This window comes from Vibrio sinaloensis (assembly GCF_000808535.1).
Taxonomy (GTDB): Bacteria; Pseudomonadota; Gammaproteobacteria; order Enterobacterales; family Vibrionaceae; genus Vibrio; species Vibrio sinaloensis_D.
The window spans coordinates 1-115,343 of record NZ_JWLV01000034.1 but is presented as its reverse complement, the minus strand read 5'-3'; the positions used below and the strand labels follow the sequence as shown (position 1 = coordinate 115,343).

Here is a 115,343-nt window from a genome sequence, read left to right as displayed (position 1 = left end):
CTCTACCCAAGGTAAGTCCTGCGTCAAATCTTGCGCTGTATGAATCAATTCGTTCCCGCTCGGCATCGATAGACTGGCTAGTCGCAGCGTAAGCACTTACATTGAGATATCCAGAAAGCAGGGCTGGTTCAAGGTAATCAAAGTTACCGCCTCGTTGCTCAAGCGAGATGTTTCTCACCAAACCAACTTCTGTTGGTACTGAAATGATGCATTCGAGCGTTGATAAGTCGAAAAAGAGATCGAGTCCAGCATCCTGAAAATCTTGTTTGTTCAGACGTTTGGGGTTGGGCGAACGGGCCAACTGCTCCAGTGCTTTTGGAGAAACAAGGCTTGTGAGCAGCGTGATAGTACTCTCTTTAGGTAGCTCTATCTGGTTGTCTGCCGTGATGGTGATAAGCGCTTCGCCCAAAACGGTATCACTGACCTTTAGCAATGAGGCCAATTCGAGATCGCGGCCAGTGGGGTTGAGAACAATCTCCTCTTCTTGTGCGTTTACCGCCCTAAAAAATGAAAAAATGAAGCAGGCAATAATGACAGCAGAGAAGAGATGTCGGTTAATTCGTTTGCTTTCCATAATATAAGCCTGCAGGAATTGATGTGTCTCCATCGAGTTCTATTTGAGAGTATGGAGGAATAAAATGCTCGCCAATGTGTTTCCTTATCTCGATAGGAGATTTTAAATCATCACTAAAAAAATGAAGCTGGGTTGAATATGCATGTCGGTTCCCGTCATTGAATAATTTTCTAACACCATCGTCATCAACGCTTAAATGCACTTTGGCGCTGTGTCGAGAGGAAAAAATATGGACTAGAGTGTTATAGTGAATTTGAAATTTAACACTTGGAGATATGTGCCCTTTTTCACTGTTTGGTTTCTTCAAATTTATTTGGCTGAATCGAACAAAGTAGCTTTCCGACTTAGCGAGTTTTTTTTCCGAAATCCATTGCAAGCGAAATACTTGTCTGTCACCTGGTTGGAGTAAAACAGCAATAGGGAAAATGAGTAATGATTCACTATTGCGTACTTTTTTATCGATTTTTCCGGTTTGGTCAAAAAACAATTGATAGATGTTCGATTCAATAGCCACTTGCTCTGTTGAGTTGTTAATTAGTATGATTCTTTCAGAGTTATTATGATCAACGTTGTATTCTAATGTTGTAGGAGAAAGGATGACGCCATAAGATTTACTCATCAATAGACAAAGCAATATACCAATGGCAAGGTTTTTCATACTATTCTTCCTCTGAAATTTTTATTTTTAATTTCTCTACATTGAAGTTTTTTATGGGTGTCATTTCGAATATTCGAGTTGAGTAAGGTAAAACAAGTGTCCCGGCAATAAGTTTGCTTATTTCTACACCTTTTAAATAGGTTGAGTGTACTCCGTCATCTAATGTCCAGTTTGTTCTGGATAATCGACCATAACTGTTTCCTTTATTTTCTACTTCTACAAGCCAAGTTTGGTCTTTTTGAGTGATGCTTTTAATATCGAGATCTGGGTGTGTATTTTTAGGTCGAATATTTACTAGAGTATTAAATTGAAGCAACAAACCCATTTGTCCACTATCATCTCCAGAATTTTCGACCTTAACTTGTTTAACGGCGATACGATAAGATTTGGATTGGCTAATAGATTGATCACCAAGATAGCGAACCATAACGGACTGAGAACGGCCTGGTTTAATAATCGCAGTAACAGGAATGACGAGTAGGTCATTATCTGCCGGAGATATGGTTTCATTGCCAAACTTATCCATTTCCATGGCTAGTGGATACAGCTCAACAGTTAGTGGTTTAGATGAGGTGTTGTCAATGCGCATCGACATTTGCGCTCGTTTTCCTAGAGGTTCCATTTCAGCAACCATAGGTTCAACTCTGTAGGCATTTGCATGCATCGAAGCAAGAAGTAAACTTGCCAGGCTAATCCATTTCCACATCCTCAAATCTCCCAAAAATCCAAGTGTAAAAGTGGAAGGCAGGAAACTGCCTTCCACGATTGTCTTAGTTAGAAGTAATATTGACTGTCAAGGTATCTGAATATCCACCAGCCCATGGTGCGGTTTCCGTTGTGGCGACATCAAGTGTTGCTGCAACGCCAACAGCAAGTGTGGCAGAACCTGGGTAAGACATTTCTTCCGATACATCATTCAAGCCAGGACCACCCGGAGCATTAAGGACCAGTGGGGTTAGACCTGATGGTGTAAAGGTCGCAGTGTAGGTTAGAGCGAAGTCTTCGTTATCATCAGACTCTAAGCCACCTTCCGCACTGGTGAGTTTCACTGTAGCACCGTCGATATCATTACACTGAATACCGAGAGGGATTGACACTGACTGAGTGCTAGTGACCAAGCCGAGATCGACTAATTGTGTGGACAGTCCTGACACTTCACAGACAGGTGAGACGTAACCCACTAGCTGTACATCACCTGGAGCCGCGTGAACTGGACTTACTAAAATAGCGGTGACTGCAGCAGCACAAAAAGTTAGTTTATTCATAAATAATTCCTTTAACTCAAATTGAAACATACATGTTTAGCCCACTTCCAACGAGCTACGTTATCTACCAATTTAGGTAGTAATCTACTTCAAGTTACTGAGAATATTAGGGATAACATCTATTTCTACAGTATCTTGATAATGGCCAGAATATAACAGGCCATGTTCTAGCGTTACTCTAATTTCTCCTCTAGAAGAAAAGGGAATAACACCAAAGCTACTAACGGTTTTTACGTCATTTAATTCTTGGCTTTTAGATTTGAAGTTGGTTTTGTCTACTTCAATCTCAAAAATATAAGGCTCAATCAACTCGAACGATTTGTGGTTTAGTTTTAATCCACCGTTCATTGAAGAAATTTCAATTGAAAAAGGTCGGTTACAATAGAGATCAAATGGAAGTGACTCATGACTACTGTTTGAAACGTCAATTTGATTGCCACTGTTAAATGATATTTCACATCGATCTTTGATATGGCCTTCTAAATCAATAGACAGCGATGAAGCTCGTGCTGATAATGAAGTAATGAAGACTAATAAACTTAAAGCGATGATCAGCCAGATAGCAGGTTTGTTTTTCATTATTGTCCCCGACAAAAATATCATTGGCGTTGAGAGAATTGTAAGCTGTGGGAAAAGTTTGGGAGTAGGAAACTAGGTTGATATGGGTTTGAAAAGTTGTAGAAAAAGTTGTGTATTTATGACAAGAATAGGAGGGCTGTATTAGTACTATAGCGTGGTTTGATGGTTAGAATAACGTTCGAAAATAATCCATTGGGTACGAAACTTTCGTACAGCTCGAGTACACCGGCTTTGCACACAGTGACAATACAGGTAAGTTCACGACACGCTACGCCACAAGATTACGAAAAGTAAGATTAATTCTTGCAGCTCGCTGTTGTTTGGTTTTAGCTAACGTATGGATCCAGTGGTGCTGCATTTCCCCAGCCATGATCAATAAGCTCCCTGATGTCAGGTCAAAGGTCATCTTCTGTTTTGATTGTTTGTGCTTTAGGTGAAACCTTCTTGTCTCGCCCAAGCTCAAAGAGGCGATTGTTGGGTTTATCCCTAACTCTGGTTCGTTGTCGCTGTGCCATCCATTAGAGTCTTGACCGTTACGGTAGAGGTTGGCGAGAACTGAGTTAAACGGCGCATCGGCGGCGGATTCGCAGCGGCGTTTAAGTTCAAGTAAGGAGGATAACCATGGTTCAGGGTGCATGGTTAAATTGGAATAGCGATAGGGTGAGTCCCCGTACCAACATTGAAGTCGAGGGATCGGCATACGTTTGCCAAACAGCGTGATCTCATCTTCTCGCCAACGGATTTGTTGATTGAGTTGCTCAAACAATCGGCTTGCTTCGTCAGAAGGGATGAAATTGGGCGACCAAAAGAGTTTGCCATTTTCGACAGTATGCCATGTGTTTGGTGTCAAAAGTGGTTGCTCGTTTTGTGTCATGCTCAGTGCCCCCTTCGATTACAATACGAAACGCGTGGTTATGGACACAAACGCGTGATCGCTTGCATATTTGTCTTGCTCATAGCTTGGGTTAATAAGATGGGTATCAGCGACTTGATAGTCAATAATATCAGCGAGCGATACTTGAGAGTTTGCCTGAAACTCTTGTGAGACCAAGATATAGTCAAGAACATTTCCATTCGCAAAGTGGTAGTGAGTGGGTGTGCGCTGGAATTGCCTTTCAGCGTTATACACCTGCCAACTGTCTACTAGTCTCAACCCACGCTCAATGCCCGTATTTTTGACCAGTAAGCCTGTTGAATCACTGTCTAATGACTGATTCATGTCTCCCATAAGCACCGTTGGACAGGGGCTATTCTGATATTCATGCTCCATAAACAAACGTAGCATGACCGCTTCCCAGCCTCGTTGTTGAAAAGAGAGCCAATGACCTACGAGAGGTTGCTCTTCACCGTTGTCGTCACTTTCCGTGGGACGCTGTGACTTCAAATGACAAACATATACAGCGATGTCTCCCAGGTCAGGTACCTCAACGATCGCAAAGATGGGGTGGCGACTGAACTCTGGTAAAAGGACAGGGTAGCCGCTAAACAATTCCGCCAATGGGGTGACTGGTTTCACCTGCTTGATCGGAAACTTTGAGGCAATAGCAACAACGGGTTTTGAATAAATATAGTCGTCTTCCACATGTGGGGTTTCAACGATTGCAAAGTGGGGGAAACCCATTTCGGCGCATAAACGTCTAACAGCCTCAATGCTGAAAACTTCCTGTAGACCGATAATGTCAGCATCAAGGCTCATTAATCGATTTTTTGTCCAACGACATTTTCCCTCCCACGCCTCTTTCTCATAGATGTTGTCAAAATCATAGAATGCCGATGGCGGCTCTACAAAATTGAAGAGGTTGGCAGTAGCGAACGTGAGCGTTTTGTCTGTGAGCAATGGGCTTCTCTTGGATGCTGGTCTATTTGTTTCAGTGTAGCGAAGAGTTGAAGGGACAGAAACCGCTTTGTTGCTGGAGGTATACTCATATCAGAATGAGGCTCTCGGTTGTTTCCGTTGATTGAATGAGAGCGGCACAATTAGTTTACCGCTCTCAATTTGTCGCATTACAGGTAACGACTTCTCAGATGAGATTGGAAGTGCTGCGCGTTCAAGGTTTCTCCCGTTGCGCGAGTAACAAGCTCATCAGTAGTTAAGATGCTGCCTTGGCTCCAGATATTCTCCGATAGCCATGTAAAGATAGGTGATAAATCACCGCTTTCAATTGCGCCTTCGACGTCAACGGTTTTCTTCATCGATGTCATAAATTGCGCCGCGTACATCGCGCCTAGAGTGTAGGAAGGGAAGTATCCGAACGCGCCATCAGTCCAGTGAATGTCTTGCATACAACCATTTTTAAAGTTGCCTTCTGTCGACAAACCCAAATATTGCTGCATTTTCTGATTCCAGAGTTCAGGCACATCAGTATGCTTAATCTTACCGTTAATTAAGTCTCGCTCGATCTCGTAGCGCAAAATAACGTGGGCAGGGTAAGTTAGTTCATCGGCATCAACACGAATAAAATCTTTCTTTACGCGAGTGTAGAGCTTCTGGAAGTTATCTTGAGAGAAGAGTACTTGATCGTGAGCAGCAAAATGCTGACCTGCAAGGCGTGATAGATGAGCGATAAACGCGTCACTGCGGCCAACTTGCATCTCAAAAAAGAGTGACTGAGATTCGTGAATACCCATAGAGCGAGCTTCACCTGAAGGCAGTCCCGCAAGAGATTTAGGCAACCCTTGTTCGTAACGCGCATGGCCAGTTTCGTGTACGATTCCCATCAGCGATTGGACGAACTCATTTTCGTCGTAGCGAGTGGTGATACGAACATCGGTAGGAACGCCGCCACAAAACGGGTGAACACTTTCATCCAAGCGACCGTGATTAAAGTCAAACTGCAGCAGCTTCATCACATCTAATCCCATGGCTTTTTGCTGCTCAGTAGCAAACTGTCCTTTAGGTTCGATAAAGCGCTCTGAAGACTGTTTTTCGATAACGTCGTCGATAAGGGCAGGAAGCCAGGTTTTGACGTCACTAAACAAGGTGTCGAGAGATTCGGAATGGGTGCCAGGCTCGTATATGTCTAGCATCGCATCGTATGGCGATAATCCGGTTGCTTGCGCACGAATTTGTGCTTCTTCTTGACACAGCTTGACCACTTCGGCCCAGTTTTTCTCGAAACCTTGCCAGTCATTTTCACCACGTTGGGTGCGCCATGCGTGTTCACACTTCGAACCCGCTAAAGATTTCGCTTCAACTAACGCTTCTGGGAGTACGTTGGCTTGTTGCCAGTTACGTTTAAGTTCTCGAAGTGTGGCTTTTTCTTGAGTTGAAAGATCTTCTTGTTCGGCTTGCGCAAACCAATCACTGAGCTGTGGTTGAGTTTGTAAGTTATGCATGTGAACAGAGAGCTCAGCCATCGCTTCGGAACGAGCTTGGTTACCACCACTTGGCATAACGGATGCTTGATCCCATCCGCAGATTGCGCCTAAGTGCGCAAAGCGAGAGATTTTCAGTGAATGATCGGTGAGTTTTTTGAATGCGCTCATGGTTCGCCTTCCGTGACTAATAAAAACGAAAGTCTATCAATCAACCATCGACTGTCCAAGTAATTGAACACATTATTATTTGCTAAGTCTATTGAGTCAGCGAGAGTTAAATGTTGGTATGGGTCATTTATTGGTTGAAATAGACTAGCAAACCTCGCTATAACAAGATGAAGCATATTTGGGCCAAGGAATGGGGGCGACCTTGATAGCAAACTTTGAAGCATTTTTACTTGCGATAACCATACTGACATTAACTCCGGGGCTTGATACTGCGCTCGTGATACGCAATTCCTCGCGCGGCGGGTTTAATGATGGGGCGATGACCAGCCTTGGGATCTGCTTGGGGTTGTTTGTTCACGCGACATTTTCTGCGATTGGAATCTCAGCGCTATTGGCGCAATCAGCTGAGTTGTTTAATGTGGTTAAGATGCTCGGTGCGGGCTATCTAATCTATCTGGGTCTGAGCAGTTTAAAAACCTTGTTTTTGGCAAAGGGCGATCTGCAGTCAGCAAGTATCTCAGCAAAACCGCAAAGCCTCAGCCGATGGAAGTCATTGCGTGAAGGTTTCTTGTCTAACGTTTTGAATCCTAAGACTGCGGTCTTCTATCTCGCGTTTCTACCTCAGTTTATTAACCCTGAAGGATCTGCGTTTTTGCAATCGACCTTGATGGCGAGCATTCACTTTGTGATAGCGATGGTTTGGCAATGTGGCTTGGCAGGTGCATTAACCAAAGCCAAAGCGTTGTTACAGAGCGCGCGTTTTATGCACTGGATGGAAGCCACAACGGGAATGGTGTTAGTTGGACTGGGCGTTAAACTGATACTGGAAGATCAATAAAAAACAGCGACCTAAGTCGCTGTTTTTTTGGTTTATGCTTGAGCAGATTTCATCGAAGCAAACTGCGCTGCAAAGTATTGTTTGGTTTCTTCTAGCACGACATTGCGCAGGAGAATCAAGCCAATCAGATTCGGTATCGCCATCAAGCCATTTACGATATCGGCGATAATCCAAATCATGTCTAGATGCAAGAAGGCGCCCGATGCCACCAAAGCCACGAAGATAAATTTGTAAGGTAGCACCGCTTTGGTACCAAACAAGAACACCACGCAACGCTCACCATAGTAGTTCCAACCAAGAATGGTGGTGAAGGCAAAAAACATCAAACCAATTGATACAAGCATTGGACCAAAGGTGTCTGCGTTTAAGCCAACGGCAAAGGCATGCGTTGTCATTGCAGCCCCAGCAAAATCACTTTGCCACGCACCCGTCAGAATCAGTGCAAGGCCTGTCATGGTACAAATGATGATGGTGTCAAAGAAGGTACCTGTCATCGAGATCAAACCTTGCTTTACACAAGAGTCGGTTTTGGCGGCGGCGGCGGCCATCGGCGCACTGCCAAGGCCAGACTCGTTTGAGAAGACCCCACGAGCGATACCCGATTGAATCGCAAGCATGATGCTCGCGCCCAAGAATCCTCCAGTAGCAGCAGTCGAAGTGAACGCTGAGATAAGAACCAGTTCAACAGCGTCGAGCAGTTTGTCGGCGTTCATGATGATAACACTCAGACAAGCCAGTACGTAGAATAGCGCCATAGTTGGAACAACTTTACCCGCGACTTTGGCGATGGATTGAATACCACCTAGAGTGACAAACGCGACAAGCAAGGTCAGGATGCTCGCTGAAATCTCGCGAGAAACGCCGAATGAAATTTCAGACGCATCTAAAATCGCATTCACTTGCGGGAAGGTACCGATACCGAAGCAGGCAACACCCAAAGCAAACACAGCAAAAAGGACCGCCAATGCCTTCGAGCCCACGCCATATTGAAGGTAGTACATTGGTCCACCGACCATCTGGCCGTTGTCGTCCACCTTGCGATATTTTACTGCCAATAGACATTCCGCGTATTTGGTCGCCATGCCAAAGAGCGCAGCAAGCCACATCCAGAATAAAGCGCCCGGTCCACCTAGTTTGATTGCGGTGGCAACACCAACAATGTTACCTGTACCAATGGTGGCTGATAGCGCCGTACACAGCGCAGCAAAGCTCGATACGTCACCTTGCTTGTTAGAATCTTCTTTACTAAAGACCATTTTTAGCGCGGTAGGGAGGTGTCGAAATTGGATTAAGCCGAGGCTAAAAGTGAAGTAAACACCGGTACCAACAAGCAAAATGAGCAGTGGTGGTCCCCAGACGAAGCTATCTATGGTTTTCAGTAAAGTGTATAGGTTATCCATGGTTTCCCCTTAATTGATAAAGCATTACTAAGGAGAAGAGAGAAAAGCAGAGATCAAGGATCTCAAATAAGCTAATAAAAGACAGGAAGTCTATAGCTGGTTGGTACTTTCCACTCCTCTGTCCTTTTGCCTGAGAGTTTCACTAAAACGAACGCGTTTTAGCTTGCTCCTTCGGCGACCGATTTAACGGTTCTCTCCAGAGGTTCCTCCAACTACAGTCCCCGCTACCTAGGTAGCTCCTGAAATAGTTAATTCTTCGGCGAGTTATTCTGTCTAAATGTTAACATTTAGATAACAACTACTCTCCTGCAGTCTTCATCGGAACAATTACACATTAAAATGAGTAAAAGATGGTCAATAACTCTGTTTTATTGACGTGTGAACTCTATCATAAAAAATCGGTAGTTCAATATCTGTTTTCAATTTTTATTGAATCAATAAATTGACTAATTCATGTCAAAGTGACTTTTTTACATGTGTGTCTATTTGACTCTTTCTGGTGGGGTTTTGATAGTAAGTTATTGAAAGTTTGGGTGAGTTTTAGATGGCACGGGTTGTGCTAAAACAAGAGTGATAATAAAAGCAGCTCTAGTGAGGTTCTTATGTTTGCTCAACAAAAAACAGACAATTTCAAATTATTACTTAATGTCTCAAATGTGGTTTTGCTCGTCACAACGTTAGCGATGCTCTTAAGTGTCTTGATTTCATACCCTTATGCAGAATACTTCAGTTTGCCAATCCAGATTGCTGCGCACATTAGTACCATCGTAATTGCCGCTTTTCTTAAAATCAGCTACGTCGCCCGTTGCCTCGCGCAATACCAGCTTGGCCTAGAGGTACGATAACGTCCCAGACAAAAAAATAGCGCCGTGATCGGCGCTATTGCTTTATTGAATCGAGGTTAGAAGTAGTTTGCGTCTAGCAGGTCACTGCTTTCTACTGATTTCACTTCACCGCGAGCTTCAAGCCAAGCGATAACCTGCGCTTTTTGCTCTTCCGTTGCGTCGATGTAACGCTTTTGAGCACATAAGAAGCCTTCAAAGTGCTCAAGACCACCGCCGCCGAAGCAAAGGCCTAGACTGTCGATGTAGTCAATGAAGTCATCAACGAACGCATCGTAGCTATCAAAGTCTGTGATAGTGGTTTCACAGCTGATTTCAAAGCCAAGCATAGCAAACTCGCCCAGATAGAGCTTTTTAAGAATGCGGCGTTTTTTGTTGTCTAGTTTGTAAGGTTTCATTAGGTAGTCTCGTTGGATTTTGTCATTCTTTTATACCTTGTTTCTATTAAAGCACCAAACTTTATTCTGTGGAAACCCAGCGAGTTGGCGATAATCTGCGCATCATGCAGATACAAGGTGGTATTGCTCTAGGATAATTCGTTTTTGAAAGCAGAAAACTACCGAATGCTGACCATTTTTTCTTGTTTAGTGGTATAAATGAAGTAGTTAAACTATTCAATCCACGATGTGCAGTGAAGCTAAGGAGAGTGTATGACTCGTTTGATCGCAATCGCGTTTCTCATCGCGTTAGCGTTTGTTTTAATTCGATATCGTACCAGCGAAAAACTACAAAAATACGTCGTGGTGACATTGATTTCCGGCTTTTTATTTTACACTGCCACATTGATGGTGACAGAGTTAATCCGCTAGTGGTTAGGAGCGAGTTAAGTGAGCAAACAGACAGATATTGAAGACAATGAAGACGTTGTTGTTATAGAAGAGCGAGATCGTCGCAGTTATCTTTACATTGCGATTGCTGGTGTGCTCGGGCTTGCTATTGGTGGTCTTGCTGGCTCGTCGCTCACAGCCGGCAAATGGGAGAGCGCCTATCAGGAGATGGAACAAAAGTACCATACCATGATGAGCGATAAGCAGAAACTGGTTGAGCAGGTGGAAGTGCGCGTCGCCAATGTGGATTCTGAAGTCGAAGATAAACTTAAACAAGCCATCAAAGATCAGGCCCAAGAACATGAAGCGGCACTGAAAGCACTACAGTCTCAAATTGCGGAGCTTGAAAAGGTGAATCTATCGCTTGAAGAGCAAGTTGCCAGTCAGAAACAGAGCCTGAGCCAAGCATCCCAACAAAATGCGCAACTCAACCGTCAAGCGGATATCCAAGCGACCTTGTTTGAGCGCTCTAGAGAGCTGTTTCAACAAGAACTCAAAGTGAAAATGGAGCTTGAAGCGCTAGAAAAAGAGCGCGAACAATTGTTGCCTAAAATAGATGCGTTGAAAGCGGATTGCGACGCCTATCTTGAAGGAACCTCTTGGGATGCGAAGTCTGATTCGTGTGATAAACAAGACGAAGCGAACTCGCGTTTAAGTCAGATTAATCAGATGATTAAAGTGCATCAGATGGATCTGCAACAAATGAAAGAGTTGGCGGAGCAACTAGGTTTATAGCGATTTTTTCTGTGACGTACAGGCATTTTTGTGGCGTGATTCAAACTATGTTCTTCGATTCCTAATATTCTTATCACATTAGTATCGGTAGTACTGAAATAAGCTCTATAGTTAAGAATGTTAATTCGTTCTTTCAATAGAGCTTTTTTATTGCGCCCGTATCGGGAGCAACGCGAGTCATAGCTAAGGTTGGATGTGCTAGAAGATACAGTACCTAAATCGTTGAAGATTTTAGTAACAGCGCTTTTTTTTGCGTCTGTTGCATTGATTACCCACACCCTTATCACTGAGCACGAGGTGTGGAAAGAAGCCTACTTGCTGTTTCCCCTTGGCATGTTAGGGGCATTTTTTGTTACTAAACCACGCCTAAAAGTCCTGTTGAGTGGCTTGTCCATTGCGGTCATTTTTGTCGGTGGTCTGTTTGAGCCCCTAGAGCTCGATGCGATTGAAGAGAGTTTTATCCTACTGCCTCTTTGTTATCTGGTTTTGTTTCCTGGTTCATTCTTCCCTATTGGGGTGGCTCTCGCGCTCGTTGCTAGCTATCTCTACAATCTCCCTGCTGAGGAGTTCGAAGAGTTTGTTGAAGATGCCATCGAAGTCCTCGCGATTACGGTCTTCGCCACCATCATGACGTATTACTACGAGAAGGCTTCTCGCCAAGCATTGCGCTATCGCAAAAGCACTTATACGGATGTGCTAACAAAGCTACCCAACTTAAACGCGTTTTATGAGGATATCGGCGAGGTGACGCCCGACAATGCGGAGCGTTACGCCGTTATTCAAATAGGTTTAAATAACTTTAAGAGCGTCAACGATAGGTTGGGGTATCGAAATGGCGATGAACTGCTACAAACGTTTTCACAACAATTGAATGCAAAAGTCCCGTCCTTTGCCAAATTTTATCGCTTGGGTGGGGATGAGTTTGTCTTTCTAGTTGAAGCGGAGAAGGAGCAACTGAAGGATCAAATTCGTCAGTTGGTTGAAGTCTTGCACAATTATCACTCCGACTTGTATGTGGTCAGTGATATGTCACACCGGCTTTCATTTAGCCTTGGCGTCGCGTTTGCGAAAGATGCGTTAGGTAACGTACTGGTGTGGGGAAAGAACGCCGACTTAGCTTTGTTTAAAGCGAGGCAAGAGGGCGCAGGCGCGGTGTGTTGGTATGATGATGTGTTGTTAGATGAGACCGTAAGGCAGCACCAAATTGAGGCAGAGTTACAACGGGCACTTGATGAGCAGCACTTTGTCTTGCACTACCAACCCAAGGTATCTATTGGTACCAATGAATTGGTTGGCGCCGAAGCTCTAATCCGTTGGATGCACCCCAATTTAGGAATGGTTTCCCCAGCCGAGTTTATTCCGGTAGCGGAGCGGACAGGGAAAATTGTGCCGCTTGGGCGTTGGGTGGCGAGAGAAGCCTGTCGAGAAGCAAAAAGTTGGTTTGACAAAGGCCACGCTATCGTTGTCTCAATCAATGTTTCCAACGTTCAGTTTGCCCACGATGATGTGTTTAAATTTATCAGTGATGCTCTTGATGAACATCAGTTGCCCGCAAATCTTCTGCAAATCGAAATTACGGAATCCACCTTGATGCAGCAGCCTGAGTTTGTGATTGCCGCATGCGAGAAGTTGCAAGAGCTAGGTGTTTCTATTGCAATTGATGATTTTGGCGTTGAGTACTCCTCCCTGAACTATCTCAAAAAGCTTCCCATTGATGTGCTTAAGATCGATAAGTCGTTTGTTGATGATTGTGTCAGGCTACACACCGACCACATGTTGGTTAGAACGATTATTCAAATGGGTCATAACCTCAATAAACGCGTGATTGCCGAAGGGGTAGAAACGGAAGACCAACTGGCGCTTCTCGAGAAAGAAGGATGTCAGGAGTACCAAGGGTACTTTTTCTCTCGGCCGTTGCCTGCTTATGACTTTGTGGGGTTAATTGATGGCTATCGAAGCGACTCCAACTGAGTGAAGTAGGCGTCAAAATCGCGAAATAGTGTGATTTGAACTAGTGTTTATAGAGACTGTTTACATATGAGCGGCTCGTTATCACAGAGAGTGTAAGCGTTGCATCGTTGAGCTAAAGGGTGATTCGGTGAACGTGACGCCTCTGGTGTTGAGAGACAACACGCGATAACTCATTAGTAGGGATCACTATGCGCCAGAATCAACTAACAGACGGCTTGCAGGTTTTGGGTTATTTGGCTTACCTTTCTGCCGTTGGATGGATGACTTATACCCTGACCATGATTCCGCACACTTGGAATTATGTTTACTATTTATTCCCACTGATGATGATGATCGCACTCTTTGTGAAAGAGGCGTCTCTTAAGCATTTGTTTGCGTTTTCGTCATTGGCCCTGTTCGTTGTTGGTGGGCTGATTGACCCTTTTAACCTCGACGATATTCAGCTCTGCTTAATACTGCTTCCACTTTGTTACATCGTCCTTTTCCCCGGAACGTTGTGGCCGATCGCGGTCGGTGCTGCATTAATCAATAGTTACTTGTACCAACTTCCCGTGTCAGATTTTGATGCGTTTGTGGATTTCTCCATCCAACTCACGGCAATTACGCTGTTTTCGACGTTGCTTGTCTACTTTTATGTACAAACGCGTAAGCAAGCAGAGCAATTCCATCGCGATAGCGTCACCGACTATCTGACAAAATTGCCGAATGCGAATGCTTACAACGAATCTTTACAAAGAGTCGATAAGTCAAACTTGGCACGCTTTGGTTTGATTCATATCGGGATGGAAGGCTTTAAGAACGTCAATGATCGCCTAGGTTATCGACACGGTGATGCGCTGCTAATTGCATTTGCACATCATCTTAAGGACTTGGTTGAGTCTAAAGGCGAAATATTCCGGTTTGGTGGGGATGAATTTGTCATCCTAGTTGAAAGCAAGCACATTGAAGAGACGCTCCAAGAACTGGTCGATGAGTTATTGAAGCACCATAAAATGATGTTCAACATCGAAAATACCTCTCACCGAATTACCTATTGTATCGGTGTTGCTTACGCAACTGATGCGAAGGGAAACATGGAACTTTGGGCAAAAAATGCCGATTTTGCGTTGTACAAAGCGCGCACCGAAGGCGCTGGGTCTGTTTGTTGGTTTGACAACGAACTGTTGAGCGAGACTATTCGCCAGCATCAAATCGAAACAGAGATCAAAGATGCGTTGGCCAACAACCAATTTGTCTTACAGTACCAACCCAAAGTGTCGATTAGAGAGTCGAGGATTGTTGGTGCAGAAGCACTTATTCGTTGGCAGCATCCGGAGCTTGGTCCTATTTCGCCCGCTGAGTTCATTCCAGTTGCGGAAAAAACCACCCAGATTGTTCCGCTTGGTCAATGGATTATCAACCAAGCTTGTACACAGGCAAGGCAACTTAATGATCAAGGTCTCGATGTGTGCATTGCCATCAATGTATCAACGGTGCAATTTGCTCATGCCGACCTGTTTGATGTGCTGTGTAAAGCGCTTAAGCAAACCAAACTTCCTTCTCATCTCCTACAAGTCGAGATCACGGAATCCACGCTGATGAGTGATCCTGAACATATCACCGATATTTGCCGACAACTTCGTGCAATCGGCGTCACTATTGCGATAGACGACTTTGGTGTTGAGTATTCGTGCCTCAAATACCTCAAGCAACTGCCTATCGATGTGCTGAAAATTGACAAGTGTTTCGTTGATGAATGCTCTGTCAGCCATTCGGATCGAGTGCTGGTGAATACCATTGTTCAAATGGGGCACAGTCTGGGCATTAAGGTGATTGCTGAAGGTGTTGAACATGAAGAGCAGTTGGCGGTGCTTGAAGAGCTTGGATGCGACCAATATCAGGGTTACCTATTTTCACAACCGCTCTCTTATCAAGAGTTCTCTTCGATGATTCTACAAGAGCGTATTGAAGCGAGCTCCGCATAAAAGCCGCAACATGCGCTGCGGCTTAGCTTGGTGTTAATGAGTTAAGTAGTGTTTCACAAACTCAGTAATCTTAACCATGTCATCAATTGCGATGAACTCATCGGTAGTATGAACTTTCGCCATGCCTGTAGACACATTGACGGTGGTGAGCCCTTTGGCATTGAAGTTGTTCGCGTCGCTGCCGCCACCTGTTCCCTTGGTGTAAGGGCTAGCACCAATCGCTTCAAATGACGCTTTTACCGACTGAATATGAGGATGATCGTCAGCGATAACAAAGGCGTTGTAGGCACGTGTTGATTCAATGTCCACTTCGGCGCCGTGCTGCTTGGCAACTGATTGGAAAGTCTCGATCATGTGGTTGACCTGCGCATCGAGTTTATCACCGTTTAGTGAGCGTGCTTCCGCGACGATCTTAAGTTCTGGCATGACGATGTTAGTTGCGTTGCCGCCTTCGACAATACCAATGTTTGCGGTGGTTTCTTCATCAATACGAAGTAATTTCATCTGTGTAATGGCGTCAGCCGCGACTTGGATCGCACTGATGCCTTCTTCCGGCGCTAAGCCTGCGTGGGCTGGGCGACCTTTGATGTTAGCGACGATTTTTTGCTGTCCAGGCGCCGCGTTGACTATCGTACCAATTGGACCACCTGTATCGAGTACGATCGCTTTGTCCGATGTGATGAAAGACATGTCAAAATGCTCTGAACCAAACAATCCGCCTTCTTCGTGAACAGTGAATGCCAGTTCAATGGTTTTATGGTCGAGGTTTTCTGATTGAATGCAGCGAACGGCCTCCATGATCGCCGCAATGCCTGATTTGTCGTCACCACCGAGAATGGTGTTGCCTTTAGAACGGATGATGCCGTCTTCGATGATGGGCTCAATACCAATGCCTGGTGTCACGGTATCCATGTGACAGCTCAAAACAATGCTGTCTTCAATTTTGCCTTCGAGTCGAGCATAAACGTTGAAGCCATTAGAGACCTCTTCAGGCACAGGTAGCTTGTGAACCGTAAAGCCCAATTCACCTAGTTGCTCTGAGAGTGCTTGAGCAATGGCTTTCTCGTTTCTTGATTCACTGTCGATCTGAACGAGTTGGATAAAATGGTCAACAAGACGGTCGCGATTAATATGTGTCATTTTTATACCTAGGTAGAGAACAGAGGCGACCACCTTAGCCTTACTCGCAGTGAATAAATCTGAGGTAAATCAATCTAACCAACAACTTTACCTGTTTCTGACCAACTAACTGGTAACGGAGTAAAACGCACTCTCGCCGTGTAAAGCAAACTTTTCTTTGATGTAAAATATTTGTTACCAATTTATTTTGTTTAATTCATTGTTTTTATTGATTTTAGTATTCATCGTAGGCGATGTTTTACAGGTTATGTTGCAAGTTTGTGCGAGTGTAAAATGTCCGCCGTTGGTTCCTTTTATAAGTGAGATCGGCAAATCTTAGCTAAGACACGCTGAAACTAAAAAAGAGGGAACGACAATGAATCAAGCGTTTAATCCACTAGGCACTGACGGATTTGAATTTGTGGAGTACACGGCAGCGGATGAAAAAGGCATTCAAGATCTAAAATCACTGTTTAGCTCGCTGGGCTTTGCAGAAGTGGCTAAGCACCGTTCCAAAAATGCGTGGCTGTATCGCCAGGGTGACATCAACTTCATCGTCAATGCACAGCCTCACAGCCAAGCTGAAGCCTTCGCCAAAGTTCATGGTCCTTCGGTTTGTGGCATGGCATTTAGAGTGAAAGATGCCGCTGTTGCACACGCTCATGCTCTTGAGAATGGTGGGGAAGAGTACAAAACAGAAATCGGACCGATGGAGTTGAGCATTCCGGCGATTTATGGCATTGGTGAAAGCCTGCTCTATTTCGTTGACCGATACGGCAAGCAGAGCATCTACGATGTGGACTTTGTATTTTACCCTGATGCAGAGGAACGTTTGGCGAAAATGGACGTTGGTATGTATGAAATTGACCACCTGACGCACAACGTCAAACAGGGCAACATGGATGTCTGGTCGGGTTTCTATGAGCGAATCGGTAACTTCCGTGAGATTCGATACTTCGATATTGAGGGCAAACTAACGGGGCTTGTGAGCCGAGCGATGACCGCACCGTGTGGCAAAATTCGCATTCCGATCAATGAGTCGTCTGACGATAAGTCGCAGATCGAAGAGTTCATTCGTGAATACAACGGCGAAGGGATTCAGCATATTGCCTTGACGACAGATGACATCTACCAAACCGTGCAAACTCTACGAGATCGCGGAATGGACTTTATGCCAACACCGGGTACTTACTACGAGAAGGTGGATAGCCGCGTAGAGGGGCACTCAGAGGATGTAAACCGTCTTCGTGAGCTCGAAATCTTGATTGATGGCGCGCCGATGAAAGATGGCATCTTGCTGCAAATCTTTACTCAGACGGTCATTGGTCCTGTGTTCTTTGAAATCATTCAACGTAAAGGCAATGAAGGATTTGGGGAAGGTAATTTCAAAGCTCTATTTGAGTCGATCGAAGAAGACCAAATTCGCCGTGGAGTACTAAACGATGCATAAATGGATCACATTCCCTCACCGGGAGGGAGTGTGCTCCAAGCAAGCGCACGCAGACTTCCCGGAAGAGGCAATTTACGAGAGAGAGGCGGGAAGAAGCGGCTTTTTTGGCCCCGCAGCACACTTTCATCATCAACACGCACCTACAGGATGGAGTGAGTGGGAGGGAGAGCTACGCCCGAGAGCATTCAACTTCAATCTTGTCGAGAAAGCGAGCCAACTCTCTCCTTGGACGGTGCCCCATCTGCTTCAAAATGCAGATTGCAAAATTCGCGTTTGGCGCATGGATGAAAAAATGGAATTTCTGGTTAGGAATGCAGACGGTGACGAGCTGCTGTTTATCCACCAAGGGAAGGCCGATTTTTACAGTGACTATGGGCATTTAGAGGTAGGGGAAGGTGACTATGTGGTGATTCCTCGTTCAACCAATTGGCGCCTCGAACCGTCTGAGCCCATGTTTATTCTCATGGTTGAAAACACCGACGCCGCGTACACCTTGCCCGACAAAGGCATGGTCGGCAACCACGCTGTGTTTGATCCAGCCGTTCTGGAAGTGCCAGCGATTAATGAAAAATTTAAGGCGCAATATTCTGAGCAGTCAACCCAAGTGCAGGTAAAACGCCATGAGCAAATTAGCACGGTCACTTATCCGTTTAACCCATTGGACGCGATTGGTTGGCACGGTGATTTGGCGGTTGTCAAAGTAAACTGGCGTGACATAAGACCATTGATGTCACATCGCTACCATCTGCCGCCGTCGGCGCACACGACCTTCGTGGGCGCGGGTTTTGTGATTTGTACCTTTGTTCCAAGACCCATCGAAAGTGACCCAGGGGCATTGAAAGTGCCGTTTTACCACAACAATGATGATTATGACGAAGTGCTTTTCTACCACGCAGGGGACTTCTTTAGCCGAGACAATATCGAAGCGGGGATGGTCACTTTCCACCCAGCTGGATTTACTCATGGGCCGCACCCCAAAGCGTTTCAGGCTGGCCAAGAGTACAAGAAGAAGTTTACCGATGAAGTCGCTGTGATGATTGACACGCGCCACGCTCTCTCGTTTGGCGAAGAGGCAACCGCGGTTGAGAATAAAGAATACGTCTACAGCTGGAAAGGATAAGAATTAAGGGATTGAGTATGAAGTTAGCAACCTTAAAAAATGGCCGCCGAGATGGTTTGCTGGTGGTCGTCAATAGAGCATTAACCAAGTGTGTTGCGGTTCCTGAAATCGCAGAGACCATGCAGCAAGCCTTAGATGATTGGGATCGCGTTGAGCCTCAACTCCATGAAGTCTATCTCGCGCTGAATGAAGGCGAGCTAGTGCAGGAGCTGCCGTTTGATCAAAGTCGATGCGAATCGCCGCTACCTAGGGCTTACCAGTGGGCGGATGGCAGTGCATACGTCAATCACGTAGAGCTGGTTCGCAAGGCGCGTGGCGCGGAAATGCCCCCAAGCTTTTGGACTGACCCGTTAATGTACCAAGGAGGCTCTGATGCGTTTATTGGTCCTCGTGATGATATTCCACTAGGAAGCGAAGAGTGGGGCATCGATTTCGAAGGTGAAGTCGCGGTGGTAACAGGCGATGTGCCAATGGGCGTCACACCGGAGCAAGCTGCAAAGAGCATTAAACTGGTAATGTTAGTTAATGACGTGTCGCTACGCGGCCTGATCCCCAATGAACTGGGTAAAGGGTTCGGCTTTTTCCAATCGAAACCGTCGTCGGTCTTTTCCCCAGTAGCGGTGACGCCAGATGAGCTCGGTGATGACTGGGATGGTGGCAAACTAAACCTGCCGCTTATGTCTTACTACAATCATGAATTGTTTGGTAAACCGAATGCGGGCGTCGATATGACATTTGAGTTTCCAGAGCTTATCGCTCACGCGGCGAAAACTCGTCCGCTTTGTGCTGGGGCGATCATCGGGTCTGGTACGGTTTCTAACAAGCAGGGCACTGATCATGGAACCTCAATAGTTGAGGGTGGCGTCGGGTATTCGTGCATTGCTGAAGTCAGAATGATTGAGACGATCCGTGATGGCAAACCTACCACTTCTTTTATGAAGTTTGGCGACCATATAAAGATCGAGATGCTGGATGAGCAAGGTCACTCTATCTTTGGCTCGATTGAGCAGCACGTGGTGAAATACTAATGTCAGACATCACGCTTTATGGATATTGGCGCTCGTCAGCGGCCTATCGAGTTCGGATCGCCCTGAACTTGAAGCAATTGCCCTACAAACAGGCGTCCGTCCACTTAGTCAGAAATGGCGGAGAGCAGCACTCCGCCGATTTCCAGATGCTCAATCCCAGTGAACTTGTGCCCGTATTGGTCGATGGTGACGTGCGGCTTAATCAGTCGTTAGCCATCATCGATTACCTTGATGAGCAATACCCGGATGTTTTGCTGACCCCAGTAGAAAAAGAGAAGCGATATCTGGTGAAAGCGATGGCACAAGATATCGCAATAGATATCCATCCGCTCAACAACTTGCGCGTATTACAGTACCTTGCTGGCCCAATGGGTATTGATGACATGAGTAAGCAGGCGTGGTACGCGCATTGGATTGATGTTGGCTTTTCGGGTTTGGAAAAGAAGTTGGCTCAAACAAGTGGTCGATACTGTGTCGGAAATGATGTTAGTTTGGTTGATGTATGTCTTGTGCCACAAGTGTACAACGCTGAGCGATTCAATATCGATATTACGCGCTATCCACACATTGAAAAAGTGACGTCGTCACTTAGATCATTGAGCGCTTTTGCTGATGCCGCTCCAGAGATTCAGCCTGACGCAGAATGATTGTGCGTGAATGAATGAGTGGTTGTGATTAGGCAAGATTCGAAAACAAAAAGGCCACCGATCTGGTGGCCTGCTCATCCCTGGAGAAATCTAATGCTTAACGCATTGCCTGCTGTTTTTCACGCTGTGCAAGTTCAGCAATGTTGAATTGACGGACATCCAATGTGGCCAGTTCATTACACTCTTGGCAAGAGTGGTGGCGCAGACCGTCAATGTAATCATGCGAGGTTAGTAGGCTTGGTTTTTTGCACCAATCGCATATGCCTTCGATAGTAAACATAGTGTTCTCCCCACCTTTATATACTAGGTGTTATCTTCGCGGCGTATTATGACATGACACCTATCAATAGGTTAATCATTTGTTATGGTTAATGGGAGAGTGATCGATTGCGCGAGCCCGTAACTTAAAGCCTGTCGAATATTTTGCTCTCGGCCCACTATGATTTGTAACTATTTATTAACGCAGCTTAGTATGATTTTCAACGCCGCATTCAAACGTTTCATATCTTCTTCACTGCCTTTCAAATCAGGATGGTAAATTTTACACAGCTGCTTATAGCGTGTTTTTATTTGCTTTGTATCTGGAATGGTATCTGGCTTATAGCCAAACAGTGCACATGCCAAGGAGAGCTTGTTCTCGCTCGCCGTTTTAGTCGGCTGAGAAGGTTGAGGTCTTTGCTGTGTCGCTTGCTGTTTTTTAAACTGGCGGTAAAGCGTCTCCAACTGGCGCTTTTGTGTTTTGATCGTCGCTTCGTGTTGTTTGATTTTGTTCTGTAGCTGGCGCTGCTCCTGCTTATTCTCTGACAAAGAATGTTGGCTGCTTTTGCTTAGAGAGCGAGTTGCCTTTAGGTGCCAAAAGAGCAAAGCAACGAGTGCAATACTCAGCGCGATGGATAAGTAAATAAAATCGTTGTTTGCTGCGCTCTCGGATTTTGATTGGGCCACAGGGCTTAACTCAATACCGCTATCGTCAAAGGCGACTTCTAACTGATCGATAGATGACACCTGTTTGGCTCGCTGGGCGTTAAACTGCATCTCAAGCACCTTCGCATAGGCGTCTTCTGCCTCTGGCACGTTTGGGGCGGCAACTTGATACCAAACTTCCGCCAAGGCAAGGTTGGATGGTGGTTGACTCAACCCTTCGTACACTTTGCCTAAATTGAACTGAGCTTGGTAGTTATCGCTTAGGGCAAGTCGAGTTAGCCAGTAGATGGCTTTTGCAACATCAGGTTGATGACTTTGATTGGCTAAGTAGACGTTAGCGAGATCAATCGCCGCTTGCTGGCTGCCAGAATCAGCAGCTTGTTCGAGCCAATAGATGGCTTCGTCTCGAGAGGCTTCAACACCGTCTCCGCTAAGGTACTTCTGACCGAGTTGCAACTGCGCATCGACATTCTGGCTTTGAGCTTGCTCGGTTAATGCTTCGATCGAAGCGGCATAGCTCAATGGACAAAAGATGAGCAGAATGAAAGCAATCAGTTTCAAGGCAATCCCTTACAGCGAATTTGGCGTTAGTCCTATAGTTTAAATCATTTGCGAGACAAATAAAAAAAGTGGCTTCAAGGAAGCCACTTATCTTTTATTAAAACGTATTCTCAGTTACTTCAACGGAAGAATTTGAATCTCAACACGGCGGTTACACGCACGGCCTTCTGCTGTGCTGTTGGTGCAAAGTGGGTAACGTTCACCATTGCCACGAGCAATAGCACGACCAGCCGCAACGCCTTGTGACACTAGGTAAGAGCGGACCGATTCAGCGCGACGCTCTGATAGGATTTGGTTGGTCGTATCGCTGCCTGTGCTGTCTGTATGGCCTTCAATAACCAAACTTGTGTCTGGGTATTCAACCAGAATTCGAGCGACACCGCGTAGGGTATTGTGGATGCTGCTATCGAGTTGATAAGAGCTAGAGCTGAACCCGATGCCATTTTCTAAGCGCAGAAGAAGTTGGTTTTCGCCAACACGTTCGACCTGAACACCAGAATTTAGCAGCTCTTGACGCAAAGCGGCTTCTTGTTGGTCAAAGTAGTAGCCTACGCCACCACCGACCGCGGCACCACCCGCTGCGCCGATAAGAGCACGCTTACGGCGATCTTTCGCGTCATCACCGGTTGCAACGCCAATTGCTGCACCTGCGATAGCACCAATGATTGCGCCGGAAGTTGCTGAATTTGTCTCTGATTCACCAGTTGTCGCGTTTTGGCGCTGAGTCGCCTGACAACCAGACAGTGCGATTGCGACAGCAAGGGCTAAGGTAATTTTCTTCACAATAAACATCTCCGTGTATCCAGATTCATTGCTCTGGAGTTTTGATTTGCCGAGGAATAAACCCCATCGACGCCTCTATGTCAATTCTGAACAGTGTATTTTACCAAACCTTAACCGAACCTGAACAAGCACCTAACGCAGCATTTTAGGGGCTTGAGCGCCGTCAATAGGGCGGTTGACTGAGACTTTTCGCCCTTTTTTCAAGCCGACCTCGTAATCTTCAGTGAGATTTTTCATCGCCTCTCGAAGCTGTTGCTTAAAGGTCTCTCGGTCTATGTTTTGGAACTCTTTATCAATGTAGTCGTCGATCTTTTTTGCGGACTCTTCATCTGGAGTAATAATAGGCAATTTTTCTAGTGCGCCTTCCACCCAGCCCGATAAAAATGAGTTTACGCGGCGAGTAACTTCGGTAGATGGAGTGCCGGTGCCGGCAAAACTGTTTCTAAAACGGCCCGTTTGCTCGTTCATTTCTCGGTAAATAATGTCGAAAGCAAAGGCAGCAAAAATAGCGCGGTCGGCTTCACCGATGAATTCAGCGCGCTTGAGTCCTTTATGATTTAGAAGTACCGCTTCTACGCCAAACTTGGTGTTAATACCACGAATGATACGTAGCAACTGAGAGCCAATGTTAGCAGGAAGGAGATGTGTCGATTGGGTTTTGCCCATTTTGATGAACTCAATATCGTCTTTGTCGAGACCATATTTGAGCATCAAGCTATGAGCCATCTTGATGGCGTTTGCTGCTTCATTCACATTCGCAGAGTTACCAAGTTCAAGGCATTTAGCAATTTTCTTCAGGGCTTTCTGTTTATTCATCGACAACTAAGAGGTACCTAATTTTGCAAAGTCGGCTATTTTACCGTGTTCTGAGGAAAAACGGAAATGTGGGTAGGGCTCTGATCACGAAGAATAATAGGGCGTGGTTTAAAAGGCAGTGGTGGGCAAAACGCCACTGATTATCCAGTGGCGCTCTAATTTTTTGAAGAACTGAGTAATTAAATACCTAGTTCATCGAAAAGGTCGTCAGCTGCAGATGCGCTTTCTTGCTTTGGTTCAGACTTGCTTGCCATGTTTTGACGTGCTTTCTCCAAAATCTCATCAGGGCACTCGTCTTCCACGGTTTCAAACTCTTCAAGCTGAATAAACTCTGTCTTATCCATCGCTAGCTCAAGGTAGAAAATGTTGCCTTTCTCTGTTGAGAAAGTAACTCGGCGAGCTTGCGGTCGATCAAGGTTTGTATCTACCGACAAGATTACCTGCTTATTCAACGTTAGCATCTTAGGTTGGTTTTGTGTGATGTGAGTTTGCAAGTCTTTGCGCACTTGGTTGGTAAAGTCACCGACCAGCTGGTTCATTAGCTCGCCCAGTACGTCCGCCACTTCATCTGAGGTGTGCAGTACAGCCAGTTCGTCTTCAGGCATGCCCATATTGCGCATGTAATTTGTGTACACTTCCAACGCCGCCTTGGCCGTGAAGTTGATGACGACGAGCCCTGAAAAACCACCATCGAATAGAACAAAGCAGCCAAAGTCTGGCTTTAGGCTGGTTTTGGTGATTTTTTGCACCATTGCTGAATAGGTGACAGGCGAGCTAGTTGCTGAAGTCAGTACCCCGGATACCGATTGGCAAAGTTTTAAAAGAATATCTTCTGTTGTGATAATTTTATTTTTCTTCATTGATGATTCGCTCATAAAGACACTTTAAATCAAGTCCATGATTTCTAAGTGTGGGAAAGAATTGCGATAAGTTCCAATTTGACACTGCATTTCTGTTTTGATCACCCTTTTAAATGTTGTAAAGTGACACAACTCAAAGATTATAACTTTATATATAGAACCCAATGCTGATTGGATCAGCGTAGTAGGGGCAGGAAGCAAATGTTACCAAGATTACACTCTCAATCTGATGTGGATCCCGTCGTCATCAGTTTTCTCGACAAATTGCGCCAATCTGGCTTTAGCGGGGACATCGAAAGCCAATATTCTAGCCGTTTAGCGGTCGCCACAGACAACAGTGTCTATCAACAACTCCCACAAGCTGTTGTTCATCCAAAAAACACTCAAGATGTCACTCTTATTGGTAAGTTAAGCGCACATTCCGATTTTGAACGCATCACGTTTTCACCTCGTGGAGGCGGTACCGGGACCAATGGTCAATCCCTGACTTCGGGTATCGTGGTCGATCTGTCTCGCCATATGAATAAGGTACTTGAAATCAATGAGCAGGAAGGTTGGGTTAGAGTTCAAACTGGTGTGGTTAAAGATCAGCTAAATGATGCCGTTCGACCTTACGGGTACTTTTTCTCTCCTGATCTTTCGACCAGTAATCGCGCCACCTTGGGTGGCATGATCAATACCGATGCGTCTGGTCAAGGCTCCTTAAAGTACGGTAAAACGTCAGATCACGTGCTATCGCTTCAAGCGGTATTCGCTGATGGGTCGGTTTTAGAATCAGATCTTTCTCATGGTCTGCCTAAAGAAGGTGAGTTCGCTTATCAAGCACTTAAAGTGACCGAGCAGGTTTGTCGAGAAAAGAGAGAGCAAATCAACAAAAAGTTTCCGCCGCTGAACCGTTTTTTGACAGGTTATGATCTGAAAAACGCGCTCGATGATGAGACCAATGAGTTCGACTTGACTCGCGTACTATGTGGCGCTGAAGGGTCATTGGCGTTTATCACTGAAGCGAAGCTCAATTTAACACCGATTCCTAAAGCTAGAACTCTGGTTAATGTAAAGTACGACTCGTTTGATTCAGCATTGCGCAACGCCCCCTTTATGGTCGAAGCCAATGCGCTATCGGTTGAGACTGTCGACTCTCGAGTGCTCAATTTGGCCAAGCAAGATATTGTTTGGCACACCGTGAGCGATCTTCTTACGGACGTCCCGGGCAAAGATATGCAAGGGATCAACATGGTGGAGTTTGCTGGCCAAGACGTCGATGAGGTCGAGTCTCAAGTCTCGGCGTTAACTGCGCGCATTGACCAGATGTTAGAGAATGGCGAAGCGGGCATTATCGGCTATCAAGTGTGTGATGATGTCGCAAGCATTGGTCGTATCTACAACATGCGTAAAAAAGCGGTCGGCTTACTCGGTGCAGCTAAAGGTCGAGCAAAGCCTGTCGCGTTTGCTGAAGATACTTGTGTGCCTCCTGAGAACTTGGCGGATTTTATTGCAGAGTTCCGCGAGCTGCTAGATGCCAAACAGCTTAACTATGGCATGTTTGGCCACGTTGATGCTGGCGTTCTTCACGTAAGGCCAGCTTTGGATCTTTGCGATCCGAAGCAAGAGGCGCTAATGCACCAGATTTCTGATGAAGTGGTGAAGCTGGTCGCCAAATACGGTGGTTTAATGTGGGGCGAGCACGGCAAGGGTTATCGTTCTGAATATGGCCCTGAGTTCTTTGGGCAAGAGCTATTTACAGAGCTGAGACGAGTTAAAGGTGCCTTTGACCCTCACAACAAGATGAATCCGGGTAAGATTTGTACACCGCTTGAAAGCAATGCTGAACTGGTCAAAGTGACCGATACCAAGCGTGGCTTCTATGACCGACAAATCGATGTGCAGGTGCGTGATAGCTTTAAGCAGGCGATGGAGTGTAATGGCAACGGATTGTGTTTTAACTACGATACGTCATCGCCAATGTGTCCATCGATGAAAGTTACCGCAGATCGTCGTCATTCGCCAAAAGGTCGCGCTGGTTTGGTTCGAGAGTGGCTGCGACAGTTAACCGAGCAAGGCATCGATATTCTCGATTTAGAAAAGCAAACCCTAGAGCAAACGGCATCGATAAAAACCATGCTCGATCGGGTTCGCAACAGTTTTAATAAGCGCCATGAGTACGATTTTTCGCATGAAGTCCATGAGGCAATGAATGGCTGTTTGGCGTGTAAAGCGTGTGCCAGCCAGTGCCCGATTAAAGTCGATGTACCGAGTTTCCGCTCACGCTTCCTCAATATCTACTACTCACGTTATCAGCGTCCTGCGAAGGATTACCTTGTTGCCAATATTGAAACCATGCTGCCGTTGATGGCGAAAGCACCAAAGGTTGTGAATACCGCTCTGAAACAGAAGTGGGTGCAAGACCTGACGGTATCAACGGTTGGCTATGTGGATGCGCCGTTAATGTCGGTTCCGACACTAGAGAAGCGTTTGTCAGGGTTGAAGCCATTTGATTTGCAGGCGCTAGCAGCGTTGTCAAAAGAAGACAAAGCAAATCACGTCGTTATCGTTCAAGACCCGTTCACGAGCTATTACGATGCAGAAGTGGTCGAAGACTTTGCAAACCTGATTGTGAAACTTGGCAAAACACCAGTACTGCTCCCGTTTAAACCAAATGGAAAAGCGCAACATGTGAAAGGGTTCCTTAAGCGCTTTGCCAGCAATGCCGCAAATACTGCAGCGTTCTTACAGCAAGTTGCTGATATTGATATCCCCTTAGTGGGTGTCGATCCGGCGTTAGTGCTTTGCTACCGCGATGAGTACACGGAAGTGCTTGGAGACAAGCGTGGCGACTTCAACGTACTGACGGCACATGAGTGGCTGGAGCCTCGCCTTAGTGAGTTCGAAGGGGTTAAAGAAGGGGCACAAGAGCCTTGGTACTTACTCGCTCACTGTACTGAAAAAACTAAAATGCCAAATGCAGAAAAAGAGTGGGGCAGCATCTTTAAGCATTTCGGTGCAGTATTAAATACGGTACCTGTTGGCTGCTGTGGAATGGCAGGCACGTTCGGCCATGAAGTGGATAAGCTGCAAATGTCGAAAGACATCTATGGTTTGAGTTGGAAACCAAACATAGAGCAGTTACCGAAAGAGCGCTGCCTAATTACGGGCTATTCTTGCCGAAGCCAAGTCAAACGGTTTGAAGGCATGAAGGTAAAACACCCAGTACAAGCACTGCTTTCGATTCTCTAATAATAAATAGCCCAGCGTTAAGTTGGGCTATTTTTTAATTGTTAACGCAAGGGATTACTTTATGTTTATGGATAAGCTCGAGTTAAAAGTTCCGCCCGTCGCCGTCTTTATTGTTCTTATGGTTATCGTTAATCGTTTGGCTCATGCTTTTACTGGGTTGACGATTTCGCTACCAGCACCTGGTGTAGTGTTTTTATTATGCTTCATATCGTCAGGAATTATCGGCATTGCAGGCGTAGTGGAATTTCGGCGTTCAAAAACAACAGTGAATCCGATAAAAGTTGAGAGTGCTTCAACAGTAGTCGACACTGGAATATTTGCTTACAGCCGAAACCCTATGTATCTGGCTTTGTTGTTATTATTAATCGGGTTTTCATATTGGCACCAAAATATACTGTCTATCATTTTCGCTTTTTCTTTTATTAACTATATGAATCGATTTCAAATAAAACCCGAAGAGAGAGCATTGGAGAAACTGTTTGGTGCGGAATATTTAGATTACAAGCAGAGAGTTAGACGTTGGATATAAACGTTACTACAAATGATGAGCTAATAAGCCCCTCGAACGAGGGGCTTAATTTTATCTGTTAAAAACTCGGTAATATCGCTTCTGGTACAAGGTGGTTGTGAACGGCCAGTTTAAGCAGCGAGTTTGCTTGCTCAATATCCAGTGCAAAATAGCGATCTTTATCATAGAAACTGACTTTCTCACGTAGGATCTGTTTCGCTTCTTCAACTCTTGGCGATGATTTTAGTGGCGCTCTAAAGTCGATGCCCTGTGCTGCAGATAAGTACTCTACAGCCAAAATGCCTCGAGTGTTTTCCGCCATATCACGCAGTCTGCGACCTGCAAATGTCGCCATCGAAACATGATCTTCTTGGTTGGCTGACGTTGGCAAGCTATCGACGGAAGCTGGGTGAGCTAGGGTCTTGTTTTCGCTTGCGAGTGCCGCAGAGGTTACCTGAGCAATCATAAAGCCAGAGTTTACTCCACCGTTGTCCACCAAGAATGGCGGAAGCTTACTTAAAGCGCTGTCAATCAACAGAGCCATACGTCTTTCTGATAGGCTGCCGATTTCTGCGATGGCAAGTGCTAGGTTATCGGCGGCCATAGCAACAGGTTCCGCGTGGAAGTTACCACCGGAGATGATGTCGCCATCTTCTGCGAACACAAGTGGGTTGTCAGACACTGAGTTTGCTTCAATTTCCAAGATGTCAGCGGCGTTTCGAATTTGCTGCAAACAAGCACCCATTACCTGAGGCTGGCAGCGCAACGAATAAGGATCCTGCACTTTTTCACAACCCGTATGTGATTCTCCAATCTCGCTGCTGACATCTAGCATGTGGCGATAGGCTAGAGCGGCGTCCATTTGTCCTCTGTGTCCACGAACGCGGTGAATACGTGGATCGAACGGGCGTCTACTACCTAATGCGGCTTCTACCGACATCGCACCACATACCGTGGCTGAAGCGAACAGATCTTCTGCTGCAAATAAACCTTCTAGAGCAAAGGCTGTCGAAGCTTGGGTACCATTTAGCAGTGCTAAACCTTCTTTAGGTGCTAAAGTGATCGGCTCAAGGCCAGCGATTTTCAGTGCCTCTAATCCAGAAATGATCTTTCCGTTGTGGCGCGCTTCACCTTCACCCAATAGAACCGTGCTCATGTGAGCAAGAGGCGCTAGGTCCCCAGAAGCGCCTACAGAGCCTTTCTGCGGAACGCATGGATAAACCTGAGAGTTCACCAAATCAATCAAGGCTTGAATCACTTTCAGGCGAATACCGGAATAGCCTCGAGACAAGCTATTGATCTTCAAGACCATCATCATGCGGACGGTTTCATCTGCCATAAGCTCGCCGATACCTGCAGCATGCGATAGCACGATACTTTTTTGCAGTGTTTCAAGATCTTCAGGGGCGATACGAGTGTTGGCCAGCAAACCGAAGCCAGTGTTGATGCCATAAACCGTGCGATCTTCAGCAATCACTTGCTCGACAACTTTCGTACTTTCATCAATGGCTGGAATCGCTTCTGGGTCCAACGACAGAATCACTGGAGAGCGACTGACTTGACGCAGTTCTTTTAAGCTAATAAATCCAGGCTTTAGCTGTAAATTTAACATCTTCATCTTCCTTTATTCAGCTGAGCTTATTTTAGCTTTTTCAGTTCTTCGTTAAGCATCGGTAAATCAAGACCTTGCTGTGCTGCACAGTTTTTCGCGATGTCATAGCCTGCATCAGCGTGGCGCATTACACCCGTTGCCGGATCGTTGTGTAACACGCGAGCGATACGTTGAGACGCGTCTTCACTACCATCACAACAGATAACCATTCCTGAGTGTTGAGAGAAGCCCATGCCAACGCCACCACCATGATGTAATGATACCCAGGTTGCGCCGCCCGCCGTGTTCAGCAGAGCATTGAGAAGTGGCCAGTCAGAAACGGCATCTGAGCCATCCATCATGCCCTCTGTTTCTCGGTTTGGACTTGCTACCGAACCTGAATCTAGATGATCACGGCCGATGACGATTGGCGCTTTTAGCTCGCCGTTTTTGACCATTTCATTGAATGCCTGACCGAGACGTTCGCGATCTTTCAATCCGACCCAACAAATACGAGCTGGTAAGCCTTGGAACTGGATTCGTTCGCGGGCCATGTCCAGCCAATTGTGGAGGTGTGGGTTGTCTGGGATAAGCTCTTTTACTTTTTGGTCAGTTTTGTAAATGTCTTCTGGATCGCCTGATAGCGCAGCCCAGCGGAATGGACCAATTCCCTCACAAAACAGAGGACGAATGTACGCAGGGACAAAGCCCGGGAAGTCGAATGCGTTTTCTACGCCTTCTTCTAGCGCCATCTGACGAATGTTGTTGCCGTAATCGAGTGTTGCTGCGCCGCGTTCTTGAAGGTCAAGCATCGCTTTGACTTGCACTGCCATTGATTCTTTTGCTGCTTTAACCACCGCCGCTTCATCTTTAAGGCGCATGTCAGCAGCGTGTTCCATTGACCAGCCCAGTGGTAGGTAACCATTTAATGGGTCGTGCGCAGAGGTTTGGTCGGTAACAACGTCTGGAGTAATGTTACGCTCTACAAGTTCAGGGAACACATCGGCTGCATTGGCAAGTAGGCCCACAGAAACCGGAGTGTCTGATTCGTAGATAATCGCGAGGGCTTCGTCTAGGCTGGTGGCTTTCTTGTCGACATAGCCAGTACGTAAGCGGTAGTCAATGCGCGACTCATCGCACTCGACAGCAATCATAGAAAAGCCAGCCATAGTGCCAGCGAGAGGCTGAGCACCACCCATTCCCCCTAAGCCACCTGTTAGGATCCAGCGCCCTTTAGGATCGCCGTTGAAGTGCTTTTTCGCTACAGAAACAAAGGTTTCGTAAGTGCCTTGGACGATGCCTTGTGAGCCAATGTAAATCCAGCTTCCCGCGGTCATTTGTCCGTACATCATCAAACCCTGTTTATCGAGTTCGTTGAAGTGCTCCCAGTTAGCCCAGTGCGGCACCAAGTTAGAGTTAGCAATCAGTACGCGCGGTGCATTTTTATGAGTTGGGAATACACCAACAGGTTTACCCGATTGAACGAGTAAGGTTTGGTCGTCTTCAAGGCGCTCTAGCACTTCGACAATTTTATCGTAGCACTCCCAGTTTCGTGCAGCTCGACCAATGCCACCGTACACGACGAGTGAGTGAGGGTGCTCGGCAACATCTGGGTCTAGGTTGTTCATCAGCATGCGAAGTGGGGCTTCCGTCAGCCAAGATTTTGCTCTCAACTGCGTGCCATGTGGGGCACGAATTGTACGGCTAGTATCGAGACGCTTATCTTCTACTTGGCGTTCCGTCATGGTAAGACTCCTTGTGTTTCATGTTATTCAAGTAGTACGAAGCTCTCCAAGCCACCAAAGTGACTTGGTTCCACTACTTGGTTTAATGTTATTTTTCTGAAAATGCGTTGGCGATATCCCAACAAAGTCGAGCGGCTAATCTCGCCGTCTGACTGTCTACATCGTAGGTTGGGTTGTACTCGGCGATATCGGCAATCACTAACTTCTGCTTATAGTGCAAAATTCTGTCTAGAAATGGTGCGACGGTATCTATACTCACGCCTCTCGCAGCCGGGGCACTTACGCCAGGTGCTGTCGCCGCTGGAAAGACATCTAGGTCGATGGTGAGGTAGATATAATCACAGTTATCAATAAAGTGCTGTAATTGAGTTAAGTGGTACATGTGGTTGAGATGCGCAAGATCTTTGTCTTCCACGTACCAGACGCCAAGTTCTTCAGCTCGTTTAAACAGCGCTTCAGTATTACTTGCTCGACTGACCCCAAGGCAGGCGTAATGGAATGGCCAATCATGCTTTTTACAGTAATCATAAATTTGATTGAATGGCGTCCCAGAGCTTGGTTTTACATCGGCATGGCTACTTTCAAATGCCCGGAGATCAAAGTGCGCATCAAAGTTAATAATGCCAATCTTTGGCGGCTGTGACGGGCTAAGGTATTCAAAATATCTCGCGAGGCCTTGAAAGGAAGCCCAAGCGACTTCATGCCCCCCCCCTAAAGTGATGACAGGCGTTGAGCGCAATGCGGTTGCAATCACATCTGCACAAATCGATTGGTAGTGTTCGAGTCGATCATCTTCACAGACAACATTACCCAAATCGATAAGCGAGCTTTTTTTATGCCAAGCCATATTCGCTAAAGCACGGCGGATGAGATCGGGGGCTTTGCGTGCGCCTATTCGGCCTTTATTGCGAGCAACGCCGGCATCACAGGCAAAACCAAGTAAGCTAACGGCATTGTGATAGGGCTCTAGATCGCGAACTGGAATCTGTTTAATGACATGATGGACGCGTTTCCCGAGCGCACCATCTTCTGCGTCGTGACGCCCTTGCCAATGAAATTCTTGAACTGTTGACAGCGTTCTATCGCCAAATTGTTCAGACATGATCCAGTTCTCCTTTCACTAGGCGAGCAGAAAGACGTGACACGCCTTGTTGATAGCTAAAGTCAGCAGGGTGGGACACGTCCCAAATGGCGAGATCCGCATCAAACCCTACTTGTATCTGCCCGCGGCTTTCCCCGTATCCTAATGCTTTTGCTGCATGGCAAGTGACGCCACGCAGCGCTTCTTCAGGTGTGAGACCAAAGAGGGTACACCCCATATTCATCATCATAGTCAAATCTGCGAAAGGTGATGTACCAGGATTTAAATCGGTCGCAATGGCCATGGGCACTTTGTGCTTTCTTAGTAGCTCGATAGGAGGACGTTTTGTCTCCTTCAAAAAGTAGAATGCGCCAGGGAGCAACGTCGCGACAGTGCCTGATTGAGCCAATGCTTCAACGCCCGCTTGGTCGAGGTATTCGATATGATCGGCTGATAAGCCCTCGTACTGCGCGGTTAACGCGCTGCCGCCTAAATTAGATAATTGTTCAGTATGTCCCTTAACGCGGAGACCATGCTCTTTAGCGGTAACGAATACACGCTCTGTTTGCGCTAAATCGAAGCCAATCGATTCACAAAACACATCGACGCTGGTGGCGAGTTGCTCTTCTGCTACAAGCGGAATGATCTCTCGACACACGAAGTCAATATAGTCATCTGGTTTGCCTGCAAACTCTGGAGGAAGAGCGTGAGCGGCTAATAGGGTCGTGGTCACGCGTACTTTACGATGATCTTGCAATGCTTTAGCAGCACGCAACATTTTGATTTCATCATGCAGCGTTAAGCCGTAGCCAGATTTTACTTCGACCGACGTTACACCGCTGCGTAGCAAACCGTCTAACCGAGGCAACGCAAGTTCAATTAGTGCCTCTTCGCTGGCTTCGCGAGTTGCTCGTACTGTCGAGAGGATCCCGCCACCCTGTTTAGCAATCTCTTGATAAGGCACGCCTTTCAAACGCATCTCGAATTCGTTGGCACGGTTGCCCGCGTAGACGAGGTGAGTGTGGCAGTCAATAAAGCCGGGAGTCACCAGTTGTCCTTGGCAATCATAGCTTTCCGACTTGGCGGTCTCTACGTTACCTCCAATCTCGGCAATGATTCCTTGTCGAATAGCAATATTTGTTGGCTCGCTAATCTCATAACCACAATCACCAGGCACCATTGACACGAGTCTGGCGTTAGTAAGCACCAAATCAAATGACGGAGATCGTTGCTGTTCGAACATACTGCATATTCCATTAATTAAATGTATATACAAATACTCGTCCAGGATAGTCAATTGATCAAGTGAGATGTTGCGAAAATGTGATCGATGAAAAAGTATGAAATGCTCTAAGAGAGCAGAACTTTAGAACTTAATTTGTAGCGAGTGCCGGGGTGGTAGAGCAATGCTGAGCTCACAAGCTTGTCTTGACTCCACGTACGTCGGTTAAGCAAAAGGCAGGGTTCATTTGCTCCTAACTTTAACGCAGAGCGAACGTGGTCGTCGGCGACAATCGCTTCAACGGTATGCTCGATAGCACTGAGTGGGCAGTTTTGCGATAAGTATTGATTGGGTGTGATTTCGGTAAAGTCTTGCTCGAGATACCCTGGAGCATAAGCAGCATTGACCCAACGTAGTTCATATTGAATGGGTGATTTATCTTCAAAGTGAATGATTTCACTATAAAAAACAGCCGTCCCTAACATCACGCCGAGTTTAGTCGCGATGGTTTCGTCAGCTTGGAGCGCGGTTTGAGTCACCACTTTGCTTGAGTAGGATTTACCCCTGTGGGCGACTTCTTCTGCAATATTTCGGATATCGAGCAAAGGTGATTCCGCTTTATCTTCGTTGCTACAGACAAACGTACCTAGGCGAGGTCTGCGCTGCAACTTTCCTTCGGCGACAAGATCCCGAATTGCTTTATTTACTGTCATCCGACTGACATTAAACTGCTTGGTCAATTCGATTTCAGTGGTGATTCTGTGCCCGATTGGCCACTGACCAGACTCAATTTTGTCGTTAATGTACTTTTTGATTTGAAGATAAAGCGGGGAGTTACTCATTAGATGACATCGCCGTATACTTATTGACTATACAAATGGTTATACATTTGAAAGGATATTGCAAGTCACGCTGCAAAAGCCTTGATGGTAATCCTCATTAAAAAGTGAGAAAGCCTATGTGTTTTCAGGAAAATAGTCGATAAAGGGCTTGCTTAGTTCTTGCTGTCCACGTTAAATCAATGCAAACAATGACAATCATAAGGATAAAAGATGTTTGGTAAGTTGAAAGCATCCTTGGGTATTGGCGCTGCGAAAGTCGATACTGTTTTAGAAAGTATGTCAGTATTTCAAGGTGAAACCCTTAAAGGTACCGTCCATATTCAAGGTGGTGACGTTGAGCAGCAAATTGATGCCATCAATTTAAAGCTGTGTACGGAAGTCAAAGTGGAAAGTGATGATAGTGTGAGCTACCAAGACTTCATCATAGGCAAGCTGCAAGCCGTTCAGCCTTTCACCATTCAGCCTGGTGAAAACAAGCAGGTTCCATTTGAGTTGAAATTGGATGATGAAACCCCGATTACGGCGCTTAATGCATTAAAGAATCAGTGTCACGTCTGGGTAGAAACCACGCTTGATATCGATTTTGCGATTGACCCTAAAGATCGTGATTTTGTTGAAGTAAAGCCTCTTCCGGTTGCGTCCCGTGTGATTTCAGCAATCGAGCAAGCCGGCTTTTCGATGGTGAAAGCAGATGTTGAAAAAGGGCATTTACGCGGTAGCAACTTCTCTTCGAAGTCTGGCTGCTACCAAGAGATTGAGTTTCGAAAGAATGGCTTCATCAATAAGAAAGAGATCGAACTGTCGTTTATTTTAGATGGTCGTGTGATGCACTGTTTAGCAGAAGTCGACCGCTCACTCAGCATGAGAGGCGATCAATACGTTTCCTTCACTCTGGCGCTAGATGCAAGTGAGGCTGAAATCAGCTCGGCGGTGAATCGAGTGCTCTCAGTCTAGTTGAACATCAAGCAATACATTAAGAGCCCTCATTTGAGGGCTCTTTTGATAGTAACTATGCAGCGCTGAGATGTGTGGTGAGATACGGTTGCCAAGCATGTTGATAAAGCGCTTTAGATTGGCTGCGCATCGATTTGATTTGTGCGACCTCAAACTCGCTAAACTCACGTCGCTCGGATGCCGCTTTACGTTCTATCTTCTGAATCTTCTCATACAGATCATGCTCTGGACCGCTTTTCACATCGGCAATGGCTTTCAAATGGACCTGAACTTCCGCAATCAGCTTGGTTTTTGGAAGCTGAACCAGAAGATTCAAATCACGATAACCCGATGCCGCTGGATTTTTGAAGCGGTTTTTCACCTTAACAATGGTGGTTTCACGATTAAGTACTTCATAGGCAGACATCAGGCTTTCAATGTCGTCTGCAACGATGGTCGCGCGAGCTAAATCGGTAATGCGTTCAGTTTGGCCGTCTAGCTCATAGGCGATCTTTTCTTTTGCTCGTTCAGCGGATTTTACGCCTGCGAAATAAGCGTCTGTGGATGTAAGTAGCGCAGTGCTTTTACAGATGGTTTCAAGTTCAGCTTGAGCTTGATGTGCTTTGCTATAAAGGATATCGAAGTCTGAGTAGGGTTGAAGTGGTGTAGAAGCGATCGGTTTAATACCGTAAAGGCCGCTTAAATTATGTTTGAATGCTTTTGAACAGACTTCATTTTGATTCGCTGGACGGTTTTCCTCACTGCCAGGTGCTGGTGGTACAGCAGCAAAAGCAGGCGCTCGGCTGAGCATTAAAAGCATTAGGGCCGTCGTACGTAGGAATAGGCTCATTCACTCTCCTTAGAGTCGTCGCTTAAGAAAAAGGTGTCGAAAAAGGTTTCAATCACTAAGCTTTACGATTCTACATTTCATATCTTGGGGCTAAAGCTCCGATTCCAATAGCGATTTTTGCTTCTCTATCCAATCTTTGAACTCTGTCCCATTTCTTTGGAGTGACCAATTTGGATTAAGTTCATCACCAAGATGTAACCAAGTATAAAGGGCGTAGCTGAACCTAATCTGAACGTAAATTTGAGATTCGGATTGTCAATAGATAGGGCTTTCGCTAGGCTAAGCGCAAGTGAAGTCAGTGACAGAGAATAACAATGAAAGACCCAGAATTTTGGCATTCTAAGTGGGCGGCCAATCAAATTGGATTCCACCTAGAAGATGTTAACCCGCTGCTTATCGAGTATTGGAAGCATACCAACCCAACGCATGACTCAAAAGTGTTTGTTCCCTTGTGTGGTAAGTCGGAAGATCTTGTTTGGCTCGCGACAAAACACGCCGACGTACAAGGTGTTGAGCTAAGCAATATTGCGGTACGCGCTTTTTTTGCTGAACACTTCTATACACCAATGGTGATGCCAGTTAATGGTCAACACGAGCTGTTTCAGTTTGATGAGCTCTCGATCTATGTGGGAGATTTTTTCACCGCGCCAATTCAGCCAGTTGATATCGTTTATGATCGCGCCTCTCTTGTCGCATTACCGCAAGACATGCGTGGCGAGTACGCTGAGCGCATTAAATCACTGTTAAAACCGGGTGGAAGAATGCTGTTGGTGACGCTTGAGTACGATCAATCGCTGATGGCGGGGCCTCCGTTTTCGGTACCGGAGCAAGAAGTAAGAAGCTTGTATGCAGGCTACAAAATTACCCAGTTGCATCGTAATGATGAGGCGGACATGCCACCGAAACTTGCAAAAATTGAAGGGGCACGAATGACCGAAGTGGTGTATTTGATAGAGTCTTAAATGAAAAGAGCGTTTGGGAAACCAAACGCTCTTTTCGATCGCGATTAGTAAATCACTTTTACTTGTGCAGCGCTAGTGACGGCATCTTCGATTGCTTGCTCAATGGAGTCACGACGAGTAATTGCGACACCTAAGCGGCGGCGTCCATCAATATCTGGCTTACCAAAAAGGCGAACTTGGGTTTGAGGTGCTGCGAGCGCTTGCTCTAAACCTTCAAAACGGATGTTTTGTGACGTGCCTTGGCCAAGAACCACCGCGGATGCTGCTGGGCCAAATTGTGTAATGCCAGCAATTGGCATACCTGTAAAGGCGCGCACATGCAGCGCGAATTCAGAGCTGTCTTGCGACATCAAGGTGACGAGACCTGTGTCGTGTGGGCGAGGGGAGACTTCATTGAAAATAACGGTGTCCCCCTTAATGAAAAGTTCTACACCAAAAATGCCATAGCCGCCCAATGCGTTGACCACTTTTCCTGCGGCGTCTTGAGCGGCGGCCAGAGCTGCATCTGACATTGTTTGTGGCTGCCACGATTCGCGGTAGTCACCATCTTCTTGGCGGTGACCAATCGGAGCGCAGAAGTGTACACCGTCAACCGCGCGCACAGTAAGTAGCGTAATTTCATAATCGAAATCGATAAAGCCTTCAACGATTACGCGCCCAGCCCCCGTTCGACCACCTTCTTGAGCGTAATCCCATGCCTTTTGGACATCATCAGCAGACTTAATCACGCTTTGCCCTTTGCCTGACGAGCTCATTACAGGTTTGCACACGCATGGAATACCCACGGCTTCGATGGCGGCAGTAAAGTCTTGGTAGTTGTCAGCAAATCGGTAAGGAGAGGTTGTCAGCTCCAGTTCCTCTGCGGCTAAACGGCGGATTCCTTCACGGTTCATGGTAAGTTTCGTCGCGTTCGCAGTTGGGACAACATTAAGTCCTTTCGCTTCAAGCTCGACTAACTTATCGGTTGCGATAGCTTCGATTTCAGGCACAACGAAATCCGGTTGTTCTTTTTCGATGATCGCCTCGAGAGCCTCTCCATCAAGCATATCCAAGGTGTAGCTGCGATGAGCGACTTGCATTGCCGGTGCATTTTCGTAGCGATCACAGGCAATCACTTCGAGCCCGAGGCGTTGGCACTCGATTGCGACCTCTTTTCCAAGTTCACCAGACCCAAGCAGTAGAACGCGTGTTGCGTTTTGACGTGTAGCCGTACCAAACATAGATAACCCTTATTATTCAGAGGAGAATGAAATTGTAGGCGATCATACGTATCTCGAACCAAAAAGCAAACGTTTGCGTTGGCTGCGCATAAGATAATGGGTGCATGTACTGTAAATTGGTTTTAAAATGCCGCGCAATAGTATGATTTGTAACTAATAATTACTTAATATTATTGATTGTCTTGTAGTTTATGTCGATTGAGATGAGGAAATTGTTTCGATTGCGATTATAATGATATCAATATAGAAGCCGTGTGAATTATAAGTCAACAGAGCGCCAACTCACTGAAATTTCGTCGAAATCTTGTTTCAAGTTTTCCCCAGACGTAAAGGTGATAAAAACAAATGCTCGGGATATAAAAAGAACAGATGCAGTACGACCCAAAACAATCCATCAAGATACCGATTGATACGCTGACGGTGGGCATGTTTGTTACCGCCATAGAAGACAGCAAACGCGTCAACCTTGCTAATGCAGGGCGAGTACCTACTCAACAAGCAATTCGTCAATTGGTGAAAAATGGCGTTAAGTATGCTTGGGTAGATCAAAGTCTGTCGGTAAAGGGCAGTGTATTTAAACCAGTAAGCGAGCAGCCAGAGGTGGAGCCAGAAGGCGCGCCCCCCGCACCGACAAAACGTAAGAAAATGAGCCGCTTTTCCCAACAGAAAAAAGCCTCAAAGATTATCCGCGAAGCGAAAGGTCTAGCGCAAAAAATTCTTAATCAGACGTTTGAAGGCAAGTCTATTCATGTAGATGAGCTAGATGGCTGGGCAGATGATTTGATTGAGTCCGTGCTGATCGATTCTGATGCGCTTCACTGCGTTTCTGCGTTAAGAAGTAAAGATGAGTACCTGCTGGAACACTCGGTCAACGTTGCGACCTTATTGGTCTCATTCGGTAAGCATCTAAACTTACCCAAAGAGACGTTAAAACAGATGGCGATCGGTGGCATTATCCATGATGTTGGCAAAATCAAAGTCGACGACAAAGTGCTCCATAAACCCGCACGCTTAACGCCAGAAGAGTTTGAGCACATGAAGCTGCATCAGGTTTATGCGGGAGAAATCATCAGTACCGTTACTGGGCTGAGCGATATTGCTCGTGACGTATGCTTAATGCACCACGAGAAATTAGATGGGACAGGGTACCCAAGAGGTTTGACTGCTGAGCAGATGCCAACTCATGGGCGTATGAGCTGTATTGTTGATATATATGACGCTCTAACCGCGGATCGCTGTTACAAAAAGGGGATGAGCTCCGCAGAGGCGTTTAAGATTTTGCTTAGCCTGACACCATTTCACCTAGACCGAGACTTGGTCTATAAGTTCATCAACTGTATTGGTGTATACCCAGTTGGTGCTTTGGTTGAACTGAGTGATGGTCGGGTCGGCATCGTATGGACTTCCAATGCGGCGGAACCACTTAAACCTGAGGTGAAGTGTTTCTACTCTCGAAAGTACAAGCGTTTCATTGACGTGTCATACGTTGATGTAAAACACAGTAAAGTAACCATCGAACGAGCGATTGCCCCAAGCGGCTTAGAAGTGGATCCGACACCGTTCTTCGACGTTTAGGTAAGTGGCAAAGTGAAACAAAAGGCGCTCATTGAGCGCCTTTTGTATTTTATATCGCTAAGTAGGCGACCGGAATATCGGGATTGATTGCTTCCAGTGTTGCCTGTGTATCCGCAAGGTGACTGATGGTACCATCGGCCATTTCCGCCAGTGCCGCAGACTCAATATTTTGTAAAGACTTACCATCTAGTAGTAGCTGAATCATCGCCACTTGCAGTGGTGGTAAGCTTGGGTTAAACGCCGCATTTTCAGCGTATGCACCTAAGTAAACTTCACCGCTATCGAGTTTAAGACACACGCCACTTAAGTTCTTAGTGTAAGGGGCGTGGCTGCGGTTAAGTGCCTCGACGGCTTTGTTAACCATTTCATCGGTTTCATTCGTATGCTTGCCATGGTCAACGCTAGACATGAGCCCAGACTCGATACCAAGATCGGAAGGGCCAAACGACTCCGGTAGATACTCTTGCAAGGTCATTTCATCACGCTGTGGTAGCTGCACCACTAACTTATCTGCGGTGGTCAATTCATTCATAAACTGACGACAGTGGCCACAAGGGCTAAAGTTAATCGTAATGTCTGAAATACCTTGTTCGCCTTTCATCCATGCGTGGCTAATGGCTGACTGCTCTGCGTGAACGGTTTGGCCGAGTTGTGCGCCGAGGATTTCGACGTTCGCGCCAAAGTATAAGCGTCCTGACAAACCGCGTACGATCGCGCCTACATAAAAATTTGAGATAGGTGCATAGGAATAAGCGGCAGCAAAAGGAAGCAGCGCGACGCGAAGTTCGTCATCTTCTAGCCCTGAAATGGACAGAAGCTCTGAAAATTGCTGAGGGGAAAGCGTTGCGTCAAAGTCATCAGCTAACAGAATGGGTGATAGGTATTCTGCGATTTGGCTTGGCGCATCAGATAGCGCTTTTTCAATGCGGCTTCTCATGGTGAATCCTTGTGTATACGTTAATTGATATCTTTGGCACGGGCGTCTTTACAGTACAGACATGCCTTGATACTGGTATTTCATTTTATGCGAAGAGTAAAACATTACTGAGATTTAAATCACATTAATCCGTGCAACGAATTTATTGTTTACATAATTAGAGTGAGGTCACACATGGAATCGATTACATAAGGGAGAGAAGTGAGGTCGGTCGAGCTGCGACTGAACAGCTCGACCAAACGTCGCAAAAGTGAGTTAGGCAGCAAGCCAAACGGCAAATGCGAAGAAAGAAGGGGCAAGGATAGAAGTAATCACACCACAAACCACTAAGGCGAGAGAGCTAAATGCAGCGTCTTGACCATCTTTTTCAGCGCAGGTTGCGGTTCCCAGCGCGTGGGATACCGTTCCCATGGTAAGCCCTTTGGCAATAGGGTGAGTAATGTTAAGCAAGTTGTAGACAGGGTACGCCACAATCGCGCCAAACAGACCGACGATTAGGACTAAGATCGCGGCAATTGCCGGCTCTCCGCCTAGGTGGCTAGAGACTTCCATCGCGATAGGCGTGGTGACGGATTTACCAAGTAGGCTTGCGATCAGTGTGATGTCGGCTTGCATGTAGACGGCAATCATACTGGCAGTGAGCATCGACATCACGCTACCTACACCGCAGGCAAGCATGATGATTCGCCAGTTTGCTCGGATCTGCGGCAATTGCTCATACAGAGGGTAAGCCAGTGCGACGACAGCGGGTTGAAGCAGATAGTTAATCCACTGGTTGTCAGCATAATATGTCTCAAACGGAATCTTCAGATAGGTCAGAAGTGGAATGAGTACAGCTAAGCTGATCAAAAGCGGGTTCATAAATGGGCTTTTGATTTTTTGACACAACCAGCGAGCAGCGAAAAAGACAACAAGGGTAACGAGTAGCCACATTACTTTTGTCCTCCTTTTAGCATTCGATCAAGCATAAGCCCAAGCAATACAAGAACAATGAACGTCCCCCCTACCGCGCTGGCGAGAATAGGCAGAGCATTGGCGAGTAACATATCGAAATGCTCCATCAACCCAACACTGATGGGCACAAACAGCAGCACCATATAGCGAATAAATAAACTTGCGCTTGGGCGTACCCAGTCGACTGGAACAAGTCCACTTGCAAGCAATCCAAAGAGAATCAGCATGCCGATGATGCTGCCAGGAATGGAAATATTGAGAAGATGTTGAATGTTGATGCCCGCGATGAGGCAGAGGAAAATCAGCCCCATTGACACAACGTATTTCAGCACTGTTTTTGCCATAAGTTGTTATCGTCCGAAATTATCATGCGTTGCAAAAACGCAACGTAAAAAACCAACACGGTGTAAACCCATGTTGGTTGGGTGTCAGTGCCTCATGACTGGTAATTATTGTGTATGTGGCTGAGGCATCTGTTAGGGTGCAGGCGTTCTGGTATCTAAGATACTAGCTTTTGTACGTATTGATAAACGGATTTTAAAATAGCTAGCTTCTTTTCATCACTTTCATGTTCGTGAACTAAGTTTTCCAAATTGAGCATATAGTCTTCAATACGACTTTCGAAGTAGTCTCGGCAATGATTTGCCCAGCGTTGCTGTTCTGACTCATCTAAAGTGGCAGGGAAGTTGCGTGCTCGGTAGCGAAATAGCAGCGGTGCAATTCGGTCATCATTAAACGAGATGTCAAGCGCCGCCAAGTTATTTGGATCGGTTTGGCGAATAATGTCCATCGAGGCTTTATCCGCCGGAGAAAAGAATCCGTCATAAAGCATGCTATCGACATCGTTATCTTTCGCGTATTCCCGGTCGATGCTGTATAAGCCAATCAGCTTTTCGCGTATTTCAGGGGTTTGACGCAGACGTGCCAAGTTCTCAAGGCATTGTTCTCGGTTGATACCAATATTCGCGGCGTTTTCTGCGGTTAAGGTTTTCGCAGGCGCAAGTATCGGACACTTATTAAGGTGGACCAGTTTTACCGGGACCGGAAGTTCATCGTCTGCCAGTTCTGAGTGTTTGGTGTAAAGGCGTTCATTGAGCTGTTCTACGTCCAAATCGAACAGGGGTTGTGGGTCTTTGGCCAAATCGACCATGATCACCGCATTTTGGTTGGTTGGATGCCAAGCCACCGGAACCATCCAACTGGTGTAATTACACTCTCGACCCAACATGCCCGAGACATGCATTAATGGCGTCATGTTAACAATATCAATCAGATCGTTGAGCTTGCGTTTGTGGCGCATACTGAGGAAATAATCAAACAGCTTAGGTTGCGCAGCTTTGATCTTCTTCGCCATTTCAATAGTAGCAATCACGTCGGCCATCGCATCGTGGGCATTTTCGTGTTCAATCCCGTTGGCTTTAGACAGGTGCTCTAGCTTAAAGCTGATAAACCCTTCGTCATTTTCTGGCCACTCAACTCCTTCTGGGCGTAGTGCATAACAAGCGCGCATCACGTCGAGAAGATCCCAGCGAGAGTTGCCGTTTTGCCAGCTCCAAGCGTAGGGGTCGATGAAATTGCGATAACACGTATAGCGAGTCACTTCATCGTCGAATCGAATGCTGTTGTAACCCAGGTTAATGGTGTTTGGTGTGGCAAGCTGCTCATGGATCTTGGCGATGAACTCTGGCTCAGACAATCCTTTGGCAACGGCAGTTTGAGGAGTGATACCGGTAATTAATGCCGCTTCTGGTGCGGGTAAGTAATCTGTCGGTGGTTGACAATAGATAACCAGAGGCTCACCAATGATGTTGAAATCCATATCGGTACGCACACCTGCAAATTGGCAAGGACGATCCTTTGCAGGGCTGGTTCCCCACGTTTCATAGTCGAAAAAGAAAAACGTAGGTTGATGCTCATGTTGCATTATCTATTTACCAAGTGGTTGAAAATCACTTGAGTATTAGACCACTGCGACGCGAGCAAGGCAACGGTATCGAAGAAATCAGAGCGGTTCTGGCGAGGGTTTAATCAGAGCAAGAGGAGGGTGAGCATGTCACCCTCATGATTGTTAGTGTTTGGCGAGATCGTCCATCACCATCGAGTTGTGTTGTTCGTGAATGGTATTGACGCGAATGCGCTTCTCAGGTTCCAGCTTTTCATATTCCGTGAGGTAGATGTCACTGTGGATGTGCTCAGCGATCATTTTCACCATCAAGCGGTTGTTGGCATAAAGGCCCAAGGTTTCGTCACGGTGAGAAAACATCAGTGCTAGCTTCATATCCGCTACACACATAAAGCGGTGAGAAGGGTACTCGATTTCTTCGTTGTCAGAGCGAGAATACATTTCGATCTTCTCGTGTGGACTCGCTACTTTATTGAATGAGAAAACAATCACGCGCACGCCACGTTCAATGGCATCACAAAGCTCTTGTGCAAACAGATTTAAGTTAAAGTCGGTATTGAGGTAAATCTCCAAGTTGGCTTGGTTGATCACTTCTTTGGCTTTTTGCAGCACATTTTCATAGCCGGTGACGTTGTACACAAACTGCTTTTCTTCTTGCAGCATCATCTTCGACAGTTCGGTTTTAAGAATATTGATATTCTCAACGGTCTTTTTCTCAATTTGATTGAAGATCAGTTCTGGCGATTTCGCTTCATACTCTTTGGTATCACCGTCTGAAAGGAAGATGTAGCCGTTGGCATAGAGGTTATCGATCGATGAATAAACTGAAGAGCGAGACAAAGAGATGTCTTTAGCGATTTTGTATCCGCTTGCACGGCCGTTTTTGAGTAGGTTGATGTACACAAGCGCATCGGTTTTAGAAAAGCCGAAATCCATCAGTTTGGTCACTAGATCTGACACAGGTTGTCCTCTGAAGCTGTTCAATTTATTTACCTACTTTAGATTATCATTGTCATCGTGCGGAGAGAAAACGATTGTTGTGATTTTTTTCCGAGAAGAGTGCCGCACCCTGAGCAAAAGCAAAGGCATCACTGGATAAGGTGATCGAGTCGGGGAGCAAAGAGACGTCGATGTAGCGACTCAGCGCCACGAGTAAATCGTCTTTGATACGGACGTGGCAAACCACGTCGCCAGACAGCAGAAGAGTCTCGGGCATTAATTCGGTTATTGGCTTGGCCAAACTGCGAGCCAGCTGGTCGATAAAGGTACGATACACCCTTGTATCGGTTGGGACCGCGTTGGCGACACCAGCAAAGATCACCGCAAGCGGTTTGTCTTGCAAGACGATTTGGTGATACTGCCTTTCAATTCCGCCGACCGACAAAAATTGCTCGATACAGTGTTCACTGCTGCACCGACATACCGGCGTTAAGCCATCGACGAGCCAGTCAAAACCAGGAAGTTCGGAGTGTGCCCACGTCTCACACAGACCGCTTGGGCGTAATTTGCCGTTCTCAAACAACGCCAAACCACAACTGTCGCCGAGCGAAACGCTTAACAAACGCTGATGGTGTACAGATACATGCATCGCAGCCGCTTGCGAGTGGCTGACAAGCTGGCATTCGATCGTGAATGTTTGGCTCAGGGCATTCGCGAGTTGCTCTGGAGACGGTTGATGGAGGCTATTGGCAGCCGTGAAGTATTCAGAGCAACTTAGTGTCAGCGCTTTGAGTTCACCAAATTGAATTCGGCTTTTATTGACCAAGCGCTTTAAGGTGTCGAGAAGCGAAGCTGAGTTTGAAGAGAGGGGCTCTCTGGCTCGGAGTCGCTCGTGGCCTGCAGCGTCACTGGTGTATGTGTGAATGGATTGGGAATCCAAAGAGATTCCCAAATGAATGGCGCCTTGCATTAGCGAGACACTTGTTCCATGACATAACCATAGGCGTCAAGCTCGTACGGTTTACCATTACATACGACGGTTTTCACTTGGTCGCTGTTATTGAGAATAAAGCGCCACTCACCACGTTGATAGGCGATGCAGTGATCATCATCTACATCAAGCCAGTCGAGGTAAGGTAGATTGAACGCCGCTGAGCTTTTACGCAGCGAAATGAGGTCCTGAATAAACCCCTTAAATTCAAGATCTTGCTCTGACTCGTCCCAAATCATGCATTTGCGGTTATCTTCACTCCCCATGCCACGTTGCCCATCAATGCCTACCTCTCCACCATAGTAGATGCAAGGCGCACCAACTTGGGTGAACATAAAGAGGTAAGCCAGTTTTGCTTTGCGTTTGTCACCGCCACACAGCGAGATGATTCGGGTAGTATCGTGGCTATCGAGCAAATTAAACATTGCTTCATTCACATTGCGCGGGTAGGCCATGTAAGATGTTGTGACCGCGTTTTTAAACTCTGCCTTATTCAAGCTGGCGATGGCAAAATAATCGGTGATTGCCTGAGTTAACGGGTAGTTCATCAAAGAGTCATATTGATCGCCACGCAGCCAAGGCATCCCTTCATGCCAAATTTCACCGAGGATGTAGCAGTCTGGGTTAGCTTGCTTCACTACCTTGCGGAACTCTCGCCAGAAGCTGTGATCGACTTCGTTGGCAACGTCTAAGCGCCATCCATCAATACCAAATTCTTCAACCCAATGCTTGGCAACATCGAGTAAATAAGCGCGACACTCTTCATTCTCGGTATTGAGTTTTGGCATCTCCGCAACGTTGGCGAACGTTTCGTAGTTCAGGTTCCAAAAGTCCCATTCCTCTCTTGGCGTGTCTGGGTAAACAGGGAACTGGTTGATCCAAAACCAATCCGCGTATTGAGAGTCTTTACCTTTCTCAACCACATCAAGCCATAGCGGTGATTGATCGCCAATATGATTAAACACCGCATCGAGCATCACCTTCATTCCGCGTTTATGGGCTTCGCTAACCAATGCTTTAAACGCTTCATTACCTCCAAAATGAGGGTCGACATTGTAGTAGTCCACCGTGTCATATTTGTGGTTGGCATTGGCGGTAAAAATAGGGCAGAGGTAGAGTCCGTTCACGCCTAGATCATGAAGGTAATCGAGCTTATCGATCACGCCCCATAAATCGCCGCCCATAAAACTGTCGCTGGTGGGTTGGCTGCCCCATGGTAATACGTTATTCGGTGAAATCTCTGGGCGTCCATTGGCGAAACGCTCAGGAAAAATCTGGTACCAAACCGTCTCTTTAACCCACTTTGGTGTGGTTAATACATCGCGAGGGTTAATAAACGGAAAGCAGAAAAAGTTGCTTAAGTTACTCAGTTCGACTTCTGCTTGAGCATCCTCGGCGATGTCGACGATGCGCTTTTCACCAAACAGCAGTTTTTCACCACCTTTACCGTAAAGGATAAAGCCGTAACGTGTGCGCTTTTTGGGAGGGGTAAATTCGGCGAACCAGTGATCGTGATGCTCTGATTGGCCTTCAAAACTCATTTCCACTTCATTACCACCGACCCAACCGTGGGCGTCACTACCGCCGAGGTTACCGCCATCTAAGCCGCCTTCTGCCCAGTGATATGGGTCTCCAATCCAAAGGGCGACTTTTTCGATTTCACCTTTGGCGCTGCGTAAGCGGATATGCAGCGTGTCATTATCGTAGGCGTAACTGTCCGCACTCTTTGCCGAGTGTGAAAGGGAGCTTCTTGTAATCATGTGTATATCCTGACGTTGTTATTCTTTTACTGCGCCACTGACTAAGCCTGTGGTGATGTGTTTTTGCGTGACCACAAACAGTAGCGTGATAGGTACCGCGACTAAGAGAGAGCCGGCGGCAAACAGAGTAAAGTTCTCTGCCGAGTTGGAAGAGATCCAACTAAAGATGCCAATAGCTAAGGTCATTTTCTCTTCGCTGCGCAGGATGAGCGTTGGCAAAATGAAGTCCATCCACGGGCCTGTAAATGACACAAGGGCGACGAAAACCAGAATCGGCTTGGCGAGCGGCAAAATGATCTCAAGGAAAATGGTCATGTGACCGGCACCGTCAATTTTTGCTGCTTCATCGAGTGAGGTTGGAATCGCATCAAAATAGCCTTTGACCAACCAAACCATGAAGGGGAGTGAACCCGTTACATAAACGAACAACAAGCCAGCGTAGGTGTCGATAAGGTTCATCTTCGACAGCAAAATGTAGATTGCCGTCATGGAGAGAAACGCTGGGAACATCTGTAGCACAAGAATGCTCATCATAATGTTGCGCTTGCCTTTAAAACGGTATCGTGAAAAGACAAAAGCTGAGAGGGTCACCACAACCAGTGAAATCAACATATTCGCCGTTGCTAATAGAAAGGTGTTTTTGTACCAATCGAAGTAAGGTGTATCGTTGAATAGCGCTCGGTAATGGTCCAACGTGAACTCAATTTCCGTAAAAGATGAGCTGAACAAGTTAGTGCCGACTTTGAAAGAGGCCAAGATCGTCCAAAGCACAGGACCGAGCACCAATAGCGCATTTGCTGTGAGAAACAGATAGACGATCGCAGTGCCGATTTTTCCGATAAATTTGTCCATATTACATACCTACGTCGTCTTTAAAGGATTTCATGCGTCGGAACTGCCAAATCGCGATGCCAGACAAGAACAAGAAAATGATGATCGAGATAACAGAGGCAATTTGATATTGCTGGAAGTCGAGCGTGAGCTTGTAGATCCAAGTAATCAGGATGTCTGTGTGACCCGCAAATCGATACTCAGGGTTAATCGGTCCACCTTCAGTTAGAAGGAAAATGGCGCCAAAGTTGTTGAAGTTATGGGCAAACGTCATCACCAAAGATGGCGCAACTTGGTGTAACACCATTGGCAAGGTGATTTCCCAAAACTGTTGGAACTTACTGGCACCGTCCACTTCACTCGCTTCGTACAGATCGGAAGGAATATTGGTCAATGCACCGGCAATCAACAACATAAAGTAAGGTGCGCCGACCCAAACACTGACAGCGATAACCGTAATTTTTGCCGTGAATGGATCAGAGAGAAACGCAATAGAATCAAAGCCCCAAGCGTTTAACGTCGCATTAACCGGTCCGACCCCATTAAGCAGTAAACGGAACATCAGCAAGGTAACGAAAGCGGGAATGGCGTAAGGCAGAATGAAGATAAAGCGCCACGCTTTTTTCGCTTTGATGTCTTTCTTTTGCAGCGCCAGAGCAAGCAGAAAACCAAATCCACAAGTACAAACAGTCGCAAAGAACGCCCATATTACCGTCCAAGAAGCCACGCCAAAGAAAGTACTGGACCAGATTTTTAGCTCAAACAGCGCAATAAAGTTTTTAAATCCAACCCAATCCACCAGGTTACGCGGCGGGATATGATGCGGCGCCGAATAGTTGGTAAACGAAACCAACACGGTGATGACGATTGGCAAAATGATGAACGCGATGCTGGCCAAAAAGGCTGGTGACAGCATGATAAAGGCGAATTTCTCGTCGTAGATCTGCTTGAATTGCTCTGAGAGAGACGCGTGGCTCGGCGTTACACTTAGCGCATCTTTCACGTTAATGGCGTAGACACACAAGAACAGAAAGCAGTAAATCAGCGCGATCACCCCTTCAACCAGCATAAAGATAGAGTTGTCGCCGGGGATGATGTCAAAACCATTACGCACTTGAGCCACATCGCCGAGTGTCACCAATCCTTTTAGTGCGATAGTGATGTCGACGAGAAACAGCAAGGTGACGATTTGCAAGGCGAGGAACGCAGCCCCTTTGACCCAATGGCCAAAGCGTAGCTGAGTCGCGCCCATAATCAGGAGCGAAGTGGGCACCTTAGGTGCCGGCTGAGTTTGTGATAACAACATAGACATCTTTACTCTTGTAATTCAATCTGTTCTGCGATGATTGAGCGAGCACGGTCAAGAACCTCTTTCGGTGACTTGTCATTGACCCACATTGCCGTAATGGCACTCGCCATTGGTGACCAAATAAAGCCCATTTCAGGGATGGATGGCATCGCATCGGAATAGAAACCTTGAGTGATGATGGCGTAGGTTGCTTCGTCTGCATCAACAATGATCTCTTCCATCACCGATTGGACTGGTGGAATGGCCTTGGTCATCTCAAAGCGTTTTTTCAGCATCTTGTCGCTCGACAGATAATCTGCGAAAAGCTGCGCGGCTCTTGGATATTCCGTGTAAGAAGAGACAACGGCTAGGCGCACGGTTGAAAACGTTCTAGGCTGCTGACCTTCAAGCTTTGGTAGAGGTACAACGCCGTAATTGACACCAGAATCTTGGTAGCCTTTGATGGCCCAAGGACCATCGATGATTGCCGCCACTTTCCCTTCGCTAAACAAACCACGACGAACTTGTGCATTTCTCATGTCGATTGGGTTGGAGTTGTTTGCAACGCGCAGCTTCTTCATTGCCTCTAAGCCTTGCTGCGCTTTCTCTGAGTTGATACCGATGTCTTTTGCGTCGGTGCCGTGATTACCAAACTCATACGCGCCGTACAACGTGACAAACGAACGCGACTCGTAATAGTTCTGAATGTCCCACAGCAGCGCGTACTTGTGAGATTTTTTATCGTTGAAAGTTTTCGAAAACTCAATGAGCTCTTCAAATGTGTTGGGTGCTTTTGGCAGTAAGTCCTTGTTATAGAAGAGTGCCGTGGTGGCGAAACTCACCGGGAAACCATAGCTCTTTCCTTCTGACTTGGAGGCGTCGATGGCATTTTGCATAAAGGTTTCATTGATGCGCGGTGCAGACACCAAGTTTTCCATCGCGCCACCAGCGACAACCAGTCTACCCAGCAGGTCATGTTCGATTTCGGCAACGTCCGCGACGCGAGCTGAGCCGCCATCTTGGATCAGTCTTGAGGCTGCATCGATAGGAGCAAGGCCACGAAACGAAAACTCAACATCGTAGTTAAAGTCTTGATTAAACGCTTTAGCCGCGTACTCCATGTAGTCGACGGTTGTCGAATCCGTCCAGATCAACAGCTCTGCGTTGTCTTCTGGGGAGATGGCTTGTGCATTGACCGTTGCCGCGACCAAAAGAGATCCAATCAGTCCTGCTGTAATTAGGTTTTTTTTCATACCCACACCGCTCATTAGGTTAGTAGTCCATAAGATACTACTAGGTTAAAATGCCGTCGTAATAAGTCAATATAATAAACATGGGAATGGTATCTATATGTGATATTTGTCACTAATATCGGTCGGTGTTATGGGGTTGCTGTTTGTTATATGAAACCAGGTTGAATAAGGGCTCAACGTAAAATTCACTTGTTAATTTTGCCTTATGCTTATGAAAAACAGGGTTTTTGTGACCAAATTCAAAAATACCATCATTAATGGTGATGCAAGTCTCATTTGTAGAATCAATAGGAGGAAATCTAAAAATATTTCCAGAACAATAATTAGGCGTTCAACGTGAACTACTAAAATTCATGGCCAGAATTTTTCTAATATCCACTGCCTGGAACAATTAAGGAAATACCGTGAAACGAACAACATTGTCTGTACTCATTGCTAACACACTGCTTTTAAGTACGACCGCATTTGCTGCTAATGACCGAGGCTTTGCCCCTGAAGATACTTTTTTTGATGACGCTTTAAAGTTCGGTGGTCATGTCGGTTCTTCAATCGAATATGAAGATAAAACCGTCTCGAATTACGATTCGTTTGGTGGCGGCGAGCGTCATGAAAGAACCATGACACACGAGGTATTGGGCGCTTACTACAACAACCCAACATGGAATGCGACTGCGCTTTACGCTTTCAAGCTAGAAAGTCGTGAAGTGAAAGATGGCAAATACGCAGAAACAGAAGATGGCTACAAACATCTTTTCTCAATAAACAAAGGCTTCAACTTAGGTGACGGTTGGGACACGGGTTTAATCTATGAACTCGAGTACAGCCGCGGCAAAGTGGTCAATACTGGCGGCGAAACGGGATTACGCACCAAGAGTGCAGAGCACAGCATTCGCCCTTATTTGACCTACTGGAACAATGAGTACAGTGCGGGCTTCTATTCAAACCTCGAGTACTTGTTTAACGACGAAGACAAGAGTGATTGGGGTACGCGTGAAGAAAAAGGCTACAGCTTACTTTTCAAACCATACAAGCGTTTTGGTCAGTGGGAGCTGGGCGTCGAGTTCTTCTACCAAATCAAAGACAACGAAGCGAAGAACGGTGCCGGTCAAATCAATGAGGTCAGCGACTTCACTGAAAAATACATTGAGCCTATTGTCCAGTATACCTTTGAAGAAGCGGGTACGGCTTACGTACGTGCTCGAATCGGTCAGAATGAAACCAAATTTACTGATGGCTGGGCTGAAGATGAAGAGTTCTTGAAAGACATTCGTAAAGCCACCATCGGTTATGAGCAAGCGATTGGTGAAGACTGGCTAATGAAAGCCGAATATGAGTGGGCTAAAGATACCGAAACCTTCAGCAAGCTCAAAGGTGAAGAGAAAGTGGTTGAGCAAAATACTCTATTTGTTCAAGCGCTATACCGCTTCTAAATCCTTCAATCAATAATGGATAACCTGTAATGATTAAAGTTTCAGAAATTGCCCAACTATTGGGTGGGGAAGTCATCGGTGACGAGACACTTGAAATCTCTCAGATTCGCCCTGTAAAGAGCGATGTAAAAGGTGGCCTTGCGATTGTCTTTTCGAAATCTGATTTTAAAGGGCTTTCTGAAACTTTAGCGGACGTCATTATTGGCCCCAAATCGGTTCTCCAATCAAACGCTAAAGTCAAAATCGTCATTGATAAACTCAGTGCTGAGCGTATCAATCAGGTGATGCGCTTTTACAAAGTGCACAAGTACCAACTGTTTGATCAAGGTAATACGTCAGACATTGAAGGTGTGTACATTGGTAAGCATTGTCAGATTGGCGAAGGTTGCCATTTTATGCCCGGTGTCAAAATCATGAATGGCGTAACGATTGGCAATAACGTTGCCATTCATGCCAACACAGTGATCAAAGAGGGGACGATTATCGGTGACAATGTCACGATTGATTCAAACAACTCGATTGGTAACTACAGTTTCGAATATATGGCTGGCACACGCACACGCTATGAACGTGTGGAAAGTGTGGGGCGTGTGATTATCGAAGATGATGTTGAGATCGGTTGTAACAACACCATCGATAGAGGCACCTTGGGCGATACGGTAATTGGTCGAGGGACTAAGATCGATAACTTGGTGCAAATCGGTCACGACTGCAAGATTGGTCAGCACTGTCTGCTGGTATCGCAAACGGGATTTGCTGGACACACCGTGTTAGAGGATCACGTCATCGTTCACGGTCAAGCGGGTACAGCGGGCCATCTGACCATAGGTAAGAACTCAGTCGTGAAAGCAAAATCGGGTGTTAGTCACTCCTTTCCGGCCAACAGCGATATCTTTGGCTACCCCGCTAAGAATGCCCGCGAGTATTACAAAAATCTCGCGGTACTAAACAAACTCACCAAAGAAAACAAAAACAAACCGACCGAGAAAAAAGGCTGGCTTGCGCGCTTGTTTGGACGCTAGCAGCACAGATCTTTGAACGAATTAACTCATCATAATAACAAGGAATTGAAACATGAAACGTACGCTACTGGTTACGGCATTACTCACAAGCGCGCTGATGGGCTGTGCATCTACATCTGATGATGCAAGTTCACAAGCGACGTTGGCAACGGGCCCTTTTGCTGATTGTAACTTGGCCAGCGTTGAAGAACGCGGTCCAATTCGACCTTCACTGTTTGTGGTTGGCACTTTCCCAGATGGCCAATGGCTACACACGGAAAACCGCCAAATGTCTTACAAAGGCAATGGCATTTATCAGGTTGTGAGCGTTGAAAAAGCGGGCAATGTTAGCCTACAGTTTGCAACCATGAGCTGGACACCACAATTTACCGCTGCCGGAATGGAAATGCAGGTTGGGTATGAGAAAGTGCTTAAGCGCGGTGGGTTTGCCAAGAACACGGTCGTTAAGCTGCCAGAAGACGGTAACTACTTATGGTCGATTGAAATCGGCGAAGATAAAAAACCAGTCCGTGCACTAGTGAAACCTTGTCAGTGATTGAAATAGCACTTCGTTGTTTTGGAGTGCTGTTTGATTAGCCGAGCGATGTTAGTTCGGTTAACCAAACAGTTTTAACCAGTTGAAAGTCCATATTCGGAGTATGAGATGGCAACAGTAAGCCTACGTAAAGTAGAAAAAGAATATGACAATGGCTTTAAAGCCGTACACGGCGTCGATCTCGACATTCACGAAGGCGAATTTATGGTCTTTGTCGGGCCTTCAGGCTGCGCCAAGTCAACCACATTGCGAATGATTGCAGGCTTAGAGGCGATCACGGGGGGAGAAATCAAAATTGGCGGCCGAGTTGTCAATGATCTGCCACCAAAAGATCGCGGTATCGCCATGGTGTTCCAAAACTACGCGCTTTACCCGCACAAGACGGTGTTTGATAACATGGCGTTTGGTCTAAAGATGCAAAAGCGACCAAAAGAAGAAATCAAACAACGCGTAGAGGAAGCGGCTGAAAAGCTAGAAATTACCGATCTTCTATATCGTAAGCCAAAAGAGATGTCTGGTGGACAAAGGCAGCGTGTCGCCGTAGGGCGCGCAATCGTACGTAAGCCAGATGTGTTTCTGTTTGATGAGCCGTTGTCCAACCTAGACGCAAAACTGCGCGTTTCGATGCGAGTGAAGATCGCTCAGTTGCATCAATCGCTCAAGGAAGAGGGCAACCCTGCGACTATGATCTACGTAACACACGATCAAACAGAGGCACTGACGCTTGGTGACCGAATCTGCGTGTTAAACAAAGGTGAGATCATGCAGGTGGATACGCCAGCGAACTTATATAACTATCCAGCTAATAAGTTTGTGGCCGGGTTTATTGGCTCTCCTGCGATGAATTTGGTGAAAACCACACTACGCCAAATTGGTGACGATGTGTACGTGGAGCTTGCGCCAGAAGCCAGAATTATCATTCCTAAAGAGAAGCAGCAAAAGCTACTTAACCATATCGACAAGCCCGTTTGGCTAGGCATTCGCCCTGAGCATATTTCGTTAGCTCAAGATGATGAATCCATTAACGTCCATGCTGGCGAGCTAACGGTGGTTGAAAACTTAGGCAATGAACGATACCTCTACTTTAAACTGGGTGAGAATGAAATTGTCTCGCGCGTTAACAATCAAGAGATCACCACATCGGACATTGGCAAATATATTCGTTTCAACTTCGACTCAGGTTTCTGTCATATTTTTGATGGTGAAACAGAACAAAACCTAACCCTATAAGAGACAAGCCGCCTTAACCGAGGTGGCTTTTTTAATAATGAAAACAGTCATTTCGCTCTGCGGAAAGGACTCTTGCGCCCTGAATTCAGGGATAACAATAACGTGAAGTAGGAAAATAAAAATGAAACACAAGCTCGTGCTGCTGTCGACATTGCTTGCCTCACTGCCTGCCATGGCAGATTGGAACCAAGCGTATTTCCGTGGAACGGCCAATGATTGGCAAGCGGAAGCTATGGTGAAAGTTGGGGCCAACCACTGGCAGATTACTAAGAAATTTAACACTGGTGATGGTACCAACCCGCCAAGTTTTAAAGTGGATAGATTTGGCGATTGGTCGGAGAACTACCCACTCAGCAACTACGTGGTTGATCCGAACAAATCTTACGAAATCAACTTCTATGACGATACCAACACGGTCGTTGTGCATGAGAAATTAGGCTTCGATATGCGTGACGAAACCATGTACTTCGTCTTTTTGGACCGCTTTGCCGATGGTGACTCATCAAACAACACTGGCAACAACGCCAGCACTTACTCTGCTGATAAGTCAGACTTCAAAAAATACTTTGGTGGTGACATCAAAGGCTTGCTAGGCAAGTTAGATTACCTGAAAGAGATGGGCATTACTGCTATCTGGATTACGCCACCAGTCAATAACGTAGATCAGCTTAACAAAGATGGTTCTGCAGGCTACCACGGATACTGGGGAAGAGACTTTTTCCAAGTTGATGAACACTTAGGAACCATTGAAGAGTTTCGTGCGCTGAGTACCAAAATGGAAGAGTACGGCATGAAGCTAGTCTTAGACTACGCACCAAACCACTCAAATCCGAACGATGAAAATGAATATGGCGCGCTGTACAAAAATGGTGTTTTCCAAACCGACTTTAACAGCGATACAGAAAACTGGTATCACCACAATGGCGGCGTGACCAATTGGGACGACTACTATCAGGTACGAAACCACAATCTATTTAACCTTTCTGATTTCGACCAAAGCAATGAAAAGACTTATCAATATCTTGCAGAGGGCGCTAAGTTTTGGATTGATCTAGGTGTTGATGCGATTCGCATTGACGCGATTAAACACATGGATAAGTCATTTATTCAGCGTTGGACATCAGAGCTGTACAGCTACGCGAAATCTAAGGGCAAACCGGGTTTCTACTTCTTTGGTGAATGGATGGATGCGGGCGCTGGCGCGACGGGTATCAATGGCTTGTCTGTCGATTTTGCCAATACCTCAGGCTCGGCACTGCTTGATTTTGGTTTAAGAAACATCATCGAAGATGCGTTGATTGGCCATCATGGAACGGGCATGTACGCTATCAATAACTACATGAAGTTGCGTGACCAAGAGTTTACTTCAAGCGATTGGCAGGTGGTCTTTTTAGATAACCATGATGCACCGCGTCTATCGACAGTTCTTCGTTCAGATGCGACCAATTTTGGCCCAGGCAAAGATAAGTGGGGCGGTCGTCAGAGCATTTCATTTGCCCAAGATCGTTTAGAGCTCGGTTTGGCACTGATCATGACGTCTCGCGGTATTCCTTGTATCTATTACGGCACAGAGCACTACGCAGCGAACTTTACGACGAATGGCTTTGGTCAAGTCGGCAACGATCCGTATAACCGCGAGATGATGCCAAGTTTTGATACGACAACTCCCGCGTTCCAAATCATCAAAAAGCTCAGTAAGTTGCGTAAAGAGAGTTACGCAATCCAGCAGGGCAGTTACATCGAACGTTGGGTCAGCAATGACGTGTTAGTGTATGAACGTAACGCAGGGGATGACGTTGTTGTCGTGGCGATGAACATCGGTGGCAATACTTCGGTTAATGCTATCAACCTTGGTTTGGCGAACGGCACTTATGACAATGAGATTGGGGGCGACCAAGTTGTGGTAGCAAATGGGAGTGCAACCTTTAATCTTGATCAGAATGAAGTGATCGTGATTCGCAGCAAATAATCCGATCTTAATTACGAACTTAATAAAAATGGCCGACAATCGTCGGCCATTTTCTATTTTAAACGTTTTGCGCCTTTAACTCCGACTCGTTGGATTTGTCTCCAAGCAAACGGCTAGTGATGGTACCCGCTGTCATTGCACCCGATACGTTAAGTGCAGTGCGCGCCATATCGATCAATGGTTCAATTGAGATAAGCAGAGCCGCGATTGTCACTGGGAGCCCCATTGCTGGTAGAACAATCAGTGCCGCGAATGTTGCACCGCCACCTACACCGGCAATACCGAACGAGCTGATCACAATCATCGCAACAAGTGACAGAATGAAGTTAATTTCCATTGGGTTGATACCCACCGTTGGCGCAACCATCACCGCGAGCATTGCAGGGTAGATACCGGCACAGCCATTTTGACCAATGGTAGCGCCAAAAGATGCGGAAAGGTTAGCGATCGCTGGTGGGACATTGAGTTTGTTAATTTGCGCTTCCACATTGAGCGGAATGGTCGCAGCAGAACTGCGTGAGGTGAAAGCGAACGTCAGTACTGGCCAGATTTTCTGGAAGTACTCTTTTGGATTCACGCCAACGAATGAAACCAATAAACCATGAACAACAAACATAAGTGCGATAGCAACGTACGAAGCGACGATAAAGCCAAGCAAGTTTAGAATGTCTGATGCGCTAGAGGTTGCAACCACCTTCGCCATTAAGGCTGCGATTCCATAAGGCGTTAGCGCCATGATCATCTTGACCAAACGCATCACTATTGATTGAGCTGCTTCAACAAAAGTACGAATTGGTGACTCGAGTTCTTCTTTTTCCGCCATCACTTTGCGCGCAGCAATGCCCGTAAGCACACCAAATATCACCACAGCGATAATCGAAGTCGAGCGAGAGCCTGTCAGATCGGCAAATGGATTGGTTGGAATAAAGCTGACTAGCATTTGAGGAATGGTGAGATCGCTTACTCTATCCGCACGCGTTTCAAGCGCTGCGATACGTGCAGTTTCACGAGCACCTTCCGTCAATCCTTCAGCAGTCAGACCAAAGGCTTGAGTGACGATAATACCGATGATTGCCGAGATCGCTGTGGTGGCGAGTAGCACTGATATCGTCAACCCAGAGATTTTACCCAGAGAGCCGCCTTTTTCTAGCTTCACGACAGCAGCGATCATGGATACCAATACCAATGGCATAATGATCATCTTCAGCAGGCCAACGTAGCCCTTACCAACCACATTTACCCACTCTAGTGTTTGAGCGATAACTGGATTGCCTTCACCGAAAACCAGTTGAAGCGCCAAACCAAATGCACTGCCCGATATAAGTCCTAGCAGAACGAGTCGTGAGAGAGTGTGCTGATTACTTTGCTGCTTATAAAGAAACAGCAAAATACCCGCAAATATTGCCAATGAAGCAATAGAGGCAACTGACATAATCGAAATCCTTATATTTATAGATGACACATTTCAAGAGTGAATGTGTTACAGAATGTGGTTCGAAGGAACGATAATGATTCCAAAGCCTGCTTTAAAGTGACGATTGGGAATGGATTAGAACGAAAGGTTATTTACGTGAGAAGGTGCTACGAAAACAACCTTATTGAAGAAATTAAACTCAGATTATTGATACTTTTTCAGCAGCTTACGCATCAAAACACTATCAAGGAACTGAATTTTTTTATTTGAGTGAGCAAAAATACTGTACTGCATTGCTCGGGCGACGAGCCCCGCCTTAATCGGAATCAACTTAGCAAGCGGGCCAATCATTATCGGGCGCAAGATCGTGGCGACCGCTTGAACGATCCGCTCATCGGTTCGCGGCTGTTCACGCAGGCCAACCAACGGCCCTGGTCGGACAAACGTGACGTGTTCAAATTCGAGACGCTCGATGGCCATTTCCATTTTGCCCTTGCACCTTAAGTAGTGTGAAAACGAATGAATGGAAGCGCCGACACTTGAGACCACACAGAGTCGTTTAACGCCAATGACCTTCATTTGCTGAGCGACCTTGCACACCAATTCATAGTCGATCTTCTCTAACGCTTCGTTACTGCCTGCTTGCTTTTTGGTTGTGCCAAGGCAGATAAACCCGTAAAGCGGGACTGGCTTGGCATCATCCCAATCGTGGATGTCTAAGGTCTGATTTTTGATGACTTCAAGTTTTGAATGGAAAAATGGCAGGTCTTGTCGACTTAGGGCATAAATATGCTCGATTGGCTGCTCGTCTAACATCTGCTTGATGAGTTCGGTACCAATGAGCCCGGAGCTGCCGGCGATGATCACAATGGGTCGGTCTGTACTGTACAAGTGGAAGCACCAATTACGTTAAGTGATTGACGGGGTTTGAACGAGAGCATCGCTTAAATGCCATAAAAAGTCTGTGATCAACGCTTTACTTGTCAAATGGCTTGTTTTCATAAATGGCATCTCTAGTTGAATCGACTAACTTTATAAAAAGGTCATCAACGAAAGCATAAGGCGCTGAGTTATGAAAATTAAACAAAAATTACTACTAGGGCTTGTTGCTGCAACTTTGCTGCCAGTGGCGATCATTTCATATGTCGTCATATCAAGCTCCAGAAGTGAGGCGGTAACCGACTTTATCGAACGAAGTCGCGGAGAAATCAGTCAGGTTGACAACGCGATTCGAATCTATTTTGACGCCATAGAAGATAATGTTCGCATGTTGTCCGAACACCCTGCTATCAAAGCAGCCAATGAGTCCATAACCACATACACCGATAAGCCTTCAGTACAGATGACGCCAGACCAAAATAGTCCGGTTGAGCAGCAGATCTATCAATTGCTGGCTCAATTGGGTAACTCGCATTCTGGGTACTCCTACGTCTACATGGGAACTCAAAAGGGTGGATACATTCAATGGCCTAAGGGGAAAACCACGGCAGGTTACGATCCAAGAAGTCGTCCATGGTTTACAACTGCCCAGTCTTCCCCCGGTAGTGTGGGTAGAACCTCCGCTTACTATTGGGCAGCAGACGATGCCACCATCGTTGGCACGGTAAAGTCGTTCACCGCCAATGACACTTCGGCGTCTGGGGTGGTGGCGATTGACGTGTCACTCAAGAATCTGACTGATATTGTGAAACAGATAAAACTGGGTGAGACCGGGTATTTAATGATGATTGAGGACTCAGGCAATGTGTTGGTTGATGCCAACAATCCAGACAACAATTTCAAAGACGTGAACTCTCTTGGTCAGGCATATCAGCAGATAGGTCAGACTCGCGAAGGGGTGTTAGATGTCACCCTAAACGGCGAACACTACATGGCGAATGTGTATCACTCAGAGAAACTGGGGTGGAAGTTTGTGGGTTTGATTACCTATGACGAGGTGATGGAAGATAGCCAGAGTCTTCTAAGTTACATTTCAGTTATCGTCATTGTTTTGGTGGTGATATTCATTGCGGGAGCCATTTTCCTTGCGAACTTGATCGCTAAGCCTCTTACGCTTGTTTCTACAGGCTTAAAGGAAATCTCTGAAGGGGAGGGGGATCTGACCAAAGAGCTGCAAGTTCGATCTAGTGATGAAACGGGCGAGCTAGCGGGTTACTTTAATGCGTTCCTTAAAGCGATCAGACAGCTGATCCAACAGATATCACAAGCGGGTCATGCGATGGGTGAATCAGCTTCCCGTGCTTTGACCGTATCTGAAGATCTCGCGCAGGTTTCCGAACGTCAAAACCAAGCGGTAGAAATGGTGTCGACCGCGTTTAACGAAATGGTTGCCACGGCTAACGAAGTCGCGACATTGTGTACTACCGCTGCCCAAGCCGCAGACAGCAGCCAAGCTCTTGTTACTCAGGGACAAAAGGACATTAACCAAGCGGTCGCAAGCGTGAATGAGTTAGCACAACTTATCTCCGCATCTTCTGAAACCATTTCAGAGTTAGAGCAAGACAGCCAAGGCATCACCGCGATTTTGGATACGATTCGAGGTATTGCAGAACAAACTAACTTGCTGGCTTTAAACGCAGCCATTGAAGCGGCAAGGGCGGGCGATCAAGGGCGCGGTTTTGCGGTTGTGGCTGATGAAGTGAGAGCGCTTGCTAAGCGTACCCAAGACTCCACCGAAGAGATCAACGAGTTGGTCATGCGTTTGCAAAACCGAACCAAAGAGGTCACACAGCAGATGTCTGTCAGCTTAAATGCCTCTCACGAAACGGTTGAAATGACCGAGTCGGTCAACACCAGCTTCAGTGGCATTTCCGAGTCAGTCTCTTCGATTCACGATATGAACACTCAGATCGCGACCGCAGCGGAAGAGCAGCATTTAGTGGCGGAAGAGATCAATCGCAACATTCAGCAAGTGCACGAGGACACACAAAAAGTCGATGATGTAGCGGGTCGAGCTCAGTTGAACTCACAGTCGATGCAGCAATCGGCAGATGAGCTTAACGCCTTAGTTACCAAGTTTAAAACCGACTAATTCCCCCCAAACAAAGACCTCGCCTGTTAGCGAGGTCTTTTTCTATGAGAGAAAGTGATTAAACGTTAAGTGAGAGACAATGGCACGCGCTTTTGAGTTTTTTGGCCATTCTTAACTGGTTTTTGTTTTTTGGAACGTTGATTGGCAAACATAACTACCTCCTTTGCTATCAACTTGAGCGCACATTACGCGTCAACATTTCTCCCTTGCACTTTTGGTGCCATGGGGTGTTAGGCTCTGTATTAAGTAAGGTTTATGAGCCACAGGAGAACGTCAATACTTATAAGGATAGTATCAATTTAGGATTTCTTTCATATTGATTATCAAAATGAAACGTCTTACTAACAAACGTACGGGTTTCATGTTTAGGAAAAGTAAAAGTGGATGTCTAGGCTAAGATTTCGCGATACACTCATCTCCAATCAAGGACTTAGCCACTAAGGAAAGACAATGAATCTCGAGATGAGTACCCAACACTCAGAGGCAATCTGGCATCGCATCAATAACAAAACCAAACCTTTGGGCTCGCTAGGTCAGCTTGAAGCGTTAGCGCACCAACTTGCTCTTATCCAAAGCCAATCAAAACCAGAAGCGGTCGAACGGATTGATATCAAAACGCCGACCGCGGTGGTCTTCGCTGGCGATCACGGCATCGCGGAAGAGGGCGTCAGTATTGCCCCAAGCGCGGTGACCCAGCAAATGGTATTGAACTTTCTAGCGGGTGGTGCCGCGATCAACTGTTTCTGCCGAGCGAATGACATTGCACTCAAAGTGGTCGATTGTGGGATCTTGTGTCCAGTCGATCAGCAACACGAAGATTTTATTATTCAGCGATTGGGCGAACGCACCAACAACCTTGCCAACGAAGCCGCGATGAGCATGGCGCAAGTCAATGAAGGAATAGCATTAGGGCGCCGAGTCGTTCAGAAACTGACAGAGCAGGGCAGCAATTTGCTCATGTTTGGTGAAATGGGCATAGGGAACACCTCAAGTGCAGCTGCGATACTGGCGGCGATTTCTCAGCGTCCTGTTGAAACGTGTGTTGGTTTGGGCACGGGAATTAGCCAAGAGCAGCTAGAGAAGAAAATCACCCTCATTGCAAAAGGCGTTGAGCGCTGTGTTGGCCAAGATGTTCATACCATTCTTTCCCATGTAGGCGGTTTCGAAATTGTGCAAATGGTCGGCGCGTTTCTTGAGTGTGCTGAGACAAAAACGCCCGTGCTTGTCGATGGTTTTATTGCCACAGCCGCTGCGTATGCCGCGTACCAAATCAATCCAGATTGTCGAGCATTGATGATCTTCGCGCATAAATCTCATGAAGCAGGGCATCAATACCTGCTGCAAGAGCTTGAAGCAACGCCTCTTTTGGATTTGTCATTGCGCCTTGGTGAAGGAACAGGCGCAGCGTTGGCTGTCCCTTTGATTCGAGCTGCGGCCGAGTTTTACAACAACATGGCGAGCTTTGAAGAAGCAGGAGTGAAGGTTGAATGACCGCCAAAGCTAGATACCAAGCTGAGCTCTTTTTGTTAGCGCTGGGCTTTTTCTCCCGTCTCCCAATCCCGAAAGAGACGCCATACAGCGAAGAGCGGATGAATCAAGCTGGGCGCTACTTTGCGTTGGTTGGGTTGTTAATTGGCGTGCTGTGTGCGGGCGTTTATACACTCTCGCATCTTCTTTTTAGTGCCGAGGTGTCGCTTTTTCTGACCATGGTTTTTAGTTTGTTGCTCACAGGGGCTTTCCATGAAGATGGATTGACCGACATGGCGGATGGTATTGGTGGTGGGATGACGCAGCAAAAACGTCTGACCATCATGAAAGACAGCCGTATCGGCACCTACGGAGCAACAGCTCTAATTATGGCACTGCTAGGCAAGTACCTGTTCTTGTCTGAGTTGGCTCAACATGCGGTCCTAATTCCAACCTTGATCGCAGGCTACGTGGTGAGCCGCGCGGTCGCTGCGTCACTGATCTACGACATGCCCTATGTTACGGACTCCGACACAAGTAAGAGCAAGCCGTTGGCAAACAAGCAAAGTAAGGTTGAACTGAGCATCTTGATAGTGTCTGGGCTTATCCCAGCGCTATGGTTAGGCGTTCCCTTGATGCTCGCTGTGTTGTTGGTGTTATTGCTGTTTCGTTGGCTGTTTAAGCGTTGGTTGATAAAACGCATTGGTGGTTTTACTGGTGACTGTTTAGGTGCTGCTCAGCAAATCAGTGAATTGCTTGCTTATTTGGTCGTACTTAGTTGGTTGGGAGCTCATTGATATGGCTGTGCACTTAATTCTGGGAGGCGCTCGCTCGGGTAAATCGAGCTATGCTGAGACGCTTATTCTCAACGAACAAGGCAACCGACAGCGGCATTATGTCGCAACGGCGCAGGTCTTTGATGAAGAAATGAGTCGCCGAGTCGCTCATCATCGGCAGCGGCGCGGAAATAACTGGCAAGAACACGAATCTCCCTACGACCTGCCTTCTTTGTTGGCGCGTTTTACCCATAACGATATTGTGTTGGTGGATTGTTTGACCTTGTGGATGAACAACGTCATATACAACCACGGAGAGACGGCAAGTGAAGCGCAAATTCGATCGCAAGTTTCACAGTTGGTCGATGCGTTGAACAAATCCAAAGCGACTTTTGTGATAGTGTCCAACGAAGTCGGTTTAGGCGTTATCCCAATGGGCGAAGTCACTCGGCTGTTTGTCGATCACGCAGGGTGGATGAACCAAGCGGTGGCAAAAATCGCAGAGAACGTTACTTTTATCGCGGCAGGTTTACCTATGCAACTGAAGGGCGCTCATGGATAAGGTTGTTAATATTTATCTGCTGCGCCATGGAAAGACCGTCGGAGCGCCTGCCTTGTATGGTCATACCGATGTGGCGGTAGACGATCAAACGCAGCAACAGATATACGAGCGTATCAAGGCAAGCGCAATGAACATTGAACGGGTGATTTCGTCACCATTAAAGCGCTGCGCACAATTAGCGCAGTTCTTTGACGCGTCACCAGCCAATATTGACGTTGCCATATGGCCTGCGCTAAAAGAAATGCACTTTGGCGAGCTAGATGGGGTACCATTTGACGCTGCTAAGTCTTTTTGGCCAGAGCTCGAGCAATTTTGGCACTCTCCCGCAGAGAATACGCTTCCTGGGGCTGAGAACCTAAGCGACTTTTATACAAGAATAACCAAGAGCTGGGAGCAGCTTGTAACAGATGTCGAACAAGACACATTAGTCATTTGTCATGGTGGAACTATCAGGATGATTCTCGCGTCGCTACTGCCATTTGATTGGCAAGACAGCCGCTTGTATTCAACGTTACACATAGGGCACCAGACAATCAGTCACATTCAGATCATTAAAGCCGATGCGATTTATGAGCGCGTGTGCTCTATTGGCGCACCCATCGAATCATCGCTAGGGCAAGGAATATAACAATGACGACACCAAATTGGGATTTGTCGATCGCTTATCAAGGATTAAGCGACAGCAAAATCACTCAAGATATTGAACTAATCCAACAATGCATCCAAACGTTAATTATTCACGCAGACTCAAGGACCTCTGTGTCTGTCGTGCAAAACGCGATTCAAACCAGCGAAGCGGCAGGTAAGCTCCTCGCCACGATCAACACCTTCGCTAACTGTCACGCATCAACAGACGCGACCAACAGTGAGGCAAAAGCGCTGATTGGCCGAGTTGCCAAACTGAGCTCAGAGTTGAGCCAAGCGTTTACGCCGTTCCAAGATATTTTGGTAACGTCACCGGATAGTTTTGTCGAACAGGTACTTAGCCATGAGAGCACAGACGTTTCAGGACAAAGCTTCCAAATAGAGTCGATGCGAAAATTGGCTGATACCAAGCTAAGTATTGCTGAAGAGCAATTGCTGTCGGCGATGGAAGTAGACGGCAAAGATGCGTGGGGCCGCCTTTACGATAACATCACCGGTTCACTGCAAGTCACCTTGGAAGATGGCATCAAAACTCAAGTGGGCTTTTCCCACGCAGCGAGCACCTTGTATGGCACCGAGTTTAATGCTCAGGAGCCAGCGTGGCGCGGTATCCAAAATGCGATGCGACAAAACCAAGAGTCGTTCGCTGCGATCTTAAATGCCTTGGCGGGATGGCGCTTAACCGAATACCAAAAACGCTCTAAAGTTCGCGATGTTCATTTTCTGGAGCCAAGCCTGCACGATAGCCGTATCCAAGCCGAAACCTTGGATGCCATGATGAGCACTGCCAAGGCCAATCGTCATGTTGGGCAGAAGGCGGGTAAGCTAATGGCTCGCGTTCATGGTTTAGCGCAGATGACACCTTGGAATCACTTAGCAGGAATGCCAAGCCTCACTGACGCAGAACCTAAAACTTACCCCTTCGACGAAGCAATAGAAATCATTCGTTCGGCTTTTGCCACCGTGGACAATGAGATGGCTGAGTTTGTGACGATAATGGTTAAAAATGGTTGGATTGACGCCGCGCCGAGTGAGAACCGACGTTTAGGCGCCTACTGTACTAAATTTGCTGCGACACGTACGCCGTTGGTATTTATGACTTGGGGTGGCAGTCGCTCTGACTTGCTGACACTTGCCCATGAGATTGGTCATGCGTTCCACAACTGGGTGATGCGTGATATGCCATTGTGTCAAACCCGTTATCCAATGACGTTGGCGGAAACCGCCTCGATATTTGCCGAAAATATCGTACGTGATTATCTGCTTGAACAAGTTGAAAGTCGCGAAGAAAAGCTCGAAATGCTGTGGGAAGAGCTGTCTAGCTGCTATGCCTTGATGGTCAATATCCCAGTTCGCTACGAGTTCGAAAAACAGTTTTACGAGCAGCGTCAGGGCGGCGAGCTCGATGCGTCTCAGCTTTGTGATTTGATGGGCGAAACGTGGCAGGAGTGGTACGGGGATTCTATGTCTGAACCAGACCGCTATTTTTGGGCGAGCAAACTGCACTTCTCAATTTCTCAAGTGAGTTTCTATAACTACCCGTATTTGTTTGGTTACCTATTTAGTATCGGCGTGTATGCGCAAAGAGAAAGCAAAGGTGAACAATTCTACCAAGATTACGTCAGCTTGCTGCGAGATACGGGTTCAATGATGGCTGAAGACGTGGTTTACAAGCATCTCGGCATGGATCTGACGACAGCTGATTTTTGGCAGCAAAGTATTGATAGAGTTGAAACTAAAATAGATGAGTTCGAATCGTTGCTAGATCAAAAATAGCCGATTCTTGTTTATGATATGATCATCAAGCCGAGCGAGCGCTCGGCTGTTTTGCATTGCGAGTGCTTTCCGTTTACACCCCTGTGTAGCAATTTGACAATTTACGATGCGGCACACGATTTGTGTCGATAAGTGGGATCGCTCCTACATAATTTGTCAGAACAATTCATTAACATACTCGCTGTGCAATAAAGGAGTAGCGCATGACGAAAAACCTCTTTCGCCAATCTTTTCTTTTTGACAGCTTAGACTTAGAACAAGAAATGCCAGCTGGAGAGATCACAGTAGCTGGTGGAGCGGTCTTTAAATTACACCAACGTGGTGTACTTGAAGTCATTCCTGCAACCGTCACGCAGGAAACAAAACATATAATCTTCTCTTGTGGAATCCATGGTGACGAAACCGCGCCCATGGAGATCGTTGATAAAATTGTGACCGATATTCAGTCGGGATTTCAGCCTGTTACTGAACGTTTGTTATTTATTATCGCTCATCCGGCAGCGACCAACGCTCATACCCGCTTTTTAGATGTGAACTTAAATCGTCTATTTGACGAGAAAGAGTATGAGCCATCTATTGAGCTGGATATCGCAAGCAACCTAAAACGTGTCGTCACGGACTTTTATCAAGACACGGTTCAAGAGCAGCGTTGGCATCTGGATCTTCACTGTGCGATTCGTTTATCCAAACACTATTCATTTGTCGTTAGCCCGAAAACACGCCATGCAGTGCGCAGTAAGGCATTAATGGATTTTGTCTCGAGTGCTCATTTGGAAGCGGTGATGTTCTCCAATGCGCCATCGAGTACATTTAGCTGGTTCAGTGCCGAGAATTTTGGCGCTCAAGCACTCACGATTGAATTGGGGCGAGTGGCGCGCATCGGTGAAAATGAGCTCGACAAACTGGTCGCTTTTGATTTAGCAATGCGTGATTTGCTGAGCGCGTCTAAACCAGAGCACCTACCGCGTCCGCCTGTAATGTACCGAGTGAGCCGAACCATTGTTCGCTTGCATGATGATTTCGACTTTATGTTTGATGACAATGTGGAAAACTTTACGGCATTCAAACATGGCGAAGTGTTCGGTCATGATGGCGATAAGCCGCTGATGGCGAAAAATGAAGGCGAAGCGATTGTATTCCCAAATCGTCATGTCGCCATTGGGCAACGAGCTGCGCTTATGGTTTGTCCGGTCAAGACAAGGTACGAAGAAGGGCAGGTTGTTTACGATTAACACGCTCGATGAGTAAACTTCGTCTTCAGACTTCCTATTTCAATGGCTTAACGGTATCGTTAAGCCATTATTTTTACCCACAGGGAATCGGCCTCACCAGCGTTTAATCATCCATGGAATTTAGTCAATTACTCTTTCGTAAGCAAAGGCGCTGGAATCTGTTTGCTTTCTTCATGACCACGTTACTCCTTGTCTTAAGTAGTATTTATCTTGCGGTCGGTGAGCTTACGATCTCCCCATTCTCCGAAATTACCCCTTTGATGGAGCAGTTGGTCATGCAACTGCGATTTCCACGTCTGCTAACTGCGATAGTCATTGGTGCGTCGCTCGCCTTGTCTGGCGCTGTACTTCAGGTGCTCCTTGGAAATGTATTGGCAGAGCCTGGTGTTATTGGCATCTCAGGCGGCGCAAGTGTGATGATGGTGTTGGTGCTGTTCTTTTTGCCCGCAATGGCGACGCCAATTGGTTATATGTCTGCGGCCGTGTGTGGCGCCTTGCTGTTTACTGCACTACTTGTTGCTTTTGCGCGAATGGCTAGGCTTACCACAACGCGCTTGCTGCTCGTTGGTGTTGCATTAGGTATCTTGAGCGGCGCAGTGGTGACATGGGCATTTTATTTCAGTGATGACTTGAGCCTGCGTCAACTGATGTACTGGTTGATGGGCAGCATTGGGGGCGCAAGTTGGGGACATCATATTCTCAGCTTAGTTTTACTGCCTGTGATGATTTGGCTCTGTTTTAAAGGGCAATTGCTCGACAAGCTCATGATGGGCGAGCTTCATGCCAAGCAGTTGGGCATTGATGTGGACGCGGTGCGTTGGAAGCTCATTTTGGCGGTGTCAATCTTAGTGGGTGGCGCGGTTGCATTGGGCGGCATTATTGGTTTTGTAGGTTTAGTGGTGCCTCATCTACTTAGGCTCTCTTTGGGCAGTGAAAATCGCTATCTGCTGCCGATGTCTGCCCTAAGCGGGGCGACCTTGTTGGTGCTCGCGGACATTGTCGCAAGGACGGCCCTTGATTCGGCAGAGTTACCATTGGGAGTGGTGACCACAACGATCGGCGCGCCTGTGTTTATTTGGATGTTGGTGAAAAATCATGATTCGCGTTAGCCATTTATCCGTCGGTAAGCGTTTGCTGCCGTTCTCTTTGCAGGTCGAATCCGGTGAGGTTCTACACGTTGTCGGACCAAATGGCAGCGGGAAAAGTACGTTTCTCAATGCGTTAGCAGGAATGATTGATCATCAGGGCGACGTTTTTTTTGACCAGACTGAGATTCGCCACTGCTCCTTTGAACGTTTAGCCAATTATCGCGCCTTACTGTCACAATCGGATCGACCCGCCTTCAATTTGGTTGTGGCTCATTATCTTGCGCTGTCTATCCCTAGTGCCAAAACCCACCCGACAACGCTCATTGATGCAACAGTCAATGAACTGGCCGACATTTTACAGCTTACCGACAAGCTTCATCGTCCTATTCATCACCTTTCCGGCGGGGAGTGGCAACGCGTTCGCCTGTGTGCCATTTGCTTGCAAATCTGGCCAACATTAAACCCGACTGCGAAGCTGCTCATTTTGGATGAACCCGCTGCGCCTTTGGATATTGGTCAAGAGAGCATGTTGTATCGCCTAATCCGCAGAGTGGCTTCTATGGGGTTGTCGGTCGTCATGTCTAACCACGACCTGAATCGGACTTTGAACTACGCTGATCGCGTGGTGCTGTTTGATAGGGGTGTGATGCAGCAGTTTGGATCGCCACAAGAGGTGCTGACCGAAGAGCAACTGGCAAACGTATTCAACACTCAAGTGACAAAGGCGGTTGTCAATCAAAAGCCAGTGTTGCTGTTTGATTAGTTGGACAAGCGCTAACTCAGCAAGTTTGCCCAGCCAGATGAACCATATTTGGGTGCAGTCTGCACCACGACAGCGCAGGGTATTCATTAGCTTAGGCTGAGTTTTGACTTCTGCTTATTTAAAATCAATAAGTTACGTCGAGTTGAAAAACTGGCATGCCAATCGCAATAGAGAGAGTGATACATTCTCGTTCTTGTTTGACTCTACTGGGATGTGAAAGGGTGGGAACGTTTTTCTCGTCTTAGATGAAATGGAGTCGTAATTTTCGATATGGCAGCTTCCGCCACCTAGGTTTTACCTCAGGTGGCGGCTTTTTATTATTTGGTCAGTGGCGCCAAATCTGCCGGACGGTAGTACACCGACTTTAACACCTTGCCTTGACGAATGGTCTTGCCTTCAGACACAAAATCTTCGGCACATTTTGCAATAATGTAATCGCCTTTTTGCACGGCCATCAGCTTGATGCCTTGCTCCGCGTAGTGAGACTCTGTCTCTGCGTACTCTTTCTCACTGCGGCACACTTTACTCATGTTGCTTGAATGCACTTCATCCCAACATGGAACGAAATCAATGCCACGGTTTACTGCCACATTCAAAAGCAGGTCAATCAAATAGTTAATCGCTAGATTGTCTTCGATTTTGTCATGGCCAAGGTGGACCAAACGACCCATCAAGACATAGACGCTATCAACAATCGCATCCGCTTGCTCTGTTTTACAATCTGCTTCCGCTAGCTCGGTAAGCTCCTCAATGGCAAGAGAAGTATGCAGGGTGTCTGCTTTCTCGTCTAAGCTTTCAGGAGAGGCGACGGGAAGGTCAAACGTGCTTCGAAATTCAGAAATGTCGCGGTACAGGTGGTCAAAAATGTCGTTGGTGAGTTTAGAAAGGTGCATATCCATTAACCCGGATGTCTTTAAGATTGGCCAATACTACCAAAGCCATTTCGCTGCGGCTATCTGGGGAGCAAAATTAATGGACTGAGCGGCAAATAATTGAACGTCATTTTGAAAAATACGTTGCATTGTTTGGTTGGCTAACTCTATCTTAAATATACAGTTTATAAATTGGTGGGAAGAGTATGGTCGTAGAGAGTGAAAGTGAGAAAGTGATTCGCCGCTTGTATCAAATCACCAATGACTATCAAAAAGGGTTTGATATCCAAGTAAGCCAACTGATCATGATGGGCTTAGAACGCTTTGATTTGGATATCGGTACTTTGTCCCACATTGAGGGTGATAAATACACCGTGCTGCATTGCGTAACACCTGAAGGGGTTGAATTAAACATCGGTGATACGTTTGAGTTTGATAAAACCTATTGCCAAATCACCTGCGGCTCGTTTGGACCGGTGATGATTGAAAATATGGGAGAAAGCGATAAATACGCGACTCACCCAGCCTATCAAGCCTTTGGACTCGAGTCGTACATCGGTGTGCCGATTTTCATTGATGATGAAATATTTGGTACGTTGAACTTCTCGTCTGCCATCCCTTACCCAAGAAAGTTCAAAGAGATCGATGTCGATGCGTTGAAGCTGATGGCTTCTTGGATAGAGGTTGAACTGATTCGCCGTAAGCAGGAAGAGCGACTACAGCAGCTAAATGCGAGGCTTGAATACCAAGCCTACCACGACACACTAACAGGCGTGGCGAATCGCAGAAGCTTGTTTAAAACCGTTCATCTGGATATTGAACGAATGAAACGCGCAGGCGGAAAAGGGACATTAGCCATCGTGGATATTGACCACTTTAAACTGGTCAATGATAACCACGGCCATCAAATCGGTGATGACGTACTAAAGAAAGTCGCCACAGCCATCCAAGCCCAATTGGTTGAGAGCGATTTTATCGCTCGTTTTGGTGGCGAGGAGTTTGTGGTTTGGTTACCTGAACGAGCACTCGCAGAGAGACGCAGCATCGTTGAGAAAGTGCGCACCTGTGTGAACAGCATTCTGGTTGATGGTCAGCCGATTACCGTGTCTGTCGGAGCGTGTGAGTTTGATTTTTCCAGCCTGGTGAATCAGCAGTGCAACAAAGCCACCTTGGATGAAATTATTCATATTGCTGACGATAATCTCTATCGCGCGAAAGATGCAGGAAGGAATACAACCGTTCGATCATGTTGGAGCGAGCCAATCTAATCCCTCTAGTCTCACCCATAGAAAAAGCGCCGTTTGGCGCTTTTTTTTGGGTTGTTCAGACCGTGTTAACTGAATAAATACGGGAACAGTTTTTTACGCTCTTCTGGCGTGAGGGATTCGACACGGGCGATGTTAGTGTCAGGAATCGCTTCAGGGTTGGGATAGTGTTTGAGGACTTTTTCCATGCTCTCTTCGCGAATCAAGTGAAACACGGGATAAGGAGAGCGGTTGGTTAAGTTTTCTGCGTCTTCAGGCTCAGTTCCACCGAAACAATAGTCAGGGTGGAAGGTGGCCAACTGGAAAATGCCTTCCCAATCTTGCTGTTTAATAAGCGCTTCGACCCAATCAATAAACAAGTTGTAGTCATAAAAATCGGCCAACATATTTGGCGCCACAACCAGCGTAGTTTCAAGCTCTTCGGCCGGCGTTGCGTCTAGTTCAAGCAGTTGAGCCAAGATATCTTCAAGCAGAGTTTCTTCTGTGTTTGCTTCGCTGACAAAGATCTTAATCTGCTTATTGCGCTGTGGCTTTGCGGCGAACGGGCACAAATTGAGCCCGATCACGACGTCGTTGAGCCATTGTTCGACTTGCTGAGCAATTTCGTTGTTAGAGCGTGTTGTTATCATTTTGCTTCCAAGTTTGAATTTGCCGCTAGAATAGCAGATTTCCCTCCTTGCGGCTTGTCTTGCGATAAGCGTTTGTCGTGCATGGCGAGGCGATAGCTCAAGAAAAATAGGCCGAGATAGAGTGCGCTTCCGCCTTGCATAACCCCATACCAACCTGCGTGTTGCCAACAGTAGATAAGAAAGAAACCGCCCAGACTGCCACCGATATAGTAGTGAACTAAGTACAACGCAGTTGCCGTCGCTTTAGCCTGCGTCGCTTTTCGGCTGACCCATGAATAAGCCAAAGTATGAGTGAAAAAAGCGCCAAAGCTGATGCACATTAAGCCCAATATCATGGCCCACAATGAATCGATATAGGCAATGCACATGCCCAAAAGACTGATTATCGAGCCAGCGATGATGCCTGAGATGGGTGAGTAGCGTTTGCTCCAGGTTGAGGTCAGCTTCGAGCTAAGCGTTCCCGCCAGATAGCAAAGAAAGATCAAGGATGCCAAACCAATCGGCAAATTATGCGGCGCGGCAACCAGCCTAAATCCCATCACGGAGTAGAGGTTAACAAACAAGGCAAAGTTAATACCGCCAATCAACATAGCCAGCCACAATGTTGGGTTTTGTACATGCTTAATCAGCGCTTTATTGTGATAACGAAGCATGCCGCGCTGCGGAGTAAAATTACGTTGTGAAGGCAGTAAGCGAATCACAAGTAGCGCGCCTGCGAAAGTAAAGAGGGCAATTGCGAGCACGGCATATTGCCAACCAAGGTGCTCGGTGAGCATGCCTCCTGCAATACGACCGAAAATTCCACCTAAAGAGTTTGCAGCAATGTAAGTACCAATTGCGCGAGCAAAGGCGGTTTCTGATAACTCTTCCACCATGTAGGCAACCGCTACCGACGCAAAAGCCGCGAGTGCGACGCCAAGTAACGCTCGAAGGGCAACAATGGCAATCATTGATTCACTGACAAGCATGGCGACGTTGATGAAAGGAATCGCAATAAGGCCGATCAACATGATACGACGGCGGCCAAAGGACTCCGATGCCACAGCCCAAGGCACCAAACAAATTGACAGCGCCAGCGTTGATGCGGCGAACACCCAGTTGATCTGAGTTTCGCTGACGGAAAAGTGCTGAGCCATAAAGGGCAGCATGGGCTGAAAGAGGTACAGATTACAAAAAATCAGAAATGACGCCAGTGCTAAGCCCCAGGTGACATGGTGATATTGCTTGGTGCCGATTTGGATCATGGTTTTAGGCTGCGACAGAGTAATTAATGTGATCAAAGTATCAGTGAGATGAGAATTGATAAAATATATTAAAAATATCATCTCAATATATTTTTAATATCATGGAATCGAAGCAGCTTAAGCACTTTCTGGCCGTCGCAGAGCATCAACATTTTACGTTGGCGGCGAAAGCGCTACACATTGCTCAACCTGCGTTGAGCATCTCTATCAAGAAGTTTGAACAGCAGTTGGGCGTGGATTTGTTTCGGCGCGAAGATCGCCAAGTCATGTTAACCGATGAAGGTAAAGTCTTGCTTGAGCACGCCAAGCGAGTTCAGCAGCAAATAGACGATGCACAGTTGGCGATTGATGAGCTAAAAGGCCTCGAGAAAGGGGAAGTTAGGTTAGGGGCGCCAAGCATGATGGGCTCGTATTTTTTTCCTCAAGTCTTGATGGCATTTAAGCTGCGCTATCCCAACCTAAAATTAACCTTGGTGGATGCCGGAACCGAATCGATTCGACAAATGCTTCTTGATGGAGAGCTCGATATTGGGGTGATTAACAACGACCACGTCCCAGACGATCTCGAGGTGGATCACCTATTTGATACGGAAATGGTCGCCGTTGTGGGTAAAGAGCATGAGCTCGCGGGGCAAAAAAGTCTCTCATTTGAGCAATTTTTCCAGCACGAGCTGATCATGTTTAAACCCGGTTACTTTCACCGAGAGTACATCGAGAAGAAAGCGGCCCAACATAGAACGGAAATGCGCTTTTCTTTCGAAACGAACTTGTTACCCATGATCCTCAGTATTGTTCAGCACGAGTTTGCGATTACCGCATTACTTAAATTGGTCACTGAACATGAACCTTCAGTGGTCGGCATTCCATTTGATGAGCCCGTAAAGCTTAGCCTCGCGCTGGCATGGCGAAAAGATGGCTACCTTTCAATCGCGGATCGCACCTTTATCGATTTTGTGAAGCAGTACGCTTAACTTCGCGGCTCGGTCTTGCGCTTCACACTTTCAAGAATCGCTATCGCATCCATTCAAATCATCAAGTAACGTTCTACATCAGGAAGTGAAGGAAAGGATATCCAATAATGCAGATTGCGTTTAACAATCTAGAGCTCGAGACAAAAACGAGCCATCTTTCAATCGAACACTGGCAAATCCAGCCGAGTGAGTCTTGGGGGGTATTTAGCACCGAAGGGGACATCGGCTCTGCGTTAGGCTGCCTTTTGTGCGGCGAGTTTGATGTCGACGCTGAAAGCTTGGTCAAGACCGCGGGATCAATTGCTCAAGTTTCACTGGTGGAGCAACAGCGTTTATTGGAAGAAGAAATAGCAAAAGACGAGACCGACTTTCTCGATAAGATCGATAAGGGAACCAACGTCTTTACCCTGATTTATGAGCAATGTGATGACAGCGTGTTAACGGAGAAGTTACTCCATGATCTCGATTTGTACCATTTGAAAGAGAGTGGCTTTCGCGTTTTGTCTACGGGGGAAACTCGCCGCGTTATGCTAGCAAGAGCGCTAGCAACCAAGCCTGACTTGATCGTATTGGATAATCCGTTTACTGGGCTGGATATTGAGCACCGCGCGTCTTTAGCGAACTACTTGGCGGAACTTGCTCGTCAGATTCAGATGATAGTGACGTTTAACCGCGAAGAAGACATACCGAGCTGGATTGATCAAGTCGCGTTGTTTAATCATGGTAAGCTCGAAAGCATAATGGGACGAGATGAGTGGGAATCTCACCCCGTGATTAGCCAAATCAAAGCGCAATCTAAGCAGCAAAGCGAAGAGATGCTCGCACTGATTAGACGCCATCAGCACAATGCTGTGTTTGCCAATCCCGTATTCGAAATCACTAATGGGCAGGTGGCATACGCCGATAAAACCATTTTTACAGGATTGAACTGGCGGATTGACAACGGACAGCATTGGCAAGTTAAAGGCCCAAATGGGTGCGGAAAAAGCACCTTGCTTGGTTTGATTTTTGGTGACCATCCACAGTGCTATTCCAACGATATTCAGATTTTTGGTAAACAGCGTGGCAGTGGCGAATCGATTTGGGAAATTAAAAAGAATATTGGCATGGTCTCGTCTGCACTTCATTTGCAGTACCGAGTCAGTTGCAGTGCTTTGGACGTGATTTTATCGGGTTTTTATGACTCGATCGGTCTTTATCAGCAGCCGAGCAAAAAAGAAGTGCAGTTGGCACAGGAATGGCTCGAAATTTTGCATATGAGTGACTACGCGCAGACCTCAGTCAAAGCGTTAGAATATGGTCAGCAGCGGTTACTGTTGATTGCAAGAGCCATTGTGAAGCAGCCGGCGCTATTAATTTTGGATGAGCCGTATCAAGGTTTGGACTACTTAGGGCGTCGGTTGGTGAAAAACACGCTAGAGCTGATCGCAAAAGAAAATTTGAGCCAGCTGCTCTATGTTTCTCACTATCAAAAGGATAAGCTTGCCAGCATTAGAAATGAACTCGAGTTTGTCTTCTCCCCAGAACTCAACTGTTATCAAGCGGAGTTGACGACCAACTAACTCAAAAAAGTACGTATGGATTTAAGAAGTACCATTAAGTTTGCCATCATTGGCAATATCGTCGCCTTCTCCGTGGTGTTTGCCCTTGAGTCAAGCACCCACTTTTTCGGCATTAAATACGCCTCGGATTACGCGTTTTTCGTGTTAATGCTGCTATGGGGCAGTGCGGCGCTGCTTTACATGTACCCGCCGGGCACGGTTGCCGCGCTAAACACTAAGCAAGAACCGAGTGAAGAGGCAGAAAGTTCTGAAGAGGAAAAAGGGAGCGATAACTCGACGAAGCGTCTAGATGCCAACAGTATCACTTGCCTTAAACTGCTTGTGTCAGGGGCACCAGCTCTCGTTTATTGCGTTATCGCCCAGCTCATAAACTAAAAAGAGTGGCTCAAGCCACTCTTTTACTCGTTATTTGCTGTTGTACATTCGTTCGAAATTACCTGGATTCCAGCCAATCATATAGCGGTCACCAATCTTTAACACAGGCAGTGAGCGCGCACCAATAGCGTCTAGCTCTTTGCGGCCGCGCTGCATTTTTGCGTTGGTTAACCTGTACTTATAACCCTTGGAATCTAAGTAGCGCTGCGCATCTTTGCAGTGTGGGCATTTATCTTTTACATACAGTACAAGTCGTTTCATGGTCTGTTCCTACGATTATTTCTGGCGCTGAGTTTAACGAAAAGGCCGTGAATGGCAAGGGTGAATAAGGTAGACTGTCGCCCCTTTGTTGTTCGACCTACACCAGCGCACTACCTGTTATTGTTGATTATGAACCCTTTAATTCGTTACATCCAAGGCTACCCTCAGCACATTCTTGACCCCGTAAATCAGATGCTTGAATCTGGGCGCTTCAATGCTTGGTTTGAAAAGCGTTACCCAAACAATCACGACATCAAAAGTGAAAAGGCGCTATTTGACTATACGATGGCGATTAAAAATCGTTATATGAAGAAAACGTCTCCATTGAGTAAGGTGATTTACGACAGCAAGATCCACTTGATCAACAATGCATTGGGTTTACACACTTACGTTGCAAAAGTGCATGGAGGAAAAATTAAGTCGAAGAACGAGATTCGTATTGCGAGTGTATTTAAAAACGCCCCCGAACCCTTACTGCGTATGCTGGTGGTTCACGAGTTGGCTCACCTAAAAGAGAAAGAGCACAACAAAGCGTTTTATCAGCTTTGTTGCCATATGGAGCCGGATTACCATCAGCTGGAACTCGATGCGCGTCTATTTATGATTTACCAAGAAACATCAAAGCAAAAGTAATCGGTATGACAAAGCCAAAAAGTAAGCCTGCACGCAACAATGAAAAAGCGTCAAACATGAAAGTAGTCAAGGTGAAAGGCAAAGCCGGGTTGCACAAAAACAACCTGCATCATGGTCGTTATGATTTCACCAAGCTTATTGCCGCATTGCCAGAGCTTAAGAAATACGTCATCAAAACGCCAAAAGGGGAGCAGAGTATTGCGTTCTCGGATCCGGTAGCGGTAACTCTTCTCAACAAAGCGCTGCTTGCTCACCATTACAACGTCACGTCGTGGGACATTCCTCAAGGCTATCTATGCCCACCCATTCCCGGACGTGCTGACTATGTTCACCGACTTGCTGAGTTATTAAGTACCGATTCTGGCGATGCTCCACAGCAGCAAATTAACGCCTTAGACATTGGTGTGGGTGCAAACTGCATTTATCCTATTGTTGGGGTAACGCAATACGGCTGGCATTATGTGGGCTCAGACGTCGATCCGGTTTCCGTTGAGAATGCCAACAACATCGCCAAGCGCAATCGCGTGCTAAATGATCGGATAGAGTGTCGGTTACAAAAAGAGAGCCGTCACTTTTTCAAAGGAATCATTAAGCCTGGCGAGCGTTATCACGTGACAACGTGTAATCCGCCTTTTCATAAGTCATTGCAAGAGGCTCAGCAGGGGACAGAAAGGAAAATCAACAACCTGTCGGCCAATAAGTCCAAGCGCGGCCAAGCCGTAAATCGCGCTCAATCTAAGCCTTCTCCTATACTTAACTTTGGAGGCCAAAAAGCGGAGCTATGGTGCCCAGGTGGTGAAGCGGCCTTTATCAAGAACATGGCGTTTGAGAGCAAAGAGTTCGCGGATCAAGTGCTGTGGTTTTCAACGCTGATTTCCAAAAAAGAGAACGTTCGTTGGATGCGAAAAAACCTTGAAAAGGCTGGGGCGAGCGAAGTTAGGATTGTCGAGATGAGCCAAGGGCAGAAGATAAGTCGCTTTATGGCTTGGACTTTTAAAACGGACGCTGAGCGCAAAGCTTGGTTTCAATAGTCAGTTAACGTGAGGAGGGCATATGGAATTTGAAATTTATATGCCCTGTGAGCCCGCGTGGATCTGCACCAGTTTTCTATGGCTTTTTGCCATGCTGTTTCTACTCGGTCTGATTGGCTTTGTCTACATTCTTTACAACGAATATCAAAAAATACAACGCGCAAGTCGAGTTAGAAAACGGCGCCAAACCCATCATACAAAACGTAAACCCCGTTAGCCCATTTTATCCAATTTGGCCTGATATTGCTGTTGCAATGAGGGGTTTCCTGCCTGCTCTTCAAGATTGATCAGTAATTTGAGCGACGGCTTTTGCAGTCCATAAGATTGGTGGAACTTCATCAATCGGATGCGAGCCTGAGTATATTCTCCATCCTCAATCTCTAGCTTAGCAAGGTGCAAAATTGAGCTCGCGCGATATGGGTCATGATCGAGTGTGCGAGTAAAGTAGTATTTGGCTTGTTCGTTGTTTCCTGCTTTTAAGGCGCACATCGCGGCGTTTTCGTAACTACCAGAAATCAAATAGTAATAAGGTTGATCGATGGCAGCATTAAAGTATTTGTCGGCGCTGCTGTAGTCACCTTGTTTACAAAGAAAGGTACCAAAGTTATTCAGCACGTTTCCGTTTCTTGGATGTTGCTTGAGCGCCGTTTTGTACATTTTCTCGGCAGATTGGGTTTCGCCTACTTTTTCAAAATAGTGTGCCATTGAAAGTTGGGCGCGATAGTAATTGGGCGAGTGATCGAGTGCTTTCTCTAGGTTTTCGCGCGCTTTTACCATGTTTCCTTGTTCAAGATAACCAATACCCAGTGCGATACGGGCTTCAGCACGTTCGGTCGGGTTGAAGGAGGGGTCAGACTGATTGGTGGCGTCAACGGTAACGCAACCAGCGAGCATTAAGCTAAGAATGAAAGAAAGTGAACGCATAAGCTGTGTCTTTTTAAGGGTTTAACAGCATGTATAACGTAAAGCGCGAAAGAGTTTGATGGGCTCAGATTCACTATGCGACAGACCCGGCACTATTGATTGTCTAAGTTGCATATATGCCGATGAAAGGAAGAAAGGGTTCAAACGAACCCTTCCATCTTGCCTTAGTCATCTTTGGTAAAGTTAGCTTCGCTAAAGTGATCAAGATCGTACGGCGTTTGTTGGTAAACGCAGTAGTTTAACCAGTTGGCAAACAGCAGATGCCCGTGGCTTCGCCAACTGGCGATAGGTTTATTGTCTGGATTGTTGTTCGGGTAGTAGTTAACTGGAATTGCGGGCTCCATGCCTTCACCAAGGTCGCGAATGTACTCGTGATGTAAAGTGAGGGAATCATATTCAGGGTGACCAGTTACAAACACGTTTCGCTTATCTTTGGTGGCGGCCAGGTAAACACCTGCGATATCGGATGTTGCGAGGATATCGAGATCGGTATGTTCCTCTAAATACTCTGCGGAGAAATCGGCGTAGCGAGAATGAGGTGCTAAGAAACTGTCATCAAACCCTCGCAAAATAGGGTGGTAAGGATGGTGAATTTGATGGTGATAAACCCCAGAGAGCTTCTCTTTGCGTGTTCGTTTGGGCAGATCATATAACAATTTGAGACCCGCTTGCGCCGCCCAACAGACGTATAAGGTTGAAGTGACATGCTCTTTAGCCCATTGCATGATGGTCTTCAAATGGTCCCAATAGATCACGTCTTCAAACTGAACCAAGCCAAGAGGTGCACCTGTGATAATGAGTCCGTCGAAATTGCGCTCTTTGACCATTTCAAACTGGCGATAGAAGTTATCGAGGTGTTCAGTCGGGGTGTTTTTGCTTGGGCGGTTGTCAATACGCAGCAGCTCAATGTCTACTTGAAGCGGACTGTTCGACAGTAGACGTAAGAACTGGGTTTCCGTCTCGATTTTCTTCGGCATAAGATTGAGGATCAGAACCTTTAGCGGACGGATTTCCTGAGTCGAAGCGCGAGACTCTGGCATAATGAAAATGTTTTCCTGTCGCAACACGTCAGATGCAGGTAATTGATCGGGGATCTTAATTGGCACAGCTTACTCCCTAAGCATGATTATGGACGTCTATACATCCAAACTTAGCGCAATCAGAATGAGATGTCGATAGCAAATGTGTGCCAATTTCTAATACACTTGCCGCTTGGACACTCGTTTCAGCAGCAAAAAGCGACATCTGATATTCAGAAGAACTGTCACCATAACCGGAGTCAATCATGGCAAAGCGTTCACCCATCGTAGAAATCACGTCGTACGGCATCTATCAAGATTGGGACTCAAAATCTAAACACCTTCCGAAAATACAAGAGTTTACGACCAAGGTACCCGCGCAAGAGGAGATAGAGTTTGGCTTTATCGTCAATATCAAAAAAGCCAAGGGTGCAGTGATTGAGTACTGTATCGACCACCCAGGGGTAAAAGGCAAAAAGGGGCAGGTTTTGGAGCCCTTTACTGGGGAGCTTCACATTGGCAGTAATGATTGGGACTTTTACCTTGGTGATACCATCCAGCTGTTGGACCCAATTGATGGCTACGACTCTAATATCGGTAAGTGGGCGATGAGTATTTGCTTAAAAGGTGAAGTCATTGCAAGTAAAACGTTTGAGGTGTTTGCAAAAGATGAAGGCGAATTTTGGCGCAAGCGAGGATTTTAAATGCCGACTTTTGGCATTAAGTGAATCTGTTTCACATCTCTATCAATTAAATTAGACGCATATCAAGTCGAGCGGGCGGTTATTTCTATAATATTGATAATGACTTGTAAAATTATAACAAAATCATATGAATCGATTGCGCTTGTTTAACCTTAAGCTGGAAACCAAAACCGCCCTCTACTTTATCTTTGGTCTTCTTGGCATCACCCTCAGCTGTCTCTACATTACCCGATACTTTTTTTTGCTCAGCTTAGACAGCTTAGAAACTATGGAATCTAATCGCGCCAGTGCACAGGCGCAAAGCTTAATCACGACCATGGTTCAAGAGCTAGAGGTCCGCTCTTATGATTGGGCATACTGGGACGAGACGCATGAATTGCTGTTAGGTGCGAGCTTAAGTGACTATCGGGAAAGAAACCTTGTCCAAGAGTCCCTTGACGCGCTGAGTTTAGACCTGATGATTTTTACTGATCTGCAAGGGCAAGTTGTCGATTCTATCGAGCGTCGTGACGGGGACAGCGAACCCGTCACCTTACCAGCCAAAATCATGTCTGAGCCTGCAGTCTTGGAGCACATTTCCAGGATGAACAAGGTACTGGATTCATTTCGAGAAAGTTTTAGTGGCTTGCTCACCGTTGATGACCAAGTATGGATCATCACTCTGTCCCCAGTAAGAAACAGTGATGGCACATCTGCATCCTCTGGCTGGCTTATCTGGGGCCAGAACTTAACGGCACGTTTTCCCGGCAACTACAATTCGATCTTGATTGCTGATAATAAGATTGAGTACGTTTCTGACTCCCATCAAGGTTCATTGGTTCCAGAGATCGAGAAAACGCGGCGAACCTTAATTCAGACTGTCGATCTCGCGGGGATGTCAGGCGAACCTGTCGCACACCTCACGACGGTGGTTGAGCGCGTTCACTATTTAAAGGGCAGTGTGCTTTTTAGCTATTTGTTTGTGGCTGTCGCGATTGTTGCTGTGGTTATCTCATTGGCAACGTTTTTGATGTTTCGGCGCCGAGTTGCCGTTCGCTTTTCCGATCTCGAGAAAGACATTGATGAGCTGTTTTCATCCTATCAACTGGAAGGGTTAAACCAGCCAAACAAGGATGAACTCGATCGCTTGATTAAATTGGTCAAAACCCTAGCGAGTAATACGTCCAGTGCTCAAGAGCAGCTTCAAGATACCCAACAAAAATTTGATGCCCTGTATCAAAGCCAAACCATTGCTATGGTTTTGGTGAGAGAGCGGGAGATTGTCGACATCAATCATACCGCATTGCTGCTGCTTGACTATCAACATGAAGAAGTCGTTCACCAACCGCTGGATTTGTTGTGCCCAGACAGCGATCAACCTGAATGTCAGATCGACCGTATGTATCGCATGTACCATCAGGGGCAGACTCAGTTTGAGGCGCAAATGCTCACTAAAAATGGCGACAAAATTGATTGTCATATCGAAGTGCGCTCGATTCAGTACCAAGGCAGCGATGCAGTGATGCTCTCAATAAGGGATGTTCGCGAGAACAAGCAACAAGCGAAACTCATCGAAAATTTGGTAGAAAGGGATAACCTCTCAGGGCTGTGGAACCGTAAGGCGATCATGGAGAAGGCGAGAAACTTTGTTGAGGTTGCTCCAAACCAATTTAGCTTTTTCTATGTGACGATCCCAAGCCTAATGCATGCTTCAGAAGTGTACGGACACCAAGTCTATGACGAGTCGTTAGAGGCCATTGCAAACCTATTTGGTTCTCAACTGGGAGCGTTTCCTGTTGGTCGAATAAGCTCGCACGAGTTTTTAGTGTTAATTGAAGAACGAAAAGATTGTCATAAAGCGAAACGCGGCGCGATTCGTTTTAAAGAGGCTTTATCTCGCAAGTTGCAGATCCAAGATGTCACCATGGATTTGCAGTGTCAGATCGCCATGATTGCGCCCGACATTACGCATCACTCATTGGATACCTTAATCCACGCCGCTATTCATGCAATCGAACTGGATGGCAACAAAGCCCATAACGGTGACCCCATTTATGTTGGTGAACAAACGTTTAATATTGCTCAAGCCTCCGCCGCCATTCTTAGAGATTTGAAGGGCGCGATTGAGTCTCAAGAGATTCACGCAAACTACCAACCGATTGTTGAGAGTAAAACGGGAGACATTGTAGGTTTTGAAGCTTTGGCCCGTTGGCAACATAGTGCGCATGGGTTTGTGTCACCCGGTGTTTTCATTCCTTTGGCTGAGCGTCATCATCACATTATCGAACTGGGTGAAAGCATCTTGGAGCAATCGTGCGAGTTTATCCAACGGGTGAATTTAATAAGGCGTCAACAAGGTAAAACACCATTAACCATTCACGTTAATCTAAGTGCCGCGCATTTTTATCATCAAGATCTTGCTCAGTTTTTGCAACGGGTCATCGAGGACTACGCCGTACAACCGGGGCAGTTGGTGATTGAGGTGACGGAAAGTATGCTGATGGGGATTGAAGAAGAAGTCATCAACCGAATGGAGATGATCAAATCTTTGGGGGTTTTGTTTGCGCTCGATGATTTTGGTACTGGGTACTCTTCTTTCACAACCTTGTGTTGCTTCCCGCTGGATATCGTTAAACTTGATAAGTCTTATATTGATCAAGTAGAAAGCAACGATAGAGCAAAAAGCTTGGTGAGAAACATTGCCAACATGGCGCAAGAACTGGGTTTAACAACCGTTGCTGAAGGGGTAGAAACCGCATCGCAAGCGAGAAAACTGAAAAACTGGAACATTGAAGAGATCCAAGGATTCTATTTTTATAAACCTATGCCAGAGGGTGAGGTTTTAGCGCTTTTGGGTGATTGAATTAGGTAACAATCAAACACGCATAAAGATAAAAACGCTTCTTGTAGAAGCGTTTTTTTTTGTCAGTGAAGCTGAAAAAGCTGGTAGGCATCGTGCACGCCTTGAATCAGCATTTGCATGCCAATCACGGTGAGTATTAACCCCATTAATCGAGTGACGATACTAATGCCACTTTCACCTAATTTATCGACCAACTTGGGGCCAAATAGGAAGCAGATAAGAGTAATGGCACACAAAATGGCAAAGGCAGCAATCGTCACAGTAATGCTCAGCATATCGCCAGATGCCGAGTAGTTCATTGCGGTGGCTATGGTGCCAGGCCCAGCGAGAATCGGCAGCGCGAGAGGCGAAATTGCGACGTCTTTATGTTCATTCTGCTCATTTTCTGAGTGTGAATGAAGCTTCGATGAGCTGCCTTGTAGCATGTGATAGCCCACCAAAAAGACCAAAACGCCGCCCGCCAAACGGAGTGCAGGTAACGTGATGCCAAACAACTCGAAGATCCCTTTACCCAGTAAGCAAAATGCTGAGACGATGAAAAACGCGGTGACCAGTGCCTTGATGGCCGTCGCTCTGCGTTCGGTTTGTGTTTGCTCTCCTGTCATACCAACAAATACCGCTGTATTGGCTATCGGATTCATCATGGCGAAAAAACCCATAAAAACGGTGACCGCGGTCGTAGTGATGTCATGCATTGCGCCGTTATCCTAAAAAACTGAGTGATGGTTTGCACGGTAACATGGTTTATAGCCATGCTCTACTATCTAACTATAATTTACCGTCTGGCTTTCTGTAACGAAAGCCAAGCCACTCCAAACCAGCCAATAGATTGAAGCCATAAAAGGGTGTACTCCCATCGTATATCTGCCCAGTTACCGCCCATCTGATTTAACGTTAAGAAACTCTTAATGGCGGCTGTACTCGGAAACAGTTGCGATGCCCAAACAATGGGCTGCGGGATTGACTCTACAGGCCAAATAAACCCAGCACTAAAGATGAGCGGCATGGAGCTGATCAATACTACTAAGGTGACCAACTCACGACGTGGTGTAACCGCGCCAAGCCAAAGGCCGATCGCGCAAGAGGCCAGTAAAAATGGCAGCAGCAAACTGAGTAATTCGCCTGCTTGGGCAAGTTGGTTGACGCCGTGCATTGAAAAGCTCGCACCGAAGTAATACATGCTGAGCAGGTAATAAATAACGGTTAGAACCGTGACTCGAACAAGCATCAGTTTGCCGACCGAAGCTCGGCTCCAGTAACCACGACCTTGCTTTTGGGTGCCAATCATCAATCCAGACGCCATCGCCATCGTTTGCTGGAGGATCAACACAAACACCGCCGGTACCACATAGTCCACGTAACCCATACGCGGGTTAAACGTCGGCTTAAGGTTTAGTTTCGTGGCAGCGTAGTGGTTCTCTGCCTGCGACAACGGTTCGCCATCAAGCACTAACTTTGCGACTTTGGTCTGCGCAGCTAGCGTTCCGCCTGCTTGTGCCAGCCCTTCGACAATCGTACCGTAGACCAAAAAGTAAGATGCGTCACCTGCATAAGAAAGGGTTGGGCTTTTACCCAGTAGCAGCTCTTTGTAGAAGTGTTCAGGAATGACGAGAATACCGCTGACTTCGCCGTTCAAGAAGGCTTGGTGGGCTGCGGCAATGGTGTGATCTCTTCGAACAACCTGCACTTGAGGCGTTGCGTCTACCATGCGTTCAAGCTTGAAGCTGGTTTGGCTCATGTCGAGATTAACGACGCTTATCTTTTGTTCCCTCGGAGTTTGGTGGCTGTAGGGTAGCGGATAGAGGAATGAGTAGAAAATCACGCCGCCGAATACCGTCAGCAGCACAACAGGGTTTTGGAACAAGGCTTTGAGCTCTGCTTTGAAAAGTAGGGGAAGTTTCACGCATGCTCCTTATTATTCATTGCCTGACGTTGTAGCTCGGTAGCCAAGTGTTTTTGGATTAATGCTACGCAGAGCAAAATCACAGCGCCATACCCCAACATCGGAATGAGATGTTGCGATGACGCTACCCAAGCCTGCCCATAACTTACTTGGCTAACTTGCACCTCAATATAGTGACTGATTGGTAACAGCCCTCGCCAAAACTGAGCAAGTGAACTCATGTCGCTGACCGGAAAGGTGATGCCCATAAATGCAAAGCTTGGCGCGGTGAACGCCCCAGCAAAGCTCATGGCTCGCGCAGGGTCGAGGGTCAAAAAGAAAAACGCGCTGCCCATGATCATACACGCGACAATGGTAAACGCTTGCGCAATTACCAGAACCACCAAACTGCCGTGCATTGGCCACTTAAAGCCTAAATAGAACCAACATAAAAAGGCAAATCCTTGTAACGCAAAGACAAGAAAGTAGGGGGCTAGCGTTGAGACCAAGTCAACAAGAGGGCGCTGACCAAGCCAAGGGAGCAAGCCTCTATCTCTATGGTTGGCGGCGAGAATGAGTATGGTGCTGACCACAATGACAATTTGCCATAGCGCAGGCACCACCGCAGAAACCAAAAATTGCGCATAGTTGGAGTTTTTATTAAACAGTGGTGTAATTTGAGTTCTTACTGGAACGGCTTTGCCCATCGCGGAGAGCATTGCTGTATCGCCCTTGACCAAACCAAACCCCGTGCTGACTTCGGCGTTAAACGTACCTTGAGCTTGAAGAAACGCGGAGTTGATCAGTTTACCCACTAATATCATCTGGCTGTTGTAGAACACGCTCACTTGTGGGGCAAGTTGCTTGAGCGTATTTTGCTCAAACTGAGTCGGGATGATCGCATACCCATAGATATCTCCCACAGTAAGCGCCTGTTTCGCCTCTTCAACACTGGAAAAATGATGTGTTACCTTCATTGCGGAGGTGGCATCGTAATACCTAACGAGCTTTTGAGAGAGCGACCCGTTGTCAAAGTTAACAACGCCAATGGGTAAGTCCCTCGCAATGCCTTGCGAGAAAATCGCCCAAATGGTTACCGCCAACAAAATAGGAATCCAAGTTAAGCTCGATAAAAGCCATCGGTCGCGAAGAACAACGGACAATTGTGAAACCTTAGACGTAGTCATGGCGAAGGTCTTAATTCAGTTCAACGACGAGGCTCATGCCCATTCGTAGACCTTGCTCTGGCTCTACTGGGTGAGCTTCTACTTCGAAGGTGCGCAGGTCAAAACCTTGGGACGCATCGGTCGAGCGCCACGTCGCAAAGTCACCCATAACGGCAACGTGCGTCACTTTGAACTCAATCGATTTGTCGAGTGCTGGTAGGTAGGCTCTGAAAGTATCGCCTTTGTTAAAGTGTTTGAGCCAATCTTCACGCACGTTCAATACCGCCCATGAATCGTCACTATCGATAACCGTGACCACAGGGAAGCCTTGTGGGGCGAGCTCACCACTTTGCAATAATACCTGTGACACTTCGCCATCAAACCAGCTTTCAATCGCGGTATCTTTTGCGTAGGCTTCGACTTCTGCGACAGCTCCCGCTGCCATGCGCGCTTTTTCTGCTGCTGCGACTTTGGTTTCACTACGAACGCCTTCTTTCGCCATTTGGTACATTTGGAATGCTGCGCTTTCAGTGTATTTTGCTGCGTCCCATTGCGTTTTGGCTTCATCACGTTTTTGCTCTGCAACTACACCGTCGCTGTAGAGGTTATTTACGCGCAGGTAGGTTTTCTCCATTAACGCAGCTGCGGCTTTTGCTTTCAGCCATTGATCTTTTGCCGCTTGAATTTGTTGGGTGCGTGCGCCTTTTTCCGCTTCAAGTGCGAGGGCACCAGCGGCTTTTTCACCCGCTTTAGCTTGCTCAAGTTTGGCGGCAATTTCTGGGCTATGTAGAGTAAAAATTAGGTCGCCTTTTTCGACTTTATCTCCTTTGCGAACCAGAACTTGATCAATACGCCCTGGCACTTTAGAAGAAATACTGTACTGCTGAGACTCGATTTGTCCCTGCAAACGCACAGGTTTTGGTTGGTACGCTTGGTAAAAGCTGTACCCAACCCAAGATGCTAGGGCTAACGCTGCTGCTGTCAGTACCAATGGTTTTGCTTTTTTCATCTTGGATCCTTAAAAATTTGAAACTGGGGTAGAGGTTTGTTGATATTGGCCAAAAGCGCTCATCTCATTTGAAAGGGCGAGCAATTTAGACAGAGAGAGTAGGTAGTTAAAGCTCGCGGCGGCTTTTTGGGTTTGTACGCTGGCAAGATAGAGCTGTGCGTCGACCACGTCTGTTGAGGTGGATAATCCTTGCGAGAATGCTTTGTCACGCAGCTTGAGGTTTTCTTTCGCTAGCTCAATGCTCGACTCTAGACCTTGCACTTCTTCTTGAGCTTGCTGTGCTTCTAAATAGGTTTTCTGCACCAAAACAGAGAGGTCTTGTTTGGCCTGAGCTTTGAGGAATTTCACTTGAGCGACAGCGCTCTTCGCCGCTTGCACGTGATCACTTCTGCCGTGGGAATCAATCAGTGGAATGTTGACGCCGATGCCCACTAGCCAATCTGGTTTCATTTGGCTTGCAAGAGAGTCATCCTCATACAAGCTGTAATCACCGTACAAATAGACTTCAGGGTAGTATTTGCCTTTCTCTGCCTTAATCAAGCTGTCTGCTTGTTTTTGCTTGGCATCAAGTAAGTCTAATCCGGGATACGTGTCTAAGGTACGTTCAACAAACGCATTTAACGGTGGCAAAGAGGTGTTAATAAACAGTGAGTCTGAGGGTTCAACTGCTGCCGTTTGATTGAGGATTTGAGTCAATGCCGCTTGGACGATATCTAACGACTTTTGCGCCTTTTTCCGTTCGATGATCGCCTTGTCCAGCGCAGATTCGGCTTGAAGTCGCTCTACACGCGCAATCTGACCTTGTTGTTCGAGCTTCAATGCGTTGTCACGGTGCTTGGTTAACCCTTGCTCAACCAGTTGGCGAGTGTGGAGAACATCTTGAGCGAGCAACACTGAGAAATAGTACTTACTCAGGTCTTCAAAACGCGCTTGGGTTTCCATTGCTAACTCACTTTGCGCTTGCTCTTTCTTACCTTCGGCGGCCGATTGCGCGGCGTTAATGCGGCCACCAGTAAAAATCGGCCATACCGCTCGGATTGAGGAGCTGAAAATATCGCGCTCTGTGATGGTGGATGTGATGCCACCAACGCCAGCAAGTAGCGGATTTAGAGGCCCTAGGTTGGGTAGCGGTTGACCTGTACTCTCGAACAGTTGTTCACCTGATACGGTTACGTCGGTATCAAGGCGAGTATAGTTGGCTCCAAGGGTCACAGAAGGAAGATTCAAACTGTCTGTTGCGTTTTGTAGGTGTTCGTAGCGATCCACGTTAGAGCGCTGGGCGGCGAGTGAGTTGTTCTCTTGCTGTAAAACTTGCCATGCTTGTTCAAAACTGATGGCAGCAGCATTCGAGACCGCAGAATAAGAAAGGCCAAGGCAACCAATAATGAGCGCTAACGGACGCAACGACATAGTAAATCTACTCTTGCTGTTAAAAATTAGAGTTTATACTCTAAATAAAAATGGGGCAATGAGTTTAGGGTAGCAGAGAGAAGTGATTCGAAGATAAGAAGTGCACCAAGAATTGGCGTATAAAAAAAGGGACACCGAAGTGTCCCTAAAGGGTTAAATGGCCAATGTTTATTGCTCAACCTTTTTTGGTGAAGCTTTTAGTTTTTGGAACAGCTTGACAAAAATTGGGCTAAACAGCACGAGCACAGCAAGTACAGTGAAGGTCATCGTGATTGGGCGCTCCCATAAGAAGCTCAGTTCACCGTCGCTAATCATCAATGCTCTACGCAAGTTTTCTTCCATCAAGCCGCCAAGAATAAAGCCCAGAAGCAACGGGGCGAGTGGGAAGTTTGCCAACCTAAGTGCAATCGCAGCCATCGCAATCAACAACATGATAAACACATCCATGGTGTTGAAGGATACCAGGTAAACACCAGTGATAGAGAAGAACAAAATCATTGGTAGCAATACCGTTCTTGGCACGGCGAGAAGCTTAGAAATGTAAGGGATCAACGGCAAGTTCAGAATGACCAGTACGATGTTGCCAAAGTACATAGAGATGATCACTGACCAGAAGACATCTGGGTGCTCAACAAACAGGCGTGGACCTGGCTGAATGCCATAAGCGATCAAAGCGCCAAGCATGATAGCTGTGGTACCAGAGCCCGGGATACCCAGCGTAAGCAGAGGAACGAACGAACCACTCGACGCTGCGTTGTTTGCCGATTCTGGCGCAACCAAACCACGGATGCTGCCTTTACCAAATTCAGCTTTTTTCTCTTTCGGCGCGAGGTTGCGCTCCATACCATAGCTTAGGAAAGCCGCGATGGTTGCCCCTGCACCCGGAAGCACACCGGTGAAGAAACCCAAGATCGATGAGCGAATCGAAACGGGCGCGACATCTTTGATCTCTTCTTTGGTGACTTTCATGCTACCAATGTTGCTGAGCTTACTTTGCTCGTCATCTCGTGTGTCTTGCTCTGGCTTTAAGATACCCATTAAGGTTTCGCCCAGTGCGAACGTTGCCATGGCAAGCAGTAAGAAGCTAAAGCCATCCATTAAGTCTGTTAAACCAAAAGTGAAGCGCTCAACGCCAACGCCTTTGTCGATACCGACCGTTGACAGCATCAAGCCAAGGACTGTCATCATCCATGCTTTAATCACTTGACCAGGGCCTGCAAACGCTGCCACGGCAGACAGACCTAGCAACATCAGCGCGAAGTAGTCTGACGATTGGAAGCTCAGCGAAACGCTAGCCAATGCTGGTGCAGCGACCAACAGCATGATGGCGGAAAGCGTGCCACCTGTAAAAGAAGAGTAGGCCGCTAAAGCGAGGGCTTTACCTGCTTGGCCTTTTTGCGCCATTGGATAGCCGTCAAACGCGGTAACCACGGTTGAAGAACAGCCCGGAGCGTTGATCAAAATTGAGGATGTTGAACCACCAAAAACGGCGCCGTAGTAAACACCGGCCATCAAGATAAGACCAGACGAAGGGTCTAAGCCGTAGGTGATCGGGATCATCAGCGCAATCGCTGAGATAGGGCCCAGTCCGGGAAGCATTCCGATAAAGGTACCCACGAAACATCCAACGATCACCATCATGATGTTCATTGGCATAACTGCGGTCGAAAGACCTTGTAAGATTCCATCTAACATTACGATTTCCCTATTAAATTACGACCACATAGTGAAAATAACGCCAGGCTCTAGGTAGATGTCTAGGCCTTGGGTGAGCAGTAGATAAAACGCCATCACAAACGGGAATGATGCCCCGAATAGAATCTTTTTACGTCGCTCACCGAGTAGATAAAAGCCAACAAGCAAGAAGACGCTCGTCGCGATAACGAAGCCCAAATAGGTCAGCCCAACGCCGTAAAACGCCATCAAGACTAGAAAACCGATCAGCAATTTCCAGTTAAAGTCCATCACCGCGCCGCTTTGCTTGTCTGGTTGCCCTGTCACAAGCAGCATTAAAGACAACCCAATGCCCGCGAAAGTCAGGAGTGTTGGAAGTGTCCTTGCGGTAAAGGGTTCGTACTCATCGCCGGGAAAGAGGGGGATTTGTGTGGTTTGATAGCCGTAACAAAGGCAGACGAGAAGAAATATCATCGCACCAACACGATCACGGCAGAGAAGGTTTTCTTTGCTAAAGAAATTTCCGTTGTTGAAAGAATTCGTTGGCAAATCCGACATATCCAACTCCATTTGTATTTAGGGAAGAAAAAAGCCGTACATAAGAGCTAATGAGCATGGTTTCATTAACAAATTAAGCGTCATTGCTGCTAGTCAACTCGGCCTAAATGTTTACAACAACTATAAACAAGGAGATTGAAAGTATTCTTATGTACGGCGAAGAGGGTCAGGGCAGCGTTGCGCCGCCCTACAGGATTACTTCAAGAAACCAAGCTCGCGCATTAGGTCACCCATTTGCTTCTCTTGATCTTCAAGGAAGGCATAGAAGTCTTTGTCCGCTTTGTAGTTGTCGATCCAACCGTTACGGTCACGTACAACTTGCCATTGGTCGGTTTTGTACATCTTAGTCAGTGCGGCATTCCACTCGTCGATCTTCGCTTGCGAGGTGCCCGGAGCGGCGAAGAAACCACGCCAGTTCGCAAATACCGTTTCATTGCCATATTCGGTTAGCGTTGGAATGTTTGGTGCTGCGTCTAGACGTTTTGGTGCCGTCACTGCCAGTACTTTAACTTGGCCTGATTTTGACATCTCTAATACTTCGCCTAGGCCAGTAGACAGTAGCTGTGTCTCACCAGACAGTAGTGCCGCCATTGCTTTACCGCCTGCGTCGTAGGCGATGTAGCGCACTTTCTTCGCGTCAAAACCTTCGCCTTTGAATGCCGCTGCAACGACTAGATGATCCATACTGCCTCGAGCTGAGCCACCTGCGATTTTTACTTTACGCGGGTTGGACTCAAAGTCTTTCACCACGTCTTCCCAAGTGTTGTACTTAGAATCTGCGGAAGCGACGATCGCACCATAGTCAGCGATGGTTGCTGCTACAGGCGTCAGATCGCGGAATGATTGTGGGAAAATCCCCGTTAGCGAGCGTACAACGATTGGTGTTGAGTTCACCATAAGTGTGTCTTCTTGACGCTCTGCTGTCTCGATGAGGTGAGCAATCGCTTTACCGCCGCCGCCGCCCGATAGATTTTGGAATGAGACGTTTTCAACGATGTCTGATTTAACCAGAACATCACCTGTGCCACGTGCGGTCATATCCCAACCACCACCAGCACCACCAGGAATCAAAAAGTGGATTTTTTCTACATCTGCTGCAAAAGCGTTGAATGAAAAAGACGCAGCGATGATCGAAGCCGCTAGGGTTGGTTTTAGTACCTTAAACATGATTCACGTTCCTTATGTCGTGTGCGCTTCTCTTTGGAAGCGCACTTATCGTTATCAAGAATCTATCAACAAGGGAGGGAGACTTGCTAATAGATGGGTTTAAGGTTAATGGAGTGTTAAAACTCTGTCTGCAATGCGTTGATAAAAACAATAAAGGTCATTTAGGCGGTTTTGTTCATAAAGTTCACGCAAGAAAATAGGGAGAAACCAATTTGCGAAAAATGGCACTTTTTCTTTAAAGATGAGTGAGCTAGCACTAAAAGTTTGCATGTAGCGAATGAAAATAAAAAGAAAGTTATATGCAACTCCTACACTAATAGTGCTAGGTGACAACAACACAGTTTCGATTAGGAAGCCATGGAGGGTTCGCAGTTGGTCGGCTTAACACAAAAAAAGAAGAAGTTCTCGATACGATTTACGGTCGGAACCTTGTTTATCATCGCGACGATTGCGACGTCGCTGTTTGCGATTGCGCTTCAGTACATGTTTACCAAACAGATGTCTGAAGAGCATGTGCTTAATAAACTTGTCATGGCAACGAGCGATGTGAGTGAATACATTCAGCAGGTTGACCAGAATGCGAAAAGTAGTGCGCGAATCTTGAGCAACGTGTCCAATACGCTCAACCACACCTTCAGTGAAAAAGAAATTCGTACCTTATTGGTGCAAGTGCTTAAGGATAATCCACTGTTCTACAGCATCTATTTTGGCAACGAACAAGATGACTTTTACCAAATCATCAATTTAGAGTCATCGCCTATTGTTCGGCAACGTATTGAAGCGGCACCACAAGATCGTTGGGTAGTGATTAAGATATCAGGGCAAGAGCAAAACCGAGTTCGCCAGACGTTGTATTTCTCGGATGCATTTAAGTTGACTCAAGAACGCACAGAAACAAGTAATTATTTTCCCACGCGACGTCCTTGGTATGTGGGAGCCAGTGTTGAGCAAGTTTTTAAGACCGAGCCCTATCTCTTCAAGCATCTAAAGATTACCGGGCAGACCTATTCGATCCGTGCAAAGCAGTCAGTCATCGGCATCGATATTGTCCTGTCATCCATCAGTTCTAAATTGACACCTGCGGCATTGGGCTTACCGAAAGAATCAGGTGTTGAAGCGTATGTATTCCATCAATCGGGTGAAGTGATTGCGTCCAATCGAGTTATCCAGGCAAGCAAAACGTCAGTCGACACTTCACGGATTATACTCAGTGAACAGGAACAAGCCCTTATTGATGCGACGCCCGCGTTGCTTACCTCCAATCAGCTTGATTGGCGACCTTACGACTACGCGAAAGCAGGTGAGCCACAAGGTTACGCCATCGATTTGTTGCAATTAATGGCTGCCAAACTAGGTATCACTTTGGAGTTTGTGAATGGGTTTGATAGCCAGTCATTGCTGAATAAGTTAGAGAGCGACGAGCTGGATATTGTCCACTCATTGACGGACCTTTCTGCCGGCGCCTATCAATTGAAACTGTTTGAAACACCATTAGCGATGGCGACGCGCTCCGAGCAGTTGCCGAGTAAACCGGAGCGGGTGTTTGGTGTGTTGGCAGGTCATGACTTTTCTAAGCAGTTGAGACGAGTGGTCCCGGATGCCAACATCATTCAATTTGAAGAGAGTCAAGATGCTCGGCAAGCGCTAGTCAGTGGGAAAATCACAGTTTTGGTCGATGCGCAGCAAGCACTCGAGCAACTGCAAAAAACAACCTCTTTACCGATCCATTTGCATCCATTTTTTGACGATACTCAGATACCGTTTTACCTTGCCGTTAGCGCGCCGCATCGTCGGCTTATTCCGTTGTTTTCCAAAGCGCTTCAAAGCATTACGCCCGCTGAATACGCACAGTTGACCAACAAATGGTATCAGCAAGTTCGTGATAATCGTGTTCCCCACCATGAGTTGTTTGAATTGAGTCAATCAAGTTCGACACAAAACAGGATTCAAAAACGTGAACTCGATGGAGAGCAAGCGTTTTTGTACGTCAGCGAGCTCAACGGACAAGCGGGCGAGCAATCTGAGTACTTAGCCGTGGTTGTGCCTCAAGCATTAGTGATGGCCGAAGTCTATCAGCGATTATATACAACGGTTGGCGTGACCATGCTTGTGATGGCGGCATTACTGCCAGTATCCTGGATTTTTGGTTCACCAATAGTGAATCCTATTCGTCAACTCACTCAGCAAACGAAAAAGATAAAACAGCGGGACTTTGATCATGTTGAGCTGATCGACTCGCAGATTAAAGAAGTTTGGCACCTATCAAAGTCCATTCAAGAGATGGCAAATGAAATCAAACAGCGTGAACAGCAGCAACAAGCGTTTGTGGACGCCTTTATTCAGTTAATTGCGCAGGCGATAGATGACAAATCTCCTTACACCGCAGGGCACTGTAATCGTGTGCCTGAACTGGGTATGATGCTGGCAAACGCTGCTGAAGAAGCCTCTTCTGGCAAGTTTAAACCCTTCCGCTTTGAAAACGATAATCAGCGCCGAGAGTTTAAAATTGCAGCGTGGCTACACGACTGTGGAAAGATCACCACTCCCGAGCATATTGTCGACAAAGGGACCAAACTGGAAGCGAATTACAATCGAATTCATGAAGTCCGAATGCGCTTTGAAGTGCTCTGGCGCGATGCGGAAATCACTTTTTTGCAGAGCCAATTAGCGCAATCTATGGACAAGGATGAAGCGCTCGAGCAATTGCGTAACACTAAGCGTCAGCTGCAAGAAGACTTCGAATTTGTGGCGGCGGCGAATGTAGGAGGTGAGTTTATGAGTGAAGAAAAAGTGCTGCGCATCAAGCAGATAGCCACGCAAACTTGGCAGCGGCACTTTGATGATCGGCTGGGCTTGTCACCGTTTGAAGAATTAAATCGGACCCAGAGTCAAACTCGCCTTCCTGTTACAGAGAATTTACTCAGCGACCGACCTGAGCACATCATCAAACGCATCCGACCATTGGTGTTTGACCCGAGCTTCGGCATCAATGTCGATATCCCTGAGCATCAATACAATTTAGGAGAGATTTATAACTTGTCCATAAGCCGTGGCACGTTAACCGCTGAAGATAGGTTCAAAATTAACGAACACATGATCAGTGGTATTAAGATGCTCGAAGCGCTGCCTTTCCCTGCGGAGCTTAGCAAGGTACCGCGTTATGCTTCTACTCACCATGAAACCCTTAAAGGAACAGGCTATCCACGTAAGCTATCGGCAGAGGATCTCTCTATTCCTGAACGCATTCTGGTGATTGCCGATATATTTGAAGCCTTAACTGCCGCTGATAGACCATATAAGAAAGCCAAGCCCGTCAGTGTTGCCATTGATATCTTGCACAAAATGGCCATTGATGAACACGTCGATATGGACTTGTTTAAACTGTTTCTTGAAAGCGGCGTGTATCGAGACTATGCGGAACAATTCCTGCCTGAAGCGCAAATCGACGAAGTAGACATCAGCAAGTACTTTACGGAGCAAAAAGTCGCGTAGGAAGCAAACTGACCGAGCGAACCTTGGGCGATTTACAAGGTGCACCGTGAACTGGATAGCCGAAGTTGGCTAAGACCTTAGTCTAAATTGTCGACAATCTACTTGATTGTCGACAATCTTATAGTCTATTTTATATTCAAGTTAAGGAATTGTTGACACATTGCTAAAGTGTCTCATCGAGTTTGAGTATGAATGTAGAGCTAAAACCACACCACAAATCGGTCACGGGTGATAAAGAAAACACCAAGTCTGAATCGCTTACCGAATCCTTGGTTGAGGCGATTGTCAATGGTGACATCGAGCCCGGAAGTAAGATCTCAGAGCCAGAGCTGGCAAAGCGTTACCAAGTGAGTCGTGGACCGCTTCGAGAAGCCATTATGCGTTTGGAAGGACTCGGGCTGATCGAGCGAATTCCCCACGTAGGGGCGCGTGTGATCACCTTGTCGCCAGAGAAGTTGATTGAGCTGTACGCTGTTCGAGAAGCACTTGAAGGCATGGCGGCTCGATTGGCGGCTCGTTATATCTCTCAAGAAGAACTGCTCAGTTTAGAAACCTTATTGTCTACACATTCTCGACATATTGAAGAAGTCGAGGGATCGTCATATTTCCACCAGCATGGCGACTTTGATTTCCACTATCGAATCATTAAAGCCAGTCGAAACAGCAAGCTTGTCGGTTTGCTCTGCAATGAGCTTTATCACTTGCTGAGAATGTATCGTTACCAATCGCCAAGAGCTCAATCAAGACCGGTTGAGGCACTAAACGAACACAAATTTATTCTTCAGGCGATACGCTATCGCGATGAGGAGCTCGCTGAAATGTTAATGCGTCGCCATATTTCAGGCAGTCGCAAGTTAATTGAACAACAAATACTAACGGACTAGAGGATAACGTCATGAGTTTATCTCCGGGGGCGAAGTTTAGACTCGCTGTAGAGCAAAATGATCCACTGCAAATTGTTGGCACCATCAACCCTTACTGCGCCATGATGGCAAAGAACCTAGGTCATCAAGCGATCTATCTTTCTGGTGGTGGTATTGCCAATGCGTCTTACGGTTTGCCGGATCTCGGTATCACAACGCTAAACGATGTGCTGGTTGATGTAGACCGAATCACCAATGCGTGTGATTTACCGTTACTTGTCGACATCGACACCGGTTTTGGCGGCGCATTCAATATTGCACGTACCATTAAAACGATGGAAAAAGCAGGCGCAGCGGCGGTGCATATGGAAGATCAAGTGGCGCAAAAGCGCTGCGGTCACAGACCCAATAAAGCCATTGTTAGCCAACAAGAGATGGTGGACCGAGTCAAGGCAGCGGTTGATGCACGTAATGATGAAAGCTTTGTGATTATGGCGCGAACCGATGCATTGGCAGTAGAAGGGATGGACAGCGCCATTGAGCGAGCCATCGCGTGTGTTGAAGCGGGTGCCGACATGATTTTCCCAGAAGCAATGATCGAGCTTGAACAATACCAGCAGTTCTCGGCGGCTTTGTCTCAAGCGACAGGTAAGCATGTGCCTATCTTGGCGAACATCACTGAATTTGGTCAAACCCCACTTTACGGTGGAGAAGAGTTGGCGAAATCCAATGTTGATATGGTGCTTTATCCACTGAGTGCATTCCGAGCGATGAACAAAGCGGCGGAGATGGTCTACAAGCATTTGCTCGAGGTGGGTAACCAAGAAGCCTTACTTGATTCGATGCAAACAAGAAAAGAGCTATATCAGCACCTTAACTACCATGATTACGAAGATAAGCTCGACCAGCTTTTCTCTGAAGGAAAATAATCACAAGCGGAAGTCCAAGAAAACGCTAATAACTTAATCCAACAACGTGAAACGCCTGATAAAAATCACCCCATCCAAGAGGGTAAGCTCAGGCAGAAAAGGAGTTCTATCATGCCTAATGAACTAGGTGGAGCAGGCCTACGTGGCCAAAGCGCTGGAAGCACAGCTTTATGTACTGTCGGAAAAACGGGGACGGGTTTAACCTACCGAGGTTATGACATTACCGATCTGGCTAACAACGCCCAGTTTGAAGAAGTGGCGCATTTACTGTTGCGTGGCCACTTACCGAATCAACAAGAGCTTGATGCCTATAAGACTCGTTTGCTCAGCTTAAGAGGGCTACCCCAAGCGTTGAAAGACGCATTGGAGCTGATTCCGGCGCAAGCACACCCAATGGATGTGATGCGAACAGGGTGTTCTGTGCTGGGTAACTTGGAGCAAGAGCAAGACTTTTCGCAACAACTTGATGCCACAGAACGCATGTTAGCGTTATTTCCAGCGATCATCTGTTACTGGTACCGCTTTAGCCATGACGGCGTTCGCATCGAAACCGAAGATCAATCGCAAGACTGCCTAGGTGGTTACTTCTTGAAGATGCTCACGGACAAAGCGCCGAGCGAGCTACATAAACAGGTCATGCACTGCTCGCTGATCTTATACGCAGAGCATGAATTCAATGCGTCAACATTCGCCGCTCGAGTATGTGCCTCAACCCTGTCAGATATCCACTCATGTGTGACAGGAGCTATTGGGACTTTGCGCGGTCCTCTTCACGGCGGCGCTAATGAAGCTGCGATGGAAATGATTGAAAACTGGATGACGCCAGAAGAGGCGGAAGCCAATATCATGAAGATGCTTGCCAACAAAGATAAAATCATGGGATTTGGTCATGCGATTTACCGCGAAAGCGATCCTCGCAATGCATTGATCAAACGTTGGTCAAAAGAGTTGTCTCAAGCGGTGGGCGATACTCACCTTTACGCGGTTTCAGAGCGGGTGGAATCAGTGATGAAGCGCGAAAAGGGATTGTTCTGTAATGCGGATTTCTTCCACGCATCGGCGTATCACTTTATGGATATTCCAACCAAGTTGTTCACGCCAATTTTTGTCATGAGTCGACTGACCGGATGGGCTGCGCACGTCTATGAGCAACGTGCCAACAACCGAATTATCCGCCCAAGTGCCGATTACACAGGTCCAGATCATCAAGATTGGGTGCCAATCGACCAGCGTTAAAGACAGATGCGACCTCTCTTATCAAAGAGTCGATAAGAGAGGCGCCGCCCACATTGCATTGGAAGCATCACATGACTATAAACACACAATACCGAAAGCCGCTAGAAGGTACGCAGCTCGATTATTTTGATGCGCGCGAAGCGGTAAATGATATTTCCCCAGGTGCTTACGACACCTTGCCATACACTTCCCGAGTGCTTGCTGAGCAATTGGTTCGTCGCTGTGCCCCTGAGTCACTGACAGATAGCCTTAAACAACTCATTGAGCGAAAGCGTGACCTTGATTTTCCTTGGTACCCTGCGCGAGTCGTGTGTCACGACATTTTAGGTCAAACCGCGTTGGTGGATTTGGCTGGTCTGCGCGATGCGATTGCAGAGCAGGGCGGTGATCCATCTAAAGTGAACCCAGTGGTCGAGACACAGCTGATCGTCGATCATTCACTCGCTGTGGAGCATGCTGGCTTTGAACCGGACGCGTTCGAGAAAAACCGCGCTATAGAAGAAAGACGCAACGAAGATCGTTTTCACTTTATTGAGTGGTGTAAAACCGCGTTTGAAAACGTCAGCGTGATACCTGCAGGTAACGGCATCATGCACCAAATCAACTTGGAGAAAATGTCGCCCGTCGTTCAAGCCAAGCAGGGCATTGCTTATCCAGACACTTGTGTCGGCACAGATAGCCACACCCCCCATGTTGATGCGCTCGGCGTCATTGCTATCGGTGTTGGTGGACTAGAAGCGGAAACTGTCATGCTTGGTCGCCCGTCGATGATGAGGCTGCCGGATATTGTCGGAGTTCATTTAACTGGAAAGCGCCAGCCGGGCATCACCGCGACAGACATCGTCTTGGCAATTACTGAGTTCCTACGCCAAGAGCGGGTGGTTTCCTCTTACTTGGAATTTTATGGCGAGGGCGCTCGAGACCTGACCATTGGAGATCGCGCGACTATTTCCAATATGACACCGGAATATGGTGCGACGGCGGGTATGTTCTACATTGATGAGCAGACCATCAACTACTTAAAACTCACTGGGCGAGATGAACAGCAAGTCGCGCTTGTTGAGCAATACGCCAAACAGACTGGTTTGTGGGCCGATGATTTAGAAAGTGCTCAGTATGAACGAGTGCTTGAGTTTGACTTATCGTCAGTCACTCGCAACATGGCTGGGCCATCTAATCCTCACCGTCGTTTGCCTACTTCAGAGCTGCAAGCGCGCGGAATTTCCGGTGAATGGCAAGAAAAAGAGGGCGAACTGCCAGATGGTGCGGTGATCATCGCGGCCATTACCTCCTGTACCAACACCAGTAACCCACGCAATGTTGTGGCGGCGGGCTTGGTAGCGAAAAAAGCCAATGAGCTCGGTTTGGTTCGTAAACCCTGGGTCAAATCATCGTTTGCCCCAGGTTCAAAAGTCGCCAAGTTATATCTCGAAGAGGCAGGCTTGCTGCCAGAACTCGAGAAGCTAGGCTTCGGCATTGTTGCTTACGCTTGTACAACCTGCAACGGTATGAGCGGCGCGTTAGACCCGAAAATTCAACAAGAAATCATCGACAGAGACCTGTACTCGACTGCGGTTCTATCGGGCAACCGTAACTTTGATGGTCGAATCCACCCTTATGCCAAACAAGCGTTTTTAGCTTCTCCGCCATTAGTTGTGGCTTACGCGTTGGCAGGCACGATTCGATTTGATATTGAGCGCGATGCGCTTGGGCATGATGCTACTGGCAAACCCATCTATCTTAATGATCTTTGGCCAAGTGACGAAGAGATCGATGCGGTGGTTGGTAAGCACGTTAAGCCTGAACAGTTCAAGCAAGTCTATATTCAGATGTTTAAGCTAGACGAAAGTGAACGCAGTCAAAGCCCACTTTACGATTGGCGTCCAAAGAGTACCTACATTCGCCGTCCACCTTATTGGGAAGGCGCGCTTGCGGGTGAGCGTTCCTTGTCTGGAATGCGACCATTAGCGGTATTAGGTGACAACATCACTACTGATCACCTTTCTCCGTCAAACGCGATCTTAGCCAGTAGCGCGGCGGGTGAGTATCTAGCAAGTATGGGCGTCCCTGAAGAAGACTTTAACTCGTACGCGACGCATCGCGGCGATCACTTAACGGCGCAGCGCGCAACGTTTGCTAACCCGAAACTGTTCAATGAGATGGTCAAACAGGATGGCGAAGTGGTGCAAGGCTCTCTTGCTCGAGTCGAGCCCGAAGGCGAAGTGACCCGAATGTGGGAAGCGATCGAAACTTACATGAACCGCAAACAGCCACTGATCGTTGTTGCTGGGGCGGATTATGGACAAGGTTCATCGCGCGACTGGGCAGCCAAAGGCGTCAGACTCGCAGGGGTTGAAGCGATCGTTGCCGAAGGGTTTGAACGTATCCACCGAACCAATTTGGTTGGCATGGGGGTGCTACCGCTGCAATTTAAATCGGGCGTCAACCGTAAAACGCTTGAACTAGATGGCAGCGAAACTTACGACGTGTTAGGTGATATCCAACCCGGTACCGATTTAGCGTTAGTAATTACTCGCGCAAACGGCGAACGTGTCGATGTGCCAGTGACATGCCGTTTGGACACGGCAGATGAAGTCTCTGTATATCAGGCTGGTGGCGTATTACAGCGCTTTGCTCAAGACTTTTTAGCTCAATAACGGCTTGGGAGGCGACGAAATGAATAGATCGACACCAAGCCAAATCAAAGTGCCAGCAACCTACATGCGTGGCGGCACGAGCAAAGGCGTCTTTTTTAACTTGGCTGACCTGCCGATTGAGGCTCAACAGCCTGGAAAACAGAGAGATGACTTGCTGCTGCGCGTGATAGGCAGCCCAGATCCCTATGCGAAGCAGATTGATGGCATGGGCGGGGCGACGTCGAGCACCAGTAAAACGGTGATCGTCAGTAAAAGTACAACGCCAGACCATGATGTAGATTATCTGTTCGGACAGGTTTCGATTGATAAGCCGTTTGTCGATTGGAGTGGCAACTGCGGCAATCTGTCTGCTGCTGTCGGCCCATTTGCCATTCATGCGGGGCTTATTGAACCTGAGCGACTGCCAGACAATGGCATTGCTGAGATCCGTATTTGGCAGGTAAACATTCAAAAAACCATTATTGCTCATGTGCCAATTGTGAATGGGTTGGTTCAAGAAACGGGTGACTTCGAACTTGATGGCGTGACCTTTCCCGCAGCGGAAATTCAGGTGGACTTTGTCAAACCTGCGGACGGTGAGGGCAGTATGTTTCCAACTGGCAATATCACCGATGAGTTTGACGTCCCGGGGATTGGGACATTCTATGCCACATTTATAAGCGCTGGTATCCCGACCATTTTTATTGATGCAGAAGCCCTTGGTTACAGCGGAACCGAGCTTCAAGATGATATCAACAATGACGTAGATGCCTTGGCTAAGTTTGAAACTATTCGAGCTCATGGCGCGTTAAAAATGGGCTTGATTGGTACGCTCGAAGAAGCTGAAAGTCGCCAACATACCCCTAAAATTGCGTTTGTTTCACCGCCAAAAACCTATCTTGCGTCGAGCGGTAGTGAAGTGAACAAAGGTGAGGTAGACGTGTTGGTTCGTGCTCTTTCTATGGGCAAGCTACATCACGCGATGATGGGAACGGCCGCCGTTGCGATTGCATCCGCCGCCTGCGTACCCGGTACGGTGGTCAACCTTGCTGCTGGGGGCGGAGAAAAGCAGTCTGTGACATTTGGACATCCTTCGGGGACGTTGAAGGTGGGAGCGGCTGCGACACAAACAGAGTCAGGTTGGGTGGTCGACAAAGCCATAATGAGTCGAAGTGCTCGTATTATCATGGAGGGCTTTGTGCGTGTTCCCTCCACTATTTTTGAATAATTCACTTGCTGTAAAAGTGCAATGTCAGGACATACTGGAGGAAGCAATATGTCTGCATATCAACAACAATATCAATGGGCGCAAAACGAGCCGGAACAGTTTTGGCAAGCTCAAGCTCAACACATCGACTGGTTTGAGAAGCCGAGCACCATCTTAAACACCGATGAAAATGGTATCGAGCGCTGGTTTCCAGATGGCTTGCTCAATACCTGTTGGTTGGCTCTGGACTACCATTGTGAGCAAGGACGGGGCGATAATACCGCGTTGATCTATGATTCACCGGTTACTGGTCAAAAGATTCGATACAGCTACCATGAAATGCGCGATCAAGTGGCGAAAATAGCCGGCATGTTGGCAGCGCAAGGTGTCGAAAAAGGCGATCGCGTGGTTATCTATATGCCAATGATTCCTGAAGCGGCGATGGCGATGTTGGCTTGCGCGCGATTGGGCGCGATTCACTCTGTTGTCTTTGGCGGGTTTGCACCTAATGAGCTGGCGGTACGTATCGAAGACGCAGAGCCTAAAGTCATCATGACGGCCTCTTGCGGTATCGAAGTCAATAAAGTCATCCCCTATAAACCAATGGTGGACAAAGCGATTATGGATAGCCGCTGGAAGCCAGAAAACGTGTTTGTCCTTCAGCGTCCTCAACTGCAAGCTGAGCTAGGAAGCGAGCGCGACATTGACTGGCAGCAAGCCTATCAAAATGCGCTGCCTCATGCCTGTGTACCAGTGCTTTCGACAGACCCTCTTTACATTCTCTATACCTCTGGCACCACGGGTAAACCGAAAGGCGTTGTTCGAGACAATGGCGGCCATGCGGTTGCAATGAAATATTCGATGAGTGCTATCTACAACATGCCGCAAGATGGCGTGTTCTGGGCAGCATCGGATGTCGGTTGGGTTGTTGGTCACTCATACATTGTTTACGCGCCGTTGATTCATGGCTGCACTACTATTTTGTTTGAGGGCAAACCAGTAAGAACGCCTGATCCAGGCGCGTTCTGGCGAGTGTGTGAAGAATACAACGTGGACGTGCTTTTCTCTGCGCCGACGGCCTTTCGTGCGATTAAGAAAGAAGATCCAGAGGGTAAGTTCCTTGAACAGTATGACCTAACGGCACTTAAAACTATCTTTATGGCAGGCGAACGACTCGATCCACCAACCTTAGAGTGGGTAGAGTCCAAATCGCATAAACCGGTGGTTGATCACTGGTGGCAGACCGAGACAGGTTGGGCCATCGCAGGAAATCCGACAGGGATTGAATCTATGCCTGTCAAAGCAGGTTCGGCAACCAAACCCATTCCTGGATACCAAGTGGAAATTCTCAATGAGTTAGGTGAAGCTTGCGAGCCGAACCAACAAGGCTTTGTGGCTCTTAAACGTCCATTACCACCAAGTTGCTTGCCGACAGTGTGGCGTAACCACGACCGATTTGAATCAGGTTATCTAAGCCAGTTTCCGGGTTATTACGTGTCTGGGGATGGCGGCTATCTCGATGATGATGGTTATCTGTTCATTATGGGGCGGATTGACGATGTGATTAATGTCGCTGGCCATCGTCTGTCAACCGGAGAGATGGAAGAGATTGTTGGTGGCCACCCTGCGATTGCTGAGTGTGCCGTGGTAGGCGTTCACGATGAGCTAAAAGGGCAGCTTCCACTTGGGTTTGTGGTCTTGAAAGATGGCGTGAAAGTGGACGATCTTCAACTTGAGGGAGAGCTTGTTGGAAAAGTGCGTGATGAGATCGGCGCGGTAGCGTGTTTCAAACATGCACTTGTAGTCGAACGGTTACCCAAAACGCGTTCGGGTAAAATTCTGCGTCGTACTATTCGCCAAATTGCAGATGGAGAGCAGTACACGGTTCCTTCAACAATAGATGATCCAACCAGCTTGGATGAAATTTCCAAAGCGCTGCACAGTGAATCATAGTCATATAACCTTATACAGCGCCCGTGGCTCAAATAGCTCGCAACGAGTAGAGTGGGCGCTGAACTATAAAAATATCGATTATCAACGAGTGGAAGTTCTCTCTGAAGAGCTCACTTCATCCTATCTTGAGATTAATCCATTCGGATACGTCCCCGCTTTGGTGATGGGAGAGTTGCTGGTCACTGAGTCAATGGCGATTGCGGAATACTTAGAAGAACGTTTTACAGGCACTTCTTTGCTAGGTCATTCTATCGAGGAGAGAGCAAACATTCGCAGAGTCTGTGAGTTCGTGAACTCAACGATACACTCGCCTCAAAACCGAACGGTTCTCAGGTTTCTCCGTCCTGAGCTAGAAGAAAGTGCTAAGAAAGAACTCCGGGGGAGTTGGATTCATCAGTGCTTGCTGAAACTTGAGCCAACGGTTTGTTTGTCTTCTAGGTTCGCGGTGGGTGATCATTTTAGTCTCGCTGACATCTTTATTGCTTCGATATACAAAAAACTGCTTCAACACGGTGCAAAGCCAATAGACTTCTACACTGAACACTTGCAATACCTTCGTTCTCACTCATCGATCGCTGATTCTGAACCACTTTAGACGTTTGTAGGCAAGTGCGAGGAAGATTTGAATCGCAACATTGCCATCCAAGAGTTGGAACATGGTCAAAAATAGGCATCATGGCGATTGAGCAGTTTGCATACAAAATAGGTCAGTAGGAAGGGTAGTAGAAATGATATTGAATCATATTTCATTGGGTACTAATCACGTAGAGCGTGCGATTACGTTTTATGATTCGATACTCAAAACCTTGGGTGTGCATCGAGCACATACGATTGAAGGTGTGGCCGCAGCTTACGGAGAACAGTTTGAGTTCTGGATTGGTACGCCTTGTGATAGTCAACAAGCAACGCATGGCTGCGGTACTCATGTTGCGTTCAATGCGCCAAGTCGCGAGGCGGTCGACGCTTTCTATCAAAGCGCCATCGAGCTCGGTGCGCAGTGTGAGGGAAAGCCAGGGCTAAGACCAGAATATGGCGACACCTATTATGCGGCTTACGTAAAAGATTTGGATGGCAACAAGATTGAGGCGGTACATTTCTCATAATCCGGCGGTGATTTATTAAATCCAAGTCGAGCGTCATAAACGAGAATAGACTCCGATTTCAACCATGCCCTCTCGCATCAGAGGGCATTTTTGTTGATAATTTTCCGATAAATGCTCACACTGTCACTTTATTCGCTTCTCAAAAATATCTATGCAACGCCTATCAATAAGAGCTGCCAATCAAAACGACCTCGAACAACTCAACGAGCTTATGTATCTGCTTCATGATGAGCATCATCAGCAATCTCCCGAGTTTTTCAAAACTGCAGACGATATTGAGCAAGAAAAGAGCATTGCGCGTTACCTTGATAATCCAGAATGCCTTGTGTTTGTCGCTGTTCAAGAGGCGAACATCGTTGGATTTATTACGGGTCACTTTTGTGAATTGGTATCAACAGTCAGCAAGCCCGTTCAAATGGGCAGTATTGATGAGCTGTATGTTGTGCAGTCGCAGCGTCAAAATGGCGTTGCACAGGCGCTGTGCCAAACCATTGAGAAGCGATTTGAGGAGTATGGGGTGAGAGAGATGTTTGTAGAGGTTTGGGATTTCAACCGCCCTGCGAACAGATTTTACCAAGAACTGGGTTTTGTAAACCACATCAATTGGCTTCGAAAACCTTTAGGAAGATAAAACTAGAATGAATAATCGTTTCAACGGGCTGAGTTACTTTTTTTTAATTATTTTAAGCGTTATTGCGTTCTCGTCGTATGCGCAGAGCGAAGTGGGCAACGTAAAAGGCGCGGCGTGTATTATTCGCGCTGACAACAAACTCGTGATGGTACACGAGATCATTACCAAAAAACTCTCCCTCCCCGCAGGTCGAGTTGAGCCTGGCGAAGATCCCGCGATCGCGGCTCAACGCGAAACATGGGAAGAGACAGGTCTGGTTGTAAAGATTGATGGCGTGTTAGGTCGCACTAAAGATGCGGTTTTTTATGACTGTGTGTCTGAATCTGACATTGTGTCTTTCCAGTTCAACAATATCTACGATGGCTATGAGTTGCCAATATGGTTTGCTCCCCATTACGGTGTCGAGATCGCCTCAGCAATGCTTGTTAACCCAGACAATATTCCTGCGAGCGATTACCGCTATCCGGAGCAAATGGAGTGGGTATCTCAGTTAACCAAGAAGGCGACGGATCAGTCGGTCGTGTATGTGGGGAACTTGGTTGAGGCAGCCCCCGGCTTTAACCAGATTGAATTAGCTTGGATGCTTAAATTCCAGCACCTTGTTTTGTCTTTGCCTGAGAGTATCAAGGAGATGGTGCGTGGCGTCATCATGAGTGGCAACATGCTGTCAGAGCCCTTCCTGCTGATCATTTTGCTGCCGTTGGTCTTTTTGCGATATGGCAGAGCGTTTACTTATAAGATCTTTTTTGCTGTCACGGTGACCTCTCTGATGAGTCTTGTCGCCCAGCAAGGCTTTGCGTTTCCAAGGCCGCACGTGTATCTCCCCGCTGTAGAATTGGTGCAGACCTACGGTTACAGTTTTCCAAGCACGCCTGCCGCGATTTGGCTTTGTATTGGCGTTCTCATACTGAACGAAGAGAAGAAGCTCTCTTTGAATCCGACATCGTTGGGCTTTGCCGCGTTGATGGTTTGGTTAGGGATGGCTAAGTTCTACACCGGCTCTGCGTTTATGATCGATTTCGTAAGTGGTGCTTTGCTCGGATTCTTGTGCGCTTGGCATATCATTCGCTTGGAAGGCAAACAGGAAGTCAACGCTATTGAGTTACTTTCTTCGAAAGTAGTTTGGTTTATGCTTCTTGGAATATGTACTGTGATGGGGCTATTCTGGCCAAGTCCAATTGTCGTCTATTGGTTGGCGATTATCGTCACGGTGTTGGCATTGATTTTTGGCTTGAAAGAGGGAGAGGGCGTTAGAAAGAGTAGGACAGTCTATTTGTTGATCTTCGCTCTTTTGGCGGTCAACGTGGTTATCTCACTTGCGGTGAGCATGCTCTCCTTTAACACTATGCTGGCATTAAGCGTCGAGGCAGCAAGATACCCAGTGTTAATTCTGATGTTTGTTTTCGCTGTCGGGAAGTTCAAACAGGCTGCGTAGTGCAGCCTGCTCTTGTTCAATTAACCTTAAACTGAGAAACCAGCTCATCTAAGCGTTGGCATTGCGTCCCGAGTGAATCCAATGAGCGCTCAGCAGTGTCAACCGTTGTCACCATGCTATTGCTGTTGTGGGCAATTTTCTGGATGTTTGCATTGAGATCTTCACTGACGGCATTTTGCTGCGCTGCTGCCGCTGCAATCTGAGCATTCATCTCATTCATTCTACTGATTGCAGACAGAATCTCATGGAGCGAGTGAGTCGCGCTACTTGCTGAAGCGATGGTCTCTTCACTGCTTGCTTTACTTGCTTGCATCACTTTTACAGCTTGTTCTGCACCGGTCTGAAGTCGTTCAATCATCGCCTGAATTTGACCAGTACTTTGCTGTGTGCGGCTTGCTAGAGAGCGTACTTCATCAGCAACAACAGCGAAGCCTCTTCCTTGTTCACCCGCACGCGCCGCCTCGATCGCAGCATTCAATGCGAGCAAGTTCGTTTGTTCTGCAATTCCGCAAATGACATCAAGTATTGACGCGATGTTTGCCACATCTTGATCAAGTGTATGAATCACTGAGCTGGCGTTGTCTACGTCATCAGCCAGCCCTTGGATAGAGATAACCGTTGATTCCAATACTTGGTTCGTACTTTGAACTTCATCTACCGCGTTGCTGCTTGCTCCAGCAGCATCTGTCGCATTATCACTGACAGAAAGGCTTGTTGCCTGCATTTCATTGACCGCGGCAGCAACGAGTTCGCTTTCCTGCTGCTGCTGATTGGTCGATTCAGAAATCGACTGAGCAACGCTTGCTAAATGAAGCATCTCGCTACGAATGGACGCTGTGGTTTCAACAACTTGTTGGATTGTGGTTTGAATCTTAGTTGCGAAGAGGTTAAACGCTTCGCCAAGTTGACCGATCTCATCATTAGATTGGCTGACAATGCGTTGGCTTAAATCGCCGTCACCTGATGAAATCTCTCGCATCGCGCTGGTGATGTTCTCAATCGGTTTAACGATGACTCGAATCAGCAGCCAGCAGGTGACTACCGCTAGTATGATCACCAGTAGCGTGCCGATCTCTAAAGTCAGTTCAGCTTTTTGTTGTGCCAAAGTGTTTTCTGTTTGCGTTTTTTCGCGTGCTTCTTCAATAAGGTCTTTGACGACATTGAGCTGTTTGCGTACGGCAATAAACTGCTGTTCAAAGGTCTCTTTGTTTCTATCATATTGAAGTGACCAGTCCGCTTTAGGGAGAGTAATGAACTGCTCATAGCTTGCAAGCCAATCCTCACCTAAGGAGACGAGCTTCTCGACGTCTCTCGCTGCTGATTTTGGCAGAAGGCCTAACTCGATGAGTGAGTTGGCATGTCTCATCCTTGGTAGCGCTTTGTAGGCGTTGTCTTTGTATTCAAATAGGTGATGCTCGACTTCGTCATTGGATGACGCAAGCACCAAACCTTGCACTGCGGAAGTGGCTTGATAAAGATCGCGATAAGCATCTTCAATCGTGAACAAAGCGGGTAGATAATGTTGTTGGATCGAATCGGAAATCTTCGCTTGCTGCTGCGATGTCAGCACATTAAGCATAGAGCTAACGCTGAAAAGTAAGATGAGAAGAGAGAGTGGTAACACAATCTTCTTTTTGATCGATAAATTGGAAAACATAGTAGTAGCCTGTAACAATTGGAACAGACTTTATACTAACAATGCCTTTAGCGTATGTCGTTTAAGGTTATGATTTTTAACAATAAAAATTTCTATCGTAAGGATAAAAGGCAATAAAATTTATCCTATTTATTGCCTTTTGGTTAATCAGTTGAGTACAAACTCTTCGATGACTTTAGCAACGCCATCTTCATTATTGCTGGTGGTTATGTAATCGGCGATTTGCTTGGTTTGTGGCATGGCATTACTCATTGCAACGCCAAGTCCCGCATACTGAATCATATGGTGATCGTTTTCCGCATCCCCAACACAAATTACTTCGCTTTGGTTAATACCGAGAAACTCTGCAATAGCACTGACACCGACACCTTTATTACTATCTAGGTTAAGAAACTCAAGAAAAAACGGCGCGCTCTGTACGATGGTAAACTCGTTATGCAAATGGGCAGGGATTTGCTCTATTGCACGAGTTAGCTTGGTCGGTTCGCCAACGATCATCGCTTTGATGATTGGATGGTCATCTGTAAGAGTGTCGAAGGCCATTTCTGTTACAGGTACGCCATTAATCGTCGACTCGATATCCGTGTATTCGTTTTGTTTGGGTGTGATCAGACCATGTTCAACAGAGAATGCGTGGCAATCTAATCCTAAACTCTCAGCGAGCTTAGCGACTTGTTTAGCTTGTCGACCGTCAATCGTTGCTTGGTGAATCACTTTTCCAGAGCCGATTTCTTGCACGACAGAGCCGTTGAAGTAAACAACAAATTCGCCTTGTTCAGTTAGCCCCAGTTCACGCAATGCGCCTTTCATTCCGTCAAGTGGTCTTCCTGATGCCAACACGACTTTTACGCCTTGTTTTCGAGCGGCTGCGATGGCGTCTTTTGTTTTACTACTGATGGTTTTGTCGCTGGTTAACAGTGTCCCATCCATATCAAGTGCGATGAGTTTATACATAACTTACCTAAAATAAATACATCAAAGAGTCGCAGGATAAAGGTTAGTAAAGTAATGATCAATTTATGAAGAGGTTGACCTTCTAACCTAGGTCATTTAAGGTCTCCGTCCTGCAAAATTTTGCGATTAAGTTAGGCTGAGAGTAAGTTGTATAAAGTTAACGAGATGTTTGAAACCATTCAGGGGGAAGGGGTCTTTACAGGTGTCCCTTCTGTATTTGTTCGTCTTCAGGAATGTCCTGTGGGATGTGCTTGGTGTGATACCAAGCAAACGTGGGATGCAACACCACAAGATAAAACAAGTTTCTCTGAAATTATGAAAAAAACACAAGACTCGCCAACTTGGTGTCAATCATCAGCGCAAGGCATCGTAGACGAGTACCGTAATCAAGAGTATACCGCTAAACATATCGTGATTACGGGCGGAGAGCCTTGTATCTATGACTTAACACCGCTTACTGAAGCCTTCGAAGCAATTGGTTGCCAATGCCAAATTGAAACCAGTGGTACTTCTGAAGTACGAGCAACAGACAATACTTGGGTGACAGTGTCACCAAAGGTGGCGATGAAAGGAAAGCTGCCAGTTCTCGATTCCGCACTTGTTCGCGCCAATGAGATAAAGCATCCCGTCGCAACGCAAAAAGACATCGATCAACTTGATGAGCTGCTTGAGCGCGCTAAGGTTCCAGAGACCACTGTTGTTGCATTGCAGCCGATCAGCCAGAAGCCAAGAGCCACTCAGCTCTGTATTGATGTATGTGTAAAGCGTAATTGGCGCTTATCCATTCAAACTCATAAATATCTCAGCATCGCGTAAAGGATAATCAAGATGAAAAAAGCAGTCGTCGTGTTTAGTGGTGGTCAGGACTCAACCACGTGTTTAGTCAAAGCGCTAAAAGAGTTTGATGAAGTTCATGCCATTACCTTTGATTATGGCCAACGTCATAAGTTAGAAATCGAAGTGGCTGAGCAACTGGCAACCAAGCTGGGCGTGAAGGCGCATAAAGTAATGGATGTGGGTCTGCTCAATGAACTTGCGATCAGCTCTTTGACTCGCGATGACATCCCAGTTTCACACGAGTTGCAAGATAATGGATTGCCGAACTCATTTGTTCCAGGACGCAACATCCTGTTTCTTACTTTAGCGGGTATCTACGCTTATCAAATTGGTGCAGATGCTGTGATTACAGGTGTATGTGAGACTGACTTTTCTGGCTACCCAGATTGCCGAGACGAGTTTGTCCGTTCGATGAATAATTCTCTGGTTCTCGGCATGGATAGAACTTTTACTATTGAAACGCCGCTCATGTGGTTGAATAAAGCAGAAACATGGGCGCTGGCGGATCAGTATGACGCGTTGCAGCTCGTTCGTGAAAGCACTCTAACTTGCTACAACGGCATTGTGGGAGATGGTTGTGGAGACTGCCCTTCGTGTGATTTACGCAAGGCAGGTCTCAATGATTACCTATCCAACAAAGAAGCGATTATGTCTGAACTGGTGCGTAAGCAGAACTCTCAAGATAAATCGGCTCATTAAACGCGTCAATTGTACGGTTCTTGCCTGTTTGCTTCACTTGATACAAGGCTTGATCCAAGATCGAATAGAGCTCATCAAAGTCAGACAATGGCTTTGATGTGGCCAGGTAAGCCATACTGGCGGTGACATTTAGCTTTTGGCGGCTTTCAGATTGAAAATAGGCGGTCGATATCGAATTGTGCAGTTGTTCAACTTTGTCGGCGACATCGAGCTCATCGACTTTTGTCATCACAACGACAAACTCTTCCCCTCCCAAACGGCCAAATAGATCGCCAGTAGTACATTGATTCTTGATTGTCTCTGCCACTTTTCTCAGCGCTTTATCACCGGTTGGGTGACCATAAAGATCATTGATCTGCTTGAAATCATCCAAATCAAGTAAGATTACAAGATGCTTTAAGCGAGAATCACTGATTTTGGGTAGCAGCTTAATATCACGTATGGTCGATGCTCGGTTTTTCGCTCCGGTCACCGCATCGAGCTCCGCAACGTTTAGCGCACGCTTTCTCGAATAGGAAGAGAAGATCAACAAGCCAATAAGTGCAGCGCAGCCAGATGCAAAAATGTGGAATAATGACTTATATTCACTAAGTTCGTCTGCGAGTTGCTCGTTTTTCTCCATCAGATCAGACTGCTGGAGCTGCTGGATGTATTCTCTTTGAGCAGTCCCCAAAGCTAGGTAGGCAGATTGATGCTGTTTGTCACGTTTACTGATTTCAGCGGTCACGTAAGCTTGGTGATATTGCAAGGCTTTTTGATACTGTTTTTGAGCCTCGGCAATATCAGATAGGCTTTTCAGCGCGTCCCCTTTGAGAGGAGCACTGCCAATGGCATCCGCTAGGCTTAGGGCATTGTTGGCGAAGTCCTCAGCTCGAATGTGCATGGATTGTTTTTGGTATGCTTCAGAAAGAGTGAGGTAGATATCGCCCCTAATTTGGTCATTTCCTTGAATAGAGGCGTTTTCCAATGCTTCAAGTAAGAATGCGTTGCCCACATCGTAACTCTGCAATGCAATGTTCGCTTTGCCTAGCCCCAAAAGCGCATAAGTTAGCCCATAAACATGGTTGTATTTTACTAACGTGCGCCGTGATTGTTCGAAATGATGGATGGCGGATTCATAGTCTTGCGCACTAAGTAAAATATCCCCCATGCTGTGGTGGGTTTGCGCCAAAAGGAGTTCGCTTTTTGAGTCACTACGAAGTTTTAAAGCGATATTGGCATACTCTTTTGCCAGTGGCAGGTTACCAAGGTTTTTGAGTAGCAAGGAAGCATCATTATATACGCCTGATGGATCGACATGGCTCGGTATGATGGCGAGGTATTCTTGATAAGCTTTCAGTGCGCTCTGATAATTCCCTAAATACTCTTGGTTGTTTGCGATAACGCGAAGCGCAAGATATTTCGGTAGCGTAGAGTGGCGGCTATCGTCCAAATGCGTGTTAAGTGAAGAGCAATAGAGTGCGGCTTTGTGGAACTGGCCCTGCCTATTGAGTGAGCGGCATAGATGATACTCAAACAATATTTTGCCATTGAGATTGTTGGTTTCCATCGCATGGCGCAAAAGGGTTAAGTAGCCTTGTTTCGCTGCTCCAAACTTCAAGTGCTCTTCACTGTTGAGAGCGGAAATGAATGTTTGCTCAAGACGAGAATACTCCTCTTGATGAGGGATTTGATTTCCATGGTAAGGCTGGCCACGCAAGATCATGAATCCGTGAATTTTTGAGCTGACATACAGCTTCTCAATGCTTGGAGGAAGAGCATTGTAGCGATCCTGCAGCATTGCTAGCGCTCGCTGTTCATCGGATGCTAATACTTGATTGTAGGCTTGTTCCCAACTTGCAAGGTCATCTTGCGCAAGAGTCATGGGAGATAGCAGCAAAGTAACGAGTGTTAACCTAGAAAATAGACGTGTCATCATTATAGTTTTATTTAGATTTTGACGTCATTTTAGTACTGACCGTCATTAACGCACAATATGTGGTTATCGGAAGGTTGAGAAATTGCGAGGTAGGATCGTTTCGAATAAACAAAAGCGCCCGTTAGAGCGCTTTCGATGTTAGTTAAGGTAAAGCTTTGCTAGATCACTTGGCTCTAGCTCTTTGCCCTCAAGCGTTGCGTTCCAGTTGGTGCCAACCAAAACGCCATCTTCTGCAAGCGTTAGTAGCCAATCTTCGACAAAAATATCGAGAGGGATTTCTAAAACTTCGAAATCCGCCCACTCTTCAACATTGTGAGCGACGGCATCTTCTTTCGCAGACCAGAATGGCATAACTTCGCTATTTTCAAATTCTGTTGAGTCACACGATAGCCAACCTTCTTCATTGCGTAATCCCCAAACCAGTTTGTTTTGTTTGCTTTCAGCAACGAAAAGATCAAGGTTTGCTTGAATGTCTGAAGTTAATTTACTCATGAGGTTATTCTCTTAATTGCAATCGGGGATAGGGTAGCACTGATGGCGGATAATCAAAAATAAAAAGGGAGCTTTACGCTCTAATGCCGTTCACTTA

The 115,343-nt window shown here is 46.7% G+C and carries 103 protein-coding genes and 1 riboswitch (1 of these 104 running past the window's edge); of the genes, 50 read left to right on the top strand and 53 right to left on the bottom strand.

The window, feature by feature from the left end; genetic code table 11:
• The 8 genes from RJ47_RS15160 to RJ47_RS15125 all read right to left on the bottom strand — a co-directional run.
• A protein-coding gene (locus RJ47_RS15160) for a fimbria/pilus outer membrane usher protein (protein WP_082016348.1) crosses the window boundary here: on the bottom strand, nt 1-574 show its 5' end (the start). It extends 1,907 nt beyond the left edge of the window; only the first 574 of its 2,481 coding nucleotides appear in the window; the start codon lies at nt 572-574; its stop codon lies beyond the left edge, outside the window.
• Entirely contained in the window at nt 555-1,232 is a 678-nt protein-coding gene (locus RJ47_RS15155; protein WP_039484889.1) for a fimbria/pilus periplasmic chaperone, read from the bottom strand. The genes RJ47_RS15160 and RJ47_RS15155 overlap by 20 nt, the downstream gene beginning before the upstream one ends.
• 1 nt (nt 1,233) lies before the next feature.
• Entirely contained in the window at nt 1,234-1,938 is a 705-nt protein-coding gene (locus RJ47_RS15150) for a molecular chaperone (protein ID WP_039484886.1), read from the bottom strand.
• A gap of 64 nt (nt 1,939-2,002) precedes the next feature.
• Nucleotides 2,003-2,497, bottom strand: coding sequence for a hypothetical protein (locus RJ47_RS15145; RefSeq protein ID WP_039484883.1), 495 nt, complete (start codon nt 2,495-2,497; stop codon nt 2,003-2,005).
• Between the two features lie 84 nt (nt 2,498-2,581).
• Complete coding sequence (locus RJ47_RS15140) at nt 2,582-3,076, bottom strand: hypothetical protein (protein WP_052237963.1); 495 nt, start codon at nt 3,074-3,076, stop codon at nt 2,582-2,584.
• Nucleotides 3,077-3,344: 268 nt separating this feature from the next.
• Complete coding sequence (locus RJ47_RS15135) at nt 3,345-3,950, bottom strand: alpha-ketoglutarate-dependent dioxygenase AlkB family protein (RefSeq protein ID WP_052237962.1); 606 nt, start codon at nt 3,948-3,950, stop codon at nt 3,345-3,347.
• A gap of 18 nt (nt 3,951-3,968) precedes the next feature.
• Entirely contained in the window at nt 3,969-4,913 is a 945-nt protein-coding gene (locus RJ47_RS15130) for an endonuclease/exonuclease/phosphatase family protein (RefSeq protein WP_039484882.1), read from the bottom strand.
• 167 nt (nt 4,914-5,080) lie between these two features.
• On the bottom strand, nt 5,081-6,562 hold the full coding sequence (locus RJ47_RS15125; RefSeq protein ID WP_039484878.1) for a carboxypeptidase M32: 1,482 nt from the start codon (nt 6,560-6,562) through the stop codon (nt 5,081-5,083).
• A 190-nt stretch (nt 6,563-6,752) separates the two neighbouring features.
• Between RJ47_RS15125 and RJ47_RS15120 the strand changes: the two genes are divergently transcribed.
• Complete coding sequence (locus tag RJ47_RS15120; RefSeq protein ID WP_197058145.1) at nt 6,753-7,400, top strand: LysE family translocator; 648 nt, start codon at nt 6,753-6,755, stop codon at nt 7,398-7,400.
• A gap of 32 nt (nt 7,401-7,432) precedes the next feature.
• Here the strand turns inward: RJ47_RS15120 and RJ47_RS15115 are convergent, their stop codons facing one another.
• The gene (locus tag RJ47_RS15115; protein WP_005470730.1) at nt 7,433-8,800 is read right to left on the bottom strand and encodes an alanine/glycine:cation symporter family protein; all 1,368 of its coding nucleotides are present in this window, start codon (nt 8,798-8,800) and stop codon (nt 7,433-7,435) included.
• A 108-nt stretch (nt 8,801-8,908) separates the two neighbouring features.
• Nucleotides 8,909-9,010, bottom strand: a riboswitch (glycine riboswitch).
• Between the two features lie 392 nt (nt 9,011-9,402).
• Between RJ47_RS15115 and RJ47_RS15110 the strand changes: the two genes are divergently transcribed.
• Nucleotides 9,403-9,645, top strand: coding sequence for a hypothetical protein (locus RJ47_RS15110; protein ID WP_005470704.1), 243 nt, complete (start codon nt 9,403-9,405; stop codon nt 9,643-9,645).
• A gap of 56 nt (nt 9,646-9,701) precedes the next feature.
• Here RJ47_RS15110 and RJ47_RS15105 read toward each other — a convergent pair whose 3' ends face one another.
• The gene (locus tag RJ47_RS15105) at nt 9,702-10,040 is read right to left on the bottom strand and encodes a YggL family protein (protein ID WP_039484875.1); all 339 of its coding nucleotides are present in this window, start codon (nt 10,038-10,040) and stop codon (nt 9,702-9,704) included.
• Between the two features lie 252 nt (nt 10,041-10,292).
• Between RJ47_RS15105 and RJ47_RS21465 the strand changes: the two genes are divergently transcribed.
• The 4 genes from RJ47_RS21465 to RJ47_RS15085 all read left to right on the top strand — a co-directional run bounded on the left by RJ47_RS21465 (nt 10,293) and on the right by RJ47_RS15085 (nt 15,139).
• Nucleotides 10,293-10,451: a hypothetical protein gene (locus tag RJ47_RS21465; protein WP_005470825.1), complete on the top strand. Its 159-nt coding sequence runs from the start codon at nt 10,293-10,295 to the stop codon at nt 10,449-10,451.
• Nucleotides 10,452-10,469: 18 nt separating this feature from the next.
• Complete coding sequence (locus tag RJ47_RS15095) at nt 10,470-11,204, top strand: chromosome partitioning protein ParA (protein ID WP_038138359.1); 735 nt, start codon at nt 10,470-10,472, stop codon at nt 11,202-11,204.
• Between the two features lie 189 nt (nt 11,205-11,393).
• Nucleotides 11,394-13,175 carry a bifunctional diguanylate cyclase/phosphodiesterase gene (locus RJ47_RS15090; protein WP_082016347.1) on the top strand — a complete coding sequence of 594 codons (1,782 nt, stop codon included), beginning with the start codon at nt 11,394-11,396 and terminating at the stop codon, nt 13,173-13,175.
• A gap of 188 nt (nt 13,176-13,363) precedes the next feature.
• The gene (locus RJ47_RS15085) at nt 13,364-15,139 is read left to right on the top strand and encodes a putative bifunctional diguanylate cyclase/phosphodiesterase (protein ID WP_039484867.1); all 1,776 of its coding nucleotides are present in this window, start codon (nt 13,364-13,366) and stop codon (nt 15,137-15,139) included.
• Between the two features lie 33 nt (nt 15,140-15,172).
• On the opposite strand, the gene RJ47_RS15080 is transcribed toward RJ47_RS15085, so the two are convergent.
• Nucleotides 15,173-16,279 (bottom strand): M20/M25/M40 family metallo-hydrolase, encoded by a 1,107-nt coding sequence (locus RJ47_RS15080; RefSeq protein WP_039484865.1) that lies wholly within the window; start codon nt 16,277-16,279, stop codon nt 15,173-15,175.
• Nucleotides 16,280-16,634: 355 nt separating this feature from the next.
• Here RJ47_RS15080 and hppD point away from each other — a divergent pair, with 355 nt between their 5' ends.
• The 4 genes from hppD to maiA are packed head-to-tail and all read left to right on the top strand — an operon-like array spanning nt 16,635 to nt 20,503.
• Complete coding sequence (gene hppD / locus RJ47_RS15075; protein WP_039476864.1) at nt 16,635-17,708, top strand: 4-hydroxyphenylpyruvate dioxygenase; 1,074 nt, start codon at nt 16,635-16,637, stop codon at nt 17,706-17,708.
• The gene (locus RJ47_RS15070; RefSeq protein ID WP_039484861.1) at nt 17,701-18,828 is read left to right on the top strand and encodes a homogentisate 1,2-dioxygenase; all 1,128 of its coding nucleotides are present in this window, start codon (nt 17,701-17,703) and stop codon (nt 18,826-18,828) included. Before hppD ends, RJ47_RS15070 begins: the two co-directional genes overlap by 8 nt.
• 17 nt (nt 18,829-18,845) lie before the next feature.
• Complete coding sequence (locus tag RJ47_RS15065) at nt 18,846-19,856, top strand: fumarylacetoacetate hydrolase family protein (RefSeq protein WP_039484858.1); 1,011 nt, start codon at nt 18,846-18,848, stop codon at nt 19,854-19,856.
• The gene (gene maiA / locus RJ47_RS15060) at nt 19,856-20,503 is read left to right on the top strand and encodes a maleylacetoacetate isomerase (RefSeq protein WP_039484854.1); all 648 of its coding nucleotides are present in this window, start codon (nt 19,856-19,858) and stop codon (nt 20,501-20,503) included. Before RJ47_RS15065 ends, maiA begins: the two co-directional genes overlap by 1 nt.
• A gap of 97 nt (nt 20,504-20,600) precedes the next feature.
• On the opposite strand, the gene RJ47_RS15055 is transcribed toward maiA, so the two are convergent.
• The 5 genes from RJ47_RS15055 to RJ47_RS15035 all read right to left on the bottom strand — a co-directional run bounded on the left by RJ47_RS15055 (nt 20,601) and on the right by RJ47_RS15035 (nt 24,447).
• Nucleotides 20,601-20,783 (bottom strand): hypothetical protein, encoded by a 183-nt coding sequence (locus tag RJ47_RS15055; protein WP_005470666.1) that lies wholly within the window; start codon nt 20,781-20,783, stop codon nt 20,601-20,603.
• Between the two features lie 170 nt (nt 20,784-20,953).
• Nucleotides 20,954-21,988, bottom strand: coding sequence for a J domain-containing protein (locus tag RJ47_RS15050; RefSeq protein ID WP_039484851.1), 1,035 nt, complete (start codon nt 21,986-21,988; stop codon nt 20,954-20,956).
• Nucleotides 21,989-22,102: 114 nt separating this feature from the next.
• The gene (locus RJ47_RS15045) at nt 22,103-22,771 is read right to left on the bottom strand and encodes an OmpA family protein (protein ID WP_038139069.1); all 669 of its coding nucleotides are present in this window, start codon (nt 22,769-22,771) and stop codon (nt 22,103-22,105) included.
• 132 nt (nt 22,772-22,903) lie between these two features.
• On the bottom strand, nt 22,904-23,587 hold the full coding sequence (locus RJ47_RS15040; RefSeq protein WP_039476855.1) for a DUF2786 domain-containing protein: 684 nt from the start codon (nt 23,585-23,587) through the stop codon (nt 22,904-22,906).
• A 179-nt stretch (nt 23,588-23,766) separates the two neighbouring features.
• Nucleotides 23,767-24,447 (bottom strand): DUF3334 family protein, encoded by a 681-nt coding sequence (locus RJ47_RS15035; RefSeq protein ID WP_038139067.1) that lies wholly within the window; start codon nt 24,445-24,447, stop codon nt 23,767-23,769.
• Nucleotides 24,448-24,648: 201 nt separating this feature from the next.
• Between RJ47_RS15035 and RJ47_RS15030 the strand changes: the two genes are divergently transcribed.
• The gene (locus RJ47_RS15030) at nt 24,649-27,681 is read left to right on the top strand and encodes an FAD-binding and (Fe-S)-binding domain-containing protein (protein ID WP_039484848.1); all 3,033 of its coding nucleotides are present in this window, start codon (nt 24,649-24,651) and stop codon (nt 27,679-27,681) included.
• 67 nt (nt 27,682-27,748) lie between these two features.
• On the top strand, nt 27,749-28,210 hold the full coding sequence (locus RJ47_RS15025; protein ID WP_039485245.1) for a methyltransferase family protein: 462 nt from the start codon (nt 27,749-27,751) through the stop codon (nt 28,208-28,210).
• Between the two features lie 58 nt (nt 28,211-28,268).
• On the opposite strand, the gene hutH is transcribed toward RJ47_RS15025, so the two are convergent.
• The 5 genes from hutH to hutC all read right to left on the bottom strand — a co-directional run bounded on the left by hutH (nt 28,269) and on the right by hutC (nt 34,670).
• On the bottom strand, nt 28,269-29,807 hold the full coding sequence (gene hutH, locus RJ47_RS15020; protein WP_197058143.1) for a histidine ammonia-lyase: 1,539 nt from the start codon (nt 29,805-29,807) through the stop codon (nt 28,269-28,271).
• A gap of 20 nt (nt 29,808-29,827) precedes the next feature.
• A complete protein-coding gene (gene hutU, locus RJ47_RS15015; protein ID WP_038138325.1) occupies nt 29,828-31,525 on the bottom strand; it encodes a urocanate hydratase in 1,698 nt (565 codons plus the stop codon).
• Nucleotides 31,526-31,613: 88 nt separating this feature from the next.
• Nucleotides 31,614-32,627, bottom strand: coding sequence for a formimidoylglutamase (hutG, locus tag RJ47_RS15010; RefSeq protein ID WP_039484843.1), 1,014 nt, complete (start codon nt 32,625-32,627; stop codon nt 31,614-31,616).
• Nucleotides 32,620-33,786 carry an imidazolonepropionase gene (gene hutI, locus RJ47_RS15005; RefSeq protein WP_052237970.1) on the bottom strand — a complete coding sequence of 389 codons (1,167 nt, stop codon included), beginning with the start codon at nt 33,784-33,786 and terminating at the stop codon, nt 32,620-32,622. Before hutI ends, hutG begins: the two co-directional genes overlap by 8 nt.
• Nucleotides 33,787-33,956: 170 nt before the next feature.
• Nucleotides 33,957-34,670: a histidine utilization repressor gene (gene hutC, locus RJ47_RS15000; RefSeq protein WP_038215076.1), complete on the bottom strand. Its 714-nt coding sequence runs from the start codon at nt 34,668-34,670 to the stop codon at nt 33,957-33,959.
• 210 nt (nt 34,671-34,880) lie between these two features.
• On the opposite strand from hutC, the gene RJ47_RS14995 reads away from it, so the two are divergent.
• Entirely contained in the window at nt 34,881-35,624 is a 744-nt protein-coding gene (locus RJ47_RS14995) for a sporulation protein (protein WP_039484836.1), read from the top strand.
• A gap of 55 nt (nt 35,625-35,679) precedes the next feature.
• Here the strand turns inward: RJ47_RS14995 and RJ47_RS14990 are convergent, their stop codons facing one another.
• Nucleotides 35,680-36,453, bottom strand: coding sequence for a phosphoribosylglycinamide formyltransferase (locus RJ47_RS14990; protein ID WP_038215080.1), 774 nt, complete (start codon nt 36,451-36,453; stop codon nt 35,680-35,682).
• Between the two features lie 314 nt (nt 36,454-36,767).
• Between RJ47_RS14990 and RJ47_RS14985 the strand changes: the two genes are divergently transcribed.
• Nucleotides 36,768-37,415, top strand: a complete 648-nt coding sequence (locus RJ47_RS14985) for a thiopurine S-methyltransferase (protein WP_039484832.1) — start codon at nt 36,768-36,770, stop codon at nt 37,413-37,415.
• A gap of 44 nt (nt 37,416-37,459) precedes the next feature.
• Here the strand turns inward: RJ47_RS14985 and purT are convergent, their stop codons facing one another.
• Nucleotides 37,460-38,635, bottom strand: coding sequence for a formate-dependent phosphoribosylglycinamide formyltransferase (gene purT, locus RJ47_RS14980; protein ID WP_039484829.1), 1,176 nt, complete (start codon nt 38,633-38,635; stop codon nt 37,460-37,462).
• Between the two features lie 369 nt (nt 38,636-39,004).
• Between purT and RJ47_RS14975 the strand changes: the two genes are divergently transcribed.
• Entirely contained in the window at nt 39,005-40,210 is a 1,206-nt protein-coding gene (locus RJ47_RS14975) for an HD-GYP domain-containing protein (RefSeq protein ID WP_039484826.1), read from the top strand.
• 49 nt (nt 40,211-40,259) lie between these two features.
• Here RJ47_RS14975 and cdd read toward each other — a convergent pair whose 3' ends face one another.
• The 10 genes from cdd to RJ47_RS14925 form a co-directional block, all read right to left on the bottom strand.
• Nucleotides 40,260-41,147 (bottom strand): cytidine deaminase, encoded by an 888-nt coding sequence (cdd, locus tag RJ47_RS14970; RefSeq protein ID WP_005470699.1) that lies wholly within the window; start codon nt 41,145-41,147, stop codon nt 40,260-40,262.
• 255 nt (nt 41,148-41,402) lie between these two features.
• A complete protein-coding gene (locus RJ47_RS14965) occupies nt 41,403-42,080 on the bottom strand; it encodes a CidB/LrgB family autolysis modulator (protein WP_039484823.1) in 678 nt (225 codons plus the stop codon).
• Entirely contained in the window at nt 42,080-42,445 is a 366-nt protein-coding gene (locus RJ47_RS14960) for a CidA/LrgA family protein (protein WP_039484821.1), read from the bottom strand. The genes RJ47_RS14965 and RJ47_RS14960 overlap by 1 nt, the downstream gene beginning before the upstream one ends.
• 155 nt (nt 42,446-42,600) lie before the next feature.
• A complete protein-coding gene (gene sbcB / locus RJ47_RS14955; protein ID WP_039484820.1) occupies nt 42,601-44,025 on the bottom strand; it encodes an exodeoxyribonuclease I in 1,425 nt (474 codons plus the stop codon).
• Between the two features lie 144 nt (nt 44,026-44,169).
• Nucleotides 44,170-44,964 (bottom strand): TrmB family transcriptional regulator, encoded by a 795-nt coding sequence (locus RJ47_RS14950; RefSeq protein ID WP_038189096.1) that lies wholly within the window; start codon nt 44,962-44,964, stop codon nt 44,170-44,172.
• Between the two features lie 52 nt (nt 44,965-45,016).
• Nucleotides 45,017-45,913 (bottom strand): ROK family protein, encoded by an 897-nt coding sequence (locus tag RJ47_RS14945; RefSeq protein WP_039484817.1) that lies wholly within the window; start codon nt 45,911-45,913, stop codon nt 45,017-45,019.
• Entirely contained in the window at nt 45,913-47,694 is a 1,782-nt protein-coding gene (locus RJ47_RS14940; RefSeq protein WP_039484815.1) for a glycoside hydrolase family 13 protein, read from the bottom strand. Before RJ47_RS14940 ends, RJ47_RS14945 begins: the two co-directional genes overlap by 1 nt.
• Nucleotides 47,695-47,712: 18 nt before the next feature.
• Complete coding sequence (locus tag RJ47_RS14935) at nt 47,713-48,546, bottom strand: sugar ABC transporter permease (RefSeq protein WP_005470771.1); 834 nt, start codon at nt 48,544-48,546, stop codon at nt 47,713-47,715.
• A 1-nt stretch (nt 48,547) separates the two neighbouring features.
• Nucleotides 48,548-49,831, bottom strand: a complete 1,284-nt coding sequence (locus RJ47_RS14930; RefSeq protein ID WP_039485242.1) for a carbohydrate ABC transporter permease — start codon at nt 49,829-49,831, stop codon at nt 48,548-48,550.
• An 8-nt stretch (nt 49,832-49,839) separates the two neighbouring features.
• Nucleotides 49,840-51,066, bottom strand: a complete 1,227-nt coding sequence (locus RJ47_RS14925) for a maltose ABC transporter substrate-binding protein (RefSeq protein ID WP_038189568.1) — start codon at nt 51,064-51,066, stop codon at nt 49,840-49,842.
• Nucleotides 51,067-51,470: 404 nt separating this feature from the next.
• On the opposite strand from RJ47_RS14925, the gene RJ47_RS14920 reads away from it, so the two are divergent.
• The 5 genes from RJ47_RS14920 (at nt 51,471) to RJ47_RS14900 (ending at nt 57,252) form a co-directional block, all read left to right on the top strand.
• Nucleotides 51,471-52,496, top strand: coding sequence for a hypothetical protein (locus tag RJ47_RS14920; protein WP_039484813.1), 1,026 nt, complete (start codon nt 51,471-51,473; stop codon nt 52,494-52,496).
• A gap of 29 nt (nt 52,497-52,525) precedes the next feature.
• Nucleotides 52,526-53,518: a UDP-3-O-(3-hydroxymyristoyl)glucosamine N-acyltransferase gene (gene lpxD / locus RJ47_RS14915; protein ID WP_039484811.1), complete on the top strand. Its 993-nt coding sequence runs from the start codon at nt 52,526-52,528 to the stop codon at nt 53,516-53,518.
• A gap of 52 nt (nt 53,519-53,570) precedes the next feature.
• Entirely contained in the window at nt 53,571-54,053 is a 483-nt protein-coding gene (locus tag RJ47_RS14910) for a glycosidase (RefSeq protein ID WP_038138270.1), read from the top strand.
• Nucleotides 54,054-54,161: 108 nt separating this feature from the next.
• Nucleotides 54,162-55,283: an ABC transporter ATP-binding protein gene (locus RJ47_RS14905; protein ID WP_039484809.1), complete on the top strand. Its 1,122-nt coding sequence runs from the start codon at nt 54,162-54,164 to the stop codon at nt 55,281-55,283.
• A 121-nt stretch (nt 55,284-55,404) separates the two neighbouring features.
• Complete coding sequence (locus RJ47_RS14900) at nt 55,405-57,252, top strand: alpha-amylase family glycosyl hydrolase (protein WP_039484808.1); 1,848 nt, start codon at nt 55,405-55,407, stop codon at nt 57,250-57,252.
• Between the two features lie 58 nt (nt 57,253-57,310).
• On the opposite strand, the gene RJ47_RS14895 is transcribed toward RJ47_RS14900, so the two are convergent.
• Nucleotides 57,311-58,684, bottom strand: coding sequence for an L-cystine transporter (locus tag RJ47_RS14895; RefSeq protein ID WP_039484805.1), 1,374 nt, complete (start codon nt 58,682-58,684; stop codon nt 57,311-57,313).
• Between the two features lie 186 nt (nt 58,685-58,870).
• The gene (locus RJ47_RS14890) at nt 58,871-59,557 is read right to left on the bottom strand and encodes an NAD(P)H-binding protein (RefSeq protein WP_039484804.1); all 687 of its coding nucleotides are present in this window, start codon (nt 59,555-59,557) and stop codon (nt 58,871-58,873) included.
• Between the two features lie 181 nt (nt 59,558-59,738).
• Here RJ47_RS14890 and RJ47_RS14885 point away from each other — a divergent pair, with 181 nt between their 5' ends.
• The 9 genes from RJ47_RS14885 (at nt 59,739) to btuD (ending at nt 70,006) form a co-directional block, all read left to right on the top strand.
• On the top strand, nt 59,739-61,697 hold the full coding sequence (locus tag RJ47_RS14885) for a methyl-accepting chemotaxis protein (protein WP_039484800.1): 1,959 nt from the start codon (nt 59,739-59,741) through the stop codon (nt 61,695-61,697).
• A gap of 450 nt (nt 61,698-62,147) precedes the next feature.
• A complete protein-coding gene (gene cobT, locus RJ47_RS14880) occupies nt 62,148-63,188 on the top strand; it encodes a nicotinate-nucleotide--dimethylbenzimidazole phosphoribosyltransferase (RefSeq protein ID WP_197058142.1) in 1,041 nt (346 codons plus the stop codon).
• A complete protein-coding gene (locus RJ47_RS14875; RefSeq protein WP_039484797.1) occupies nt 63,185-63,961 on the top strand; it encodes an adenosylcobinamide-GDP ribazoletransferase in 777 nt (258 codons plus the stop codon). The genes cobT and RJ47_RS14875 overlap by 4 nt, the downstream gene beginning before the upstream one ends.
• Nucleotide 63,962: 1 nt before the next feature.
• The gene (gene cobU, locus RJ47_RS14870) at nt 63,963-64,502 is read left to right on the top strand and encodes a bifunctional adenosylcobinamide kinase/adenosylcobinamide-phosphate guanylyltransferase (protein WP_039484795.1); all 540 of its coding nucleotides are present in this window, start codon (nt 63,963-63,965) and stop codon (nt 64,500-64,502) included.
• A complete protein-coding gene (locus tag RJ47_RS14865) occupies nt 64,495-65,130 on the top strand; it encodes a histidine phosphatase family protein (protein ID WP_039484792.1) in 636 nt (211 codons plus the stop codon). Before cobU ends, RJ47_RS14865 begins: the two co-directional genes overlap by 8 nt.
• Before the next feature lie 2 nt (nt 65,131-65,132).
• Nucleotides 65,133-66,923 (top strand): M3 family oligoendopeptidase, encoded by a 1,791-nt coding sequence (locus RJ47_RS14860; RefSeq protein WP_039484790.1) that lies wholly within the window; start codon nt 65,133-65,135, stop codon nt 66,921-66,923.
• Between the two features lie 203 nt (nt 66,924-67,126).
• Nucleotides 67,127-68,155 (top strand): succinylglutamate desuccinylase, encoded by a 1,029-nt coding sequence (locus tag RJ47_RS14855; protein ID WP_039484788.1) that lies wholly within the window; start codon nt 67,127-67,129, stop codon nt 68,153-68,155.
• A 113-nt stretch (nt 68,156-68,268) separates the two neighbouring features.
• A complete protein-coding gene (gene btuC / locus RJ47_RS14850; RefSeq protein ID WP_039484785.1) occupies nt 68,269-69,264 on the top strand; it encodes a vitamin B12 ABC transporter permease BtuC in 996 nt (331 codons plus the stop codon).
• A complete protein-coding gene (gene btuD / locus RJ47_RS14845; RefSeq protein WP_039484784.1) occupies nt 69,251-70,006 on the top strand; it encodes a vitamin B12 ABC transporter ATP-binding protein BtuD in 756 nt (251 codons plus the stop codon). The genes btuC and btuD overlap by 14 nt, the downstream gene beginning before the upstream one ends.
• A 317-nt stretch (nt 70,007-70,323) precedes the next feature.
• Here btuD and RJ47_RS14840 read toward each other — a convergent pair whose 3' ends face one another.
• Nucleotides 70,324-70,899 (bottom strand): nucleoside triphosphate pyrophosphohydrolase family protein, encoded by a 576-nt coding sequence (locus RJ47_RS14840; RefSeq protein WP_038139055.1) that lies wholly within the window; start codon nt 70,897-70,899, stop codon nt 70,324-70,326.
• Nucleotides 70,900-71,084: 185 nt separating this feature from the next.
• Here RJ47_RS14840 and RJ47_RS14835 point away from each other — a divergent pair, with 185 nt between their 5' ends.
• A complete protein-coding gene (locus RJ47_RS14835; protein ID WP_039484781.1) occupies nt 71,085-72,146 on the top strand; it encodes a diguanylate cyclase in 1,062 nt (353 codons plus the stop codon).
• 65 nt (nt 72,147-72,211) lie between these two features.
• Here the strand turns inward: RJ47_RS14835 and RJ47_RS14830 are convergent, their stop codons facing one another.
• Entirely contained in the window at nt 72,212-72,772 is a 561-nt protein-coding gene (locus RJ47_RS14830) for a DUF1415 domain-containing protein (protein ID WP_039484779.1), read from the bottom strand.
• Nucleotides 72,769-74,016 carry an MFS transporter gene (locus RJ47_RS14825; RefSeq protein WP_039484778.1) on the bottom strand — a complete coding sequence of 416 codons (1,248 nt, stop codon included), beginning with the start codon at nt 74,014-74,016 and terminating at the stop codon, nt 72,769-72,771. Before RJ47_RS14825 ends, RJ47_RS14830 begins: the two co-directional genes overlap by 4 nt.
• Before the next feature lie 101 nt (nt 74,017-74,117).
• Here RJ47_RS14825 and RJ47_RS14820 point away from each other — a divergent pair, with 101 nt between their 5' ends.
• The 3 genes from RJ47_RS14820 (at nt 74,118) to RJ47_RS14810 (ending at nt 76,924) form a co-directional block, all read left to right on the top strand.
• On the top strand, nt 74,118-74,987 hold the full coding sequence (locus RJ47_RS14820; RefSeq protein WP_039484776.1) for a LysR family transcriptional regulator: 870 nt from the start codon (nt 74,118-74,120) through the stop codon (nt 74,985-74,987).
• Nucleotides 74,988-75,094: 107 nt separating this feature from the next.
• Nucleotides 75,095-76,549, top strand: coding sequence for a molybdate ABC transporter ATP-binding protein ModF (gene modF, locus RJ47_RS14815; RefSeq protein WP_039484774.1), 1,455 nt, complete (start codon nt 75,095-75,097; stop codon nt 76,547-76,549).
• Between the two features lie 15 nt (nt 76,550-76,564).
• Nucleotides 76,565-76,924, top strand: coding sequence for a hypothetical protein (locus RJ47_RS14810; protein WP_039484772.1), 360 nt, complete (start codon nt 76,565-76,567; stop codon nt 76,922-76,924).
• A 30-nt stretch (nt 76,925-76,954) separates the two neighbouring features.
• Here the strand turns inward: RJ47_RS14810 and RJ47_RS14805 are convergent, their stop codons facing one another.
• Nucleotides 76,955-77,185, bottom strand: coding sequence for a glutaredoxin family protein (locus RJ47_RS14805; protein ID WP_038138206.1), 231 nt, complete (start codon nt 77,183-77,185; stop codon nt 76,955-76,957).
• A gap of 129 nt (nt 77,186-77,314) precedes the next feature.
• On the opposite strand from RJ47_RS14805, the gene RJ47_RS14800 reads away from it, so the two are divergent.
• Nucleotides 77,315-77,818 (top strand): M48 family metallopeptidase, encoded by a 504-nt coding sequence (locus tag RJ47_RS14800; protein WP_005470726.1) that lies wholly within the window; start codon nt 77,315-77,317, stop codon nt 77,816-77,818.
• 5 nt (nt 77,819-77,823) lie between these two features.
• Nucleotides 77,824-78,849 carry a 23S rRNA (adenine(1618)-N(6))-methyltransferase RlmF gene (gene rlmF / locus RJ47_RS14795; RefSeq protein ID WP_039484769.1) on the top strand — a complete coding sequence of 342 codons (1,026 nt, stop codon included), beginning with the start codon at nt 77,824-77,826 and terminating at the stop codon, nt 78,847-78,849.
• A gap of 213 nt (nt 78,850-79,062) precedes the next feature.
• Here rlmF and pilW read toward each other — a convergent pair whose 3' ends face one another.
• Nucleotides 79,063-79,773 carry a type IV pilus biogenesis/stability protein PilW gene (gene pilW, locus RJ47_RS14785; RefSeq protein WP_038138197.1) on the bottom strand — a complete coding sequence of 237 codons (711 nt, stop codon included), beginning with the start codon at nt 79,771-79,773 and terminating at the stop codon, nt 79,063-79,065.
• Nucleotides 79,774-79,937: 164 nt separating this feature from the next.
• A complete protein-coding gene (gene metA, locus RJ47_RS14780; protein ID WP_039484766.1) occupies nt 79,938-80,879 on the bottom strand; it encodes a homoserine O-acetyltransferase MetA in 942 nt (313 codons plus the stop codon).
• A 179-nt stretch (nt 80,880-81,058) separates the two neighbouring features.
• Between metA and RJ47_RS14775 the strand changes: the two genes are divergently transcribed.
• Complete coding sequence (locus tag RJ47_RS14775) at nt 81,059-81,496, top strand: DUF3859 domain-containing protein (protein WP_039484764.1); 438 nt, start codon at nt 81,059-81,061, stop codon at nt 81,494-81,496.
• 127 nt (nt 81,497-81,623) lie between these two features.
• Nucleotides 81,624-84,338: an EAL domain-containing protein gene (locus RJ47_RS14770; protein WP_039484762.1), complete on the top strand. Its 2,715-nt coding sequence runs from the start codon at nt 81,624-81,626 to the stop codon at nt 84,336-84,338.
• A gap of 62 nt (nt 84,339-84,400) precedes the next feature.
• Here RJ47_RS14770 and RJ47_RS14765 read toward each other — a convergent pair whose 3' ends face one another.
• The 8 genes from RJ47_RS14765 to RJ47_RS14730 all read right to left on the bottom strand — a co-directional run bounded on the left by RJ47_RS14765 (nt 84,401) and on the right by RJ47_RS14730 (nt 93,204).
• Nucleotides 84,401-85,033 carry a MarC family protein gene (locus RJ47_RS14765; protein ID WP_039484759.1) on the bottom strand — a complete coding sequence of 211 codons (633 nt, stop codon included), beginning with the start codon at nt 85,031-85,033 and terminating at the stop codon, nt 84,401-84,403.
• Nucleotides 85,034-85,113: 80 nt separating this feature from the next.
• Nucleotides 85,114-86,241 (bottom strand): ABC transporter permease, encoded by a 1,128-nt coding sequence (locus tag RJ47_RS14760; protein WP_039484756.1) that lies wholly within the window; start codon nt 86,239-86,241, stop codon nt 85,114-85,116.
• Nucleotides 86,238-87,407 (bottom strand): ABC transporter permease, encoded by a 1,170-nt coding sequence (locus tag RJ47_RS14755; protein WP_039484753.1) that lies wholly within the window; start codon nt 87,405-87,407, stop codon nt 86,238-86,240. The genes RJ47_RS14760 and RJ47_RS14755 overlap by 4 nt, the downstream gene beginning before the upstream one ends.
• Before the next feature lie 10 nt (nt 87,408-87,417).
• On the bottom strand, nt 87,418-88,395 hold the full coding sequence (locus tag RJ47_RS14750) for an HlyD family secretion protein (RefSeq protein WP_039484750.1): 978 nt from the start codon (nt 88,393-88,395) through the stop codon (nt 87,418-87,420).
• Nucleotides 88,396-88,404: 9 nt separating this feature from the next.
• Nucleotides 88,405-89,805, bottom strand: coding sequence for a TolC family protein (locus RJ47_RS14745; RefSeq protein ID WP_038192107.1), 1,401 nt, complete (start codon nt 89,803-89,805; stop codon nt 88,405-88,407).
• A gap of 168 nt (nt 89,806-89,973) precedes the next feature.
• Nucleotides 89,974-91,500: a tripartite tricarboxylate transporter permease gene (locus RJ47_RS14740; protein ID WP_005470690.1), complete on the bottom strand. Its 1,527-nt coding sequence runs from the start codon at nt 91,498-91,500 to the stop codon at nt 89,974-89,976.
• A gap of 18 nt (nt 91,501-91,518) precedes the next feature.
• On the bottom strand, nt 91,519-92,037 hold the full coding sequence (locus RJ47_RS14735; RefSeq protein WP_039484746.1) for a tripartite tricarboxylate transporter TctB family protein: 519 nt from the start codon (nt 92,035-92,037) through the stop codon (nt 91,519-91,521).
• Nucleotides 92,038-92,232: 195 nt separating this feature from the next.
• Nucleotides 92,233-93,204 (bottom strand): tripartite tricarboxylate transporter substrate binding protein, encoded by a 972-nt coding sequence (locus RJ47_RS14730; protein ID WP_038138167.1) that lies wholly within the window; start codon nt 93,202-93,204, stop codon nt 92,233-92,235.
• Between the two features lie 357 nt (nt 93,205-93,561).
• Here RJ47_RS14730 and RJ47_RS14725 point away from each other — a divergent pair, with 357 nt between their 5' ends.
• From RJ47_RS14725 to RJ47_RS14675, 11 genes are all read left to right on the top strand, one after another.
• The gene (locus tag RJ47_RS14725) at nt 93,562-96,696 is read left to right on the top strand and encodes an HD domain-containing phosphohydrolase (RefSeq protein WP_052237961.1); all 3,135 of its coding nucleotides are present in this window, start codon (nt 93,562-93,564) and stop codon (nt 96,694-96,696) included.
• Between the two features lie 188 nt (nt 96,697-96,884).
• Entirely contained in the window at nt 96,885-97,580 is a 696-nt protein-coding gene (locus RJ47_RS14720; protein ID WP_039484743.1) for a GntR family transcriptional regulator, read from the top strand.
• Between the two features lie 11 nt (nt 97,581-97,591).
• Nucleotides 97,592-98,488 carry a methylisocitrate lyase gene (prpB, locus tag RJ47_RS14715; RefSeq protein ID WP_039484740.1) on the top strand — a complete coding sequence of 299 codons (897 nt, stop codon included), beginning with the start codon at nt 97,592-97,594 and terminating at the stop codon, nt 98,486-98,488.
• 111 nt (nt 98,489-98,599) lie between these two features.
• The gene (gene prpC, locus RJ47_RS14710) at nt 98,600-99,724 is read left to right on the top strand and encodes a bifunctional 2-methylcitrate synthase/citrate synthase (RefSeq protein WP_039484737.1); all 1,125 of its coding nucleotides are present in this window, start codon (nt 98,600-98,602) and stop codon (nt 99,722-99,724) included.
• 71 nt (nt 99,725-99,795) lie between these two features.
• Nucleotides 99,796-102,381 carry a Fe/S-dependent 2-methylisocitrate dehydratase AcnD gene (gene acnD / locus RJ47_RS14705; RefSeq protein ID WP_039484735.1) on the top strand — a complete coding sequence of 862 codons (2,586 nt, stop codon included), beginning with the start codon at nt 99,796-99,798 and terminating at the stop codon, nt 102,379-102,381.
• 19 nt (nt 102,382-102,400) lie between these two features.
• A complete protein-coding gene (gene prpF / locus RJ47_RS14700; protein ID WP_039484732.1) occupies nt 102,401-103,588 on the top strand; it encodes a 2-methylaconitate cis-trans isomerase PrpF in 1,188 nt (395 codons plus the stop codon).
• A 48-nt stretch (nt 103,589-103,636) separates the two neighbouring features.
• Entirely contained in the window at nt 103,637-105,520 is a 1,884-nt protein-coding gene (locus tag RJ47_RS14695; protein WP_039484728.1) for a propionyl-CoA synthetase, read from the top strand.
• Nucleotides 105,510-106,115, top strand: a complete 606-nt coding sequence (locus RJ47_RS14690; protein WP_231565959.1) for a glutathione S-transferase family protein — start codon at nt 105,510-105,512, stop codon at nt 106,113-106,115. The genes RJ47_RS14695 and RJ47_RS14690 overlap by 11 nt, the downstream gene beginning before the upstream one ends.
• A 133-nt stretch (nt 106,116-106,248) precedes the next feature.
• Nucleotides 106,249-106,623: a VOC family protein gene (locus RJ47_RS14685; protein ID WP_038192127.1), complete on the top strand. Its 375-nt coding sequence runs from the start codon at nt 106,249-106,251 to the stop codon at nt 106,621-106,623.
• A 151-nt stretch (nt 106,624-106,774) separates the two neighbouring features.
• Nucleotides 106,775-107,254, top strand: coding sequence for a GNAT family N-acetyltransferase (locus tag RJ47_RS14680; RefSeq protein WP_039484725.1), 480 nt, complete (start codon nt 106,775-106,777; stop codon nt 107,252-107,254).
• A 7-nt stretch (nt 107,255-107,261) separates the two neighbouring features.
• Nucleotides 107,262-108,689, top strand: coding sequence for an NUDIX domain-containing protein (locus tag RJ47_RS14675; RefSeq protein WP_039484723.1), 1,428 nt, complete (start codon nt 107,262-107,264; stop codon nt 108,687-108,689).
• A 16-nt stretch (nt 108,690-108,705) separates the two neighbouring features.
• Here the strand turns inward: RJ47_RS14675 and RJ47_RS14670 are convergent, their stop codons facing one another.
• Nucleotides 108,706-110,346 carry a methyl-accepting chemotaxis protein gene (locus RJ47_RS14670; protein WP_039484720.1) on the bottom strand — a complete coding sequence of 547 codons (1,641 nt, stop codon included), beginning with the start codon at nt 110,344-110,346 and terminating at the stop codon, nt 108,706-108,708.
• A 147-nt stretch (nt 110,347-110,493) separates the two neighbouring features.
• Nucleotides 110,494-111,300, bottom strand: a complete 807-nt coding sequence (locus RJ47_RS14665) for a Cof-type HAD-IIB family hydrolase (RefSeq protein WP_039478341.1) — start codon at nt 111,298-111,300, stop codon at nt 110,494-110,496.
• 165 nt (nt 111,301-111,465) lie between these two features.
• On the opposite strand from RJ47_RS14665, the gene queE reads away from it, so the two are divergent.
• On the top strand, nt 111,466-112,116 hold the full coding sequence (queE, locus tag RJ47_RS14660) for a 7-carboxy-7-deazaguanine synthase QueE (RefSeq protein WP_039484717.1): 651 nt from the start codon (nt 111,466-111,468) through the stop codon (nt 112,114-112,116).
• A gap of 12 nt (nt 112,117-112,128) precedes the next feature.
• Nucleotides 112,129-112,836 (top strand): 7-cyano-7-deazaguanine synthase QueC, encoded by a 708-nt coding sequence (gene queC / locus RJ47_RS14655; RefSeq protein ID WP_039484714.1) that lies wholly within the window; start codon nt 112,129-112,131, stop codon nt 112,834-112,836.
• On the opposite strand, the gene RJ47_RS14650 is transcribed toward queC, so the two are convergent.
• Together RJ47_RS14650 and RJ47_RS14645 are read right to left on the bottom strand one after the other, a co-directional pair.
• The gene (locus RJ47_RS14650; RefSeq protein WP_039484712.1) at nt 112,784-114,754 is read right to left on the bottom strand and encodes a GGDEF domain-containing protein; all 1,971 of its coding nucleotides are present in this window, start codon (nt 114,752-114,754) and stop codon (nt 112,784-112,786) included. The genes queC and RJ47_RS14650 overlap by 53 nt on opposite strands.
• A 138-nt stretch (nt 114,755-114,892) precedes the next feature.
• Entirely contained in the window at nt 114,893-115,246 is a 354-nt protein-coding gene (locus RJ47_RS14645) for a DUF2750 domain-containing protein (protein ID WP_038192139.1), read from the bottom strand.
• Nucleotides 115,247-115,343 lie beyond the last annotated feature (97 nt).

Excerpts from the sequence above, each read along its gene's own strand:
- sbcB (WP_039484820.1), bottom strand. The coding sequence starts at position 44,025 with ATGCAACATGAGCATCAACCTACGTTTTTCTTTTTCGACTATGAAACG.
- RJ47_RS14650 (WP_039484712.1), bottom strand. The coding sequence starts at position 114,754 with ATGATGACACGTCTATTTTCTAGGTTAACACTCGTTACTTTGCTGCTA.
- hutI (WP_052237970.1), bottom strand. The coding sequence starts at position 33,786 with ATGGTGCCTGGTGATTGTGGTTATGAGATTAGCGAGCCAACAAATATT.
- RJ47_RS14735 (WP_039484746.1), bottom strand. The coding sequence starts at position 92,037 with ATGTCGGATTTGCCAACGAATTCTTTCAACAACGGAAATTTCTTTAGC.
- RJ47_RS14800 (WP_005470726.1), top strand. The coding sequence starts at position 77,315 with ATGAACCCTTTAATTCGTTACATCCAAGGCTACCCTCAGCACATTCTT.
- RJ47_RS14750 (WP_039484750.1), bottom strand. The coding sequence starts at position 88,395 with ATGAAAAAAGCAAAACCATTGGTACTGACAGCAGCAGCGTTAGCCCTA.
- RJ47_RS15080 (WP_039484865.1), bottom strand. The coding sequence starts at position 16,279 with ATGACACATATTAATCGCGACCGTCTTGTTGACCATTTTATCCAACTC.
- RJ47_RS14770 (WP_039484762.1), top strand. The coding sequence starts at position 81,624 with ATGAATCGATTGCGCTTGTTTAACCTTAAGCTGGAAACCAAAACCGCC.
- RJ47_RS15105 (WP_039484875.1), bottom strand. The coding sequence starts at position 10,040 with ATGAAACCTTACAAACTAGACAACAAAAAACGCCGCATTCTTAAAAAG.
- hutC (WP_038215076.1), bottom strand. The coding sequence starts at position 34,670 with ATGAGTAACTCCCCGCTTTATCTTCAAATCAAAAAGTACATTAACGAC.
- prpC (WP_039484737.1), top strand. The coding sequence starts at position 98,600 with ATGCCTAATGAACTAGGTGGAGCAGGCCTACGTGGCCAAAGCGCTGGA.
- RJ47_RS15040 (WP_039476855.1), bottom strand. The coding sequence starts at position 23,587 with ATGAATAAACAGAAAGCCCTGAAGAAAATTGCTAAATGCCTTGAACTT.
- RJ47_RS15145 (WP_039484883.1), bottom strand. The coding sequence starts at position 2,497 with ATGAATAAACTAACTTTTTGTGCTGCTGCAGTCACCGCTATTTTAGTA.
- RJ47_RS14900 (WP_039484808.1), top strand. The coding sequence starts at position 55,405 with ATGAAACACAAGCTCGTGCTGCTGTCGACATTGCTTGCCTCACTGCCT.
- RJ47_RS14990 (WP_038215080.1), bottom strand. The coding sequence starts at position 36,453 with ATGAGCCTATTCCTACGTACGACGGCCCTAATGCTTTTAATGCTCAGC.
- btuD (WP_039484784.1), top strand. The coding sequence starts at position 69,251 with ATGATTCGCGTTAGCCATTTATCCGTCGGTAAGCGTTTGCTGCCGTTC.
- hppD (WP_039476864.1), top strand. The coding sequence starts at position 16,635 with ATGAATCAAGCGTTTAATCCACTAGGCACTGACGGATTTGAATTTGTG.
- RJ47_RS14665 (WP_039478341.1), bottom strand. The coding sequence starts at position 111,300 with ATGTATAAACTCATCGCACTTGATATGGATGGGACACTGTTAACCAGC.
- RJ47_RS14720 (WP_039484743.1), top strand. The coding sequence starts at position 96,885 with ATGAATGTAGAGCTAAAACCACACCACAAATCGGTCACGGGTGATAAA.
- modF (WP_039484774.1), top strand. The coding sequence starts at position 75,095 with ATGCAGATTGCGTTTAACAATCTAGAGCTCGAGACAAAAACGAGCCAT.
- RJ47_RS15070 (WP_039484861.1), top strand. The coding sequence starts at position 17,701 with ATGCATAAATGGATCACATTCCCTCACCGGGAGGGAGTGTGCTCCAAG.
- RJ47_RS14885 (WP_039484800.1), top strand. The coding sequence starts at position 59,739 with ATGAAAATTAAACAAAAATTACTACTAGGGCTTGTTGCTGCAACTTTG.
- hutU (WP_038138325.1), bottom strand. The coding sequence starts at position 31,525 with ATGACGGAACGCCAAGTAGAAGATAAGCGTCTCGATACTAGCCGTACA.
- RJ47_RS14930 (WP_039485242.1), bottom strand. The coding sequence starts at position 49,831 with ATGTTGTTATCACAAACTCAGCCGGCACCTAAGGTGCCCACTTCGCTC.
- RJ47_RS14805 (WP_038138206.1), bottom strand. The coding sequence starts at position 77,185 with ATGAAACGACTTGTACTGTATGTAAAAGATAAATGCCCACACTGCAAA.
- RJ47_RS14940 (WP_039484815.1), bottom strand. The coding sequence starts at position 47,694 with ATGATTACAAGAAGCTCCCTTTCACACTCGGCAAAGAGTGCGGACAGT.
- RJ47_RS15055 (WP_005470666.1), bottom strand. The coding sequence starts at position 20,783 with ATGTTTACTATCGAAGGCATATGCGATTGGTGCAAAAAACCAAGCCTA.
- RJ47_RS15030 (WP_039484848.1), top strand. The coding sequence starts at position 24,649 with ATGTTACCAAGATTACACTCTCAATCTGATGTGGATCCCGTCGTCATC.
- RJ47_RS15110 (WP_005470704.1), top strand. The coding sequence starts at position 9,403 with ATGTTTGCTCAACAAAAAACAGACAATTTCAAATTATTACTTAATGTC.
- RJ47_RS14810 (WP_039484772.1), top strand. The coding sequence starts at position 76,565 with ATGGATTTAAGAAGTACCATTAAGTTTGCCATCATTGGCAATATCGTC.
- RJ47_RS14775 (WP_039484764.1), top strand. The coding sequence starts at position 81,059 with ATGGCAAAGCGTTCACCCATCGTAGAAATCACGTCGTACGGCATCTAT.
- RJ47_RS14675 (WP_039484723.1), top strand. The coding sequence starts at position 107,262 with ATGAATAATCGTTTCAACGGGCTGAGTTACTTTTTTTTAATTATTTTA.
- RJ47_RS15125 (WP_039484878.1), bottom strand. The coding sequence starts at position 6,562 with ATGAGCGCATTCAAAAAACTCACCGATCATTCACTGAAAATCTCTCGC.
- RJ47_RS14875 (WP_039484797.1), top strand. The coding sequence starts at position 63,185 with ATGACCGCCAAAGCTAGATACCAAGCTGAGCTCTTTTTGTTAGCGCTG.
- RJ47_RS14895 (WP_039484805.1), bottom strand. The coding sequence starts at position 58,684 with ATGTCAGTTGCCTCTATTGCTTCATTGGCAATATTTGCGGGTATTTTG.
- cdd (WP_005470699.1), bottom strand. The coding sequence starts at position 41,147 with ATGAGAAGCCGCATTGAAAAAGCGCTATCTGATGCGCCAAGCCAAATC.
- RJ47_RS15085 (WP_039484867.1), top strand. The coding sequence starts at position 13,364 with ATGCGCCAGAATCAACTAACAGACGGCTTGCAGGTTTTGGGTTATTTG.
- RJ47_RS14645 (WP_038192139.1), bottom strand. The coding sequence starts at position 115,246 with ATGAGTAAATTAACTTCAGACATTCAAGCAAACCTTGATCTTTTCGTT.
- RJ47_RS21465 (WP_005470825.1), top strand. The coding sequence starts at position 10,293 with ATGACTCGTTTGATCGCAATCGCGTTTCTCATCGCGTTAGCGTTTGTT.
- prpB (WP_039484740.1), top strand. The coding sequence starts at position 97,592 with ATGAGTTTATCTCCGGGGGCGAAGTTTAGACTCGCTGTAGAGCAAAAT.
- RJ47_RS14820 (WP_039484776.1), top strand. The coding sequence starts at position 74,118 with ATGGAATCGAAGCAGCTTAAGCACTTTCTGGCCGTCGCAGAGCATCAA.
- cobU (WP_039484795.1), top strand. The coding sequence starts at position 63,963 with ATGGCTGTGCACTTAATTCTGGGAGGCGCTCGCTCGGGTAAATCGAGC.
- RJ47_RS15115 (WP_005470730.1), bottom strand. The coding sequence starts at position 8,800 with ATGGATAACCTATACACTTTACTGAAAACCATAGATAGCTTCGTCTGG.
- RJ47_RS14960 (WP_039484821.1), bottom strand. The coding sequence starts at position 42,445 with ATGGCAAAAACAGTGCTGAAATACGTTGTGTCAATGGGGCTGATTTTC.
- rlmF (WP_039484769.1), top strand. The coding sequence starts at position 77,824 with ATGACAAAGCCAAAAAGTAAGCCTGCACGCAACAATGAAAAAGCGTCA.
- RJ47_RS15150 (WP_039484886.1), bottom strand. The coding sequence starts at position 1,938 with ATGTGGAAATGGATTAGCCTGGCAAGTTTACTTCTTGCTTCGATGCAT.
- btuC (WP_039484785.1), top strand. The coding sequence starts at position 68,269 with ATGGAATTTAGTCAATTACTCTTTCGTAAGCAAAGGCGCTGGAATCTG.
- RJ47_RS14670 (WP_039484720.1), bottom strand. The coding sequence starts at position 110,346 with ATGTTTTCCAATTTATCGATCAAAAAGAAGATTGTGTTACCACTCTCT.
- RJ47_RS14740 (WP_005470690.1), bottom strand. The coding sequence starts at position 91,500 with ATGTTAGATGGAATCTTACAAGGTCTTTCGACCGCAGTTATGCCAATG.
- maiA (WP_039484854.1), top strand. The coding sequence starts at position 19,856 with ATGTCAGACATCACGCTTTATGGATATTGGCGCTCGTCAGCGGCCTAT.
- RJ47_RS14685 (WP_038192127.1), top strand. The coding sequence starts at position 106,249 with ATGATATTGAATCATATTTCATTGGGTACTAATCACGTAGAGCGTGCG.
- RJ47_RS14840 (WP_038139055.1), bottom strand. The coding sequence starts at position 70,899 with ATGCACCTTTCTAAACTCACCAACGACATTTTTGACCACCTGTACCGC.
- RJ47_RS14935 (WP_005470771.1), bottom strand. The coding sequence starts at position 48,546 with ATGGACAAATTTATCGGAAAAATCGGCACTGCGATCGTCTATCTGTTT.
- RJ47_RS14925 (WP_038189568.1), bottom strand. The coding sequence starts at position 51,066 with ATGAAAAAAAACCTAATTACAGCAGGACTGATTGGATCTCTTTTGGTC.
- hutH (WP_197058143.1), bottom strand. The coding sequence starts at position 29,807 with ATGAAGATGTTAAATTTACAGCTAAAGCCTGGATTTATTAGCTTAAAA.
- RJ47_RS14725 (WP_052237961.1), top strand. The coding sequence starts at position 93,562 with ATGGAGGGTTCGCAGTTGGTCGGCTTAACACAAAAAAAGAAGAAGTTC.
- RJ47_RS14905 (WP_039484809.1), top strand. The coding sequence starts at position 54,162 with ATGGCAACAGTAAGCCTACGTAAAGTAGAAAAAGAATATGACAATGGC.
- queE (WP_039484717.1), top strand. The coding sequence starts at position 111,466 with ATGTTTGAAACCATTCAGGGGGAAGGGGTCTTTACAGGTGTCCCTTCT.
- RJ47_RS14975 (WP_039484826.1), top strand. The coding sequence starts at position 39,005 with ATGCAGTACGACCCAAAACAATCCATCAAGATACCGATTGATACGCTG.
- RJ47_RS14835 (WP_039484781.1), top strand. The coding sequence starts at position 71,085 with ATGGTCGTAGAGAGTGAAAGTGAGAAAGTGATTCGCCGCTTGTATCAA.
- RJ47_RS14765 (WP_039484759.1), bottom strand. The coding sequence starts at position 85,033 with ATGCATGACATCACTACGACCGCGGTCACCGTTTTTATGGGTTTTTTC.
- RJ47_RS15120 (WP_197058145.1), top strand. The coding sequence starts at position 6,753 with ATGGGGGCGACCTTGATAGCAAACTTTGAAGCATTTTTACTTGCGATA.
- queC (WP_039484714.1), top strand. The coding sequence starts at position 112,129 with ATGAAAAAAGCAGTCGTCGTGTTTAGTGGTGGTCAGGACTCAACCACG.
- cobT (WP_197058142.1), top strand. The coding sequence starts at position 62,148 with ATGAATCTCGAGATGAGTACCCAACACTCAGAGGCAATCTGGCATCGC.
- hutG (WP_039484843.1), bottom strand. The coding sequence starts at position 32,627 with ATGTCTGAACAATTTGGCGATAGAACGCTGTCAACAGTTCAAGAATTT.
- RJ47_RS15155 (WP_039484889.1), bottom strand. The coding sequence starts at position 1,232 with ATGAAAAACCTTGCCATTGGTATATTGCTTTGTCTATTGATGAGTAAA.
- RJ47_RS14825 (WP_039484778.1), bottom strand. The coding sequence starts at position 74,016 with ATGATCCAAATCGGCACCAAGCAATATCACCATGTCACCTGGGGCTTA.
- RJ47_RS15135 (WP_052237962.1), bottom strand. The coding sequence starts at position 3,950 with ATGACACAAAACGAGCAACCACTTTTGACACCAAACACATGGCATACT.
- RJ47_RS15025 (WP_039485245.1), top strand. The coding sequence starts at position 27,749 with ATGGATAAGCTCGAGTTAAAAGTTCCGCCCGTCGCCGTCTTTATTGTT.
- RJ47_RS14965 (WP_039484823.1), bottom strand. The coding sequence starts at position 42,080 with ATGTGGCTACTCGTTACCCTTGTTGTCTTTTTCGCTGCTCGCTGGTTG.
- RJ47_RS14730 (WP_038138167.1), bottom strand. The coding sequence starts at position 93,204 with ATGTTTAAGGTACTAAAACCAACCCTAGCGGCTTCGATCATCGCTGCG.
- RJ47_RS15065 (WP_039484858.1), top strand. The coding sequence starts at position 18,846 with ATGAAGTTAGCAACCTTAAAAAATGGCCGCCGAGATGGTTTGCTGGTG.
- RJ47_RS14745 (WP_038192107.1), bottom strand. The coding sequence starts at position 89,805 with ATGTCGTTGCGTCCGTTAGCGCTCATTATTGGTTGCCTTGGCCTTTCT.
- lpxD (WP_039484811.1), top strand. The coding sequence starts at position 52,526 with ATGATTAAAGTTTCAGAAATTGCCCAACTATTGGGTGGGGAAGTCATC.
- RJ47_RS14755 (WP_039484753.1), bottom strand. The coding sequence starts at position 87,407 with ATGACTACGTCTAAGGTTTCACAATTGTCCGTTGTTCTTCGCGACCGA.
- prpF (WP_039484732.1), top strand. The coding sequence starts at position 102,401 with ATGAATAGATCGACACCAAGCCAAATCAAAGTGCCAGCAACCTACATG.
- RJ47_RS14945 (WP_039484817.1), bottom strand. The coding sequence starts at position 45,913 with ATGCAAGGCGCCATTCATTTGGGAATCTCTTTGGATTCCCAATCCATT.
- RJ47_RS14995 (WP_039484836.1), top strand. The coding sequence starts at position 34,881 with ATGTTTGGTAAGTTGAAAGCATCCTTGGGTATTGGCGCTGCGAAAGTC.
- RJ47_RS14680 (WP_039484725.1), top strand. The coding sequence starts at position 106,775 with ATGCAACGCCTATCAATAAGAGCTGCCAATCAAAACGACCTCGAACAA.
- RJ47_RS14830 (WP_039484779.1), bottom strand. The coding sequence starts at position 72,772 with ATGATAACAACACGCTCTAACAACGAAATTGCTCAGCAAGTCGAACAA.
- purT (WP_039484829.1), bottom strand. The coding sequence starts at position 38,635 with ATGTTTGGTACGGCTACACGTCAAAACGCAACACGCGTTCTACTGCTT.
- RJ47_RS15140 (WP_052237963.1), bottom strand. The coding sequence starts at position 3,076 with ATGAAAAACAAACCTGCTATCTGGCTGATCATCGCTTTAAGTTTATTA.
- RJ47_RS14865 (WP_039484792.1), top strand. The coding sequence starts at position 64,495 with ATGGATAAGGTTGTTAATATTTATCTGCTGCGCCATGGAAAGACCGTC.
- RJ47_RS14695 (WP_039484728.1), top strand. The coding sequence starts at position 103,637 with ATGTCTGCATATCAACAACAATATCAATGGGCGCAAAACGAGCCGGAA.
- RJ47_RS14860 (WP_039484790.1), top strand. The coding sequence starts at position 65,133 with ATGACGACACCAAATTGGGATTTGTCGATCGCTTATCAAGGATTAAGC.
- RJ47_RS15035 (WP_038139067.1), bottom strand. The coding sequence starts at position 24,447 with ATGAAGAAAAATAAAATTATCACAACAGAAGATATTCTTTTAAAACTT.
- RJ47_RS14855 (WP_039484788.1), top strand. The coding sequence starts at position 67,127 with ATGACGAAAAACCTCTTTCGCCAATCTTTTCTTTTTGACAGCTTAGAC.
- acnD (WP_039484735.1), top strand. The coding sequence starts at position 99,796 with ATGACTATAAACACACAATACCGAAAGCCGCTAGAAGGTACGCAGCTC.
- pilW (WP_038138197.1), bottom strand. The coding sequence starts at position 79,773 with ATGCGTTCACTTTCTTTCATTCTTAGCTTAATGCTCGCTGGTTGCGTT.
- RJ47_RS14910 (WP_038138270.1), top strand. The coding sequence starts at position 53,571 with ATGAAACGTACGCTACTGGTTACGGCATTACTCACAAGCGCGCTGATG.
- RJ47_RS14985 (WP_039484832.1), top strand. The coding sequence starts at position 36,768 with ATGAAAGACCCAGAATTTTGGCATTCTAAGTGGGCGGCCAATCAAATT.